General features: G+C 44.5%; 99 protein-coding genes, 1 tRNA gene and 1 pseudogene. 38 read left to right on the top strand and 63 right to left on the bottom strand.

Features of this window, described 5'->3' with window-relative positions; all coding sequences use genetic code 11:
* Positions 1 to 106 precede the first annotated feature (106 nt).
* Positions 107 to 403 carry a hypothetical protein gene (locus tag R7P69_RS03950; RefSeq protein ID WP_238952581.1) on the top strand — a complete coding sequence of 99 codons (297 nt, stop codon included), beginning with the start codon at positions 107 to 109 and terminating at the stop codon, positions 401 to 403.
* Between the two features lie 98 nt (positions 404 to 501).
* On the opposite strand, the gene R7P69_RS03945 is transcribed toward R7P69_RS03950, so the two are convergent.
* Positions 502 to 1,551 (bottom strand): Preprotein translocase subunit SecY, encoded by a 1,050-nt coding sequence (locus R7P69_RS03945; protein ID WP_238952580.1) that lies wholly within the window; start codon positions 1,549 to 1,551, stop codon positions 502 to 504.
* A 439-nt stretch (positions 1,552 to 1,990) separates the two neighbouring features.
* On the opposite strand from R7P69_RS03945, the gene R7P69_RS03940 reads away from it, so the two are divergent.
* From R7P69_RS03940 to R7P69_RS03925, 4 genes are all read left to right on the top strand, one after another.
* Positions 1,991 to 2,452, top strand: a complete 462-nt coding sequence (locus R7P69_RS03940; protein ID WP_238952579.1) for a hypothetical protein — start codon at positions 1,991 to 1,993, stop codon at positions 2,450 to 2,452.
* A gap of 93 nt (positions 2,453 to 2,545) precedes the next feature.
* Positions 2,546 to 3,019 (top strand): copper chaperone PCu(A)C, encoded by a 474-nt coding sequence (locus R7P69_RS03935; protein ID WP_005375841.1) that lies wholly within the window; start codon positions 2,546 to 2,548, stop codon positions 3,017 to 3,019.
* A 606-nt stretch (positions 3,020 to 3,625) separates the two neighbouring features.
* A complete protein-coding gene (locus R7P69_RS03930) occupies positions 3,626 to 4,381 on the top strand; it encodes an SDR family NAD(P)-dependent oxidoreductase (protein ID WP_054576764.1) in 756 nt (251 codons plus the stop codon).
* Between the two features lie 432 nt (positions 4,382 to 4,813).
* The gene (locus R7P69_RS03925; RefSeq protein WP_053349960.1) at positions 4,814 to 5,695 is read left to right on the top strand and encodes an NAD(P)-dependent oxidoreductase; all 882 of its coding nucleotides are present in this window, start codon (positions 4,814 to 4,816) and stop codon (positions 5,693 to 5,695) included.
* Between the two features lie 491 nt (positions 5,696 to 6,186).
* Here the strand turns inward: R7P69_RS03925 and R7P69_RS03920 are convergent, their stop codons facing one another.
* From R7P69_RS03920 to R7P69_RS03905, 4 genes are all read right to left on the bottom strand, one after another.
* Positions 6,187 to 7,944 carry a sodium:solute symporter family protein gene (locus R7P69_RS03920; RefSeq protein WP_053349961.1) on the bottom strand — a complete coding sequence of 586 codons (1,758 nt, stop codon included), beginning with the start codon at positions 7,942 to 7,944 and terminating at the stop codon, positions 6,187 to 6,189.
* Between the two features lie 453 nt (positions 7,945 to 8,397).
* Positions 8,398 to 9,021, bottom strand: coding sequence for a bifunctional 4-hydroxy-2-oxoglutarate aldolase/2-dehydro-3-deoxy-phosphogluconate aldolase (locus R7P69_RS03915; protein ID WP_005388506.1), 624 nt, complete (start codon positions 9,019 to 9,021; stop codon positions 8,398 to 8,400).
* Positions 9,022 to 9,099: 78 nt separating this feature from the next.
* On the bottom strand, positions 9,100 to 10,032 hold the full coding sequence (locus R7P69_RS03910) for a sugar kinase (protein ID WP_238952578.1): 933 nt from the start codon (positions 10,030 to 10,032) through the stop codon (positions 9,100 to 9,102).
* A gap of 34 nt (positions 10,033 to 10,066) precedes the next feature.
* Positions 10,067 to 10,402, bottom strand: a complete 336-nt coding sequence (locus R7P69_RS03905) for a cupin domain-containing protein (RefSeq protein ID WP_005450851.1) — start codon at positions 10,400 to 10,402, stop codon at positions 10,067 to 10,069.
* A 419-nt stretch (positions 10,403 to 10,821) separates the two neighbouring features.
* Between R7P69_RS03905 and R7P69_RS03900 the strand changes: the two genes are divergently transcribed.
* The 3 genes from R7P69_RS03900 (at position 10,822) to R7P69_RS03890 (ending at position 17,244) form a co-directional block, all read left to right on the top strand.
* Positions 10,822 to 13,002, top strand: a complete 2,181-nt coding sequence (locus tag R7P69_RS03900) for a heparinase II/III family protein (RefSeq protein WP_238952576.1) — start codon at positions 10,822 to 10,824, stop codon at positions 13,000 to 13,002.
* A 2-nt stretch (positions 13,003 to 13,004) separates the two neighbouring features.
* Positions 13,005 to 15,170, top strand: coding sequence for a heparinase II/III family protein (locus R7P69_RS03895; RefSeq protein WP_238952575.1), 2,166 nt, complete (start codon positions 13,005 to 13,007; stop codon positions 15,168 to 15,170).
* 322 nt (positions 15,171 to 15,492) lie between these two features.
* Positions 15,493 to 17,244: a polysaccharide lyase family 7 protein gene (locus tag R7P69_RS03890; RefSeq protein ID WP_238952574.1), complete on the top strand. Its 1,752-nt coding sequence runs from the start codon at positions 15,493 to 15,495 to the stop codon at positions 17,242 to 17,244.
* Positions 17,245 to 17,716: 472 nt separating this feature from the next.
* Here the strand turns inward: R7P69_RS03890 and R7P69_RS03885 are convergent, their stop codons facing one another.
* Positions 17,717 to 19,282, bottom strand: a complete 1,566-nt coding sequence (locus R7P69_RS03885; protein ID WP_017821221.1) for a polysaccharide lyase family 7 protein — start codon at positions 19,280 to 19,282, stop codon at positions 17,717 to 17,719.
* A gap of 76 nt (positions 19,283 to 19,358) precedes the next feature.
* Positions 19,359 to 20,132, bottom strand: coding sequence for an oligogalacturonate-specific porin KdgM family protein (locus R7P69_RS03880; RefSeq protein WP_318121377.1), 774 nt, complete (start codon positions 20,130 to 20,132; stop codon positions 19,359 to 19,361).
* Positions 20,133 to 20,702: 570 nt separating this feature from the next.
* On the opposite strand from R7P69_RS03880, the gene R7P69_RS03875 reads away from it, so the two are divergent.
* The gene (locus tag R7P69_RS03875; protein ID WP_258488015.1) at positions 20,703 to 22,448 is read left to right on the top strand and encodes a LamG domain-containing protein; all 1,746 of its coding nucleotides are present in this window, start codon (positions 20,703 to 20,705) and stop codon (positions 22,446 to 22,448) included.
* 228 nt (positions 22,449 to 22,676) lie between these two features.
* Here the strand turns inward: R7P69_RS03875 and R7P69_RS03870 are convergent, their stop codons facing one another.
* The 3 genes from R7P69_RS03870 to R7P69_RS03860 form a co-directional block, all read right to left on the bottom strand.
* Positions 22,677 to 23,720, bottom strand: a complete 1,044-nt coding sequence (locus R7P69_RS03870) for a polysaccharide lyase family 7 protein (protein ID WP_238952572.1) — start codon at positions 23,718 to 23,720, stop codon at positions 22,677 to 22,679.
* A gap of 197 nt (positions 23,721 to 23,917) precedes the next feature.
* Positions 23,918 to 25,207, bottom strand: coding sequence for an MATE family efflux transporter (locus tag R7P69_RS03865; protein ID WP_025998585.1), 1,290 nt, complete (start codon positions 25,205 to 25,207; stop codon positions 23,918 to 23,920).
* A 189-nt stretch (positions 25,208 to 25,396) separates the two neighbouring features.
* Positions 25,397 to 26,113: a FadR/GntR family transcriptional regulator gene (locus tag R7P69_RS03860; protein ID WP_238952571.1), complete on the bottom strand. Its 717-nt coding sequence runs from the start codon at positions 26,111 to 26,113 to the stop codon at positions 25,397 to 25,399.
* 560 nt (positions 26,114 to 26,673) lie between these two features.
* Between R7P69_RS03860 and R7P69_RS03855 the strand changes: the two genes are divergently transcribed.
* The 4 genes from R7P69_RS03855 to R7P69_RS03840 all read left to right on the top strand — a co-directional run bounded on the left by R7P69_RS03855 (position 26,674) and on the right by R7P69_RS03840 (position 32,580).
* On the top strand, positions 26,674 to 27,393 hold the full coding sequence (locus R7P69_RS03855; protein ID WP_005388529.1) for a FadR/GntR family transcriptional regulator: 720 nt from the start codon (positions 26,674 to 26,676) through the stop codon (positions 27,391 to 27,393).
* Positions 27,394 to 27,534: 141 nt separating this feature from the next.
* Positions 27,535 to 29,397, top strand: a complete 1,863-nt coding sequence (locus R7P69_RS03850) for a putative nucleotidyltransferase substrate binding domain-containing protein (protein ID WP_017634232.1) — start codon at positions 27,535 to 27,537, stop codon at positions 29,395 to 29,397.
* Positions 29,397 to 30,113 (top strand): 3'-5' exonuclease, encoded by a 717-nt coding sequence (locus R7P69_RS03845; RefSeq protein WP_005388533.1) that lies wholly within the window; start codon positions 29,397 to 29,399, stop codon positions 30,111 to 30,113. Before R7P69_RS03850 ends, R7P69_RS03845 begins: the two co-directional genes overlap by 1 nt.
* A 685-nt stretch (positions 30,114 to 30,798) precedes the next feature.
* Complete coding sequence (locus tag R7P69_RS03840; protein ID WP_017634233.1) at positions 30,799 to 32,580, top strand: sodium:solute symporter family transporter; 1,782 nt, start codon at positions 30,799 to 30,801, stop codon at positions 32,578 to 32,580.
* A gap of 350 nt (positions 32,581 to 32,930) precedes the next feature.
* On the opposite strand, the gene R7P69_RS03835 is transcribed toward R7P69_RS03840, so the two are convergent.
* The 3 genes from R7P69_RS03835 to R7P69_RS03825 all read right to left on the bottom strand — a co-directional run bounded on the left by R7P69_RS03835 (position 32,931) and on the right by R7P69_RS03825 (position 34,795).
* A complete protein-coding gene (locus R7P69_RS03835; protein WP_005388545.1) occupies positions 32,931 to 33,557 on the bottom strand; it encodes a hypothetical protein in 627 nt (208 codons plus the stop codon).
* A gap of 326 nt (positions 33,558 to 33,883) precedes the next feature.
* Positions 33,884 to 34,204: a DOPA 4,5-dioxygenase family protein gene (locus R7P69_RS03830; RefSeq protein WP_005375836.1), complete on the bottom strand. Its 321-nt coding sequence runs from the start codon at positions 34,202 to 34,204 to the stop codon at positions 33,884 to 33,886.
* A 396-nt stretch (positions 34,205 to 34,600) separates the two neighbouring features.
* Positions 34,601 to 34,795 carry a hypothetical protein gene (locus tag R7P69_RS03825; protein WP_127891143.1) on the bottom strand — a complete coding sequence of 65 codons (195 nt, stop codon included), beginning with the start codon at positions 34,793 to 34,795 and terminating at the stop codon, positions 34,601 to 34,603.
* Between the two features lie 65 nt (positions 34,796 to 34,860).
* Here R7P69_RS03825 and pdhA point away from each other — a divergent pair, with 65 nt between their 5' ends.
* The 3 genes from pdhA to R7P69_RS03810 are packed head-to-tail and all read left to right on the top strand — an operon-like array spanning position 34,861 to position 38,076.
* Entirely contained in the window at positions 34,861 to 35,955 is a 1,095-nt protein-coding gene (pdhA, locus tag R7P69_RS03820) for a pyruvate dehydrogenase (acetyl-transferring) E1 component subunit alpha (protein WP_025998586.1), read from the top strand.
* Positions 35,948 to 36,931 (top strand): alpha-ketoacid dehydrogenase subunit beta, encoded by a 984-nt coding sequence (locus R7P69_RS03815; protein ID WP_042521051.1) that lies wholly within the window; start codon positions 35,948 to 35,950, stop codon positions 36,929 to 36,931. The genes pdhA and R7P69_RS03815 overlap by 8 nt, the downstream gene beginning before the upstream one ends.
* Entirely contained in the window at positions 36,928 to 38,076 is a 1,149-nt protein-coding gene (locus R7P69_RS03810) for a dihydrolipoamide acetyltransferase family protein (protein WP_042521053.1), read from the top strand. The genes R7P69_RS03815 and R7P69_RS03810 overlap by 4 nt, the downstream gene beginning before the upstream one ends.
* 67 nt (positions 38,077 to 38,143) lie before the next feature.
* Here the strand turns inward: R7P69_RS03810 and R7P69_RS03805 are convergent, their stop codons facing one another.
* Complete coding sequence (locus tag R7P69_RS03805) at positions 38,144 to 39,109, bottom strand: electron transfer flavoprotein subunit alpha/FixB family protein (RefSeq protein WP_005375829.1); 966 nt, start codon at positions 39,107 to 39,109, stop codon at positions 38,144 to 38,146.
* Positions 39,110 to 39,246: 137 nt separating this feature from the next.
* On the opposite strand from R7P69_RS03805, the gene R7P69_RS03800 reads away from it, so the two are divergent.
* On the top strand, positions 39,247 to 40,908 hold the full coding sequence (locus tag R7P69_RS03800) for an electron transfer flavoprotein-ubiquinone oxidoreductase (RefSeq protein ID WP_238952570.1): 1,662 nt from the start codon (positions 39,247 to 39,249) through the stop codon (positions 40,906 to 40,908).
* 59 nt (positions 40,909 to 40,967) lie between these two features.
* On the opposite strand, the gene R7P69_RS03795 is transcribed toward R7P69_RS03800, so the two are convergent.
* Positions 40,968 to 41,852: a LysR family transcriptional regulator gene (locus tag R7P69_RS03795; RefSeq protein WP_005388553.1), complete on the bottom strand. Its 885-nt coding sequence runs from the start codon at positions 41,850 to 41,852 to the stop codon at positions 40,968 to 40,970.
* Between the two features lie 117 nt (positions 41,853 to 41,969).
* Between R7P69_RS03795 and R7P69_RS03790 the strand changes: the two genes are divergently transcribed.
* Positions 41,970 to 42,641: a type 1 glutamine amidotransferase domain-containing protein gene (locus tag R7P69_RS03790; RefSeq protein WP_005375824.1), complete on the top strand. Its 672-nt coding sequence runs from the start codon at positions 41,970 to 41,972 to the stop codon at positions 42,639 to 42,641.
* 84 nt (positions 42,642 to 42,725) lie between these two features.
* Here the strand turns inward: R7P69_RS03790 and R7P69_RS03785 are convergent, their stop codons facing one another.
* Positions 42,726 to 43,373, bottom strand: a complete 648-nt coding sequence (locus R7P69_RS03785; RefSeq protein ID WP_132936388.1) for a glutathione S-transferase family protein — start codon at positions 43,371 to 43,373, stop codon at positions 42,726 to 42,728.
* Positions 43,374 to 43,491: 118 nt separating this feature from the next.
* On the opposite strand from R7P69_RS03785, the gene R7P69_RS03780 reads away from it, so the two are divergent.
* Positions 43,492 to 44,322 carry a LysR family transcriptional regulator gene (locus tag R7P69_RS03780; RefSeq protein WP_132936387.1) on the top strand — a complete coding sequence of 277 codons (831 nt, stop codon included), beginning with the start codon at positions 43,492 to 43,494 and terminating at the stop codon, positions 44,320 to 44,322.
* A gap of 9 nt (positions 44,323 to 44,331) precedes the next feature.
* Here the strand turns inward: R7P69_RS03780 and R7P69_RS03775 are convergent, their stop codons facing one another.
* The 5 genes from R7P69_RS03775 to artP form a co-directional block, all read right to left on the bottom strand.
* Positions 44,332 to 44,904: a protocatechuate 3,4-dioxygenase gene (locus tag R7P69_RS03775; protein ID WP_238952569.1), complete on the bottom strand. Its 573-nt coding sequence runs from the start codon at positions 44,902 to 44,904 to the stop codon at positions 44,332 to 44,334.
* Positions 44,905 to 45,042: 138 nt separating this feature from the next.
* Positions 45,043 to 45,711 carry an arginine ABC transporter permease ArtM gene (artM, locus tag R7P69_RS03770; RefSeq protein ID WP_238952568.1) on the bottom strand — a complete coding sequence of 223 codons (669 nt, stop codon included), beginning with the start codon at positions 45,709 to 45,711 and terminating at the stop codon, positions 45,043 to 45,045.
* Positions 45,708 to 46,397 carry an arginine ABC transporter permease ArtQ gene (artQ, locus tag R7P69_RS03765; protein ID WP_042521067.1) on the bottom strand — a complete coding sequence of 230 codons (690 nt, stop codon included), beginning with the start codon at positions 46,395 to 46,397 and terminating at the stop codon, positions 45,708 to 45,710. The genes artM and artQ overlap by 4 nt, the downstream gene beginning before the upstream one ends.
* 1 nt (position 46,398) lies before the next feature.
* Complete coding sequence (locus R7P69_RS03760) at positions 46,399 to 47,142, bottom strand: arginine ABC transporter substrate-binding protein (RefSeq protein ID WP_053303704.1); 744 nt, start codon at positions 47,140 to 47,142, stop codon at positions 46,399 to 46,401.
* An 88-nt stretch (positions 47,143 to 47,230) separates the two neighbouring features.
* Complete coding sequence (artP, locus tag R7P69_RS03755) at positions 47,231 to 47,959, bottom strand: arginine ABC transporter ATP-binding protein ArtP (protein WP_114139536.1); 729 nt, start codon at positions 47,957 to 47,959, stop codon at positions 47,231 to 47,233.
* 425 nt (positions 47,960 to 48,384) lie between these two features.
* On the opposite strand from artP, the gene R7P69_RS03750 reads away from it, so the two are divergent.
* Positions 48,385 to 50,619 carry a hypothetical protein gene (locus R7P69_RS03750; protein ID WP_238854887.1) on the top strand — a complete coding sequence of 745 codons (2,235 nt, stop codon included), beginning with the start codon at positions 48,385 to 48,387 and terminating at the stop codon, positions 50,617 to 50,619.
* 141 nt (positions 50,620 to 50,760) lie between these two features.
* Entirely contained in the window at positions 50,761 to 51,756 is a 996-nt protein-coding gene (locus R7P69_RS03745) for an ABC transporter substrate-binding protein (RefSeq protein ID WP_005375798.1), read from the top strand.
* 82 nt (positions 51,757 to 51,838) lie between these two features.
* On the opposite strand, the gene R7P69_RS03740 is transcribed toward R7P69_RS03745, so the two are convergent.
* From R7P69_RS03740 to R7P69_RS03710, 7 genes are all read right to left on the bottom strand, one after another.
* Positions 51,839 to 52,216: a nuclear transport factor 2 family protein gene (locus R7P69_RS03740; protein ID WP_005390944.1), complete on the bottom strand. Its 378-nt coding sequence runs from the start codon at positions 52,214 to 52,216 to the stop codon at positions 51,839 to 51,841.
* A 142-nt stretch (positions 52,217 to 52,358) separates the two neighbouring features.
* Positions 52,359 to 53,090, bottom strand: coding sequence for a DUF3726 domain-containing protein (locus tag R7P69_RS03735; RefSeq protein ID WP_132936382.1), 732 nt, complete (start codon positions 53,088 to 53,090; stop codon positions 52,359 to 52,361).
* The gene (locus R7P69_RS03730) at positions 53,087 to 54,823 is read right to left on the bottom strand and encodes a hypothetical protein (protein ID WP_238952566.1); all 1,737 of its coding nucleotides are present in this window, start codon (positions 54,821 to 54,823) and stop codon (positions 53,087 to 53,089) included. The genes R7P69_RS03735 and R7P69_RS03730 overlap by 4 nt, the downstream gene beginning before the upstream one ends.
* A gap of 101 nt (positions 54,824 to 54,924) precedes the next feature.
* Positions 54,925 to 56,526, bottom strand: a complete 1,602-nt coding sequence (locus tag R7P69_RS03725) for a BCCT family transporter (RefSeq protein WP_005375792.1) — start codon at positions 56,524 to 56,526, stop codon at positions 54,925 to 54,927.
* Between the two features lie 109 nt (positions 56,527 to 56,635).
* Entirely contained in the window at positions 56,636 to 57,625 is a 990-nt protein-coding gene (locus R7P69_RS03720) for a membrane dipeptidase (RefSeq protein ID WP_005375791.1), read from the bottom strand.
* Positions 57,626 to 57,694: 69 nt separating this feature from the next.
* A complete protein-coding gene (locus R7P69_RS03715) occupies positions 57,695 to 59,155 on the bottom strand; it encodes an aldehyde dehydrogenase family protein (RefSeq protein ID WP_025767670.1) in 1,461 nt (486 codons plus the stop codon).
* A 73-nt stretch (positions 59,156 to 59,228) separates the two neighbouring features.
* Complete coding sequence (locus tag R7P69_RS03710) at positions 59,229 to 59,627, bottom strand: RidA family protein (RefSeq protein WP_025767669.1); 399 nt, start codon at positions 59,625 to 59,627, stop codon at positions 59,229 to 59,231.
* 155 nt (positions 59,628 to 59,782) lie between these two features.
* Between R7P69_RS03710 and R7P69_RS03705 the strand changes: the two genes are divergently transcribed.
* Positions 59,783 to 60,673, top strand: coding sequence for a LysR family transcriptional regulator (locus R7P69_RS03705; RefSeq protein WP_005375788.1), 891 nt, complete (start codon positions 59,783 to 59,785; stop codon positions 60,671 to 60,673).
* Between the two features lie 80 nt (positions 60,674 to 60,753).
* Here the strand turns inward: R7P69_RS03705 and R7P69_RS03700 are convergent, their stop codons facing one another.
* The 13 genes from R7P69_RS03700 to R7P69_RS03640 form a co-directional block, all read right to left on the bottom strand.
* Positions 60,754 to 61,860 (bottom strand): NADH:flavin oxidoreductase, encoded by a 1,107-nt coding sequence (locus tag R7P69_RS03700; protein ID WP_025767668.1) that lies wholly within the window; start codon positions 61,858 to 61,860, stop codon positions 60,754 to 60,756.
* Positions 61,861 to 62,530: 670 nt separating this feature from the next.
* Positions 62,531 to 63,445, bottom strand: a complete 915-nt coding sequence (gene cyoE, locus R7P69_RS03695; RefSeq protein ID WP_033906955.1) for a heme o synthase — start codon at positions 63,443 to 63,445, stop codon at positions 62,531 to 62,533.
* Positions 63,406 to 63,717: a cytochrome o ubiquinol oxidase subunit IV gene (cyoD, locus tag R7P69_RS03690; RefSeq protein ID WP_005375783.1), complete on the bottom strand. Its 312-nt coding sequence runs from the start codon at positions 63,715 to 63,717 to the stop codon at positions 63,406 to 63,408. Before cyoD ends, cyoE begins: the two co-directional genes overlap by 40 nt.
* Positions 63,717 to 64,319 carry a cytochrome o ubiquinol oxidase subunit III gene (gene cyoC, locus R7P69_RS03685; protein ID WP_005375782.1) on the bottom strand — a complete coding sequence of 201 codons (603 nt, stop codon included), beginning with the start codon at positions 64,317 to 64,319 and terminating at the stop codon, positions 63,717 to 63,719. The genes cyoD and cyoC overlap by 1 nt, the downstream gene beginning before the upstream one ends.
* A complete protein-coding gene (gene cyoB, locus R7P69_RS03680; RefSeq protein ID WP_005375781.1) occupies positions 64,309 to 66,345 on the bottom strand; it encodes a cytochrome o ubiquinol oxidase subunit I in 2,037 nt (678 codons plus the stop codon). Before cyoB ends, cyoC begins: the two co-directional genes overlap by 11 nt.
* 5 nt (positions 66,346 to 66,350) lie before the next feature.
* Complete coding sequence (gene cyoA / locus R7P69_RS03675) at positions 66,351 to 67,232, bottom strand: ubiquinol oxidase subunit II (protein WP_005388604.1); 882 nt, start codon at positions 67,230 to 67,232, stop codon at positions 66,351 to 66,353.
* Between the two features lie 798 nt (positions 67,233 to 68,030).
* Entirely contained in the window at positions 68,031 to 68,789 is a 759-nt protein-coding gene (locus R7P69_RS03670; protein ID WP_005375778.1) for an SDR family oxidoreductase, read from the bottom strand.
* A gap of 110 nt (positions 68,790 to 68,899) precedes the next feature.
* Positions 68,900 to 69,805: a 3-hydroxyisobutyrate dehydrogenase gene (mmsB, locus tag R7P69_RS03665; RefSeq protein ID WP_053307783.1), complete on the bottom strand. Its 906-nt coding sequence runs from the start codon at positions 69,803 to 69,805 to the stop codon at positions 68,900 to 68,902.
* 11 nt (positions 69,806 to 69,816) lie between these two features.
* Complete coding sequence (locus R7P69_RS03660) at positions 69,817 to 70,956, bottom strand: enoyl-CoA hydratase/isomerase family protein (RefSeq protein WP_238952565.1); 1,140 nt, start codon at positions 70,954 to 70,956, stop codon at positions 69,817 to 69,819.
* 8 nt (positions 70,957 to 70,964) lie between these two features.
* The gene (locus R7P69_RS03655) at positions 70,965 to 71,750 is read right to left on the bottom strand and encodes an enoyl-CoA hydratase (RefSeq protein ID WP_005375773.1); all 786 of its coding nucleotides are present in this window, start codon (positions 71,748 to 71,750) and stop codon (positions 70,965 to 70,967) included.
* Positions 71,751 to 71,788: 38 nt separating this feature from the next.
* A complete protein-coding gene (locus tag R7P69_RS03650; protein WP_238952564.1) occupies positions 71,789 to 72,943 on the bottom strand; it encodes an acyl-CoA dehydrogenase family protein in 1,155 nt (384 codons plus the stop codon).
* Positions 72,944 to 72,962: 19 nt separating this feature from the next.
* Positions 72,963 to 74,456, bottom strand: coding sequence for a CoA-acylating methylmalonate-semialdehyde dehydrogenase (locus R7P69_RS03645; RefSeq protein ID WP_064369191.1), 1,494 nt, complete (start codon positions 74,454 to 74,456; stop codon positions 72,963 to 72,965).
* A gap of 23 nt (positions 74,457 to 74,479) precedes the next feature.
* Positions 74,480 to 75,691 carry a thiolase family protein gene (locus R7P69_RS03640; RefSeq protein WP_005375769.1) on the bottom strand — a complete coding sequence of 404 codons (1,212 nt, stop codon included), beginning with the start codon at positions 75,689 to 75,691 and terminating at the stop codon, positions 74,480 to 74,482.
* A 275-nt stretch (positions 75,692 to 75,966) separates the two neighbouring features.
* On the opposite strand from R7P69_RS03640, the gene R7P69_RS03635 reads away from it, so the two are divergent.
* The 5 genes from R7P69_RS03635 to R7P69_RS03615 all read left to right on the top strand — a co-directional run bounded on the left by R7P69_RS03635 (position 75,967) and on the right by R7P69_RS03615 (position 80,984).
* Positions 75,967 to 76,341 carry a MerR family transcriptional regulator gene (locus tag R7P69_RS03635; RefSeq protein ID WP_017821195.1) on the top strand — a complete coding sequence of 125 codons (375 nt, stop codon included), beginning with the start codon at positions 75,967 to 75,969 and terminating at the stop codon, positions 76,339 to 76,341.
* Positions 76,342 to 76,407: 66 nt separating this feature from the next.
* Positions 76,408 to 77,577, top strand: coding sequence for an isovaleryl-CoA dehydrogenase (locus tag R7P69_RS03630; RefSeq protein ID WP_005375766.1), 1,170 nt, complete (start codon positions 76,408 to 76,410; stop codon positions 77,575 to 77,577).
* Between the two features lie 25 nt (positions 77,578 to 77,602).
* Positions 77,603 to 79,207, top strand: a complete 1,605-nt coding sequence (locus tag R7P69_RS03625; protein ID WP_238952563.1) for a carboxyl transferase domain-containing protein — start codon at positions 77,603 to 77,605, stop codon at positions 79,205 to 79,207.
* A 29-nt stretch (positions 79,208 to 79,236) separates the two neighbouring features.
* Entirely contained in the window at positions 79,237 to 80,076 is an 840-nt protein-coding gene (locus R7P69_RS03620) for an enoyl-CoA hydratase-related protein (RefSeq protein WP_238952562.1), read from the top strand.
* Positions 80,076 to 80,984 carry a hydroxymethylglutaryl-CoA lyase gene (locus R7P69_RS03615; RefSeq protein ID WP_085568956.1) on the top strand — a complete coding sequence of 303 codons (909 nt, stop codon included), beginning with the start codon at positions 80,076 to 80,078 and terminating at the stop codon, positions 80,982 to 80,984. Before R7P69_RS03620 ends, R7P69_RS03615 begins: the two co-directional genes overlap by 1 nt.
* Positions 80,985 to 81,030: 46 nt before the next feature.
* On the opposite strand, the gene R7P69_RS03610 is transcribed toward R7P69_RS03615, so the two are convergent.
* From R7P69_RS03610 to R7P69_RS03600, 3 genes are all read right to left on the bottom strand, one after another.
* Positions 81,031 to 81,909, bottom strand: a complete 879-nt coding sequence (locus R7P69_RS03610) for a DMT family transporter (protein WP_047100918.1) — start codon at positions 81,907 to 81,909, stop codon at positions 81,031 to 81,033.
* Between the two features lie 391 nt (positions 81,910 to 82,300).
* Positions 82,301 to 83,614: a methyl-accepting chemotaxis protein gene (locus tag R7P69_RS03605; RefSeq protein ID WP_158173131.1), complete on the bottom strand. Its 1,314-nt coding sequence runs from the start codon at positions 83,612 to 83,614 to the stop codon at positions 82,301 to 82,303.
* Positions 83,615 to 83,779: 165 nt separating this feature from the next.
* Positions 83,780 to 84,094 carry a hypothetical protein gene (locus tag R7P69_RS03600; protein WP_104976547.1) on the bottom strand — a complete coding sequence of 105 codons (315 nt, stop codon included), beginning with the start codon at positions 84,092 to 84,094 and terminating at the stop codon, positions 83,780 to 83,782.
* 263 nt (positions 84,095 to 84,357) lie between these two features.
* On the opposite strand from R7P69_RS03600, the gene R7P69_RS03595 reads away from it, so the two are divergent.
* On the top strand, positions 84,358 to 84,798 hold the full coding sequence (locus R7P69_RS03595) for a phosphate-starvation-inducible PsiE family protein (RefSeq protein WP_104976546.1): 441 nt from the start codon (positions 84,358 to 84,360) through the stop codon (positions 84,796 to 84,798).
* 291 nt (positions 84,799 to 85,089) lie between these two features.
* Here R7P69_RS03595 and R7P69_RS03590 read toward each other — a convergent pair whose 3' ends face one another.
* A complete protein-coding gene (locus tag R7P69_RS03590) occupies positions 85,090 to 85,698 on the bottom strand; it encodes a MarC family protein (protein ID WP_017635732.1) in 609 nt (202 codons plus the stop codon).
* 279 nt (positions 85,699 to 85,977) lie between these two features.
* Complete coding sequence (locus R7P69_RS03585; protein ID WP_104976545.1) at positions 85,978 to 86,403, bottom strand: TraR/DksA C4-type zinc finger protein; 426 nt, start codon at positions 86,401 to 86,403, stop codon at positions 85,978 to 85,980.
* A 185-nt stretch (positions 86,404 to 86,588) separates the two neighbouring features.
* Between R7P69_RS03585 and zigA the strand changes: the two genes are divergently transcribed.
* Positions 86,589 to 87,788: a zinc metallochaperone GTPase ZigA gene (gene zigA / locus R7P69_RS03580; RefSeq protein ID WP_238952561.1), complete on the top strand. Its 1,200-nt coding sequence runs from the start codon at positions 86,589 to 86,591 to the stop codon at positions 87,786 to 87,788.
* A 147-nt stretch (positions 87,789 to 87,935) separates the two neighbouring features.
* Here the strand turns inward: zigA and R7P69_RS03575 are convergent, their stop codons facing one another.
* Positions 87,936 to 89,150 (bottom strand): CobW family GTP-binding protein, encoded by a 1,215-nt coding sequence (locus R7P69_RS03575; RefSeq protein WP_238952560.1) that lies wholly within the window; start codon positions 89,148 to 89,150, stop codon positions 87,936 to 87,938.
* Positions 89,151 to 89,673: 523 nt separating this feature from the next.
* On the bottom strand, positions 89,674 to 90,933 hold the full coding sequence (locus tag R7P69_RS03570) for a peptidoglycan DD-metalloendopeptidase family protein (RefSeq protein WP_238952559.1): 1,260 nt from the start codon (positions 90,931 to 90,933) through the stop codon (positions 89,674 to 89,676).
* 147 nt (positions 90,934 to 91,080) lie between these two features.
* On the opposite strand from R7P69_RS03570, the gene R7P69_RS03565 reads away from it, so the two are divergent.
* Positions 91,081 to 91,953 carry an aspartoacylase gene (locus tag R7P69_RS03565; protein ID WP_042521104.1) on the top strand — a complete coding sequence of 291 codons (873 nt, stop codon included), beginning with the start codon at positions 91,081 to 91,083 and terminating at the stop codon, positions 91,951 to 91,953.
* Between the two features lie 207 nt (positions 91,954 to 92,160).
* On the opposite strand, the gene R7P69_RS03560 is transcribed toward R7P69_RS03565, so the two are convergent.
* From R7P69_RS03560 to R7P69_RS03535, 6 genes are all read right to left on the bottom strand, one after another.
* Positions 92,161 to 93,174: a CobW family GTP-binding protein gene (locus R7P69_RS03560; protein ID WP_021707804.1), complete on the bottom strand. Its 1,014-nt coding sequence runs from the start codon at positions 93,172 to 93,174 to the stop codon at positions 92,161 to 92,163.
* Entirely contained in the window at positions 93,164 to 93,724 is a 561-nt protein-coding gene (locus R7P69_RS03555; RefSeq protein WP_017821071.1) for a carbonate dehydratase, read from the bottom strand. The genes R7P69_RS03560 and R7P69_RS03555 overlap by 11 nt, the downstream gene beginning before the upstream one ends.
* Before the next feature lie 44 nt (positions 93,725 to 93,768).
* On the bottom strand, positions 93,769 to 95,103 hold the full coding sequence (locus tag R7P69_RS03550; RefSeq protein WP_238952558.1) for a dihydroorotase: 1,335 nt from the start codon (positions 95,101 to 95,103) through the stop codon (positions 93,769 to 93,771).
* A gap of 81 nt (positions 95,104 to 95,184) precedes the next feature.
* A complete protein-coding gene (locus tag R7P69_RS03545; protein ID WP_025767649.1) occupies positions 95,185 to 95,655 on the bottom strand; it encodes a Fur family transcriptional regulator in 471 nt (156 codons plus the stop codon).
* Positions 95,656 to 95,659: 4 nt separating this feature from the next.
* Positions 95,660 to 96,328, bottom strand: a complete 669-nt coding sequence (locus tag R7P69_RS03540) for a DUF1826 domain-containing protein (protein WP_053303733.1) — start codon at positions 96,326 to 96,328, stop codon at positions 95,660 to 95,662.
* Between the two features lie 335 nt (positions 96,329 to 96,663).
* Positions 96,664 to 97,458 carry an AraC family transcriptional regulator gene (locus R7P69_RS03535; RefSeq protein ID WP_054574364.1) on the bottom strand — a complete coding sequence of 265 codons (795 nt, stop codon included), beginning with the start codon at positions 97,456 to 97,458 and terminating at the stop codon, positions 96,664 to 96,666.
* A 122-nt stretch (positions 97,459 to 97,580) separates the two neighbouring features.
* Between R7P69_RS03535 and R7P69_RS03530 the strand changes: the two genes are divergently transcribed.
* Positions 97,581 to 98,387, top strand: coding sequence for a sulfite exporter TauE/SafE family protein (locus tag R7P69_RS03530; RefSeq protein WP_017635743.1), 807 nt, complete (start codon positions 97,581 to 97,583; stop codon positions 98,385 to 98,387).
* Positions 98,388 to 98,510: 123 nt separating this feature from the next.
* Here the strand turns inward: R7P69_RS03530 and R7P69_RS03525 are convergent, their stop codons facing one another.
* From R7P69_RS03525 to R7P69_RS03510, 4 genes are all read right to left on the bottom strand, one after another.
* Positions 98,511 to 99,530, bottom strand: coding sequence for an alpha/beta hydrolase family protein (locus R7P69_RS03525; RefSeq protein ID WP_238952557.1), 1,020 nt, complete (start codon positions 99,528 to 99,530; stop codon positions 98,511 to 98,513).
* A gap of 393 nt (positions 99,531 to 99,923) precedes the next feature.
* The gene (locus R7P69_RS03520) at positions 99,924 to 100,226 is read right to left on the bottom strand and encodes a hypothetical protein (RefSeq protein ID WP_054574367.1); all 303 of its coding nucleotides are present in this window, start codon (positions 100,224 to 100,226) and stop codon (positions 99,924 to 99,926) included.
* A 205-nt stretch (positions 100,227 to 100,431) separates the two neighbouring features.
* Positions 100,432 to 101,370: an alpha/beta hydrolase gene (locus tag R7P69_RS03515; protein WP_005375705.1), complete on the bottom strand. Its 939-nt coding sequence runs from the start codon at positions 101,368 to 101,370 to the stop codon at positions 100,432 to 100,434.
* Positions 101,371 to 101,442: 72 nt separating this feature from the next.
* Positions 101,443 to 102,357: an alpha/beta hydrolase gene (locus R7P69_RS03510; RefSeq protein ID WP_017821078.1), complete on the bottom strand. Its 915-nt coding sequence runs from the start codon at positions 102,355 to 102,357 to the stop codon at positions 101,443 to 101,445.
* A 128-nt stretch (positions 102,358 to 102,485) separates the two neighbouring features.
* Here R7P69_RS03510 and R7P69_RS03505 point away from each other — a divergent pair, with 128 nt between their 5' ends.
* Complete coding sequence (locus R7P69_RS03505) at positions 102,486 to 103,415, top strand: LysR family transcriptional regulator (RefSeq protein ID WP_238842980.1); 930 nt, start codon at positions 102,486 to 102,488, stop codon at positions 103,413 to 103,415.
* A 68-nt stretch (positions 103,416 to 103,483) separates the two neighbouring features.
* Here R7P69_RS03505 and R7P69_RS03500 read toward each other — a convergent pair whose 3' ends face one another.
* On the bottom strand, positions 103,484 to 104,677 hold the full coding sequence (locus R7P69_RS03500) for an acetate/propionate family kinase (protein ID WP_053350660.1): 1,194 nt from the start codon (positions 104,675 to 104,677) through the stop codon (positions 103,484 to 103,486).
* A 363-nt stretch (positions 104,678 to 105,040) separates the two neighbouring features.
* Between R7P69_RS03500 and R7P69_RS25365 the strand changes: the two genes are divergently transcribed.
* Both R7P69_RS25365 and R7P69_RS25360 read left to right on the top strand, forming a co-directional pair.
* A complete protein-coding gene (locus R7P69_RS25365; protein WP_238842981.1) occupies positions 105,041 to 105,376 on the top strand; it encodes a GGDEF domain-containing protein in 336 nt (111 codons plus the stop codon).
* A gap of 71 nt (positions 105,377 to 105,447) precedes the next feature.
* Positions 105,448 to 105,691, top strand: a pseudogene (locus tag R7P69_RS25360) (EAL domain-containing protein); the annotation flags it as partial.
* A 72-nt stretch (positions 105,692 to 105,763) separates the two neighbouring features.
* On the opposite strand, the gene R7P69_RS03490 reads toward R7P69_RS25360, so the two are convergent.
* Positions 105,764 to 107,695, bottom strand: a complete 1,932-nt coding sequence (locus R7P69_RS03490) for a DEAD/DEAH box helicase (RefSeq protein ID WP_238952556.1) — start codon at positions 107,693 to 107,695, stop codon at positions 105,764 to 105,766.
* A 413-nt stretch (positions 107,696 to 108,108) separates the two neighbouring features.
* Here R7P69_RS03490 and rnb point away from each other — a divergent pair, with 413 nt between their 5' ends.
* Both rnb and R7P69_RS03480 read left to right on the top strand, forming a co-directional pair.
* Complete coding sequence (gene rnb, locus R7P69_RS03485) at positions 108,109 to 110,112, top strand: exoribonuclease II (protein ID WP_054579642.1); 2,004 nt, start codon at positions 108,109 to 108,111, stop codon at positions 110,110 to 110,112.
* A 71-nt stretch (positions 110,113 to 110,183) separates the two neighbouring features.
* Positions 110,184 to 110,993 (top strand): helix-turn-helix transcriptional regulator, encoded by an 810-nt coding sequence (locus R7P69_RS03480; RefSeq protein ID WP_017635750.1) that lies wholly within the window; start codon positions 110,184 to 110,186, stop codon positions 110,991 to 110,993.
* Between the two features lie 33 nt (positions 110,994 to 111,026).
* Here R7P69_RS03480 and R7P69_RS03475 read toward each other — a convergent pair whose 3' ends face one another.
* Positions 111,027 to 111,380 carry a DUF3024 domain-containing protein gene (locus tag R7P69_RS03475; RefSeq protein ID WP_054574371.1) on the bottom strand — a complete coding sequence of 118 codons (354 nt, stop codon included), beginning with the start codon at positions 111,378 to 111,380 and terminating at the stop codon, positions 111,027 to 111,029.
* A 266-nt stretch (positions 111,381 to 111,646) separates the two neighbouring features.
* Between R7P69_RS03475 and R7P69_RS03470 the strand changes: the two genes are divergently transcribed.
* Positions 111,647 to 112,471 carry a phosphate ABC transporter substrate-binding protein gene (locus tag R7P69_RS03470; protein ID WP_017635752.1) on the top strand — a complete coding sequence of 275 codons (825 nt, stop codon included), beginning with the start codon at positions 111,647 to 111,649 and terminating at the stop codon, positions 112,469 to 112,471.
* A gap of 63 nt (positions 112,472 to 112,534) precedes the next feature.
* Here the strand turns inward: R7P69_RS03470 and R7P69_RS03465 are convergent, their stop codons facing one another.
* Complete coding sequence (locus R7P69_RS03465; protein WP_005375670.1) at positions 112,535 to 113,215, bottom strand: MaoC family dehydratase; 681 nt, start codon at positions 113,213 to 113,215, stop codon at positions 112,535 to 112,537.
* 329 nt (positions 113,216 to 113,544) lie between these two features.
* Here R7P69_RS03465 and R7P69_RS03460 point away from each other — a divergent pair.
* Positions 113,545 to 113,635 (top strand) — tRNA-Ser (locus tag R7P69_RS03460).
* Between the two features lie 155 nt (positions 113,636 to 113,790).
* On the opposite strand, the gene R7P69_RS03455 is transcribed toward R7P69_RS03460, so the two are convergent.
* A complete protein-coding gene (locus R7P69_RS03455) occupies positions 113,791 to 115,341 on the bottom strand; it encodes a PAS domain-containing methyl-accepting chemotaxis protein (protein ID WP_085569276.1) in 1,551 nt (516 codons plus the stop codon).
* Positions 115,342 to 115,343 lie beyond the last annotated feature (2 nt).

Here is a 115,343-nt window from a genome sequence, read left to right as displayed (position 1 = left end):
TTCTTTTCACCTTACTTTGCTTCCCAAGCTCAAACCAACAAATTCTCAGCCAAAGCCTTTTCTCTCCGTTACACTTTACCTATGTTCCACAAAATTGGTGACAACTATGAAAAAACGCAACCTCATTTTGTTAGTCTTGTTTTTTGGTTCAGCCACGAGCTTAGCTAGCGTGATGGATCCTGACTGCGATGCAGAAAAGGCAGCTAAAGCCGCTGCGACAAAAGCCGTGGTTGGTGTTGGGGGTCGCTGTACGCCTAAAGAGGCACTGAAAGATACCGCAGTTGATGCAGGAAAAGACAAATTGCCAGATGAAGGGATGGCGGGTAAAGCTGTTGATGCAATGACACCGGGAAAAGAGAAGAAAACGGTGAAAGACGTAACCAAAAAGCTCAATAAAGATTGATACGCTTTCTTGTAGTTAACTTTAATAGCGAAAATCCCCCCCCCCCCAAAAAAAAGAGCGCCGATTGACGCTCTTTCCGAACTTTAATAGATAACCAATTATGCGGTCTCTGCTTCACCTATCCAATGATAATGGTGGTTGGCTTTTTTCCCCACTAAACCGAGCTCTGCCAATTCTTCAAATACCTTGTCTACCTCTTCCGCAGACAGCCTAAACTGTTTAGCAACGGCTTTTTTGGTGCACGTAATTTGATGCGTTTTAAGTGCATCGCTAACTTGCTCTAACAAGGTTTTCGGTTCCTTTGGTTCTTCTGGCTCCGGTGCAGCTGGTATTTCTTGCTCTTCTTCCTCTTTTATATGAGGAAGATAACCCGCAGGCGCTGGGTCTATATCGCGAACTGTTTTCAATATCATGCTCTCATTTCTGCGATAGAAATATCGGAACCGTTGCTCTTCACCAATCAAGCCAACAAAAAATGCAGCAAAGAAGTCCAAAAGAATCGAAAGAAATACAACCAAGCCAAGCTGAGCTTGCTGAGAGGTGGTACCAAATGCGTTGGCTAGGCTATCAATCAAACCAATCACTGAGCCTTGCGTAACCGGCGGTAAACTATCACGCTCCATAGCCAAGCGTTGCTGCTCTTCACGTAAGGTTTTGTTTTGATCCTGAATGCGAGTTACACCAGTCGCGATACGCTCCATCTCGATGTATTTCTGCGCTGCCATATTGTTGAGCTCAATCTGCTTATCGATTGCCGCAATCTGACGATTAAACGCTTCCACTTTCGCCTGCTCTACCGAAATATGACTTTGTGCACTATTGGTTGCACTATTAATCCCACCAATACTACCGCCAATGGAAATCGCAGCTAAGACTAAATAAAACACGAGAGCGGTTGCTGCTCCTGTGTAGTTGCGATGGGCTCGGCGCTCACCGTATTCATACCAAGCGTAAAATTTACCTGCTTCAAAAATGATCGCTAAACCACCAAATAAGGTTTGCATCATCGGGTTTTCGTCGATAGACAAAAACAGCAATAGAGAAAAAATAGTCGATGCTAAAATCGCAGCACCGGTGAATGCATATACACTCACCATGGCAAATCGACCTTTAGGGTATCGATATCCAATCTGTTGTTCGTATTTCATTTGAGAAATTTCTTAAGATTAATCGCCCCTCCGACTAAGTAGGACGGACGTTTCTGGCATGTACAAAGGAGCGCAGAATACCGTATCCTTTATTAAATTACTGTCATAATTCCGTTAATGGAAAACAAGTGAAGATTCGGTGTGCATTTTGAATCGATATCAGCCAAATCTAGCACGTAAAAACACCACCACGACACCCACTAACCGAAGCTTCAGTGGCATATAAGAGAGATTAATTCGGTATCTTCAAAAGCGACTAGGCAAGACTGACAAGTTGAATTGGAGGTTGTGAATGTCAGCCGAATCAAAACATTAAAGCGTTAAAAATAGGCAATAAAACAAATAATGCACACTTGCATCACCTTTTAGTAAACTGATAATTACATTGTTTGGTTAATTTGTTAGTATCCCGCGCCGAAGAAGATAAGCACTCAATTGTATGGAAAACACTCTAATACAGCACAAACACCATCGCTTGCACGCTATTGCGGTTATTATCGCGGTGTTGTTTCAGTTGTATTTAGCGTCCACAGCCGCTCTTAACCCTACACAAGTTCACAGCACAACTTGGCTCAACAAAGTCCAAAGTGAAAAGGTTTTACTGTGTACCGCAGATGGTTTCAAATGGGTGGATATCAATACGTTGATTGAGGCTAACGCTCAATCTTCTTCTAAGCTCATCCAAGATCTTAACTTACACGACGGCTTTCAGTTTGAATGTCCGCTTCTTCAAGCTGTTCAATTCTTTCTTCTGGTTGCGATTGGGCTTTACCTGACAACCATCCATTGGCTGCGCCGAGTAAAGTATGCACGGACGACTTATCACTTTTCAAAATGCGATAAGCTCGTTTACAAACACATCGCGCCTAAGCACTCTCCGCCGAGTGTTTTTCCTGCCTAACAGGCATCTAATCATTGACAACTTTATTCAAAAATAACGATGACTCTGTTTGTTGTCCATTCAGAGAAGCTATTAATTCAAAAGGAAAAACACATGCTTAAATCATTAAAAACCGCCGCTATCGCGCTTATTGCTGTCATCGCTAGCCCACTGAGTTTAGCGCACGATTATGAAGCAGGAAAAATTCATATCGACCATCCATGGAGCCGCGAAGCGCCACCAAACGCACCTGTTATCGGTGGTTTTTTTCAATTAACCAACCACGGTGACAGTGAAGATGCATTGATCGCAGCAGAAAGCCCAATCGCAGGGCATGTCGAAATTCACACGCATAAGAAAGAAGATGGTGTGATGAAAATGATTAAGATTGACGAAGTGCGCGTTCCAGCCAATGACTCAGTGTTGTTTAAGCCAGGCAGCTTCCATTTAATGATTTTCAATCCAACACAAACTCTTAAAGAGGGTGACCGCTTCCCTATGACATTAACCTTTAAAAACGCAGGTAAGGTTGAAGTGGAAATGGCGGTTGAGAAACAAGGCCACATGGAAAAACACATGCATCATTAATGACGCAAACAAAAGTGCCCGCTGATTTAGCGGGCATTTTTATCTCAGCTTAGTCAAAATCATTATCCAACAGGTCCTAACTCGACTCTTCAGAACAATGGTGATAAATAACGCTTGGCGAAACGGCGTCATATATCATAACAGCGTGCTCGGGCAAGAGATTCTAAATCACGCTCGTTCCTCGCTATTCAGAATGACCTTGAAAGACTTAAGATCCTAAAAAGGTTCCCTACCCGCTTAAAACTCAACCTCTCGACAAAGTTATCCAACCATCACTTGGCAAGCCTAAATGAAATCATAAGTTTGGCAACAAAGACCCACGGTTAATCGGCTTTCTTTCTACTTGCAACAAACCTCGGCCCAACGAGCTAAGCCCGCAGCTATAAGCTCAATTGTTTATATATCCCGATTATCCTGACTAGATACAAATCATGCACGACCGTAAAAGTCGATATATGCCACTGGATGAGTCAGCATCTAAAGAAAGTACGTGATCGACTTCTCATTGTTGGTGTTTCTCTGTTTATTAAAACTACTTGTATTACAATAATACTCTATGTTAAATAAAAATCCTTTCCAACTCTACAAACATGAGAGAACACCATTATGTCTACTAAAATTGCATTTATTTCTGGTGCTACTGGCGGTATCGGCTTCCAAGTAGCAAAGCGTCTTGGTCAGGATGGATACACGGTCATTCTAAACGGCATTGAAGATGAAAAAGGTTCGGAGTGTGTCTCCAAACTACATAACGCAGGAATTGAGGCTGAATACTACGGTTTTGACGTTACAGATGAACATGCCGTCGATGAAAACATCAATGCTATTGGTGAAAAATACGGCAAAATCGATGTTGTCGTTAATAACGCAGGTGGTCTTGGTGGTCGTAGTCCTATTGAAGGTATGGAAACTGATTTTTTCCGTAAAGTCATGGCTTTAAACCTCGATAGTGCATTCTTCGTATCACGCGCAGCGATTCCATTTCTAAGAAAGTCTGATAATGCATCAATTATCAACTTCACTTCAAACGCTGCTTGGAATGCAGGTGGTCCAGGTGCAGGTATTTACGGTACATCAAAAGCCGCCGTTCATACATTAACTCGCGCTTTAGCTAAAGAGTTAGCTCCGGCTGGAATTCGAGTCAATGCAGTATCTCCTGGCACTATCGATACACCATTCCATGCTCAAATCAAAGCAACCAAGCCTGAAGTATTTGCTTCTTGGGCAGACAGTATTATGCTTGGACGCCTAGGCAAGCCAGAGGAAGTCGCCTCTGCTATCTCTTTTCTGGTAAGTAAAGATGCATCATTCATTACCGCAGAAACACTGCAAATTGGTGGTGGTCAAGCTTTAGGCATTTAGTACCAATAAGTCTTTTTACCTATCAGTAAGTACGCTTTAGTACTGATTTGATAACGGCCGCAGTATGTTTGTACTGCGGCTTATCCTTATGCCACCTCGCCTTTCACCCCATTTGTAACGTTTCACCCATTTTTTGGTATGGACAGTATTCCTGTAGCTGGAACAAAACCACTTGTATTACAATAAATTTTATTTTTTACGTTATTTAAGCCTCCTAAAGGCTTTGTTCACGATAAAAATGGAAGCGTGATGAATCCGCTTTTCTTATATACACTGATGAATAAAACCCTCACAAACCTTACTTACATCTCACTTTTAGAAAAAATCCATCCCAAGCCCGCTATGCTCATAATTTTCAATTGCAAAAGCCACAATAGTCATTATGATTATCAACAAGCAATATAATCATACAATATTATTTTTGGAGTTAAAATGACTAAACCTATCATTGGTTTCATCGGCCTAGGCTTGATGGGCGGAAACATGGTTGAAAACCTACAGAAACGTGGTTACGAAGTTGCTGTAATGGACCTCAATAAAGATGCTGTTGACGCAGTACTAGCTCGTGGAAACGCTTCTGAAGCTTCTTCAGGTAAAGAGCTAGCAGAGAAAAGTGATATCGTGATGCTGTGCCTAACAACATCTGAAGTTGTCGAAAAAGTTGTGTACGGAGACACTGGTGTTCTAGCTGGCATGTCAGAAGGTAAAACACTCATCGACTTCGGTACATCTATTCCAGCTTCAACGAAGAAGATTGGCGCTGACCTTGCTAAGAAAGGGGCTGGTATGATTGATGCGCCTCTAGGTCGTACACCTGCCCACGCAAAAGATGGTTTACTGAACATCATGGCCGCAGGCGACGTCGAAACATTCAATAAGGTTAAGCCAGTGCTGGACGATCAAGGTGAAAACGTATTCCACCTTGGCGCACTAGGCTCTGGTCACGTAACTAAGCTTGTGAATAACTTTATGGGTATGACAACCGTAGCAACCATGTCTCAGGCATTTGCTGTTGCTAAACGTGCTGGTGTTGATGGTCAACAATTATTCGACATCATGTCTGCAGGACCATCAAACTCACCATTTATGCAATTCTGTAAGTTTTACGCCGTAGATGGCGAAGAAAAACTAGGCTTCTCTGTTGCAAACGCAAACAAAGACCTCGGTTACTTCCTTGCTCTATGCGAAGAGCTTGGTACAACTTCCCTGATTGCAGAGGGCACTTCTAAGAGTCTACAAGCAGCAGTTGATAAAGGCCTTGGTCAAAATGACGTTCCAGTCATCTTCGACTACTTTGCAGAGCTAGAAGCTTAGTCACACTCAGTTGTGACTAAAAGCCCAGCTACTAATGTAGCTGGGCTTTTTTTGTTTTTCCTCTTCCCCTGACGCTCATCACTCCTTGATACCCTAGCCACTCCATTAAGGTTTTGCAGGGCTGCCTCTTCCAATTCTCTTATATATTTTCCACTAACACTTCAAAACCTCTCTCCTATTTCTGGCGTACGCCTCATTAAAGCTACGTCTGATTTAATGCTTTTTCTTTGCTAAGAAGGCACACATATTTATTTAAATAGACAAAGCATCAGGTTTGGGGTGTAAAGTGTAAACACAGCGTGCAAAGAAAGTTAGATTGCTTTTTCGCTTTAGGCTGACGACTCTAATGCGAATATAGTCGCACCTTATTGGGAGTTCCCCAATACAACGAATAACAACAAACGATGCGCCACGCTTTCTCAGTCAGCGTGATCAAAAAATCCCACGGCTTTAACACCGCGGGATTTTTCATTGAGAGTCTTTAACTTTGGTTAGCTTTTCGCGTTAGCTAACTTTGGGCTTTTAGGCCCTCGTGCTGCGTTCACCAATAGAACACCCACCGAGAGAACAATCGCACCACACAAGATAAACAGTAGTCGACCAGATGGTTCATTTGGAATTAGAGCCATAGCTAGGATACCGAAGCCCGCTACGCTGATAAGCTTGCCAAGCATGCCGCGCTGTTTTGTATCTAGGTTCTGCTGCTCTTCGCTGTCAGCCACAAGTGGCGTATTCCAGTTCTCGAACAATTGGTCCACTTCTTTTTCACGCTCAGGCGTCAAGCCTTTGTAGAAGCGTGTTGTTAGTAAGAAGAAACCACCAGTGAAGACAACGTGCGCCGCTAAGCTCAAGCCAACTTTAAGGTCAGCCCACTCACGTGCTGTTAGAGCTTGTTCTAGTCCGAATAGGTGCTCAACATCTTGTGCTTGTAGAGAGATACCGAAGATGTAAGAAACAAAGCCACCAACAACCAGTGTTGCCCAACCAGCCCAATCCGGCGTCTTACGAATCCACATACCAAGTAGTACAGGAATCAGCATTGGGAAGCCAATTAATGCACCGACGTTCAGTACGATATCGAACAGGCTCAAGTGACGTAGTGAGTTAATGAATAGACCGATACCAATGATGATGAAGCCCATCACGATAGTCGTTGCTTTACTCACGATAACCAGTTCTTTTTGCGACGCTTGTGGACGCACAATCGGGCTGTAGAAGTTCATCACAAAGATGCCCGCGTTACGGTTAAGACCAGAGTCCATTGAAGACATGGTCGCCGCAAACATTGCTGACATCAGAAGACCCACCATACCTGCTGGCATTACGTTTTGTACGAATGCTAGGTATGCTGCATCACCACCTACTGAGCCGTATTGCTCTGCGAAATCAGGCATAAATGCCGCAACGTACCAAGGTGGTAGGAACCAGATGATAGGACCAACAATCATCAGCACACATGCAAGACCTGCAGCTTTACGTGCGTTTTCACTGTCTTTTGCACATAAGTAGCGGTAAGCGTTGATGCTGTTGTTCATGACACCGAACTGTTTAACAAAGATGAACACAACCCAAAGGATAAAGATACTGAAGTAGTTCAGGTTGTTACCCAGCATGAAGTCGCCGTGGAAGTTCGACACGATGTTGCCAATACCGCCACCATGGAAGTATGCCGCCACCGCACAAGTGATCGTCACTGCCATGATAACCAGCATCTGCATAAAGTCAGATGCAACAACCGCCCAAGAGCCGCCTGTTACCGCCATTAGCATTAGCACTAAGCCCGTAACGATGATGGTCGCTTCCATAGGAATGTTGAAGACCGCTGCCACGAAAATCGCAAGACCATTCAACCAAATACCGGCCGAGATCAAGCTGTCTGGCATACCAGCCCAAGTGAAGAACTGCTCTGAAGTCTTACCAAAACGTTGACGAATTGCTTCAATCGCCGTCACTACACGTAGTTGGCGGAACTTTGGAGCAAAATAGAGGTAGTTCATGAAGTAGCCAAATGCGTTGGCTAAGAATAGGATTACAACAACGAAACCGTCGTTGAACGCGCGTCCTGCAGCACCTGTAAACGTCCATGCTGAAAATTGCGTCATGAAGGCGGTAGCACCTACCATCCACCATAACATCTTACCGCCCCCTCGGAAGTAGTCACTGGTTGAGGTAGTGAACTTACGGAACATCCAACCAATTGCAACTAAGAAGAAGAAGTAGGCAAGAACAACAAGAGTATCAATAGTCATTTTTTCAGCCTTTCAAGTTTGATCATTTTCTAATGTCTAGACTACTCTCCTCACAACGCCATTTGTACTACAATAATCTTTAATTGTGATCTAAAGCATAAGTTATTCAACGAAAAAAAACACGTCAAACCCCTTACTTTCCTAGACCAATGGCTTTCTAGGAGATAATTGCCACTCAGAACACCTCAATATATTGTAATACAAATTATCTAATTGAAATTTATTAGAGTATGTAATATTTTTCTTCTTCGCGCTTTGTCTGAAGATCAAAAATGCGCGGCATTTCTTTGAAGGAAACGTAATGAGATGTTTCGAAAAAATTGGATAGAAAGTAGGATTTATATGAATGCGATTTTTAACTCTCGCCTTTTTCAAGCTTTCAAACACAAAAAAAGCGAACCCTGAGGCTCGCTTTTCATTATTTTCGCTAGTTTTATCGGGGTGTTACGACACTTATGCTACGTGAGCTACTGCGTCGCGAACCAGTGTACCTAGTTCATCCCACTTACCTTCATCGATAAGTTTTGTTGGCACCATCCAAGTACCACCACATGCCAATACTGAAGGGATAGACAAGTACTCGTCTACGTTACCTAGGCTCACGCCACCTGTTGGCATGAATTTCACTGGGTAAACCGCCGTTAGTGCTTTAAGCATACCAACGCCGCCAGATGGCTCAGCAGGGAAGAACTTAAGTGTACGCAGACCCATTTCCATCGCTTGCTCAACTAGGCTTGGGTTGTTTACGCCAGGTACGATAGCCACACCTTTGTCTAGGCAGTATTGAACCGTGCGAGGGTTAAAGCCTGGGCTTACGATAAAGTCCACACCAGCTTCGATCGCTTGGTCAACTTGCTCGTTAGTTAGGATCGTACCTGCACCGATCAGCATTTCTGGGAACTCAGCGCGCATAGCACGAATCGCTTCTGCAGCACACTCTGTGCGGAACGTGATTTCAGCGCAAGGCATACCGTTTTCAACCAAAGTGCGACCTAGAGGGATCGCATCTTCTGCTTTGTTGATGGCAATAACAGGAATTACTTTTAGGTTTGCTAATTGTTCGTTTAATGTCGTCATAAAAGTGTACTCGTCGTCGTTAACTTGAGTTCAATAAATCACTGCGGAGCGCCGATTACTCAACGCTCCGCAAAAGAATTACAAAGGAAGATCTGGCATCACTTCACGTGGAATGATGGCACCTTTGTGCTGAATAACCGCGCCAGCCATACAGTGACCAGAGTAAGCCGATTCCGCTGCATTGCCGCCAGTCAAACGCTTCGCCAAGAAGCCTGCACTGAAAGAATCACCAGCCGCTGTTGTATCAATCACGTTGTCGACTTTGTTTGGCGCCACGTATTGCGCTTCGCCATTCGCCACAACCAAGCAATCTTTGCTACCACGTTTGATGATGATTTCATCCACGCCCAGTGCAGAGGTTCTCTCTATGCACTGTTCTAGGTGTTCATCACCGTAAAGCATTTGCTCATCTTCAAATGTGAGCAATGCGATATCTGTGTGCTTAAGGATCTTAAGGTACCAAGACCTAGCATTCTCGCGGCTTTCCCACAATTTAGGACGGTAGTTGTTATCGAAAATAACCTTACCACCTTGTGCCTTGAAGCGCTCAAGGAAGCCAAACAGTTGCGTCTTACCTTCTTCAGTAAGGATCGCTAATGTAATACCGCTCAAGTAAACCGCATCGTACGAGTAAAGTTTGTCGACTAACAGCGGAGACTCGTTTTGCTCGAATAGGAACTTAGCGGCCGCTTCGTTACGCCAGTAGTGGAAGTAACGTTCGCCAGTTTCATCGGTTTCGATGTAATAGATACCTGGTTGCTTTTCTTTAACGGAAAGAACCAGACTAGTATCGATGCCCTCTTCTTGCCATGCTGATAGCATTTCTTGGCTAAAAGGATCGTTACCCAGAGCTGTTACATAGCTGGTTTTAATATCGTGAGCTTTGGTCAAACGAGATAAATACAGTGCGGTATTCAACGTATCACCACCGAATGACTGCTTTAGCTGACCTTCCTTTTTCTGTAGCTCAACCATACATTCGCCAATGACCGCGATGTTTAATGATTTCATGTTGTCACCTTAGCAACTGAGGTTGCGCTATAGATTATTTTAAGAAGTCTTCACGAGCTGGGTTGAAGATGTCTAGAAGAATGCTGTCTTGCTCTAGTGCAACCGCACCGTGCATCATGTGCTTACGAGCAAAGTATGCGTCGCCTTCTTTAAGTACTTTCTTCTCGCCTTCGATTTCTGCTTCAAAGCTGCCACGTACTACGTAGCCGATTTGATCATGGATTTCGTGAGTATGTGGAGCACCAATCGCGCCTTTGTCGAAACATAGGTGAACCGCCATTAGGTCATCTGTGTAAGCAACAATTTTACGTTTGATACCGCCGCCTAGCTCTTCCCACGGGTTCTCATCTAATACAAAGAAAGAATTCATCGTCATACTCCTAAAAAGTCTCTATTAAAGCGAACCCTACGGCACTTCATTCTTAACCATGCTTTATTAAAAGGTTCTCTTAAAAAGCGTCGAATTGATAAAAGTGAAACGCGAAGCGAAAGGGTCTGCTGTCGAATTGGTAACGAGCATATCCGATCTATTTTAATTGTCATACAATATATCTAAAAATATGTGATATTCATCAAACGGTACTCGTTAAAGCATTCCACTTAACGATTGATAACGCCGAAAAATCAGCCACAACAAGGATTACCACACCGATACAAATCAATAAGTTAGCTAAATTCGCGTGATTTCACTCTCCCTTTTTGCCACAAAAACTACACCAAAACTTAATATTGTATTACTTTATAGAAAGTTTAAGAAAACAACACACTTCATCTGAGGGTGGTAAAGAAATGACTACACAACCGATTTTGTTGACTGAAGCAGAAGTCGAACTACTAAGAAAGGAAGTCGGAAAGCCGAGCTTAATGGGCAAATCCATTGAAGCGAATCGCAAGGAACTTGAAGCCTTCATGCGTCTGCCTCTAGACGTACCAGGTCACGGCGAAGCAGGTGGCTACGAGCACAACCGCCACAAACAAAACTATACCTACATGAACTTAGCGGGTCGTTTGTTCTTGATCACTCAAGAAGAAAAGTACGCGCAGTTCGTTAAAGATCTTCTCGCTATCTATGCAGAGAAGTACCTAACTTTTGATTTCCACGTACAGAAAAACACTAACCCAACAGGTCGTCTTTTCCACCAGATCCTTAATGAGCACTGTTGGTTAATGTTTACTAGCCTTGCTTACTCTTGCGTGGCATCAGTCATGACAGAAGAAGAGCGCACAGCCGTTGTTGAGCGCATTTTCGAACCAATGCTAGACATGTTCACCGTGAAATACGCGCACGATTTCGACCGTATTCACAACCACGGTATCTGGGCAGTTGCGGCTGTTGGTATCTGTGGTCTAGCCATTGGAAAACCTGAATATCTAGAGATGTCGGTATACGGTCAAGACCGTGATGATACTGGTGGCTTCCTTGCGCAAATCTCGCAACTGTTCGCCCCTTCTGGTTACTACATGGAAGGTCCGTACTACCATCGTTATGCGATTCGTCCAACTTGTGTATTTGCAGAAGTAGTGCACCGTCACATGCCCGAAGTAGATATCTACAACTACAAAGACAAAGTGATTGGCAACACAGTACAAGCGATGCTAGCAACGGCTTACCCGAACGGTGAGTTCCCTGCCCTAAACGATGCATCTCGTACCATGAGCATTACCGACATGGGCGTTCAAGTTGCAGTGAGCGTTTACAGCAAGCACTACGGTATGGATGACAACATCCTAGGCATGGCGAAGATTCAAAATGCCGTTTGGATGCACCCATGTGGTCTTGAGCTTTCTCAAGCTTACGATAAAGCCATCGCTGACCGTGAAATCGGCATGCCTTTCTGGCCGAGTGTGGAGCTTAACGAAGGTCCAACTGGTAACAACGGTGCACAAGGCTTTATCCGTATGCAGGATAAAACCGGTGATGTGTCACAGCTTGTGATGAACTACGGTCAACACGGCATGGGACATGGTAACTTCGATACGCTTGGCATTACCTTCTTCAACCGTGGTCAAGAAGTACTGCGTGAATACGGCTTCTGTCGCTGGGTAAACGTAGAGCCTAAATTCGGCGGTCGTTACCTAGACGAAAACAAATCGTACGCACGTCAAACTATCGCGCATAACGCGGTAACGATTGATGAGCAATGTCAGAATGGTTTCGATGTAGACCGCGCTGATTCAGTACACGGTTTGCCTCACTTCTTCAAAGTAGAAGGCACTGAAATCAACGGTATGAGCGCGTTTGCGAACGACCATTACCCGAACACAGACATGCAACGCAGTGTGTTCATGCTTAACCTAGATGAGCTTGAAGCACCACTACTGATAGACCTTTACCGCATCGAAGGTGAAGGCGAACATCAGTACGACTACTCTCATCAATACGATGGTCAAATCGTACGTACTAACTTTGATTACCAAAGCTTTGGTGAACTAAGCACGCTTGGCGATGACTTCGGTTACCAACACCTTTGGAAAGTAGCAAGCGGCAAAGTGCAAGATACGGCGCTGGTTAGCTGGCTACAAAACAGCACCTACTACACTTGGTTAGGCACAAGCAGCAGCGCGAAACAGAACGGCGATAATGAAGTGATCTTCACTCGCACTGGCGCCAATGACCCAAGCTTTAACCTACGTAGCGAACCGGCATTCATTCTGCGCAGCAAGGGCGAATCGACACTATTTGCTTCTGTGCTAGAAACACACGGCTACTTCAACGAAGAGTTTGAGCAGTCGGTGAATGCACGTGGTCAGGTGAAAGATATCCGCGTCGTGGGTTACAACGCCGTTGGCAGCATCGTAGAAATCACTACTGAGAAATCACTGGTTACTGTGATGATCAGCAATGTGCTAGGCGCTGACGACCAAACCCCACACCAAGTAGAATTGAACGGTAAAACCTACAGCTGGAATGGCTTCTACTCTCTAGAAGTAACAGAACTAAAAAGCAACGCATTCGGGCAGGAGAAATAATAATGAGCTACCAAACCCAGTCTTACCAACCGCTATTAATGAACTTTGAAGAAGCGGCAGAACTAAGCAAAGCACTTGGCACGGATAGCCTATTAGGAAATGCACTAGCACGTGACATCAAACAAACTGACGCTTACATGGCCGAGGTGGGCATTGAAGTTCCAGGTCACGGCGAAGGCGGCGGTTACGAGCATAACCGCCACAAACAAAACTACATCCACATTGATCTAGCGGGTCGCCTATTCCTTATCACTGGCGAGCAGAAGTACCGCGATTACATCGTGGACATGCTAACGGCTTACGCGAAGGTTTACCCGACGCTAGAGAGCAACACCAGCCGTGACTCTAACCCTCCGGGTAAGATCTTCCACCAAACTCTGAACGAGAACATGTGGATGCTATACGCGTCTTGTGCGTACAGCTGCATTTACCACACATTGGAAGAAGAGCAAAAAACACTGATTGAAAACGACCTGTTCAAACAAATGATTGAGCTGTTCGTAGTCACTTACGGTCACGACTTCGACATCGTACACAACCACGGTCTGTGGGCAGTAGCAGCAGTAGGTATCTGTGGTTACGCAATCAACGATCAAGATGCAGTAGACAAAGCGCTTTACGGCTTGAAACTGGACAAAGTGAGCGGCGGCTTCCTAGCTCAGCTAGACCAACTGTTCTCGCCAGATGGCTACTACATGGAAGGTCCTTACTACCACCGTTTCTCGCTGCGTCCAATCTACCTATTTGCAGAAGCGATTGAACGTCGTCAGCCTGAGCTTGGTATTTACGAGTTCAACGACTCGGTCATCAAGACCACGTCTTACGCAGTATTTAAGACGGCATTCCCAGATGGTACTTTGCCAGCATTGAACGATTCATCGAAGACGATTTCGATCAACGATGAAGGCGTAATCATGGCTACGTCAGTATGTTTCCACCGTTACGAGCAGTCTGAAACGCTACTTGGCATGGCTGACCACCAGCAAGACGTTTGGGTTCATATCTCAGGTAAAACATTGTCTGACGCAGTTGCAGCAACAGACAACATCAAGCCATTCAACTGGGGTAGCCTATTCGTGACTGACGGCCCAGAAGGCGAAAAAGGCGGCGTAAGCATTCTTCGTCACCGTGACGAACAAGATGATGACACAATGGCGCTTATCTGGTTTGGTCAACACGGCAGCGACCACCAGTACCACTCAGCGCTAGACCACGGTCACTACGATGGTCTGCACCTGAGTGTGTTTAACCGCGGTCATGAAGTGCTGCACGATTACGGCTTTGGTCGCTGGGTAAACGTTGAGCCTAAATTTGGCGGTCGTTACATCCCAGAGAACAAGTCTTACTGTAAGCAGACAATCGCGCACAACACAGTTACGGTTGACCAAAAAACGCAAAACAACTTCGACACAGCGCTAGCAGAAACCAAGTTCGGTTCTAAGCACTTCTTCAAAGCTGATGATGAAAAGCTGCAAGGCATGAGCGGTCGTATTTCTGGTTACTACAACGGTGTAGACATGCAGCGCAGCATCATTCTTGCTGAATTGCCAGAATTCGAAAAACCGCTTGTGATTGATGTTTACCGCATCGAAGCAGATCAAGAGCACCAATACGACCTGCCGGTGCACTACTCTGGTCAAATCATCCGTACGGATTTTGAATACGATGTAGAAAGCACACTGCGTCCAATGGGCGAAGACAACGGTTACGAGCATCTATGGAATGTGGGTTCAGGCCAAGTTCAAGGCAGCTCGCTTGTAAGCTGGTTGCACGACAACAGCTACTACTCGCTAATCACAAGCGCAACAAACGGCGGCAAAGTGTTCTTCACTCGCACTGGCGCAAATGATCCAGACTTCAACTTGAAGAGCGAACCAGCACTGATCCTACGTCAATCTGGTCAAAACCACGTGTTTGCTTCTGTGTTAGAGACACACGGTTACTTCAACGAGTCTATCGAAGCATCGGTTGGCGCTCGTGGTCTAGTAGAGTCAGTAACCGTCGTTGGCAACAACGAAGTGGGTACCGTGATTCGTCTGCAAACCACCACAGGCAACGCTTACCACTTCGCTATCTGCAACCTAGACGAAGACAAGCAAAACGCGGCACATCGCGTTGAGTTCGACGGTGTGACTTACACTTGGGAAGGCGCATTCGCACAAATTTAATCTTTAGATAGTCACTAAAAATTAATGTAAAAATCGGGAACTAATTCAAAGCCGGACGTCATGTTCGGCTTTTTTTGATTGTTTACATGACTCTACATGAGCTTATCAATTAGCGTTTAATCATAGTAAAACCGTTAATAACTCTTAGGAAAAACAAACATAACTTAACCTTACGCCTTATCAAAGACACCACTTATAGATATAGAACTCTTCTGAGATTTAATTAACACTTTTACTATTTAACTTATGACTAAACTACTCCCCAACAACACTAAAATGATATTGTATTACAAATATTGGATGGTGTAAGAGACGTACTACTGTGTTTATAAAATCAACTAAATTGCTTCTAATAAGCTTCTCTGGGCTTGGATTAATAGGGTGTGGAGGAAATACCTCCCCTACAAGCCAAGATGATAAACCAAATATTCCACACCAAGAGCATGTAGCACCATACTCAATAGCAAAATTTCAAAACATATTGAGTAATTCAGATTTACAAGTATCAGATCCCAATGGGGAGGAGGGAAACAAAAACAGTGACGTCAAAAATGGAGCATTCTCGGATTATAAGAGTGACCACTTTTACGCAGAAAATGATTCCAATTACCTTGTCTTTAAAATGTCGAACTACAAAATGCGCTCAGAAGTTCGTGAGCGAGAAAACTTTAACATTTCAGAACAAGGCGTCTTTAGAACTTTGTATGCAGATGTTCGATTACCAGAGATTAACCTTGCAATGGCTAGCTCCCCTGCAAACCACGATGAAGTCACTTTCCTGCAAATTCATAACAAAGGCACAGATACTTCTGGTATAGGTGCTATCCCACACCCTTTGTTACGAATCGTTTGGGAACAAGAACGAAACAGTATCACTGGTCATTACTGGGCGGTAGTAAAGAACAATGCCATAGATTGCAGTCTACCTTCTAGCGCATCAGATTGTTATGCAACATCATACAATCGTTATGATTTAGGAAAAGCCGATCTCAACGCATTCACGCGATTCGAAGTAAAAATCGGAGAAAACACATTAACCATTAAAGTGAACGATGAGCAAAAGGTAAATGTAGATGTATCCTACTGGCAGCACCTCCTGAGCTACTTTAAAGCCGGAGTTTATAACCAGTTTGAAAACGGTGAAGCAAAGGTACAATTTAAGCAGTTAGGACTAACCAAAACTGACCATACTGATTCAATAGCTTGGAATATTGACGATTGGAAATTAACCATTCCTGCAAGCAAAAATGATTGGTATGGTTTTGGCGGTGACAGCGCGGCTGAATTAGAGCCTGAGCGTTGTAATTCAAGTAAAGATCTTCTGTCTAACGAAGAGAGCGTTTACCAACGCGAGATTGATTTATCATACTTCAATGTTATTGACGGTAGCATGCATTTCCGCGCCGATATGGGTTACGGCACGTCAACGGCCAACTCCAGTTACATCCGTTCAGAATTGCGAGAGCTCTACATCAGTACTAACTCCCCGGATTGCAGCACCAGCGATGAAGAGACAAGTTGGTATATTGAAGATAGTCGCACCGGTGCAACTTCGCATACGCTAAACGCAACACTAAGAATTAACGAATACCCTAAAATCGACGGTCAATTACCAAAAGTCGTGGTAGGCCAGATACATGGTTGGAAAATCAGCCAAGCACTCGTGAAGTTACTTTGGGAAGGTGACAATAAGCCAGTCCGAGTTATTCTGAACGATAACTACAAACTTGATAACAACAAAGACTGTACTGATTGCAACGCATTCAGCGTTAAGCTTGGTACCTACGCGGTAAACGAAGACTGGCAATATACGATCCGTGCCGATAAGGAAGGACTGTTTTTAGCCACCTACGATGCAGATGGCAGTAATATGGTCTCGCACACACTGAAGTGGGGAGAAGCATACTCAGACACCGCTAGCAACAAGTCCTATACTCTTACTGAAAGATGGGCGTCGCCTGATATTGCGTTTTACTTCAAAGCCGGAATTTACCCTCAGTTTAAACCTGATAATGCATATCGAGGAGAAATCTTTGATGTGAGCTTTAGTGCTTTGAGCACTCTTCATCAATAGTCATTTCAATCTCTTAGCAATAGGCTTGTTACTTTGCTCTAAAGCAACGAACAAAGCTCATACTGCCGCCACGGGAAATTTATTTTCTCGTGGCCTCTTCTTTTAGAACATCACAATTCAACTCGCTTCACGCATAGTGTTTCCTTCTACGATAAATATATAAGTCAACCTCCACTTAGGCAGCTTAAAAACAGCTTCTATAGTTTCATGAGATATTTATCTACCCTAACGCTGAGCTATTTTAAATTTAACCAATTAAACTACTCTAATATACATTCGCACTTAAAAATAAACATTGTCAGAAGATAAAACCAATCAATAATTATTACCTATCTATGGTAATAAATTTTTAAATTAATTTATCTATGTCAATTAAAATCATATTTGAGCTGTTTTATTCTTCTATAGAAAGCAAAAGCCCTCAGCTACAACGCTGAGGGCAAAGGACTTCAATCAACTAAAAGTGATAGAACTAGCCTTGGTACTTACCAAAAGATTGTTTTAATTTATAGAAAGTAGCTTGTGCGTAATCATCTGGATTACCGTACATATTCTGGTTATAGACACCGGCTTTAAAGTACATATATCTGCCACCTTCGTCATAGCCACTGTCACTCATATCTACGACTTGAACAACATCATCTTTACCATCACGTTTTACCGTAACTGTCATTGTGTTGCCTTTCACATCAATGATGTAGCTGAATTTTTCACCTAGCGCGATGCCATCGTCACCGATTTCACCAGTCATATCACCCACTAAGCTGTAGTAATCCTCTGTTCCAGTTTTGGTTTTTTCGTGAGCAAAGTAAACTGTACCTGTTGGTTGGTCTGGTAGCTTACGATAATAAAGACGAATTGGCTCATCATCTTTGTCATGAATCTGGCCGATAATAAAGCGGCCAACTTCATGCGACTGACCAGTTGTGGTTGCGTGGTCAATCTTCAGAGTCGCTTCAAGCGTACCGTCTACACCACCCGCTTCTTTTTGATCTTCAACTGGTGCAGAACTGAATACCCAGTTATTAGGATTTACACCTTTTGTGCTGTAAGACTTATCACCAGCACGAAGCATGGTACGTAACTCAGTTCGCGCGTATTTAGTGTTTTCAGAAGTTCGAGCGCCTTTCACATAGCTCTTGAATACCATTCCGCCATCATCTGCTGTGTAGAATATATCAGAGTGTTGGAAGCCGTTAGCCAAGTCCCACTCATCAATATCATCAGCACGACCATCTTTGTCATGGTCGAAAGGTGTCGTCAGTTTCCAACGTGTTAAGTCAAAGTTTTCACCCGGAGCATTTGTAGCGAGTGGCTCTTTCGGTAACGTAGGGTAAGGCATCGCTTTAGAAAGATCACACGTCACAGTCGTTTCACAAGGACGGACGATTGGTGCTCCAAAGTCGCCTTTACGATTCTTTTTGAGTAAATCCTTTTGTGCCTTTTGCTCCGCTTTCATTTGCGCAATCATAGCCGCTTCAGCGTTAACGACGTCATCAGTAATGATGTGACTTGCCGGACAGGCATTAATTCCGCAATTAACTGCAGCTAACTCAGTAACTGAGTTCCATTGGTTTTTGCTATTACCGTGGCCAACGTAACGAACATAGCGTGCTTTTACTGCAGGCTCAAACTGGAAGCGCTCTAAGCCAAGTGCGCGACCAGAGCTTTGCGCACCCTCAATAACCGTCACCCAGTTTTCACCATCAGTACTAAACTGAACATCAAATTTGCTGACGCGTTCGTTACCTTTGCTGAACGAGGCTTGAATTGCGTCGAACTCATAAACCGAGCCGTAATCCAACATCGCCCACTCACCATCACCATTTGCTGACCAACGTGTCATAATATCTTGGTCAAACAACTGCTCTGGAACATTACCATCATGACTACTCGCCGTTATCGTAACGGGAGTCAGAATATCAGCACCAGTTTCTTGGTTGTTTGGAAATGGATCTACCATGGTCGCCGTACTATTACAGCCCACAGCAAGTAAAATAGAAGAAGCTAACAAGCTTTTGAAGAAAATATGCTTCATGTAATCTAACACCTACAATATAAAAATGAATTAACAGCTCTTTTGCTGTAACAACAATTAGGCAATAACACTCGGGTTAAAAGCTGTATTTAAGGCCAAGGCGTGTTCTCAATTGGCGGTCATCCGTGGTTGAACCATCCTTACCTTTGACATTCCACAATTCAAAGTAAGGACGGAAATCTCCCATTTGGTAACCAACAATTAAGCCAGCATCCCACTCAGAATCTTTCCAATCAGATAAACGAACTTCGTCATAGTTTTTGTTGTAGTTGATCTCATAGCTCAGCTTGACGTTATCAAGGTACTCGTTATCAAACTGACGCATATCGTAAGAGCCTGTCAGTGTCCACTTACCTTGTTCAACTGTTTTCCCAGCAACGCTTACCGAAGTACCATCCGTTAGTGTTTTGTTACCTGCACCATCTGAATAAACTTGAAATTCGTGTCGGTAACGTAAAGCGGTACTTAAGCCAAAAGAGGATTTGTAACCAACACGAACTTGTGGTTTATAAGTGGTTTTTTCGTCATCATCGCCAAAAGTAATAGGCATCCCTGGTTGGATAAACCATTGTTTATTTATTTGGTAGCGAACTCCCCAATCAAACTCAGAATCACCAGCAACGAGTTGATCCCAAAAATGCGAGTTGTCGTAACTATGGAATTTTTGTTCAACACCAAAGTTCAGTTTGGTCTGATCGTTAATTTTAGAACTACCACTAATTTTGATACGTTGGGCATAAGTTTCACTCTCATGCTTATATTCTGCGTGATAGTCTAAAGTTGCTGCGGAAACCGCTCCTGCCATTAATGTGGAAGCAACGAATAGGGACATTGTTGTAACTGCTTTCATGATTATATCTCTCTGTATATATTTTTTGGGATACCACTTAAATCCCTGGATTTGATTCAACACTATTGAGTTAATGTATGACAAATACTAGTTAATTCATCATGAGAGTTCTGTGATATTAATCATGTAAGTGCCCCTTAACTGACAATTTGTATTATTATATATTCAAAAGTGTTAGCTATGTCTGATTCTAAAACGACCTTTGTAGACATCACTTACAGAGAAATGTTTTAACTCGTTTCATATGATAAAGAAGAAGATTAAAAAAATATAAACAGCAATAACTTCAATGGCTTAAAATCAAAAATCTTGATGTAAAATCAAATTTCTTTCCTAAATCACCTTTAGTTTTTGCTGTTCCTCTATAAAGAAAGCTGTCAACCTCATAAAGGTTCAGCTCTTATTGATGTTAATATTCAACTATTTTGTGTGACTTATTCATCACTTCAGTGAGCAATCATTGTATCTAGTGTGAGTCGGATCATTCTATTGATAAAACCATCTAGATGACAGAAATTATTTGTCTAACAATATTACATAAATAAAGACACATAGAAGTGAGTACCTACCATGCAAGTAACAAAAATTGCAGCAGCAATTGCTATTTCCACAGGTTTGTTAACCGGATGTAACACTGATTTAAGGGATGCACCATCGGCTCCCCCACCAACAGAAACTGAGTCTGAGTTGAGCCAAGGTATGTGGGATATTTCAACACCAGCCACTGTGGCGAAATCCGATGATGAGCACGACCTGCCAAACGTCTATGTCTTTGAAGACGGTACGCAAAAGTATTATAACGATGATGATAACTTCGGTACTTACACAATCTACACTTCAACTTATACCGAAGATAAAGATACAGAGACGCTTACATTCAACCTTTATCACGAGAGCGATCTAGGTAACCCTACCGAGTTAACAGGGACTTATGAAGTTTCAAACGGCATGTTAACCATCTCAGGAACGAATGACGGAAACTTCACCGGTAACGATGAATCAGAAAACGATGCGGTGAAAGATGCAGTTGCAGCGGCAAATAATGACGCTGGCGATAACAACGTCGTACAAATTTTGGATACCAATAAAGGTGGAACAGAAGAAGACACCGGTGAGTTACGAATCAAGCTGTCTGATTCAACGAGTGTTTCAGAAATTTCAACAGGCCGACTAACTGTAGATCTAACTTACCAGCATCACAAAGAAACAGAACAGGAAGCCGACGGTTCTGGTGACAATGCTTACATCTCATTTTATGCAGCAAAAACCTCGAATTCCAACTTGCATGGCGAAGTGGCATTTGAAAACGGCAAAATCAAATACCGCGATGCAAGTGGAAACTTGACGGAAACAGGCGACACGTTTGAGTTAGGTGAAAACCTCGCGATAGAAGTCAGTTGGATAGAAAACTTCTTCTCTTTTTCGGTTAACGGTAAACAAATAGGTGAAATGTTACCTGTCGCTGATGGCACCGCTGTAACCTATGTATCACTGAGACTAGGTGATAATGGCAACACTACAAACTTTGAATTAAATGCAGACAACTTGAAGATTTACTCTAGTGATTCGGGCTCTGAAGCGTTGGTTCTAGAAGAGGATTTTGACAACTACATTCCAGGCTTAGACCTCGCGACAATTTACAACAGTGCATCAAGCGAAGCGGTTGTCATTTCAGACGGAAGTTCTAATCCTGATAAACCGTCAGAAGACGTGAGTGAAAACTTTGACTCATACCCAGTAGGAACAAATATCAGTTCAGCAAACTCTAGTTGGAAAGAATACAATACGGTTGCTGATGACTCCTCCACCTTGACGTCCGTGGCTGTAGTAAGTGATGACGTATCAAAGAGCGGCGCTAACTCTCTGCTAATATCCGACACAGATACGACCAACAAACCATACGTTACGCGCGAGTTTTCAAACGGAGCAACATCAAACGGTAGCGTGTCATTCGATGTTTACATTCCGTCAGACAACGAAAAAACTACATACATTAATGTTGGCTCAGGTAAAAACAACTCAGCTCGTTACTACGAATTGAGAATTTCGGGCAGTGGTAAAGTTGAAGCCGAAGCAGGATCAGATGACGTAGAAATAGGCACTATTACGACTGACGCTTGGAACTCAATGTCCCTAGCTTGGGATGGTGATGAGATTAACGTTTCTATTAATGGAAAAACGGTTGATGCGCCAAGTCAGTCCGAAACAGGCTTAGACGCAACGAATACACCATCACAACTGACTATTTATGTAGGGGACACAAGTGGTGCTTCAACAAAAGCATATTTCGATAACATCGATTCAAAGCAACTCTAGTGTTATTTTGTAGCACTTGATACTAGGCCAGGCTTTCGAGCCTGGCTTTATTTTTTTACCTCTTCAGAAGAACAAAATTCAACACAATACTCTAAATTCAAGCCAGTCCCAGTGATTGCTTGCTCTATCTTGTTTCTTACCTTTTAAAGAATTCCACTGAAAACAATAGCCTCATCAAATCGATGAGGCTTAAGTAGAAATCGAGTAGCTCTTAGTTTTCTATTAGTTTCAATTTTGATTTAGCTTGAGCTTAGAAAATGTCACGCTGTTATAGTCACCGTTTTTCTTGTCGACTGTAAAATCACCGGTGCCCGCACATCCTGTACCCCACACAGGGTGAGACTCACTGACGCTACATTGACCATAAGCTCCTGCTTTAAAATAGAACATGTCTTCTGCGTAGCCATGCTCAAAGTCCTTACTATCAATCCCCTTACTGAGATCTATGGAATAAGTCACTGTCTCGTGGCGTTCTGTTTCAAACGTCAAGTTCATCATAGTTCCTTGAACTTCTATCTTGTAGCTGAACTCTTCACCAAGAGCGATACCTGCTTGGCCTGGTTCTTCAAGGTTATCCCAAGTATTTCCCCATACTGGATATGCAATATCAATACGATTTGGATCTTCCTTCGCTAGGTTACGCTCGTAGTTCCAAAATACAGAGCCCATTTTGTGTTCTGGGAATTTTTTATAGAAGATTTTAATGGGTTCATTTCCATGTCCATAACCTTTACCCTCTTTTATTCTTGCATCAATTTTTTTCGCGTGGATTTGACCGACAACAACAGAATGAGCAGGCCCTTTTTCTGGAAATTTGGCGTGTTCAGAAACATGGTTCACTTTCAAGGTCGCTTCCAACGTTCCACCTACGCGACTGTGTTTAGCAGCCTGAGGGTGGCTCGATAAAGCCCAATGGTTTGCTAAATCATCGGTTTGAATAGAAAAGTCAGCGCCACGAGGCATTTCACGTAGTTCAGAGCGAGCATTCTTCGAGTTTTTTGTCGTTACCGCTTTATTCTGCACTTCAAACACCAAGTTGCCTTCTTCGTTCAAGAAGAAGAAGTCTTTGTGTGAATAACTCAGCATCGCCACACCCTCGATTTCGTCCACTTTTCCGTCTTCATTGATATCGGAAGGAATAGTGATCTTCCAGTTTCGCATATCAAATTTATCGGCAGGGACTGGATAATCAACGCCATTATTTAAATCAGAAGCGATAACAAGAGTTGGTAAGGTAACAGCCATTGCGGCTACGAGTAGATTGAGTTTCATATTCAAACCTTATTATATGTAATATTGTCATACATATAATAAGGTTTGCAACGGAATGATTCGAGGAAAGAAGTTATGATGTGCTCTATTGATCACAATTTATAAACTCGATAAACCCCAAAATGATAAGCTAGACATACTCCTCTTTAGTCCATAGCATCTACGAATATTTTCGACCTAATCCAATAGTCATAGAATCAATCGTACATTAGCTTGTCTGCCTTATTAATATCGAAATCTTTCAGAGACTTACGTGCTAAATGCCTAAATGGCCATGCCTTAACAATTTCTTCAAACGGCATGATTGCAAACACCCAAAACACTGAAAGGTCCAAGTATAAAATCATCAAAGCACATAACGGTATTGAGATTACCCACTGACCGGTAAAGTTAATCTTAAACACCTCCGTTGTTTTACCTAACGCTCTCAAAATATGACCATGAACGGTGTTATAGCCACGTACTATCGGTAGCAGTATGTAAAGTGGAGCAATCGCGGATAACGCTTTGTAAGTACTCGGGTCTAAGTCGGGATACAAATCAGGAAGCACGAAACTAAGTGCAAAAAAGAAAAATGCTGAAACGAACGAGATCATCACGGCCATATCAATACTAATATCGACATTGTTACGCAGCTCATCCATTTTTCTTGATCCAATTGCTTGGCTAATCGTGATTGCCGATGAATGCGCCCAAGCAGTAATGAACTGAGTACCCGCTTTGATCCAAGGCATCACGATAGTCATAGCGACATAAGCATTTAAGGTCAGTTGCGAGTACAGCAACATGTATATCGTTGCGCCAGTTTGTAACATTGTGACGTTCGCCGCGACGGGGAAAATCTCTTTAAAATGCTTATGTATATTGCTTTTCAATGACGCATCAAGCTTCTTAATAGACAAGATGATAGAATCATCAAGCTTAATGCACATGGTTAAATATAACAGCCGAATACTAATAGCAACCAAACTACCCGCCGCGGCGCCTTGAACGCCAATACCTTCAAAATTAGTCAGGCCGTGAATCAGAACATAAGACATCGCCACGTTGACTGGCAATTCAATCAAATAGCCTTTAAATGGAACTTTGGTCCGTCCAAGCGCATTGAACACCGCAATCATAACCTGAGTAATGGCATTGAATATGACGATGAACTTAGCAATTGCAAGGTAGCATTTTGTCTCCGCATAGAGATCAACGTTATCCGTCAACTTACTGATTAACGCTTCATCAAAGACAGTAATCAACAGCCAGAATAAGGATGCGACTAGAACGTTGATAACTAAAGCTGCCCAGAAACCTTTATTTAACGATAGATAATGACCAGAGCCTACGGCACGGCTAAGTACCAATTGAGACCCATTTGCTAGAGCCATTTGGATACCTAAAACGAAAGAAACTATTGTTGTAGCAATCCCCATAGCAGCAAGTGAAACTTCACCTAATGGAGTAACAAGCAGCGTATCAATCATAAGCATTGATTGCATCAACAAAGCATTAAGAGCGAGCGGCCAAGCAAGAGATAAATTTTTCTTTATATATGGTTGGGAAAACATTAGTAAACCTTTGTAATGAGGTTAAACGTTTAAACTAAAGAGCTCGGTCATTAGGCAAAGTTCATGACAAAAAGAAACGACAGAAAAATCTTTTTAGTCAATAAAGGTGTACGCAAGCTCTTAACTATTCACGGCGTCGGAAAGCCTCTGATTCTCATCATTTAACAGCGTTTGAGAGGCTAAACGAGCTTGAAATGAGTTTCCGGCCATAATTGCATCATAAATTGCACGGTGCTCATTAAGGCAGAACCTCCCTCCTTCAACTGACTTGTCAATAAACACCTTAAATATGGTCGAAAGTATATTGCTGAAGGGAACGTAGAACTGATTATCGGTACAAAGGAATATCGTTTGATGAAACAAATGATCGTTAGCAATCCACTCATCATAATCGTGACATCGTGCTGCCATCGTCATTCTTTGAAATACAATTGACAACAGCTTTCTTTGCTCAGCATTGGCATTTTGGGCTGCCAGCGCACACGCCTCTGGTTCTATGGCTTTACGCAATCCTAAAAACTGAGATAGAAACGGCTTAGTATCTTCTAAATCTTGGATCCACTCTAAGAGTTGAGGATCAAGAAAATGCCAATAGTTTCTTGGTAGTACCGTAGTTCCAACTTTTGGTTTAGAGATAATTAAGCCTTTAGCAGACAGCAACTTCGTCGACTCTCGTAGTGCTGTCCGACTAACACCAAACAACTTACACAGTTCTATTTCACTCGGGAGCTTCTCATTTTGACTTAATTCTCCTGACAATATTTTGCGAGAAATCTGTCTTGCTACTTGTACATGTATCTTGTGATTTGAATTCCCGAGAAGTGAAAACTCTGCCATCTATATTCCTCATTGCCAGCAGCCTAAACGACTTGTTTAGCTAATAATTAGAAAAGGCCAAATGAAACACGCTTTGAAGGCGGAGACTTTCTGTGTAAATGTAAAGCACTGTTATTTAGCGTCTAAAATCTAACGATCTTATGAATATGATTTTTACTCGCGAGGTATATTGGCCAAACTCAATATTGAATGGTCGAGTAGTAACATCATGCACACCGATCTTTAGTATATAATAATACAATATCACTTTATTTAACAAGAAACCTGATCTTCTATTCAAATTGTGTGCTGTGTATTGAAAATCAGTGAGTACAATAAGTAGGCGCGACTAGAGTTAACTAACATATTGAGCTAACAAATAAATAAGGAATGATGTAAGAATCGGTGGCCTCATCTGTTATACGCTAAGTATCATAATCATGAAGGCTTCATAAAGCAGTCGGAGATTCAAAATGGATTTGTGAAGACAGCTGTTATTACGTAAACATCTTCTTGGTGAGCTACACTTTGGATGATATAGTCCAAGCTTAAATAATACAATTTTAACGATAAGTGATTTTATGTCTGGTGAATTTCATTCTATCTCCGGTTCCAAGCGCAGCTTACATGTACAAGTAGCTCGCGAAATTGCTCGTAGCATTTTGTCAGGCAAGATCCCTCAAGGGTCCATTCTTCCAGGAGAAATGTCCCTGTGTGAACAGTTTGGTATCAGTCGCACAGCTTTGCGTGAAGCCGTAAAACTTTTAACATCAAAAGGTTTACTCGAGTCACGTCCAAAAGTTGGTACTCGAGTCATCAACCGAGCGTACTGGAACTTTTTAGACCCACAATTAATTGAATGGATGGACGGTCTAACAGAGATAGATCAGTTCTGTCATCAATTTTTGGGGTTACGACGCGCGATAGAGCCTGAAGCTTGTGCACTCGCAGCGAAAAATGCCACTGCGGAACAGCGAATTCAGCTATCAGAAGCATTCCAAGATATGTTGGAAGTCGCTAAAGCAGACGAACTGGACAAAGCGCGCTGGATGGATGTAGATATTCGTTTCCATAGCATTATTTTTAACTCAACCGGAAACGACTTTTTCTTACCGTTTGGGCATGTTCTGACTACAATGTTCATTAACTTTATTGCTCACTCATCTGAGGAAGGCAATACGTGCATCGAAGAACATCGTGAGATTTATGAAGCAATAATGGCAGGCAATGCTGAAAAAGCACGTCAAGCTTCGGCTAACCACTTGTTGGAGTCAAAACATCGCTTACCCGAAGCCAGTTAAGCTTGGGCTTGGGCGATCTAATAACTAGGCAAAAGCACGCATCTCGCGTGCTTTTTTAATTTCGTTTCCTCCAATTCTTTATGGCACACCATCAATATTTTGATATATAGTAATACAAATATATTTTGAGAATGTTGTGTTATGACCGACTCGCTACTGCCAAATATCATACAGTTTATCAGCCAGATTGATCCGTTTGACAAGGTACCTAAAGGTGCACTTCGCGAGCTTGCTTCATCTGTTAAGATCACTTATTTAAGCAAGGGGGATGTTGTTGATCAGTATTCTTCTAAGAACGAAAAGTCACTTTATATTATTAGAACTGGCTCTATCGAACAGCGTAAATCTGATGGCATATTGAGAGCTAAACTTGGTCCGGAAGATTTGTTTGGCTTCACTTTTCTTGGTAACGAAGTCGAAAGCGGAAAAGAATACAAAGCAATTGCAATCGAAAATTCATTAGTTTATGTAATTCCAAATGCTGCGCTAAAAAAGTTGTGCACTTCTCATCCTGAATGTGCTGAACATTTTGCATCACAAGCTCAGGTACGGCTAAAGTCAGCATTAGATGTCGTGTGGTCTAACAAAGAAAAAGGGTTGTTTATTCGGCGTGTAGAGGAAGTTGCTAGTGGTCGAGTTGCAATTGTAACCGCTGAGCAATCCATTCAGTCAGTCGCCAACGAGATGATCGATAAGTGCTCTCCCTGCGCTGTCGTTTATCGTGATAATAAAATAGTTGGACTGATTACCGACCGAGATATGACAAAGCGAGTCATCGCCAAAGGATTAAGCATCTCAACACCAGTCGTCGAAGTCATGTCGCCTGATCCTAAAACAATTCATCCTGACGATTTAGTTCTGCACGCAGCCTCCATTATGATGCAGCACAACATAAGAAATTTACCCCTAGTCAGAGACAATAACGTCGTTGGCGTTTTGACAACAACGCACTTGGTTCAAAACCATCGAGTCCAAGCAATATTTTTAATTGAAAAGATCAAATATGCTGGCAGTGTCAAAGCGTTGTCTAGTTTTACGTCTGAGCGCCAAGCTATTTTTGAAGCATTAGTCGAAGGACGGGTTTCACCAGAAATCATTGGTAAAGTGATGACCATGATTATGGATGCGTACACTCGTAGGTTAATACAAATAGCTATTGATAAGTTGGGAACACCTCCCTGTGACTTCTCTTGGATTGTGGCAGGCTCTCATGCTCGCCAAGAAGTACATATGCTGTCAGATCAAGATAGCGCCATCGTATTAGATGATTCGGCAACAGATAACGACCGTATCTACTTCAAACATTTAGCAATGATAGTAAGTAATGGCCTGAATAAATGTAACTATCCATTGTGTCCAGGGAAGTTTATGGCAGCGACCCCTAAATGGTGCCAGCCTCTCTCTGTTTGGAAAAAGTACTATAAGAAATGGGTGGCAAATCCTGAATACGAGCGCCTCCTCAATATCAGTGTCTTTTTAGAAATCCGAACCGTTTATGGAAACAAAGACTTTGAACAGATACTCCGCGATGAGCTTCACTCTAACATCAACGCTAATAGAGAATTCCTTACGATGTTAGTTAACGATGCGGTGAAAACAAACCCACCGCTAGGAATATTCAATAGCCTAGTATTACAAAAATCGGGAGAGAACAAGAAAACGCTCGACGTAAAAAAATACGCGATTAATCTAATCATTGATCTTGCAAGGATTTATGGTCTGGCAGTTGAATGTGACCTCACTGCAACTGATGAGCGTTTTAAAGCAGCTAACGAAAAAGGACTGCTCAGCCATGACGCGTACAAAAATATAATCAACGCATATCAATTCATCTTGTCGTTTCGATTTGCCCATCAATTAGAAGCACTAAAAAGTGGAGATGAGCCAAATAACCACATTGACCCCAATACGTTCGGTAGTTTTGAACGTCAACATTTAAAAGACGCGTTCCGCATCATTGCAGATCTACAAGAAGTCGCCAAACTCCGTTTTGGGAGCCGATAATGAAGCGCTTACTTGAGTACTTTCATCCATTGACACGAAAAAATCGTCAGAGACAAAAGCATTGTAAAAAGAAGCACATCCCTCTTTATCTTAAAAAGCTGCTTCGCTCGCCAAATCTGGACGTAAATCAACGAGCTTTTGACACTGAGTTCATCGTTCTAGATCTTGAAACAACTGGCTTAGACAGTGAGGAAGAAGTCATTCTTTCCATGGGCTGGGTAGAGATTCGACAAGGCCATATTGACTTAGCAACAAGTCAACACCTTTATGTACATAGCGACTCAAAAATTAAGCCCGAAACCATAGTTGTTAACCATATTACCCAACAAATGCTGACTGATGGAATCTCTATTCATGAAGCAATGCGGACATTCTTTAAAGCAGCAGAAAACAAAGTTATTGTTGCGCACGGATGTATAGTCGAAACTAGCTTTATTAATCAATATTTACAGCGAGTTTTCAACATAAAAGAGTTGCCGCTCATTTGGATAGACACCTTGCGAATAGAAAAAAGGTTACAAAGAGCTATCAATGCTTCCGATGAATCAGATGTGACTCTAGCAGCGACAAGGGAACGTTACGGGTTACCCGCTTACAACGGCCATAATGCACTTGCAGATGCAATTGCAACTGCAGAGTTACTATTAGTTCAACAAACCCGTATCGCACCTCAGACAAAAGCGACAGTCGGGCCCCTTTACCGGCTTAGCCTGTAATCATCCAGATCACAGGCCTATTTGCTAAACATGTTCTCTGTCACAATTTGGTATCATCAGCATTTACCTTAATTAATAATACAATATCATTAATGGGGGCAGCGTTAGCAAAATGCAGCGAATAGCCATTGTCACTTGCCAACATCAGAGCGAGTGTAAACTGATTAGTTGCTCCATATCATAACTACATTTTAGAGAGCTTAGCATTGCATGTGCGCAATGATTGTCGAAGATCTAGCAGCGTTACATAAACAACCGAATTCAGGTGATGTCCCCTCGAACGTCATCTGCAGTGGTTAGTAATCATGTAAATCCGCTGTTGCGAACTTCAGCCGACAGCTCGCGGTACTAGTACCGTTTGGCCCATGCAGTACAGGCTTGCATGGTTTTTTTTTAACAATCCTACATCAATCGATGTTATATCCCTCTGCCAGATATGCATAAATCCGCGTCCATTCTTATTAGAGGACTTAAGATTCTTTATAAGTATATTCATAGAACCCATGCCTAAACTCGACACTTTTAGCAGCTTCAGAGAAAAGCAATATCTGACACCGATCACTTGTATGATTAATTAAAGGGTTTATTACGCCTTACTGGTCACGATTTTGAGTTATTGTACTACAAATAAGAGAGGCAAACGTTACTATTACTTAGGACAATAAACTACTTCAAAGGTCTAAAGATGGAACTCAATACTCTCATTGTGGGCATCTATTTTCTATTCTTAATCGCAATAGGTTGGATGTTCAGAACTTTTACTAGTACTACAAGCGACTACTTCCGAGGTGGCGGCAACATGCTTTGGTGGATGGTTGGAGCAACGGCGTTTATGACTCAATTCTCTGCTTGGACATTTACTGGCGCCGCTGGTAAAGCCTACAATGATGGTTTTGCTGTCGCCATTATTTTCCTTGCAAACGCGTTTGGTTACTTCATGAACTTCGCTTACTTTGCACCGAAGTTTCGTCAGTTACGCGTCGTAACTGTCATAGAAGCCATTCGTATGCGTTTTGGTACAACAAACGAACAAGTATTTACTTGGTCTTCGATGCCAAACAGTGTTGTCTCTGCAGGTGTATGGCTTAACGCCCTTGCTATTATAGCTTCAGGTATTTTTGGTTTTGATATGACAGCAACCATCTGGATTACCGGTTTAGTTGTACTTGCGATGTCGGTAACTGGCGGCTCTTGGGCGGTTATCGCCTCCGATTTCATGCAAATGGTCATCATCATGGCGGTAACGATCACATGTGCAGCCGTTGCTATTGTTCAAGGTGGTGGCGTTACTGAAATTATCTCTAACTTCCCAGTCGCAGAAAGTGGCAGCTTTGTTGCAGGTAACAACCTGAACTACTTAAGCATCTTTAGTATTTGGGCGTTCTTTATCTTTGTTAAGCAGTTCTCTATTACAAACAATATGTTGAACTCTTACCGTTACCTAGCTGCAAAAGACTCTAAAAATGCAAAAAAAGCAGCTTTGCTAGCATGTGTATTGATGCTGGGTGGAGTTTTCATTTGGTTCATGCCTTCTTGGTATATTGCAGGCCAAGGTGTTGATTTAGCGGCAGCTTATCCAGATGCTGGTAACAAAGCAGGCGACTTCGCGTACCTATACTTCGTTCAAGAGTACATGCCAGCAGGTATGGTTGGACTTCTGGTCGCTGCAATGTTTGCTGCTACGATGTCCTCTATGGACTCTGGTCTTAACCGCAATTCAGGTATTTTCGTAAAGAACTTTTATGAACCGATCGTTCGTAAGGGCCAAGCATCAGAGAAAGAGCTAGTCGCTGTTTCTAAAGCAACATCGGCGGTATTTGGCGTTGCAATTATTCTAATCGCGCAGTTTATAAACTCTCTAAAAGGTCTGAGTCTATTCGACACTATGATGTACGTTGGTGCGCTCATCGGGTTCCCAATGACAATTCCAGCGTTTTTAGGCTTCTTTATCAAGAAAACTCCAGACTGGGCCGGTTGGGGAACTCTAGTCGTGGGTGGCATCGTTTCCTACCTTGTTGGGTTTGTTATCACAGCTGATATGGTGTCATCGGCGTTTGGCCTTGAGGAGTTGACTAGCCGAGAATGGTCTGATGTGAAAGTAGCAATAGGTCTAATCGGACACATGACGCTAACTGGTGGCTTCTTCATGTTGTCGACTCTATTCTACAAGCCTCTAACTGACAAACGTCAAGCAGATGTCGATAAGTTCTTTGAAAACCTATCAACGCCTCTTGTAGCGGAATCAGTGGCACAGAAAAAACTCGATAACAAGCAACGTCAAATGCTGGGTAAACTTATCGCGGTCGCAGGTATAGGTGTCATGTTTATGGCTCTGCTACCTAACCCAGTATGGGGGCGCTTAGTGTTTATTCTATGTGGTGCCATCGTTGGAGGTGTTGGTCTACTACTTGTAAAAGCTGTGGATTCAAGCGCTGAACAAGCCTCTGAACCTGTGACAGAAAGTTAAATCTCTTATTCTAATAAACGCGGCTATTCTTTGGCCGCGTTTTTTAATTCTAAGTTCCCAGTACGAACACTTCACCCTTTTACGAAGACATATCATCTTGTCTAGGGTTATCGAATTGCAGCTTTATTTTGTCATTCGATAAGGCTAAACCAGAACGTGATAATCTGATCGAGTTAAAAGTGCAGCCTACCTTGCTTAAGTAAACGCCCCAAAGCCATCCAAATACCTGATGAAGTAAAGATCTCGGCTCGTATACTTTGTTGCCGCTTCGTGATTTAGACTGGCTAGTCCTTTACATCACTACCTAGTCTACAAGCCAAACTATTCCCGCTGAACAAACCATCTCGGGATTACTTAGGTACACTATTTTCTCTTTTTGCAGATGGCACAACAACCGCTACCAATAAAGCTAACAGCAGGAACACAGGGCTAAGCATTAATCCATGCCAGATTGAATACCCATCATGGAACAGCCAGAATATACCAAGCGTCAGTAGGTACGAAAAGTAGCTGCAAAACACCAAGCTAATCGCGACAAAGCGCTTTTGATTAATAATAAGAATCCGCACTAGATACTGGCTAAGAATACCGGAGCAGCGCATGGCAAGTTGCCAATTAATGATAAAGAAAGCAAGCGCAATAAACCCAGCTACGACCAGTGCATCATGCGTGCTTAAAATGAAGTAGCTACCAAATCGGCTTATGATGACCGGATAATCGCCTTCGTATATCGTTGACCAAGATATTGCGTTCGCTGCTGCTACGTAATTGGCAAAATAAGCAATAGCGTAGAAAGTCGTTTGAGAACTGAACGGCTGAAATACATCCCTACAAAATCCTCGCCATTCTTCTTTGTTGGCGGTAGGCCCTACCCAGTCACGTTTTTTTTGGGCGGTACGCTCGGCAAACTCAGGCCCGTTGCGAAACAACAGCCAAAATATATAGAGTGCAAGTATAACCAAGAGTATTGAAAACATACCCTTCCCCCTCAGAAATTATCGGCGCCACTGCCAATGGCGTTGGGGTCGTAAACTGCACTTCCCTGCTATACCTATTTGATTTATCAAAGACTTATTATTTTATTACCACCAAAATTCATTTAATGGCATGCTAAACAGCAACATTTTCACGCTTTGTGCGTGAAGTTCGAAAGCCTACTTTTAGGTTTAGCACAAAAATAACTACAGCAAAGCGTAAGAGAGGGATTCCGCACCCATCAATGAAGATGAGGCGTTAAGCAGAAGCTGCGACCGCAATGAGAAGAGAAGGATTCAAAGCGGTCATGCATGGGCGAGAAGAGCAACTATTTCTCTAACTTTTCTTCAAATACACCAATCTCTCTGCCCAACCAAATCGCGCGTTCTGTGTGATCGAGCAACTCTTCTTCGCTTACTGGGTGAATAAGCACAGAAAAATCGCCTCGAATCGTATCAAGCCACGCCAAGAACTCTTCACTCAGTGATTCTAGGTGAATTTCAAACATCGGCATCTTGTGTGGGCCAACTAACCTTCCAACTAATGGAAACACACGCAGCACATCTTGACGCTCTTGACGGATGATCTCGTTCAAGGCTTGCGCTTTATCTTGTTCTCTTAGGGGAAAATAAACATGAGCGTGGTACATAACTTCTCCATAATCACTTCCGCTTGAGCACCACCTACTTTGGATAAGCTCAAGGACTGCCGAGGGTATACATTTGTAATGCCGTCACCCTACCTTGATTCCACTCAGTTGGGAAGAAGTTATGCATTCTCATAAGGTCGAGGCTTCGAGCACAACAAAAATTTGCAATTCATCATATAGCAACTGTTTGAGTTGATTCATTAATAATGACTCACTTTGTCAAATTTTACAGCCAAATTTTGTTGCAAATATGTTTCATTAACCAGTAATTAAATTCGAGTTTAAAAATACCACCAACAAAATAGCAGCATATTACTCTGCAAAATCAGGGTGTAAGCAAAACTTTACTACTGAGCGAAAGTCAAAATGAAGCACAATTTAACAATTTGTTTACACTTATTGTATCTGGCTATACCACGATTTAGTTAGAGGGTTAGATACAGAAAAGCCTTTCTCTGTATCTTGCGGTGAAATAGTCGCAGCGATGTTATCGACAAATAGTTTAAGGGACGAACAGATGCCTACCGCTATCGAAAGCACACGCAACCTTAGGTATGGCCTTTGCGCTGATATCAGAGTTTGAGTACCCATACAAACTCTGGTTTTGTATGAACAGCTGCAGTCCAAAAGACCCGCAGCGTCAAAAGGAGCTTGAGATGAACGTTCAGGCATTACCCATGCATCGGTTTATCGACCATCGTGGGGACCTAGTCGGCCAACTACCCAACTGGGCTGACACTGAAACATTGGTCGGGTTTTACCGAGATATGGTATTAACTCGCACTTACGACAACAAAGCAGTTGCCTTGCAACGCACCGGTAAGCTAGGGACCTATCCCTCACACTTAGGCGCGGAAGCCATAGGCATTGCGGTCGGCAGAGCACTTAAAGCCGATGATGTGTTTGTCCCTTACTACCGCGATATGCCTGCGATGTGGTGTCGTGGCATTGGCATGGAAAAGAACCTTCAATACTGGGGTGGCGATGAGCGCGGGAGTGATTTTGCTCCTGAAGGCAGTCCGGTTCCTAGCCGAGACCTTCCCTACTGTGTACCCATAGCGACGCAATGTACGCATGCTGTCGGGGTGGCTTCCGCGCTAAAAATTCAAGGTAACCATGAAGCTGCGCTAGTGATGTGCGGCGATGGTGGTACATCCAAAGGGGACTTTCTTGAGTCAATAAACTGCGCAGGTACTTGGAATATTCCACTTGTTTTCGTCGTAAACAATAACCAGTGGGCAATTTCAGTGCCGCGTAGTCTCCAATGTGCCGCCGATTTCTTATCAGAAAAAGCGCAAGGTGCAGGTATACCGGGTATTACTGTCGATGGTAACGATGTCGTCGCCGTTTATGATGCAACTAAAACCGCCCTTGAGAGAGCAAGAAAAGGGAAAGGCGCAACACTCATCGAAGCGGTGAGTTACCGACTGAGTGACCACACTACGGCCGATGATGCGACTCGTTATCGTAAAGAAGATGATGTTCAAACCGCATGGCAATACGAACCTATCGCACGTCTTAAAACGTATCTCCTTAATCAAGGCGCTTGGAGCGACGAACAAGAACAGCAATGGCTAGATTACTGTAAAGAGCAAGTAGAGTTAGCTGTTGAACGCTATCTGAGCTTACCGCCACAAGCACCAGAAACCGGTTTCGATTATTTGTATGAATCGCTACCTCAAGAGCTTCATGCACAAAGAGATGAACTCATCAACAAGGCAATGAGAATGCAGGGAGGCAGACATGGCTGAGCTAACGTTGGTTGAAGCAGTAAACCTTGCCCTGCACCACGAAATGCAACAAGACCCCAATGTTGTCGTATTAGGTGAAGACGTGGGCGATAATGGTGGTGTATTTCGTGCCACTGTTGGACTCAAGCAAGAGTTTGGTCTTAAACGAGTCATCGATACGCCACTCGCTGAAGCCTTAATCGGCGGGGTTGCGGTCGGTATGGCAACGCAAGGATTACGACCTGTCGCCGAATTTCAGTTTCAAGGTTTCGTTTTTCCTGCGATGGAGCACTTAATGTGCCACGCGGCTCGAATGCGTAACAGAACTCGCGGTCGGCTCACTTGTCCCGCGGTTTTCCGTGCGCCATTTGGCGGCGGTATCCACGCTCCGGAACACCACTCAGAAAGCGTGGAAGCGTTATTTGCTCACACTGCTGGATTTAAAGTGGTGATTCCTTCTTCTCCACAACGCGCATACGGCTTACTTCTCGCTGCAATTAGAAGCAATGATCCCGTCATGTTCTTCGAACCGAAGCGCATATATCGCACCGTTAAATCTGAAGTCGTTGATAACGGCGAAGCACTCCCACTCGACACCTGCTTCACCTTACGCAAGGGGCGAGATATCACGCTCGTTACTTGGGGCGCATGCGTCGTAGAGTCACTTCAGGCCGCGCAAACCTTGTCTAGTCAGGGAATTGAAGTCGAGGTGATTGATTTGGCGAGTATTAAGCCAATTGATACCGCGACGATTTTCAGCTCACTAGAAAAAACTGGACGTTTACTCGTTGTTCATGAAGCGAGTAAAACTTGTGGTGTGGGATCTGAGCTATTAGCTCGAACAGCTGAACACGCCATGTGCTTACTTAAAGCCCCACCTAAACGAGTAACTGGAATGGACACCATTATGCCTTATTACCGTAACGAAGATTATTTCATGGTTCAGAAAGAAGACATTGTGACCGCAGCGCGCGAACTCGTGGAGGATTGGAAATGAAAACGTTTAATTTACCCGATCTCGGTGAAGGTCTCGCTGAGTCAGAAATTGTCAAATGGCACGTTAATGTCGGAGACATGGTTAAATTAGATCAAGTGATCTTAACCGTAGAGACAGCAAAAGCGACGGTAGACGTCCCTGCCCCCTATTCGGGCCGTGTGGTCAGCCGTCATGGTGAGGAAGGTGAAATCGTCAATATTGGAACATTACTGCTAGAGATTGATGAAACAGGTGCCGGGATAGAAGTAACGGAAGAGAAAAAAGCCACTGCTGACGCCGCAACCGTCGTCGGTAGCGTTTCTCACCAAGCGCATCATGTTAACGTTGATGATTTCTGGATTGGTGGCAACCACAACACGACAGAAAGTAACCTCGTTACCGCCCTGCCTTCGGCTCGCTTGTTGGCACAAAAACTTGGGGTAGATCTTAACCTCGTGTCAGGTAGTGGCCCGAACGGACTTATCGTTGATGCCGATATTTACGACGAAGCCGGAAAACAGCGTCCAGGCACCGAAGTTTTGAAAGGCGCTCGACGTACCATGGTGTCGTCTATGACCGAATCGCACGAACATGTTGCCGCCGTAACCATTACGGAAGAAGCGTTGTTGGAAGATTGGCTGCCAAACGAAGATATCAGTATCCGCCTTGTTCAAGCGATTGTTCATGCGTGTAAAGAAGAGCCTGCTTTAAACGCTTGGTTTGATGCCGAAACCATGACACGCTGTGTACACACAACGGTCAATGTAGGAATTGCAGTAGATAGCCGTCATGGATTGTACGTACCAGTTTTGCGCCACGCAGATGAATACGAGCCACAAGATGTTCGTCGTTGGCTCGATCAAACCGTTGAAGGGATCAGAGAGAGAAAAATCGGTCGTGAGCAATTGCAGCACGCGACGATTACGCTTTCCAACTTCGGCGCGATTGCCGGTATTTACGCAACACCTGTCGTCACACCGCCACAAGTCGCTATTGTCGGCGCGGGCCGAATACTCGACCGAGTTGTGATAAGAAATGGTCAAGCAATTTCGGTGAAAGCAATGCCGCTATCCGTAACGTTTGATCATCGCGCTTGTACTGGTGGTGAAGCTGCAAGGTTTACGAAAGTACTTGCAGAGCACCTGCAACGTCCGAGCGAAAAGTAACTTATTAAAATCAAATGATAAAGGCTTCCAATTTGGAAGCCTTTTGTTTTAGGGAACAAGACTATATCTACAGCTTCTCTAACAGCTCAGGCATTACCACAAACAAATCGCCGACCAATCCATAATCTGCAATGTCAAAAATAGGCGCATCAGGATCGCTATTAATTGCAACAATCACCTTGGAATCTTTCATTCCCGCCAAATGCTGGATCGCGCCAGAAATTCCGACGGCAATGTATAACTCCGGTGCAACAATTTTGCCGGTTTGCCCGACTTGATGGTCATTAGACACATAGCCCGCATCGACCGCCGCTCGTGACGCCCCTACCGCTCCACCTAGCTTGTCAGCCAATTGTTCTACTAAAACAAACTTCTCTTTACTCCCGAATGCACGACCACCCGACACTACTACTCTAGCCGCTGGCAATTCTGGTCGCTCACTTTCTGGCGTTTGTTGCGAAACAAACTCACTAAGTTTATTGATAATCACCGTGTCGACTTGAGTAAGCTTAGGGACAACTGGTGTGTCAGATAGCTCTGCGGCATCAAAAGCCGTACTTCTTATGGTCATCACTTTATAGGGATCATTCGACGTGACTCTCGCCAATGCATTTCCAGCATAAATTGGACGAATCACCGTATCGATAGACTCGATTGTCATCACGTCAGAAAGTTGACCAACATTAAGCAACGCCGCCACACGAGGCATCACATTCTTACCAAATGTACTGGCAGGAGAAAGAATGTGTGAGTAGTTTTTGGCTACTTGTGAGATCAAAGGTGCGATATTTTCCGCTAATCCATGTTCATATCCCTTCGCATCAACCCAGATAATTTCTGCAACACCCTGAACACAATTCAACTCATCCAAAACTGATTGGCACTGATAACCAATAAGCAACACAGAAACAGGAAGCGATTTATCATCATCCTTAATCTCAAATGCCGCTTTAATTGCACACAGCGTCCCTACAGCCAACGATTGGTTGTCATGCTCTGCGAGCACAAGTGTTGCTAATGGTCGGTCTTCCATGGTCATGCCTCATATAACACGTCAGATCCATTACTTGAGCTTAGTCCACTTCACGTTAACGTCAACTGAGCTATAGTTTTCTGTATAGAAACCAAAACCTGTCACGCAGATGACGATAATAGAAAGGAAGCATAAAGATGGAACGAGAATGCATGGAGTTTGATGTCGTGATCGTGGGGGCCGGACCTGCAGGCTTAAGCGCCGCTTGTCGGCTAGCTCAACTCAGCCAAGACAGTGAAGGTGACGCACTTTCAATTTGCGTTGTAGAAAAAGGCTCAGAAGTGGGCGCACATATTTTATCTGGCGCTGTTTTTGAAACTAGTGCCTTAGATGAGCTTTTCCCCAATTGGAAAGAAATGGACGCCCCGCTAGCAGCCTCGGTTCAACGAGATAATTTCCTTTATCTTACTACTGAACAAAACCATATTCGAGTTCCTCACATCCTTACACCGCGTCCAATGATAAATAGCGAGAATAATTACGTAATTAGCCTTGCCAACCTTTGCCGTTGGCTCGCTAACCAAGCAGAAAATCTTGGGGTGGAAGTTTTTCCGGGCTTTGCCGCTGCAAGCATCAATTATGATCAGACTGGCGCAGTGACAGGCATTAACACGAGCGATATGGGACTAGATAAGAACGGCCAGGCCAAACCTAACTTTGAACCAGGTATCGAGCTAAGGGCAAAATACACCCTTTTTGCTGAAGGTTGTCGCGGACATCTGGGTAAAGAACTTATTCAAAGGTTCGACCTAGATGCAGGAAAGCAACCACAGCACTACGCGCTAGGCCTAAAAGAGATATGGGAGTTACCCACTGACAGTAAGGATGTATCTGGCAGTGTTATCCACTCCGCTGGCTGGCCCTTGAGTGAAACAAATACCACAGGCGGCGGTTTTCTCTATCACATGGAGAACAACCAAATCGCCGTGGGGCTTATTGTCGACTTGAATTACAGCAATCCTTACTTGAGTCCATTTGACGAATTTCAACGCTTTAAACACCATCCTGCTATTGAGCCACATTTGAAAGGTGCTCAGCGCATCGCTTACGGCGCAAGAGCCATTGCGAAAGGTGGACTTTCCTCTCTGCCGAAACAGCAATTCCCTGGCGGTTTATTGATTGGTTGTGATGCGGGGACTTTGAACGTCGCAAAAATTAAAGGCAGCCACACAGCAATGAAGTCCGGAATCATTGCAGCAGAAGCGGTACATACGGCCCGACAAACTGGAGCTTCTGAGCCAGACTACCAGTCGTTGTTTGAATCATCATGGTTGTATGACGAACTCGCTGAAACGCGTAACTTTGGTGCGAACATTCATAAGTTTGGCAGCATACTGGGCGGTGCTCTTTCGACTTTTGAACACAACCTGTGGCAACCACTGGTTAAGAGGCCGTTACCTTGGTCTATCAAGGACTATTCGCACGATCATGAGCAGTTAAAACCTAAACAAGAGTGCCACCCAATTGCATACCCAAAACCAGATGGTGAAATCAGTTTTGATAAGCCTTCGTCGGTATTTTTGTCGGGAACACAGCACGAAGAGAATCAACCTTGTCACCTGGTTCTGACTTACCCTCACATTCCAATTGATGTGAATTTAGGTATGTATGACGAACCAAGTCAGCGCTATTGCCCCGCTGGGGTTTACGAAGTGGTGGAAGTGAACAATAAGTTGAAGTTTCAGATAAATGCCGCCAACTGTGTGCATTGCAAAACCTGTGACATCAAAGATCCTTCGCAAAACATCACGTGGAAAGCACCAGAAGGTGGCGGCGGACCAAGCTATCAAAACATGTAGATACGTTAGTATGTTGACGATCTAACAAATGGATAAACAAACCGATTGGCAGAGCCTCATTACTCCTGCCAATCGGCAAAATGATCAAGCAGGAAATCGATAGCCAATCGTGCTCGTAGTGGCAAAAAGTGACGATTCTGATATACAATCCAGCTGCTGTTACCACTTCCCCAATAGGGCTCTAGGATTGGCACCAAACGACCAGACGAAATAGCATCGTTGAAACTGCTCTTCGGTAAGTACGCCACACCTAATCCTTCTGCACAGGCTTGCAAGACCGTGTGTGCGTTATTGCTCTTCCATCTGCCCTGCACTTTTACGCCATCTAAAGGCTTGCCGTCTTTTTCAAACAACCAAACGTCTTTGTTGGCAATAATGCAGCTATGACGCTTGAGTTGCTCGGGGTGCGTTGGCAAACCATGTTCATCGAGATAACGCTGACTGGCTGCCGCTGCCATGGGACGATCCACCAGCTTTCTCGCAACCAAACCTGAATCACTCAACCTACCGTAACGAATGGCAAAATCGAAACCATCTTCAATAAAGTTAACCATGCTGGTATTGAAGTTGATCTCTACCGTGAGATTAGGATGTTGCTTGGCAAATGCCATCAAGGCAGGCGCTACATGGTTTTCAGAAAACGCACCAGCGGCGCTCACGCGTAACGTACCACTCAGTTGAGTTTGCTGCGTGGTGAGCTGTTCATTGGCTTGCTGAAGGCCAATCACCAACTCTTTACACTGCTGATAATACGCTTGCCCTGCTTCCGTTAGACTCACCATTCTTGTCGAACGTGCTAACAAGGCGACACCTAATCGCTCTTCTAATCTTGTGACTTGACGACTGACATGACTGGTACTGCAACCTAACTGTTTTGCCGCTGCAGAAAAACCTAAGCTCTCAGCAACCGTAACAAACTCATTGATACCTTCAAAACTGTCCATACTTACCTTTGCTATATAGCAATAATGTTTTGCCAATTAATCGTATTATCACTTATTTGTTTAGCAATTAGTATGAAGGTGTTCAACAAATACACGTAAGCCAAAAAGGAAACCATCATGAAGAAAGTACTCATCATTGTGACGAACCATGCGACCCTAGGTGAAACTGACCAAGCAAACGGAACTTACGCGCCAGAGCTCACTCATGCCCTTAGCGAACTGCTGGGTGCAGGCTTCGATTACGACATTGCCTCTATCAAAGGCGGGCAAGCACCACTGTACGGAACCGACATCGAAGGCGACGCAGTCAACGAGAAAATCTTAGCGGATGATGATTTCCAGAACCGCATCAACAACACGATTCCAGTGTCACAAATCAACGGTGACAACTATGATGCGATCTTCTATCCGGGTGGTTTTGGTCTTCTTTCAGACCTAGCGAGCAACGAAGATTTTGCCAAGATTTCTGCAAAACACTATGAAGATGGCGGTATTGTTGCAGCAGTTTGTCACGGTCCGGGCGCTCTTCTACCTATCACGCTTAGCAATGGCGAAAAGCTACTTTCGTCTAAATCAGTAACAGGCTTCACTCGTGAAGAAGAGATCGACTTCGGCACCATCAACGATATCCCATTCCTATTGGAAGAATCTCTTGCACGCAGCGCAGCGCGCTACTCTAAAGTGCAACCATGGCAAGAGTTTGTAATTGTGGATGATCGTGTCATCACAGGTCAAAACCCAACGAGCGCACACGGCGTAGGCAGAGCGATTGTTGAACACCTAGCTTAAACGCGCCGGAAACTACAACTATCCTAGAAGAGGAAAGCGTGCTTTGTCATGCTTTCCCTTGCTACAGGCGATCGCAAGATGCGCTTATACTTCTTCCCCTGCCTCGTCCTCTTCTACGATATCCGTTTCTTGGCTCGCCTCTTCCAACCATTGCTGTAAAGATTCACTTGCTAGCACCTTCTGTTGGTAAGCTTTGGCACCTTCCGATAACTCGATACCGTAAGTTTGGAAACGCAATGCCACAGGTGCATACATAGCATCAGCTATCGACCATTCTCCAAATAGCCAACCGTTGGGATACAGTTTGGCTTGCTCAGCCCAAATGGCATCAATACGCGCAATATCCTTACGCGCACCATCCGTTAGATCGACTTTTCTGCGTGCGCGGATGTTCATTGGGAGTTCGCTTCTTAAGTTAAAGAAACCCGAATGCATTTCTGATGCGATGGCGCGTGCTTTAGCCCGTTCTGCAGACTTACTTGGCCATGCTTTGCCTTGTAAGTATTGCTCGTTAACGTATTCCAAAATCGCTAATGAATCCCACACTGTTGCGTCACCATCCACTAAGGTAGGGACTTTCGCGGTTGGTGTAATATCTTCCAAGGTCTTATAAAAATCTTCTGTGAATAATTTGAGCTTGGTGACTTTCACATCCAGTTTGAATTGAGAAAAGATCAGCCATGCGCGAAGTGACCAGCTTGAGTAGTTTTGATTAGCAATAAACAGTTTCATGACGCCTCCATGCGGTTCGTGTTTTGAGTACCCATTCACAATATCTGATTGTATTTAAGGGGACTAACGGATAGTTTTGATGGAACACTTCAACAAAAACGATGGATGAGTTTTAGATATGGATATCGATGCGTTACGCAGCTTTCTGGCTTTTGTCGAAACGGGAAGTTTCACTCGTGCAGCCAAGCAGATCAATCGCACCCAATCCGCGTTCAGTGCGCAAATGCGTAAGCTAGAAGACGAACTCAGCGTCAGTTTGTTTGAAAAAGAAGGTCGCAATCTTGTCTTAAGTGAAGCGGGATTAGCACTACGCTCTCACGCAGAGCAATTGGTTAGCTTGCACAATCAAGCACTGAAACAAGTGAAACGTTATGAAAATAAGCGTCCTCTTCGCTTAGGTTGCCCAGAAGACTACAACGACAATATCTTGCCTAAAGTCATCCGCGTATTACAGCAATCTGAGCCCACATGTTCGATTCAGGTCTTTAGTGAGCCGAGCATCACCTTGAGAGAAAAACTTGATGAAGGAAAGCTAGACGCCGCTATTGTGACAAGAGCACCGGACAGTGAGGAAGGTTACTGGCTAGCAAGCGACAAAGGCGTGTGGATTGCTCATCCTGATTTTGACATTGAGAACGCCCAACCTCTCCCTCTCGCCCTATTCCAAACCGACTGTAAATACCATGCGGCAGCAGTAGACGGATTAACCAAACGTGGCACTCCTTATCAACTACTGGCATGTTGCAATACGGCTTCTGCACAACGAGCAATTGTACGTTCAGGCATGGCTATCGGTGCGATGGGCAGTATTAGCGTTAGCGAGGATCTTAAGATCTTAGACGATATGCCATCGCTACCTTCCGTGGATATCGTTTTGGTCACGGGCGTCGAGCCTCATCCGACACTGGATAAAGAATGCTTGGCGCAATTGGTTGAATTAATGGCTTAACCGGATTAGCTAGCCAATCACAAAGTTAAATTGGCCAGTTAATCGCCCGTCGGTTCGTATGGTTTCAAACTGTAGATAATCTCGGGCTTTGCCACCCCACCATTCATCACCAGTATTGCCTTTTAAGTACAACTGAGTGGTCAGAAGCTCTTGGTTATCCCGCCACAACTTAACGTGAATGTGCGGCGGACGAGAGGCATAAGGCACGGGGTACAAAGTCTGAAACAAGTAACGACCATCCGATTGAGTTTCTACCGCGCCAAAACCTGCAAAGTGAGTATCAAACTTATCATTATTTGGCTGCTTAGGGTGATCGTAAATCCCCTGCCCATCGCATTGCCAGATTTCTACCTTGATGCCTGAGACTGGGTTTCCCGATGTATCTACGACTTTGCCTTGCAACACGATAGGCTCACCGACCAAGCCTTCTGAATGAAGAATCAAGTTTTGACGAAGAGGAATGTCTACTACTGGATAAAATGGCCCTTCTGTTTGTGCTGGCGTCGGCCGCATTGGTGTCGTCGCTTTTAAAGAGGGTGCGAACAACAATGTCCACAGCGCTAAAAAGTGTCTTCTTTCCATGGTGCCACCAATACAATTGCATTGAATTAAGTTTGGTGGAACTTGAGGGATTTGCCATAACGAATATAAAAAATGCCCCTGCAAGAGAGTCATTTGCAAAGGCACTGTGGAACGAGATGATGAGTGTTGATTGAAGGTTTATGCGGCTTCGAACGCCAATGCTTTCTTCTCTACCTGACGGAAAATAAGAGTTAGCACACCATTTACCGTTAAATAAAATGCGCCCGCAATACCAAATACCGTCAACGTATCGTAAGTTTGTGCGTTAATGCGCTGCGCGTAACCCATCAGATCCATGATCGTAATCGTGCTTGCTAGTGACGTGCCTTTGAAGACCAAAATCACTTCGTTCGAGTAAGCCGGAACCGCACGACGAATAGCGTATGGCAGCAGCACTTTTAGTGTTGCGGTTTTGTTCATACCTAATGCACGACACGCTTGCCATTGACCAGAAGGAATCGCGTTAAACGCTCCTTTGAACAACTGAGTGCTGTATGCAGCGGTATTGAGTGCTAGCGCTAACATCGCACAGAACCAAGGTTGGCTTAACCATGTCCAGAATACACTTTCTCTTACGGCATCAAACTGACCCGGACCGTAGTACACCAAGAAGAACTGTACCAGCAAAGGCGTACCTGTGAACAAGGTGATGATGCCACGACTTACCCAATGCAAACCCGGAGTACGTAGGATCAGAGTCAGCGTCATCATCAGAGCTAAAAGACAGCCCACAACCAAGGAAGCGGCGGTCAATTGGAGGCTAGTGCCTAAGCCATCCAGCATTTGCCAAACGTGTTGTTCGTTCATGCGGTCGCCTCCTGTCCCATGCTCATGCCTTGAATTGAGAACTTCTTATCAATCAGTTTGACGGCACGTTGTGTAATCAAAGTAATGCCTAGGTAAATCACCGCAGCGGTTGCGTACCATGTAAACGCTTCATGCGTCGCTGCAGATGTTAGCTGCGCTTGTTTCAACAAATCCGTTACGCCAATCAGTGATACAAGCGCGGTGTCTTTCAGCAGAACCAACCATTGGTTAGTTAAACCTGGTAGTGCGTGTCTTACTGCTTGTGGTAAAACAATGCGAACGAAAGCGTGTGCTTGACTGATGCCGAGTGCACTTGCTGCTTCTCTCTGCCCTCTTCCAACGGCTTTTAATGCGCCACGTAGAGTTTGAGAAGCGTAAGAAGCGAAGATCAATGACAACGCCACCACGCCAGACAAGAACGGGCTAACTTCAATAAAGTCGCCGGTGATTAAAAACAGAACCTGCGTCGAACCAAAATAGATGAACAACACGACAAGGATTTCTGGCAAGCCACGTACAATCGTCACAAACGCCGTCATTGGCCATTTAACGAAAACGCGGCGAGACATTTCACCACTGGCGAATACCACTGCCAGAATCAAACCGACTAAGAGGCTTGTGAAGGCTAGCTGGACAGTCATCCAACTAGCTTGAACAAGCGATAAAGAGTAACCCGTTAGTGCCATATTACTTACCGAAGTATTTGTTGTAGATTACGTCGTATTCGCCGTTTGCTTTCACTGTTTTCAGTGCTGTGTTCAGCTTGTTCACTAGCTCGTCGTTACCTTTATTTACTGCGATACCGAAACCGTTACCGAAGTATTTAGGGTTAGTGATGTGCTCACCCACGTAAGCTAGGTTGTCTTCTTTCTTGAACCATTCTGCTACGACTGCTGTGTCACCGAATACAGAATCAATACGGCCATTTTTCATATCGATGAACGCGTCTTGGTAGCTTGAGTAAGGAACCGCGGTTACGCCCGGCATTTGCTCAATCAGGTAGCTTTGGTGTGTTGAACCGTTTTGAACACCAACACGCTTACCTTCTAGTGCTTTTTGATCAGCCACTTTTTCTTTGATAGAAACAAACGCTGCTGAGTTGTCATAGTATGCATTCGTGAAATTCACTTGCTCCAAACGCGCCTCAGTAATGTCCATTGCAGAGATTGCCGCATCGTAGCGCTTGAATTTTAATGCAGGGATCAGGCTGTCAAAAGATTGGTTGTGGAAGGTGCATTTTGCTTCCATTTCTTTACATAGTGCATTCGCCAGATCCACATCAAAACCTTGGATTTGGTTGTTTTCATCCATGTATTCGAACGGTGCGTACGTCGCTTCCATCGCGAATTTGATCTCTTCTTGTGCTGCTGCGTTTGCCGCCATAGTTGCAGAAGAAAGGCCGATTAGTGAAGCTAGTAGAATCTTTTTCATTGCAATACTCCGTGTGTACTTAGTGGGCTGACACTCGCAATGACAGCCGAGCTTATCTGTTAAATAGACCGAATTTTAAAAACGTAATTTAGTGATTTAAGTAGTCAGCAAACTGGGCGGTTTGCGGGTTAGAAAACGAATCATTTGTGCCGTGCTCGACGATGTGTCCTTTTTCTAAATACAGTACGTGACTAGCGATTTTCTTGGCGAAATCCACTTCGTGCGTCACAACTACTTGTGTAATTCCGGTTTCGCTTAAATTTTTAATAATCTTAACGACTTGGTTAGTAATTTCCGGATCAAGCGCAGCGGTCGGTTCATCAAAAAGCAAGACTTCCGGTTTCATCATCAATGCACGAGCAATCGCCACACGTTGTTGCTGACCACCAGAAAGTTGCATCGGCCATGCATCCGCTTTGTCTGCCAAATGCAGCGTCGCAAGAATTTGCATTGCCTGCTTCTTCGCTTCTTCTTTATCCATGCCAGCGACTTTTACCGGAGCCTCAATCAAGTTCTCCATTACTGTCATGTGCGGCCATAAGTTGTACTGCTGGAACACCATGCCCACTTTACGACGAAGCGCTAAACCTTGCTTCTCTTTGATTTCAGTTGAAAAGTCGAATGCGTCATTAGCGATGTTTAACTGGCCGTTATCCGCTCCTTCAAGAAGGTTAAGAACACGTAGCAGAGAGCTCTTCCCTGCACCACTCGGACCGAGTAACACCAGTGTTTCGCCGCTTTCACACTTAAAGCTGACATCGTGAAGCACTTGTGTCTCACCGTAGGATTTATTGATTCCGCTTACCTGAATAGTCATGCTGACATACCGCATTAATTGTCACTTGGCATTTATATTACTCAAAAGGATTTTTTATGCAATAAAAATGTATAAAAATTAATTTTGTTAAATTTTTGTATGATGAGCAATCAATACAACAGAGAATATGACTGGTTTAATCAGTTGGTTTTAACTGAAATTGTTGATGAAAATCCAACAATATGATGGCAATCGAAACAAGGTTAAAATTCTGGTTACTTTTGTGCTTGTGTAGACGGAATTTTGAGTCTTTGAACGTACTACACCCGACGCAGACCTTCTCATTTTTGCCGGGCTTCCCCCCTCGGTTTCCGGTAAAGCCTTCTATCGGCGGGTTCCTGATTAGGACTTTGTGAATGGACTATAATTTCTCTTTGTATTCTGGCCCTTAATTTGAGTCATCTAAGTATGAGTGAGATAACTCCATGTTGAAGTCGCATTGTTTTTCTCTCATTGCACTTGCTTCTCTGAGCTTACTTTCTATACCCAACGTTTGGAGTAGAACAGCAATCGTGTTACCTGGATTGCATGAACAGGGTATTGATCTTCAAGATAAGCCTATCTCTGCTGCGGCTACACGTGAATGGGAACTGGATTATGCTGATATCTTATTCGGTGCTTACGAAAGTAAAAGTCATAATGAGCGTGTACAAGCACTTGGTTACATGTACAACCAAAAGCTGGAACTTAACTCAGGTTGGCTGGAAAACGATATACGTAACCAAGCAGAACTGAATGGAATTGACTACGAAGATTTCTTTCTCCACTTTTCTGAAGACACTATCCTAGCTGAAGTCGACTCAAGCCATGGCGAGAATACTCTGCTCAATCGAAAACCGATGATTGTTGGTTATACGGCTAGTGCTGACCACGCCGGTTTTTGGCTATATCAACCACCGCCATGGGATGCTGATGTATTCGGTCAGGCGAATAATGGTGGTGCCCTCTATGTTTATCACTCAGAGAAGTTCGACCGCTTAACCCTTACGTTTTCCCAGTTTGCTCAAGGTGGCAACTTCATAATTGAATACCCTTCTGCTATCGACTCGTTTGGTCAGGTATCGGAGTGGAAGCCCTTTGATATTAAGAAAGATAGAACACAGGGCATGACCAAAGACCAAACAGTAAACTGGTCTGTTCCTTCGGATTGGGTTCGCGCTACAACGCATGATGGTAGCGGAAAAACTTATGGTGGCGGTCAGTACTTTGGCTCCACCTTTTTACGCGACGGCGGCCGCCTTTACTTTGCGAAAATTACTTGGCATGACGACAACATAGAAAACCGCCCACGTCTCGAAAACATTCGACTCAAAAATAGCTTCCCTGCCGTCAACATCTCAGGAGCACCAACGGAGACACCTGAAGGTCAAACCATTCAACGCTGGCGTAAAATTCGTGGCTTCGACAAATCTGCAGATCGAAACCAAGACAATTATCTTTCTTGGAATGAATACAAAAACCGTTCGAATAAGAATGCAACGGCACGATTTCGTTGGGAGTCACGGGTTATTCCATTTGGTCGTATGTGGAATCAAACCTCTTCTTGGGCATTGACCAATCTCGGCAATCCCGTTTTTACCAATACAATGCGCCACTATTACCAAGCTGAATGGGCGAAACAAGGTTTAAATGGTGCGTACAACGACGACACGAATAAGTTACTCGGTGCAAATCAGTTCTACATATATTCCGGAGGCACAGTGGGTGAGCTTGGTTTGGTGGCGGGTAGCCAAGCTGCTGACGATGCGTACAAAGCGCAATTCTCGGCGTTCTTGAATAAACTGGCAACGCAGGATGAAGATGCGTTAATTGGCCTCAACATAGGTACGGCAAACTTATTCGGTCGTAATGGGCAAAACCACTTGGTTGACGCTGGCTCCTTGTACTTGCGCGAGCACTACCTTTTCCCTTCTACCGGCTTTAGTGGCTATGCTGGGTTAGCTAAGTTTTGGGATAACTCTGCACTCGCTAAAGCTGGCCAGAAAGTGATTTATCAAGCGACAACGCGTTATGGTCGCGTTCAATACTTTGGGAACACAGAAGACAATTGGAAACAGGACCAATACTCTGCACTAGCAGTGTTCTACTTAAACTATCACCCTGAGCGCAGTTACTTTAATCAGTGGAACAATGGCTACTTATATGGAAGTAATAACACAACAAGTGACAACTTCTGGAAGGCAGGCGTACCAAAGAATATTGCTTATCAACCTAGCACCTTGCTTGCCGTTGATTTGGGAGAGCCTGCCAATCAAATACCAGAGGGGTATCAGGCGACTCCGGTAATGATGTCCACCAGCACGCCCTATCCTGCCGATTACACGGTGATTGGAGATGCTTCTATGAGCAAAGTGGCTCATCCTGACTTGCCCAATGGCGCTATCGATTTGTTACCAACCCATACGTACTTTGCGTATCACTCAGACGATACGGTGGTGGTGCATGGTCCTACGGAGATGGTGTTAGCCCGCGAATTCACTAAAGGCCGAGTGCTGTATCGGACTGATTTTTTTGGCAAAAATATCGATTACTTCTCCTCACCGAGGATAACTATCGCACTTCCAGAGCCTATGCGACCTGTAGATCAAGACGGTAACATCGGCGACTATGTTTCTCATATTGAGATTGGCGGCTACGAAGGAGTGTTCTTGCTGTATTAACTCCCTTTCAACCACTCTGACTAAACGCTTCATAAATCGCCGTTTTTATGCTTAACGTCACTGAAAAAAACTTGTTCACTGAATCTTTATAAACCGATGTATATACTGAAGTAAATGACAACGACAAGGAAATTCAGTCACATGAAGACGACACCTTCAATGCTCTCTGTTCTGCTGCTATCAGCATTATCTACTCATGCAAATGCGGACGAATGCGGAAAAATAACCATCGCAGACATGAATTGGAATTCGGCCAGCTTAATGGCGCACATCGACCAATTTGTCTTAAATGAAGGCTACCAGTGCGATGCGGAATTGATCCCTGGTGATAGCGTTCCTACAGGCACCTCTATGATTGAAAAGGGACAGCCTGACGTTGCGCCAGAGTTATGGACAAACGGTATTAAAGAAGCACTTGATAAAGGGATTGCGGATAAACGCTTGCGCATCGCTAGTGAATCGCTTGTCAATGGTGGTGAAGAAGGGTTTTGGGTTCCCGCCTATCTGGTAAAACAGTATCCAGAACTCGCGACGATAGAAGGCGTCATCAAGCACGCCAAACTATTTGAACACCCAGAAGATGATGACAAGTTCGCGTTCTATAGCTGCCCTGCTGGTTGGACATGCCAAATCACCTCCGGTCACTTGTTTAATGCATTAGGGTTAAGTGAGCACGGCTTTGAGATGGTTGACCCAGGATCTGGCGCAGCATTAGCTGGCACCATCGCCAAAGCCTATGATCGCAAAATGCCTTGGTTTGGTTACTACTGGTCACCGACCCCCGTATTGGGCAAGTATGATATGGTCAAAGTGGATTTTGGTAGCGGAACAGATTTAGAAGAGTATCGCAACTGTACCACTCAGCCTGATTGCGCTTCACCAAAAGTAACAATGTACCCACCTTCTCCAGTTCGCACAGTAACAACTGAGGCGTTTGCGAGCAAAGAACCCCAAGCATTCGCGTACTTGCAGAAACGCGGATTTACCAACGAGCAAATGAGTGAAATGCTGGCCTGGATGGAAGATAACTACGCGGACGGTGAAGAAGCGATGTTTTACTTCTTTAATACCTACCCTGACTTGTGGAAAGGCTGGGTATCTGAAGACGTCGCGGTGAGAATCGAAAAAGCGCTTTGATGATTAATACTTAAAGTGCCACAAATCATTTAACCTCCCATACCGTTTGAATAAACGGCATGGGAGACTCGTCAACGACTCGTTAATACATAGTGTGACCATTCAATGTTTCTTTAGGAATCTCTTGCAGAGCGTCCCAATGTTCAACAATCTTCCCATTATGATCAAAACGAAAGAAATCCATCGTCACGTATTCAATATCATTAGGCCATGTTTGGTGAGTGTGTAGTGCCACCAAGTTCCCTTCAGCAATGGCTCGCACAAACGTAATGTCTTTATTGGGATACTCATTTTGCATCCGCTCAAAATACTCGATAAAAGCCTCGGGGCCATTTCCAACTAATGGATTGTGCTGGATGTACTCATCGCCAACATAGTCTTCAACCGCTTTTCTTGGATTACCTCGATAGGCGGTTTCGTAAAACGCAATGGCATTTCTTTTATTCTCTTGCAGATCCATTTTTCTTACCTGTGTTGCTCCATCTTGCGGATAACGGTAATCATAGTCTTTGAACTTCAGAAGTGACCAAACTTCGCGCACAAAAAAGGCCGCTAAAGAGCAGCCTTCATCACTTCTACTTGGAATCATCGCCTTTCATCGCTCAAACCACACCACCAGCACCGAGCATAGAACGCTCACTGTTCTCCACCAGCAACGCGGTTGCGGTTTGTTTCAGTGTTTCCCATTCTTGGTCTTCGACAAAGATACCATTTTGCCAAGAAGCTTGTTGCGTACGGCTTAACTCATCGCCTTCAATGTGGGTGGTATATCCTTGTGCACTTTTCTCGATATCGAAATCGTTCACGGAGAGCTCGATAACCATACTATGCAAATCCGTATCATGCCCATCAAACTGATCCGAGAAAAAGACTTCTGGTGCGATTCGTCCGCGGTTTAACACATAAAGCGTTCGCTTGGGACTAGAGCCATTGACCCACTGTGCTCGACACGCGATGCCTTTCGCAGAGAGCTTCAACAACTCACTGAAACCCAACCAACGGTTATGACACTGTTTCAACGTAATGGTAATCGACTTACGGTTGATCATTTTCTCGAGCGCGAAATCCAACACCGCGGGTAAATGACACGCTACACTCCCGTTGTGCAGTTCTACCTCTATGCTTGACGGCGTGCTGTTGGTCACCGATACGGCGCAGTCTGAATCTAACCCAAGAAACAGACTCGCGTTATTAAAATGGCGAACTCCATGTAAGCCAACCATTTGCAAGTCCGCCACCATGTTCGCAATGACATCCGCCTCACCACAGTGACGGCGCATGCCAAGAAATGCCTTACTAACGGCGGCCACCAATTCGTTGTGAGAGACGATCATAATTCAAATCCTCCACTGATTTTTTGATTATCACTTTGCGCAATTTCGTCACGCGGCGGCATGCTAGGGAAAATCCATGTGTCTGCCAGTTTAGGGTCGTGAATTTCATCTAACAACGGCGCACCTTGGAAGAAAGTTACTCGAACCCAACGATCCGAGCGCGGATCAAACTTAGTCGCGCCAAAGATCGCCAATTTACAGCGCAGTAAGTGCATTGGTAACGCATCTTTACGCAGCACATTCATTTGAATATCCCCCATCGCACGGTTGCCTAGCGTCCATACGCGACGTGTGATCGAACGATAAGCCGGTTTTTGCAATAGAAACTCTGCTACGGACATTTCTACATCACAGTCAAGCAAGGCCTGGTACAAGCGATTCACTTGTCTGCCGATATCAAGCGGCAGTTCTTTTTCTTCTCCAGCCTCTTCCCCGCGAACACCAAGCCTTGGCTCTTCTTTATCTTGTGAGCGATACCAGAACCAGTAGTTGTTCTCGGCTAGTGAGTAATCCGCATCAATCGCCCAGCGGTACTTGCTTTGCAACACTTCCAGTAAATCTTGGATCTTTTTCCCGCCCGGAATCGATAACGTTTCATCCGTATTCATTTGGCTAGCAAATTCATCCACTAAAGATGGGTAGAGTTCGATCAAGCAAGAGGTGAGGATTTCTTGGGCTTCCACACTCATTGTTTTCTTTTGCTCGACCAAACTCGCCCAGTTCGGATGTGATGCCATTAACGTTGTTAGCTCTGATAGCAGTTGTTTGATGTCTGCTATCGCTTGGTGATTGAGCCTATCTTGATGTTCATTGATGGTGATGACTTGCTCTAAATGACGCTGTGCTTTTTGTAGTAATCCTTGCAAAGGAGCATGGAATGAAGCTTCACATGGCATCGCAAAGACTCGCGCTACCGCACGTTCGCGAGAGGTCATCCATTGGTCAACGATGCACGGGTGATTAATCAAGTATGGAGCCATGCCTAAGCCAGTCGCATTGCCGACACCAAGGTAGCGCTGCAAGCCACGATGCAAAGCCACCGCGTTGTCGCCACCTTGTTGAAGTGCCAGATAGTGCACCCAATCTAGGCTGAATTCACGCAACATATATACGGCACACATTTGCGCACTAAAAGACTGGCTGAAATCTGAGTTGTTCTCTAACAGTTTGAAATCGGCGATACCAAACTTTCCGTTACCATAAACTGCTGTGGTACGCAGGATATAACCCACTTCCGCTAACTCTTTCGGCTCAGGCTGCTCGCCTTGAGAAAGTGCGCTAACAATGTGCTCAAACACGCGCACACTTTTATTTGCGCGAGCAAGAACAAGTACGTTGTTTGGATTACGTCCCGCTTCTTGCTGCGGTACATTTTCTCGCAATCTTTCCAACAAAGTAACATCAACATCGCCTTGAACCAGTGCAAATGTGACGTCCCACTTTTCAGCAATTACGCGATCATTACGCTCGTCGTCGGCAATTTCATCACAGAATACCACCAAATGATAAACGTGCTCTGGCGTGGTCAATTTGTAAATCACATGACCATAACCACGAGGACAAAGCTGCCACTCATGCTTGGTTACTTGCCAGTTTTGGCTTGCCATATTACGAATCAGACTGCGTACAAAGCTGATTCGGTTTTGGTGCATTGCGCCAAGCCTTTCGGCTGCCATGACAATCGCTGCATCGCGCATAGTTGCTTCCGTATAAGTAGAACGATGTGCATCCATTTTGCTCACCACCTATTTGTTATTGTAAGAATACTAGGGTTTGTGCGGATGCAGGAGGAAAACACCCGCACAAGCTCCACGTTGTTTGAATTAGATAATTGTTATAGCCCTTGCTCTTTCGCCATTTTGATTGCGATTTGCGGCGCATTCCAAAGTGACGGTAACAGAATCAACGAAACCGGAACCGCGGTAATCACAATGAAAGATTGCAGTGCAGAGATGCCACCAGAGCCAAGAGAAATCAGGATTAGTGCCGTCACACCCATCATTACGCCCCAAAAGGTACGGATGATCGCATTCGGCTCCGTTTCACCACTGATCACGACACTGATTGTGTAGGTCATTGAGTCGCCCGTCGTGACGATGAAGATCGTGGTTAAAATCAGAAATAGAATTGAAGTCAGCATTGGCATTGGTAGTTGCTGAGTCACCGCAAGCAAAGCACCTGGCAGGTTAAAGCCTTCGAACGCCGCACTCACGCTACCCGGTTCAGCAATTTCAAACGCAAGACCTGAGCCGCCCACAATCGTGAACCAAAAACAGGTGGTTAACGGAGCCACAATACTGATGGTGGAAATGACTTGTCGGATAGTTCGACCACGGGAAATACGCGCAATAAAAATTGCCATCATCGGACCATAACCAAGGAACCAGCCCCAGAAAAATACTGTCCACCAGCTTAGCCAACCTTCATCACCACGGTAGGTCGCCATTGGGATAAAGTTATCCAGCATGCTCCCTACACCTTGAATGTATCCGTTAAAGATAAAATTCGTAGGGCCAAAAAACAGGATGTAAACCATCAATGCCATTGCCAGAATCACGTTGTAACGACTAAGCAGTTGCATACCTCGGCTTAATCCACTGAGTGCTGACAAGGTGTAAAGAGCAATCGCAAACAAGATGATGATAAGCTGAGTGGTAAAGCCATCAGGAATATCAAACAGCGCATTTAACGCGTAGCTAACCTGCAAGCCTAGAAACCCAATGGGCCCGATGGTGCCCGCGGCTACCGCGATAATGCAGCACGCGTCAATCAATGCACCGAGTTGGCCTTTAAGTGCTCGTTCGCCCAAGACTGGGTAAAGCAAAATACGGGGTTTTAGTGGTAAACCTTTGTCGTAATGTAGGTGCATCACCACGATGGAAGTTAAGCTACCTACAATCGCCCAAGCTAGAAAGCCCCAGTGCATAAAGGATTGTGACAACGCATTCACCGCACCTTGCTGCGGGTTATCTTGCGCGCCGTACAAAGGGGGTGGGCTAACATAGTGTGCGATAGGCTCAGCCGCGGCCCAGAAAACACCACCACCAGCCAATAAGGTACAGAAAATAATCGCCATCCAGCGGAAAGAGTCCATTTCTGGTTTTGCAATCCCGCCCAACATCACCTTGCCTGTTCGCCCTGCAGCCAAGCCAAGACCAATAAGAAAAGTGAGAAGCAGCAGTAACTGCCAGTATGGACCAAACACCTGAACTGCCCAGCTAAAACCGGCGTTAACGATCGTAGATAACAGCTCGCCGTCATAAAGTGCAATAGCAACGAACAACGCGATGAAACCACCGCTATACCAAAAGGCCGGGTTATTCAGTCCTAATTTGTCCATCGTGTTTTCTGTTGTTGATGTGTTGTGTTTTACTTTTGACTTACCCGATGACACGCTCATCGTGGAAGCTTTCATGCTATTGGTTAAATCAGACATACTCTGGCTCCAGAGGTTCTTTGCAGCAGCCAAAGACTGGCTACAAATGTGAGTTTTACGCCTGCCGTATTGTTATTATGTGGGCAGGCGGTTCCTACTTTGGGGAATGCTATGAAATAGGCTCTAATCCTTCTTTAAGGAAGTTGAACCAGTTTTCACCCAATATTTTTCCAGCCTCAGATTCACTGAATCCGTGATCCATTAATCCGTTGTAGATGTTCTCCATCCCTGCGCTGCCGCAGAACCATGGCAGCGCATCTGGCCATCCCGAGTTACTTGCTGAACCTTCGCCGTAATCCATCGCTTTTGACCAACGCCCGTTGCGCATCCATTCCAACACTTGTTGCGGCTGATTTAGGCACAAATCGCTACCGATACCTAAATGGTCAACGCCAAACATGTCTGCGGTTTTCGCAACCATCTGGCAGAAATCATCCAACGTGCACTGGCTGCCATTTGGCAAATGGAACGGATATAAACTGAATCCAATCAAACCACCGCGCTCCGTCAGTGCTTTGATCACGGTATTAGACTTGTTGCGCAGTGCGTCATGCGCAAACGTCGGGTTAGCATGGCTGATACAAATTGGACGCGAAGAAAGATCGATGGCTTCCAACGTCGAACGCTCTGCACTGTGGGACATATCAATGATCATTCCGACTCGGTTCATCTCTTCAATCGCTTGCTTACCAAAGCGAGTTACGCCGGAATCGTTTTGTTCGTAACAACCTGTCGCCAGTAAGCTTTGGTTGTTGTAGGTCAGTTGCATGATCAGCAGGCCTTGGCGGCGCATCACTTCAATCAGACCAATTTCATCATCGATAGGTGAGCAATTTTGCGCGCCGAAGAAGATGCCGACTTTGCCTTCTGCTTTGGCTTTTTCTACATCTGCCATTGAATAAATAGGCATGATGAGGTCCGCATTTTGCTCGAAGCGCAAGTTCCACTCAGCAAAACGCGTTAAGGTTTCGCGCGCAGTTTCGTGGTAGACGATGGTGGCATGAACGGCGGTAATGCCACTCGCCTTAAGCGTTTGGAAATACTCTCGATCCCAATTGCAGTACTGCAATCCGTCAATCACAATCCGTTGTTGGTACATAACCACTCCTTAAACAATTTCTTAGCCTTTTCGTGCGGGCAATTGACACCATCAGTTACCCTGCCGATCTTAGTAAGGACGCTGATAAGCGGTTTTCACTACGGTGTAGAACTCTTTGGCGTACTGACCTTGCTCACGAGGACCAAAGCTAGACTCTTTACGGCCACCAAATGGAACGTGATAATCTGTACCCGCAGTTGGCAAGTTAACCATGACGCAGCCCGTTTGGACTTGCTGTTTGAAGATCGCGCTATTACGCAAGCTTTGCGTGATAATGCCGCCTGTCAGGCCAAAGCGCGTATCGTTCGCGACTGCAATTGCCTCATCCAGATCAGAAACGCGAATCACGCTCGCCATTGGCGCAAAGACTTCTTCTTGGTTCACTTCCCAGCCATTCTGTGTATTTAAAAACAGAGTTGGTGACATGTAGTAACCGTCATGCTCTAGGCTCAGACGCTCACCACCGAAAGCCAGCTCCGCGCCTGCTTGGCGTGCGTTTTCGATCCACTCAAAGTTCGCATTCAGTTGGTTACCATCAACCACTGGGCCCATGAACACGCCCTCTTCCAGTGCGTGACCCACTTTAAGTTCACTCATGCGTTTGATTAGCGCTTCAACATACGCGTCGTGAATTCCGTCCATAACCACAAGACGAGAAGACGCGGTGCACTTTTGACCTGCACCCGAGAATGAGCCTGCGATTGTCGCTTCGACAGCAATCTGAATGTCTGCATCATCTGCCACTACGAGCGCATTTTTGCTACCCATCTCTAGCTGACAACGCACAAAATTTGGTGCCGTTGCCGCTGCAACTTTACGGCCAGTGTCCACAGAACCAGTGAAGCTAACGCCGTTCACGTCCTTCGAATTGATAAGGGTATTACCGACTTGCGAACCGCTGCCCAAAACGAGGTTAAACGTGCCAGCAGGTAAACCTTGGCGATGGATAATCTCTGTCAGCGCAACGGCACTTGCTGGGGTTAGGTTGGCAGGCTTCCAGACGACGCTGTTGCCAAACGCAAGTGCTGGCGCGATTTTCCAAGCCGCTGTTGCTGTTGGGAAGTTCCAAGGAGAGATAATGGCGATAACGCCGACGGCTTCGCGAGTAACTTCAACGGAGACACCTGGACGGACGGAAGCAGCGCTATCGCCAATTTGACGCAGAACCTCAGCAGCAAAGTATTGGAAGAATTGGCCAGCACGGTAAATCTCACCTCGACCTTCAGCAAATGGCTTACCTTCTTCACGCGAAAGCAAGGTGCCCAATTCGTCACATCGTGCAATGAGCTCATCACCAATCGCTTGTAGCACTGCTTGCTTGCGCTCGATTGGTGTTTTTTCCCACTCTGGCTGCGCTGATTTAGCCGCTTGAATCGCTTGCTCTACTTGCGACACACTCGCTTGTGCGAAATCGCCAATGTTTTCGCTGATATCAGAAGGGTTAATATTGGCGATGGTGTCCATGCCCGATTGCCATTCACCTGCTATATAGAGGGATTTTTCTGCTTGAACATTGTTAATAAAAGTCATGGTTCTTTCCTTGTTCTTCCGATTTGTGATGGCAAGCCACTCACTCACTGATCTCTAATTATTCTCGTTGGATTTATTCTGGTTGGCTTGCCGACGCGTAGACAACAAACTCCACCAACATCTCTTCTCGCGCTAACCCTGCAACCACCATGGCGGCGCGATTTGGGTACGGCGCTTCAAAATATTCCGCGTACACTTGGTTAACGGTCTTTAAGTATTCTCTGTCAGTCACATAAATCAGGACCTGCAACACCGAGTCCAAAGACTCCCCTGCACACTCCAGGGTGTGAATGAGATTGTTAAAGGTTTGACGTGTTTGTGCTTCGATACCGCCTTCCACAATCGCGCCTGTGTCATCAATAGGAATTTGAGCCGTATACAGGGTTCCGTTGTTGACTATCGCCCATTCAAGCGGCGCTTTAGAAGCAAATAGACTGGTTTTAACTGGGTGTTTTTTAGTAGGAGTATTCACGTGCCTTTCAACCTTTGTAACAGCTTTGTTTCAATATGGTTAAATAATGCACATTGACAGGCGATAAATCTAACGGTAAATTTTTGACATTTGATAAATTAAACTTATCACTCTGTTTAAAATAACGTAAATAAAGGGATTAAGAGGCATTAGGGATGAGTATTAAGCTTCAACAATTAATGCATTTTGTGATGGTAGTCGAGGAAGGAGGCTTTCGAGCCGCTTCACATCGTGCAAATCGTTCTCAGGCGGCACTGTCAACATCGATAAAAGAGCTTGAAAAAATTCTAGGGCAAACGCTGTTTGAACCCGGAAACAAAACCAAATTGACCCCGTTTGGTGAAATTTGTCTGCCCAAGGTGGTTCAGTTTCTCAATATCTACAGTGCGCTGGACAACGATCTCAAAGCTGCCGCGGCCGGACAGCAAGGGAGAGTGCGAATTGCGAGCGTTCCTTCTGTTGCAGCGAAACTCATCCCTAGCGTGTTGGGTGCCTTTTGCGAGCAGTATCCAAATGTAGAAGTAAGCTTGATCGATGATAACGCGGCGGGCGTCGAGGCTCGCTTACTCTCCGGTGAAGTCGACTTGGCGCTCGGTAACCCCTCTCACCTCGATGAGGGCGGCATTGACTTTACGCCGCTGTTAGCCGATCCAATAGGCGTGGTGTGTTTAAAGGACAACCCTATTGCAAGTCATCCAGAAGGAATCGAGTGGCAAACTTTGTTGGAACAACCCTTTATCCGTAACGGCACTTGTACGCTTCTCGATCCAACCCCAGCAAGAGCTCTGAGTCAGCAAGCGCTCTATTCGGTCGAAAATATTACTTCACTGTTTTCTGTCTTAGAACTTGGGATTGGTGTCACGACCCTACCGAAGCTTGCTTTCCCAACCAATGAAACACGCTTGGTTTGGATTCCGCTTATCGATCCACCACTTGAAAGGCAAATTGGTATATTTACGTTAACCGATCGCACGATCTCGCCTCAAGCTAAAGCATTTCACGATCTTTGTGTGCATTATTTAAACTATCAAAAAGAAGATAAATAATGGTTCGATTAACATGCGGATAATTAAAAGCCTCCATATTCAGAGTGGAGGCTAATTTGTATTTGTGTATTCGCTTCGTTCTATTTTTTGCGACGATTTCGGTTCTTATACACCACGCAAAAGTTACCACGCTTGGTACGACACTTTGAGCAACGTTCACAATCTACTGGTGCGCGATTGCCTTCTTTCCAACGTTTGATCAACTGTGGCTCAGCCAATAAAGGGCGTGACACAGCAAAAAATTGGATACCTGTGTTTTCTGCAATTTTCTCAATCGCATCAATGTCGCTCAGCCCGCCGACAGTAATCACCGGTATGCTAACGTCCTGACTGATCACGTGACCATATTCGTGAAAGTAACCTTCTTCTTGTAGTGTGTAACCATCGAACGTTTGACCAACAAGTTCGTTTGCTTTGCCGTGAACATTGCCAGATACGATGATCGCATCAACGCCTATTTCTTCAAGTTTCTTGCAGACGACGCGAGTTTCATTGAACGTTAAACCGCCGTCAAAGAACTCTGTTGCCGTCAGTTTAACGAGGATGGGAAATTCGCTTCCAACCAGCTTTCTGGTTTCAGAATAAATTTCTAAAAGAAAGCGCATGCGATTTTCTAAGTCACCACCATATTCGTCTTCGCGACGATTATAGTACGGGCTTAAAAACTGGTTAATTAAATAAGTGTGCGCCGCATGAATCTCTACGCCGTCAAAACCAGCGTCTTGAGCACGTTTACTCGCCAATGCGAATGCCTTTACGATGTAGTCTATTTCGTCCTTTGTCATCGCTTTGCCTTGCGTATTTGTACCACGCTCAGGCACGTCACTCGGAGCGAAGATGACACGCTCACCGACGTTATGGGTGGTTTTGGTGCCACCGTAAGCAATTTGCATCACGATTTTAGAATCTTGTAGATGTACTAGCTCTGTTAGCTTTTTGTATTCTTCAATAAAAGAGTCGTTGTAGATCCCCATCATACCTGCGTTGGGTTTCTCTTCTTCAACGATATTGGCATAACCCGTAACAATAAGCCCAACTTCCCCTTTCGCAAGCGTTTCGTAAATATCGTAAAGCTTTACCGTCATGTGACCATCTTCGGTCGCCATGTTCTCCCACGTTGCGCTTCTCACAAAACGGTTCTTTAGGGTCATGTTGCCAATTCGGGCTTCGGAAAACAAAATGCTCAAAACCAGTCCTCTTAAAGTTGTCTTTATGTTTTATCTTTTCGCAAGTAAACAAGAACGAAAAAGGAACAGCGATACACAATGTATGGCTGTTCCTTCTCTGAATCCTTGAGACCTGCAAACTACAGGCGCACCTTAATGCCTCGGAGACGACAAAACTTTAATCTGGGTTAAGGTTTGGTGAGTTTTTAGATTATGTAAAAGGATGATTCTTAATCGTGTTCATTTCACTGGAGCTAAGGTGCTTCCTTACCCACTTTCAGTCGTAAAACTTTTGTATTTCGCTAGCTGGTGATTCAACTCAAACATTCACATTGTTAGTTTGTATGCTGCTATGGGAACTAGCACTCTCCCCAAATGTTTACATTACAAACTATCGATATTGAATTTTCATATGGCGAATAGAGTTATTGCGCTGTTTATACTTTTTAGCTTAATAGTCACTATCTCTTGGCATTATTACGCGTCAGCGAAAACGTGCTTCACTATGTTTTACACACTGGTTGTTTTTGCTTTTAGATATGAATACGTGATAGTGAAGCTAGAGGAGGAGCAGGAAAAACAGGGAAAATAAAGAACAATAGAAAGTTAAATGACCTTACTTCTAGGTAAGGCCATTCATGCATTCAGCAGCAAAAGATATTGGCGCTTAGCAAACGCTTAGGTTTGGTTGTTACAGAGCTAGAGGAATCAACTCGACACCAAGCACACCACTGATCCCCATCACCACTAGCAGTGAGACTTTAAACACCGACTTTGACCAAGCGATATAGTTGTTGTCATCAATGCTGCGAAAGGTCACTTTCGTCCACATAAAGCAAACAACCGCTGCAACCGCTAAGTATTCATACCCGGCTTCACCTAGTAAAAATAACCCCAATGATGCTGCTCCAAACGCCACGACATACGCTTTCATGTGTCGATGAGCTTTATGAATGCCCTCTTTAACTGGCAATACGGGAATCCCGGCTTCTCGGTAGTCTTGCATGCGGAACATGGCAATGGCATACGAGTGCGGCATTTGCCAGAGACAAAACATGGTAAAGAGTAAAATCGCTTCCAAGCTAATGAAGTTTGTTACCGCTAAGTAACCCACCAATGGCGGAACTGCGCCTGAGATACTTCCCACTAAGGTTCCATACACCGAGTTACGTTTGTACCACATCGTGTAAAAGAACACGTAATACACGTAGCCAAGCAACACGACGACAGCGGATAGTGGGTTCACTCGGATAAATAACAGTGCGGTTCCTACCAGCAATAAAGCAAGTGCATAAACAAACGCAATATCGATATTGATGTTGCCTTTCACTGTTTCACGATTTCGTGTACGTGCCATCTTTTGGTCGATATCACGATCGAAAATATTATTCACCACACAACCTGAAGCGATGACTAACCCAACACCAACTAACGTCGTAACGAACAGCATTAGACTGGCTGGTTCTGTTTTTGCGGCGAGGAAGAACCCCGCCGCAACAGAAATCAGGTTGCCGAAAATAATGCCCGGTTTAGTGATAGACAAATAACTTTTCAGCATACCTTGACCTACAACTTCATGTTGACGTTCATGTTGTAGATGATCCATACCGAGCCAGCGATAAGGATAAGTACAACAATGGCGGTAAACATCAGTGATACAAGGTTCCAACGTCCGTCGGATGTTTTTGTTTCCATGTGCAAGAAGTATTTAAAGTGAACAAATATCTGCACTAATGCACATCCAAATAGAATCGCATAGGTCGTTGTATCTGGTAATGATTTCGTCCAAACAAAGTAGAACGGAATTACCGTCAGAATCAGTGAGGCAATAAAGCCTTTCACGTAATCTGACGAACTGGTTTCTACATGTTGATCCATTACATTACCCCCAGTAAGTAAACGATGGTAAAGACACAAATCCAAACGATATCTAGAAAGTGCCAGAATAGGCTTAAGCAGTTAAAGCGCATTGCCATATTGTCGTTCAGACCTTTCGTCGACAGTTGATGATACGCTACCGCTAACCAAATCAGACCAAAGGTTACGTGCAGGCCGTGCGTACCAACCAACGTAAAGAATGCCGATAGGAATGCACTTGTTTGTGGCCCATAGCCTTCTTCAATCAGGTGATGGAACTCATAGACCTCCATACAGATAAAGCCAAGACCAAGCGCGAACGTGACTAACATCCAACGTTTGAGACCAGCAACGTTGTTGCGCTTCATCGCGATAATGCCAAAACCAAATGTGATACTGCTAAACAGAAGCAGCATGGTTTCGACAAACACGAATGGGAGTTCAAAAATGTCTTTACCTGTTGGACCCGCAATTGAATTGCTCGACAGCACAGCGTATGTCGCGAACAAGGTCGCAAACAGTACACAGTCACTCATCAGGTAAACCCAGAAGCCAAATAGCTTGTTGCCATTCGTGTCATGGTGGTGATCATGGTCGTGATGTGCTGCGATATTAGTTTGCATACGTCACCTCCAGATCATCTTTACTTTCGCTGTCTTTCACTGAGTTTTTCTTCGCTTCTTCAAGCTGAGCTCGACGTTCGGCCTCAATTGCTTTGATCTCTTCAACTTCCACGTAGTAATCCACATCATCGTTATAGCTATGCTGAATACACGTCACGATAATACCGACCAAACTTGCCGCCGCTAGCCACCAGATGTACCAAATCATGCCGAAGCCAAATAGGAGCGACCAAGCCGACACGTAGATGCCTGTTGCCGTGTTTTTTGGCATATGAATACGTTCGTATTCCACTTCTTTAGTTGGATCGAACTCGCCACTTTGTTTCTGGTACCAGAAGGCATCCAGCACATCACCTTTTGGTAGGTGCGCAAAGTTGTAGAACGGCGGTGGAGACGATGTTGCCCACTCAAGAGTACGTCCACCCCACGGGTCACCAGTTAAATCACGATTTTGCTCGCGGTCACGGATACTCACGTAAATTTGGATGAACTGAGACAATACGCCCAGCGCAATCACAACCGTACCTGCTGCGGCAATCGACAACAGTGGGAAGTATTCTGGGTTGATGTCTTGGCTTAAACGACGAGTCATCCCCATAAAGCCCAGCGCATAAAGCGGTAGGAACGCCATTAAGAAACCAATAATCCAAAGATAGAACGCACGTTTGCCCCAAGTTTCATTCATGGTGAAACCGGTCGCTTTCGGGAACCAGTAAGTGATCGCAGCGAAACATCCAAACACCACACCACCGATGATAACGTTGTGGAAGTGAGCGATAAGGAATACTGAGTTATGCAGAACGAAATCTGCACCCGGAACAGCCATTAGTACGCCCGTCATACCACCAACAGTAAAGGTGATCAGGAAACCCACCGTCCACATCATTGGCGTCGTAAAGCGGATGCGGCCTTTGTACATGGTGAATAGCCAGTTGAAGATCTTCACCCCTGTTGGGATAGAAATGATCATCGTGGCAATACCGAAGAAGGCATTTACGTTCGCGCCAGACCCCATCGTAAAGAAGTGGTGTAGCCAAACAACAAAGGCAAGAATCGTGATAACTACGGTAGCCCAAACTAGCGATGTGTAACCGAACAACTTTTTACGTGAGAAGGTTGCGGTGACTTCTGAGAACACACCAAAAATTGGCAAGATCAAAATGTACACTTCTGGGTGACCCCAAGCCCAAATCAGGTTGACGTACATCATTACGTTGCCGCCAAGATCATTGGTAAAGAAGTGCATGCCTAGGTATCTATCCAGCGTAAGCAGAGCGATAGTCACCGTTAGGATTGGGAATGAAATGATGATCAAAATGTTTGCACACAGAGACGCCCAAGTGAAAACTGGCATCTTCATCATTGGCATAGACGGTGTACGCATACGCAAAATGGTCGCGAAGAAGTTCACGCCTGTTAACGTCGTACCAACACCTGATATCTGCAGCGCCCAAATCCAATAGTCGACCCCGACTCCTGGGCTTGCCTCAATACCTGAAAGCGGCGGATACGCTAGCCAACCTGTACGACCAAATTCACCTAAGCCGAGAGACATGTTTGTTAGGATGACACCAACAACAAACAGCCAGAAGCTCAAGTTATTCAGATACGGGAAAGCCACGTCACGTGCACCAATCTGCAATGGCACGATGATGTTCATCAAACCAATGACCAATGGCATCGCTACAAAAAAGATCATGATCACGCCGTGGGCAGTAAAAATTTGATCGTAGTGATGCGGTGGCAAGTAACCTGCTTCACCCGCAGAAGAAAGGAGTTGCTGACTACGCATCATGACTGCGTCAGCAAAACCACGAACAAGCATCACCATCGCTACTGCGATGTACATGAAGCCAAGTTTTTTATGGTCTACTGAAGTAAACCATTCATTCCACAAATATTGCCACTTTCCGGCTTTGGTCACCGCGTAAACTACGGCTAAACCAACCAGCGCCACAACCGCTAGGGTGATGACGATAATAGGTTCGTGGAATGGAACTGAATCAAGAGTTAATCTTCCAAACATTACGATTATCCTTGGTTTTCAGGCAAACAGTTCATTGAACCAGGATGCTGAGTCACAACGTCGGTGAACAAGAACGGAGGAACGCTAGAGAACAAAGTGACTGGCTCTGCGATACTTGGCGCTGCCAGTGAGCTGTATTGCTCCCAATCTTCAATACGATCAGGGCTCGCCTTCACTTTCTGCACCCAATTTAGGAACGCAGCACGATCAGACATTGCTGAAGCTGTGAACTTCATTTGCGAAAAGCCTTCGCCGCTGTAGTTCGATGCAAAACCCTTGTAGTCACCTTCGTGGTTCGCTATCAGGTTGAGCTTGGTTACCATTCCTGGCATCGCGTAGATCTGTGTACCTAAGCGAGGGATGAAAAACGCGTTCATGATGTTGTCCGAAGTCAGTTTGAACTGCACTGGCACGTCTTTCGGGAACGCCACATAGTTCACCGTCGCAATGTTTTCTTCTGGATATATGAACAACCATTTCCAATCGAGTGACACCACTTCGATGGTCATTGGTTTAACATCACTTTCCAAAGGTTTGGATGGCTCTAGTTCATGAGTTGAACGCCATGTGATCGTCGCAAGAATCGCAATGATGATGATTGGAATTGTCCATACCACCACTTCGATTTTGGTCGAGTGTGACCACTCGGGTGCGTACTCTTCTTCAGTGTTAGAGGCGCGGTATCGGTAAGCGAAGTAAATCGTCATTAAAATCACAGGGATTACAACGATCAACATCAGCAAAAGAGCAGTAATAATTAACTCTTTTTCTTGCACACCAATGGCACCTTTGGGGTCAAGTAAAGCTGAATTACATCCTGAGAGCATAAGTATGACGGACGCCAAACTTCCCCTCGACAAGATGCGTTTATATCTTGAGGCTTCCATTAACTTTCTCGATGGTTGTCTGGTTTCAAAGCAGATGCCAATCAAAGTAAATAAAAGCTCACAAATAGCGCAGAGGTAATGTATGAGAACAAGAAAAAACTTCGATAAGTAGTTATTCTACTTACAATTTTTCAACTTCGTCATCAAGCATTTAACCAGCTAGAATGAACCGTTATTTGCTACGATACGATTGGTATCAAGCCAAGAACCAGTTGTTATAGTCATTAGAATGTTTATGTGTTGAGCATGAGTAACGTCGGGCTCAGAGCGAAACAAAACGGAATTGAGTGGAGATCAAAACCACACTCTTAGTGTGAGTTTATTGTTACACTTTGAAACACTATGTTACATTTGGCGCATTATGAGGAGTAAAAAGTTAAAGCTCATTAGCCACAACTGGAAACTAACCTTCCATTAATGGAAGTTACACACTTTAAATCGAATATTAACCTCAACACGAATTTCTCGTGCTTCAACAATTAATTATTTAAAAACAAATAGTTGAAACTTAAAATTGATGAGACTGACTATCAACTTCATTTACGCAGATAGCCTTAATGAGAAGCGGAAACTAAAAAACCAAAAGTGTGATCAGCATCAAATTAATGATTTCACTTAATATTTGAGTGGTATTTACATCTCTTTATTGGATTGCGAGAAATCATTCTCAAGGTAAATCCAAACATAAGTTGTAAATACATTTGGGTTGCGCAGAATTAGCACTCCACAACATAGAAAATGTTGAAATGGAAAGAAACTTATTATTCAGGTCTATCAGAGCCTTATTTAAGTGGTCACTTACATACGAATACCGCCATCCACTTCTAAAACCCTGCCAGTAAAGTAATCACTCTCAATAATGTATTTTACTGCATGCGCGATTTCGCTTGTTTCGCCCATCCTGCCAACTGGGATCATCTTTTCTAATCGCTCTATGGCTTCGGGTTTCATTTGCTCTGCCATCGCGGTATGTACTACACCTGGTGCAACCGCCGCCGCGCGAATACCGTATCTTGCGAGCTCACGGGCCCATGTTGTCGCCATGGTCGCGACCGCCGCTTTAGATGCAGAATAATTGGTTTGTCCGATATTCCCTGCTCTCGCAACACTAGAAATATTGATGATAACGCCTTGGGAGCCACTCTCAATCATCTTGACGGCAGCTTCACGCCCACACAAAAATGTTCCTGTCACGTTAACGTTCATGACCAAGTTGAATTGATCCAAAGACATCTTACTGATCACGCCATCTTTTGCTTTTACAAGTAACCCATCTCTTAACACGCCAGCGTTATTGACTAACCCATTGAGTTGACCAAAATCTTGGATAATCGCTTCAAACGTGGTTTCAACGTCGATTTCGTTGGTAACATCCACTTGATATGTCAACGCTTTCGCACTCAGCATTCGACACTGCTCTTGTGTTTCCATTAAGCCACTGGCGTTTACATCCAACAACGCTAAATCAGCGCCAGCTTGAGCAAGGGTAATGGCCATCATTTGCCCAAGCCCCTGCCCTGCTCCTGTAATGGCAATAACACTACTTTTTATGTCCATATTGGTGCACTCCATAGCTCGTAATGTTCTCTATCTCAACCAGTCTAAGTTGGCCGAAATGATGCGCGTTTTACGTCACCATCTCGGGCTGGTTTGTCACAAAACTCGGTCTAGCCTTTCTTACTCTTGTATAACTCAAATAAGCTTGAGAAATCGAGTTCGCCGTGGCCGCTCGCGTTGTGGAAAGAATATAAGTTGCGCGCTAACGACCCCATCGGAACCGAAGAATGTGTTTGTAACGCCGCATCTAACCCCAAGCCGAGATCTTTCAGCATGAGTTTGCTCATAAAGCCCGGTTGGTAATCGTGACTGGCTGGCGCACTGTCCATCACGCCTGGGCAAGGATTGTAAAGCTCCAATGCCCAATTTCGGCCAGAGCTTTGCAGCATGATGTTTGATAGCACTTTTGGATCGAGTCCATGATCGATACCTAGGTTTAATGCCTCGCACGTACCAGACATTAAAATGCCGAGCATAAGGTTGTTACAGATTTTCGCCATTTGACCATCGCCTGCTTTGCCAGCATGGAAAACATTTTTTCCCATATACTGCAAAATCGCATTGGCTTTAGAAAACGCTTGATCCGAACCACCAACAATAAAGGTTAATGTCGCCGCTTTCGCGCCAGCAACGCCTCCCGAAACGGGCGCGTCGACAAACAACACACGTTTATTTGCCGCTTCATTGGCGACTAATCGCGCAGAGTCCGGATCAATGGTTGAACAATCAATCATCAAGGTACTTGGCGAGACAAGATTGAGGACACCTACGCCGCCGTGTAAGTCGCCAAGATACACGGAACGAACGTGAGATCCTGCTGGTAGCATCGTGATGACCGTGCTTGCACCATCCACGACTTCCTCGATAGAGCTCGCCACCACCGCACCAAAAGGTGCAAGTTGCTTTGCCGCTTCGCTATCGACATCAAATACTTGCACGTTAAATCCAGACGCTAATAAGTTTTGCGCCATCGGATGCCCCATTCTTCCTAAACCGATAAATGCGATGGTACTCATGATCATTCTCCTTATTGACCTAGTGTTTGTTCACCCAAATCAGCAAGCGGATGTTCGTCATCCGGCCAAAGTGAGGTAAACAAGGTATCGATGATATCTTCATCGACTTCACTGACATTGTTAAACATCCAGTTAGGTTCGCCATCCCGGTCAATAAGCCGAGAACGGACGCCCTCTTTAAACTCACCTAATAAGGCACTGCGAACCGATAAACTCAGCTCCAAGCGGAAGCAACCTGCAAGTGGTAAGCTGTGGTATTCTTTCACTTGTCTGAAGCAAATATGCGCGGTGATCGGACTGCCTGCGGCGAACGTTTGTTTCGCGTTTTCTATCCACTGACTGTTCCCGTCGATAGCCATGATTCGCTGTGCTATCGTATTAAGATCAAAGCCTTTGCACGCTTCCTCTATCTGATCTAAGTATGGACAAATTTGCGTGGTTGGTTTGCTATCAATAACTTGTTCTTCCATTAACTGTAGTAGTGCAGTTACCAACTCTTTCGCATCTTCTTTGCCCCACTGGAGCCGCTTCAGCTCATCCAGTAAGGTGGGATACTGCTCTTCCAACAGTAACCAATCGGCCAAACCAATAGTGACAGCGTCACTTGAATTAACCATTGAACCTGTCAATCCGAGGAATAAACCCACTTGCGGATCTATCTGGCTTAAAAACCACGTACCTCCCACATCAGGATACAGTCCAATATTGATTTCTGGCATAGCAAGGCGTGATGTTGTTGTCACAACTTTATGGCTGGTTCCCATAAAAAGCCCCATCCCACCGCCCATGACAATACCTTCTCCCCAACCGATAATGGGTTTGTTGTAAGTGTGAATGAGATAGTCACACTCATACTCCAACGAGAAATAGTCCGTACAGTACTCTACGATTTTTTCTTTACTCTCGTTATGCATGACGTGATACATAGCTCGAACATCACCACCAGCACAGAATGCTTTTTCTCCAGCGCCAGTGAGTACCACACAAGTCACATGCGGATCGTCTTGCCACTTGATAAGCTGATCGTTAAGTTGGACTAACATGTCATACGTCAATGCATTCAATGAAGCGGTGTTGTCTAACGTTGCGATACCAATGCGGTGCACGCCATCTAAGCACTCTATTTCACTGATGGTTACCATCCCTGCCATGTGGCCTCCTATCGGTTTTTCCATTGCGGTGGGCGTTTTTCTAAAAAGGCGCGAACACCCTCGACTTGATCTTCCGTATCAAAAAGATTCAGAAACAACTCTCGCTCTTTCATTAAGCCGTGCTTAAGTGGCGCAGAGCGCATATTTTGAATGAGCGCCTTACATGCGGCGACAGAAGATGGTGACTGGTTCGCAACAGATTCAGCAAGCTCCAGCGCTTTACTTAAAGCTTCGCCTTTGGGAACCAACTCCTCAACTAGGCCTAGTTCTTTTGCTTTGTCAGCGCTGACTTGCTCTCCACATAAAATGATGCGCTTTGCCCAGCCTTCCCCCACTAACGCTGTGAGGTTTTGGGTACCACCAGCACAGGGCAAAAGTCCGACTTTGGCTTCTGGTAAAGCAAGTACCGCTTGCTCTTCAACGACTCGAATATCACAAGCTAATGCCACTTCTAACCCTCCGCCCATGGCGTAACCATTAATGGCGGCAATGGAAACACCACGAAATTCCGAGAGCGTTTCAAAGGCTTCACCAAAGCATCGCGCCATGTCTGACGCAACCGCTTTGTCACCGTCAGAAAACAACTTGAGATCCGCACCAGCAGAGAAAAACTTTTCTCCACTGCCAGTTAAAACCAGTGAATAAACCTGGTTATCATCGTTAAGTGTGAGTATCAGCGATTTCAGTGCCTTGAGACTCTCTGCTGTCCACGTATTGGCTGGCGGGTTGTTCATCGTCACCAGCGCAACGTGATTAGCGATCGTATGTTGAATGGCAGTTTGGGTTAATGGCATATCTGAATCCTTTCTCAATGAGCAAATCCAATACTTCGCTACAGCAAGGCCGATTCCTCAGAGAGCAAACGGCGCGCGATGATCAAGCGCATGATTTCGTTCGTTCCCTCCAGAATTTGATGCACACGCACATCTCTGAAATGACGCTCCATTGGATACTCTTTGATGTAACCATAGCCGCCATAAAGCTGCAGCGCTTGGTCGCAAACCTGAAAGCCCACATCAGTTGCGAACCGTTTTGCCATCGCGCAATAAGCCGTGGCATCCGGGTCATTTCGGTCGAGTTTACTGGCGGCATAGCGCACTAACTGCCGCGCAGCCACTAGCTCTGTTGCCATGTCTGCCAATTTGAATTGTAAGGCTTGAAACTGCGCAAGCGACTTGCCGAACTGCTTACGTTCTTGAATGTACCGTGCCGCCCGTTCAAGGGCCTGTTGAGCCGTACCGACGGAACAGGTCGCAATATTTATACGCCCTCCATCAAGCCCTTTCATCGCAAAGACAAAACCTTGCCCTTCTTCGCCCAGTAAATGGCTAGCTGGAATAACGACATTTTCAAAAGTAACCGCTCGTGTTGGTTGGCTGTTCCAACCCATTTTGGGTTCTTTGCGCCCATAGCTGATACCATCAGCGTGAGCAGGAATAACAAATGCGGACACGCCTTTGGCACCCGCTTCTCCGGTTCGCGCCATCACGACCAAAACATCTGTCTCTCCTGCGCCAGAGATAAAGGTTTTGCCACCATTCAACACGTAAGTATCACCTTTTTTGCTCGCGGTTGTGGCCAACGAAGCGGCATCCGATCCCGCATTAGGCTCGGTTAAGCAATAGGAGCCTAACCACTCCCCCGTAACTAATTTCGGACAGAACTGCGTTTTGGCTTCATCGGTAGCAAAACTGGCTATCATCCAACTGACCATGTTGTGAATCGTCATAAACGCCGTAGTGGACGTACATCCCATGGCCAGTTGTTCAAAGATAATTGACGCATCCAAACGGCTTAACCCTAAGCCGCCATGTTCTTCTGGAGTGTAGAGACTGAGAAACCCCAGTTCCCCCGCCTCTCTCAATACGTCTTTGGGGAAGATCTGCTTTTCATCCCACTCCGCCGCCATCGGTGCTAAACACTCATCGGCAAATTGCTGAGCGGTATCAGCAAATGCACGTTGATCTTCATTAAGTTCAAAGTCCATAAAAGCTCCTTTTATTCACTCAGCGCAGTTGGATGGTCAGATTGGGCCCCGTCGGAATATCGTCATCAAACCAACGTGCCGTCACCGTTTTAGTCTCGGTATAAAAACGTACCGCTTGTTTACCATACGCATGTAAATCACCATAGAAACTGCCTCTCCAACCAGTAAAGGAGAAAAATGGTAAAGGGACTGGAATTGGCACATTAATCCCAACTTGACCGACTTGAATGTCATGCTGATATTTTCTCGCAGCAGCGCCATTAGCGGTAAATATAGAAGTTCCGTTGCCGTAAGGGTTGCGATTCACTAACTCAATGGCCTCTTGCAACGTTTCGACTTCCATACAAACTAAAACAGGGCCAAATATCTCTTGCGTGTAAATCGACATGTTCGCTGTTACACCGCTAAACAAGGTTGGGCCAATCCAGTTTCCATCGGGAAAGCCGTCCACTTCACACTGACTGCCATCGAGTTCACACACTGCGCCTTGTTGTTTGCCATCTTCGATTAGGTCCAATACGCGTTGCTTGGCTTGCTCACTGATCAGTGGGCCATAAGCAGCCTGTTCATCATCCCAAGGCCCTGGGTGTACTTTCGCCATCGCCAGTTTCAGGTCTGCAATCCATTGTTTTGAATCGCCGACAAATACCGCAACAGAAATTGCCATACAACGCTGCCCCGCAGCCCCTACGGAGGCTCCGATTAGGTTATTCACCACTTGATCTTTGTTTGCATCAGGCATGATCACCATGTGATTCTTTGCACCAGCAAAAGCTTGAACCCGTTTAAAATGTTTAGTCCCTGTAGTGTAGATATAACGGGCAACGGGAACCGAGCCAACAAATGACACCGCTCGAATATCAGGATGAGCCAGAAGAAAGTCGACTTGCTCTTTGCGGCCATGAACGACCTGCAACACTCCTTTCGGCGCGCCAGCTTGCTCAAATAGTTCAGCTAAACGAATAGAGGTCAATGGCACTTGTTCGGAGGGTTTGAGCACAAACGTATTGCCCGCAGCGATAGCGATTGGGAACATCCACAACGGAATCATGGCTGGAAAGTTAAACGGCGTAATGCCGCAACACACACCTAGGGGCTGAATCATTGAGTAACTATCAATATCCGTGGCAACGTTTTCGACGGTTTCTCCCATAATATTGCTGGCAATGTTTGCAGCCTGCTCAACCACCTCGATACCACGCCACACATCGCCTTTGGCATCCGCTAAAATCTTACCCGTTTCATGAGAAAGCAGTGTGGCAAGCTCATCATGATGCTCTTTGAGCAAGTGCTGATAACGCAGCATAACTCGGGCACGCTCGGATATTGCCACTTCCTTCCAAGATTGGAATGTCTCTTTCGCATTATCAATGGCGGCTTCCATCTCGTGCTCTGTGGAACATGGAACGTACGCAATGACATCATTAGTGGCGGGATTGGTTACCTCAACCCAATCCGATGTTTGAGATTCACGAAACTCGCCACCAATAAACAAGGGAACCAAACGAGTCATCATTTACTCCTTTCTAATTTCAATTAAAGCGGTATTTCAATGCCTATCGCCGTGGCTTCTCCACCACCGATACAAAGTGACGCAACACCCCGCATCACTTTTTTGGCTTCGAGATCACCATTGGTGCCTAGCGCTTGTAGCTGACGCAAACTGTGAATCAATGTCACCAGAATTCGTGCGCCACTAGCCCCTATCGGATGCCCAAGCGCACAAGCTCCACCTTTAATATTTACTTTGCTCGTATCTAGTCCAAGTTCCGCCACCGCTATTTGTGTCACAACGGCAAAGGCTTCATTGATTTCCCACAGGTCCACTTCATAAATTGACCAATCTAGCTGGAACAGCAGTTGCTCAATTGCGTAGACGGGTGCCAAAGTAAATTCTGCAGGTTTTCTGGCATGTGTAGAGTGCGCCTTGATGATCGCAAGTGGTTTAAGCCCCTGATGACGCGCAGTGTCTTCATCCATAAGCACAAGAGCCGCCGCGCCATCTGAAATGGCACTCGAATTAGCAGCGGTCACCGTACCTTTTTCATCGAATGCAGGTTTGAGTTGAGGAATTTTACCAAGGTCAATCGAGCGTGGGTGCTCATCGTAGTCCAGCACCGCTTGTTCTGACTTGGTATTGAGTGAAACCGGCGAAAGTTCATCGGCAAACAAGCCTCGCTCTTGAGCTTCCAACGCACGTTTTGCCGACATCACGGCCCATTCATCCATTTGCTCTCTGGTGAACTTAAGCCTGTCAGCGACTTGCTGAGCATAAACACCCATTAAGTGCCCTTCGTAAGCATCTTGTAGCCCATCGAGAAACATGTGGTCATACGCAGACTGGTGCCCCATACGCATTCCCTTTCTCGCCTCCCTCAGCAAATACGGCGCATTGGTCATACTTTCCATACCACCAGCAATGGCAGAGCGAATCGTTCCAGCTTTAATGAGATCGTGCGCTAACATGACGCTCTTCATGCCAGAGCCACACACTTTGTTAATGGTGGTGCACCCTACACCCAAAGGAAGATCTGCCCCCATAGATGCTTGCCTCGCAGGAGCTTGTCCACACCCTGCTGGAAGCACACATCCCATGAACACTTCATCCACCGAAGTCACATTCACTTCGTGCATTGCCGCCTTGATCGCCAGTGCGCCTAATTGAGGAGCAGAGTAAGTTTGCAACTTGCCTTGAAAGCGCCCAATTGGCGTTCTTTTCGCGCTGACAATCCAGATGTCTTTTCCCATGATTCGCATTCCCTTAAGGTATATGTGAACACTTGGCAGACTGATGACACCCTACATAGAATTACTCACCAAGCGCCGCACCAGCCTTTATCGCCTTTTTCACTAGCAAACTTTCATTCCGCGATTTCTTGACGTTTACGTAAGCATAGCACTAGCCTTTACAATGAGATGAAAAAACACACCAAGCAGGCGTTTATATTTCAAAGTTGATGTTCGACCTTCCCATTAAAGGTTCGATTTCCAGAAACTGGATTTTTATTCGAGGTAAGTATGTTATGGAAAAATACAAGATCAGTGACCTCGCCAAGGAGTTTGATATTACTACTCGCAGTATCCGGTTTTATGAAGACGTGGGTCTGATTGAACCAGAGCGAAAAGGCAATATGCGCGTTTATCAACGCAGGGATAGAATTCGCCTCAAACTGATTTTAAGAGGGAAACGACTCGGTTTTTCGTTGGCAGAAATTCGTGAACTTTTCGAGCTCTACGACATGCAACAAACCGAAGGACAGTTGTTGAAAATGCTCAATATCATTGAAGAGAAACAAGCCGTCCTACAGCAACAACTCAACGACATCAGCGTCGTTATGGCAGAGTTGAATGCCGCTAAGGAGCGTTGTATTCAAACACTCAAAAGCAAGCAGACATAAACGCTATACTCAATTAGCAACACCGCTACCGGCTTTTCCACCTTACCTCTGATACCGGGAGACGTTATGAAAAGCACCTATACCCCACTCAATTTCGGACTTGGTGATACCATCGATATGCTCCGAGAACACGTTAATGCCTTTGCTACGGAACATATTGCGCCCATCGCCGCTGAGATAGACCGCGATAACCAGTTCCCGAATCATTTATGGCCTTTGTTGGGAGAAATGGGGTTGCTTGGTGTGACCGTCGATGAAGAGCTTGGTGGTGCAGGCATGGGATACCTCGCTCATGTTGTTGCCATGGAAGAAATCAGCCGTGCCTCTGCGTCTGTCGCTTTAAGCTACGGCGCTCATTCTAACCTGTGCGTCAACCAAATCTTTCGTAACGGCACGCCTTCTCAACGTGAAAAATACCTTCCAAAACTCATTGATGGTACGCACGTTGGCGCCCTAGCGATGAGTGAGCCCAATGCAGGTTCAGACGTGATAAGCATGCAACTGAAAGCGGAGAACAAGGGCGACCATTTTGTACTGAATGGCAACAAAATGTGGATAACAAACGGGCCCGATGCTGACGTAGTGGTGCTTTACGCTAAAACGGATGTCAGCGCAGGTTCACGTGGCATTACCGCATTCATTATTGAACGTAACTTCGCAGGTTTCACTCATGCTCAAAAGCTGGACAAGCTAGGCATGAGAGGCTCGAATACTTGCGAACTTGTATTTAACCATTGCGTAGTGCCAAAAGAGAATATTCTTGGCGAGTTGAATCAAGGCGTCGAGGTGTTAATGAGTGGGCTGGATTACGAGCGCGTCGTCCTCGCTGCCGGACCACTCGGGATAATGCAAGCTTGCATGGACATCGTGGTCCCGTACGTACATGAACGAGAGCAGTTTGGAAAACCCATTGGCGAGTTTCAGTTAGTTCAGGGCAAGATCGCCGATATGTACTCTCGAATGAGTGCAGCAAAAGCTTATGTATATACCGTCGCAGCGGCTTGTGATCGAGGTAACGCAACACGCAAAGACGCCGCTGGCGCGATTTTGTACAGTGCAGAACTCGCCACACAAATGGCACTCGATGCAATACAACTGCTCGGTGGGAATGGCTACATCAATGAATACCCTGCTGGTCGTTTGCTACGTGATGCAAAGCTTTATGAAATCGGCGCGGGTACCTCTGAGATTCGCCGCATGTTAATAGGCCGAGAGCTGTTCGAAGAATCTCGCTAACGGAACATACGACAAGGAAGTCATTATGGCCATTATCAAAAGTAAAACTAAGCCAACTGACGAGTTATTTCTTTCCAATAAAGCTGCGATGGAAACGTTGGTCACTCAACTTAATCAACACATCGAGACCATCAAACAGGGCGGCGGTGAAAAAGCCATTCAGCACCAGAGGCAAAAAGGAAAACTCCCCGCACGAGAACGCATCGCGCGCTTGCTTGATGACAACACTGACTTTCTTGAAATCAGCCAGTTTGCCGCCTGGCAAGTGTATGACGAAGCGATCCCCTGTGCTGGCGTTATCGCCGGCATTGGTATCATAGAGGGAATTCAATGCATGGTCATCTCCAACGATGCTTCGGTAAAAGGCGGAACCTACTACCCACTCACGGTAAAAAAACACCTTAGAGCGCAAGAGATAGCCCAACGTTGCCAACTCCCCTGCGTGTACTTGGTGGACTCCGGTGGCGCAAATCTCCCTCATCAGTCCGACGTCTTCCCCGATAAAGAACACTTTGGTCGCATTTTCTTTAACCAAGCGAGAATGTCGGCGAAAGGCATCCCCCAAGTTGCTGTTGTGATGGGGCTTTGCACTGCTGGGGGCGCGTACGTTCCTGCCATGGCGGATGTCTCCATTATGGTTAAAGAGCAAGGCACCATTTTTTTGGCGGGGCCACCTTTGGTGAAAGCGGCCACTGGCGAAGTCGTGACGGGTGAAGAGCTCGGCGGTGCAGACGTGCATTGTCGAAAATCTGGTGTCGCAGATTATTACGCTGAAAATGATGAACATGCCCTAATGCTTGCGAGAGAAGCCATTGCCAATGCCAATAGAACAAGACCTGTTAAGCCAGAAAACACCGTGCTTCCTCCCCGCTACGACGCAGAAGAAATCTACGGAATTGTGAATGCCAACTTACGACTGTCATTCGACGTTCGAGAAATTATTGCCCGCATCGTCGATGATTCTGATTTCGACGAATTCAAATCCTTGTACGGCAGAACGCTAGTGTGTGGCTTCGCTCGTATTCAAGGACACTTGATTGGTATTGTGGCAAACAACGGTATCTTGTTTTCTGAATCGGCACAAAAAGGCGCGCACTTTATTGAGCTGTGCGCCAAACGGAAAATACCGCTTCTCTTTCTCCAAAACATTACCGGCTTTATGGTCGGAAAAAAGGTTGAAGAAGAAGGCATCGCAAAACATGGCGCCAAGTTAGTGATGGCCGTCGCTTGTGCTGACGTGCCGAAGTTTACCGTGATCATCGGTGGATCGTACGGCGCTGGTAATTACGGCATGTGCGGCCGAGCGTATGATCCAACCATGATGTGGATGTGGCCGAACGCGCGTATTTCTGTGATGGGCGGAGAACAAGCAGCAGGCGTTTTAACACAAGTTCGAAAAGACGCGAAGGAACGTCAGGGGGAAGCGTGGTCAGAGCAAGAAGAGCACATTTTTAGAGAATCGATCATAGACTTGTATGAAACACAAGGACATCCCTATTTTGCGAGTGCTCGGCTATGGGATGACGGAATTATTGACCCTAAAAAAACGCGTCAGGTGTTGAGTCAAGCGTTAACGGCAGCATTAAATGCCCCCATTCCTGATAGCGAGTTTGGCGTCTTCAGAATGTAAACATCCAAAGATGAATTAAGGAAGTTAGTATGCAGGAAATGCAACCAAGCATTATTCCCAACGCCCAAAGGCAAGATGATGTTCTTTGGCATGTCGATGATAATGGCGTAGCGACCATTACCCTAAACAGAACAGCTAAACACAATGCTTTTGACGCTTGTACGATCGACTTGCTGATCCACCGCCTAGATTATCTCGCTTTACGAACGGATGTGCGGTGCTTGGTATTAAGAAGTAACGGCAAGCACTTTTCATCCGGGGCCGATTTGAATTGGATGCAGTCGATGGCCGACAGCACGAGGCAAGATAACTTCGTTGATGCCCAAAACTTGGCAAGACTCATGGAAACATTAGATTCGTTCCCTCAACCCACCATCGCAGTTGTTCAAGGTTCCGCTTATGGTGGTGCTTTAGGGTTGATTTGTTGTAGTGATATCGCCATCGCAAGCCAAAGTGCCAAATTTTGCTTAAGTGAAGTTAAGCTTGGTTTAGTTCCAGCGACCATTGCGCCTTACGTCATGCGCGCGATGGGGAATAGACAAGCTAGACGCTATATCTTAAGTGGTGAAGTCATTTCAGCCGAAGATGCCGAACGGTTTGGTATTGTGCACGAAGTGAAAGAAGCCAAACAGCTTGAAAATGCGGTCGATAGTGTAATCAAGACGTTGCTACTTAATAGCCCAGATGCGATGCGTAAAGCGAAAACTCTCTGCCATCAATGTCATCAAAACCCCATCGATCAACAACTGATTCACTATACTAGCAAGCTCATTGCGGACATTAGAGCATCACCCCAAGGTCAAGATGGGCTGCAAGCGTTTCTTGAAAAACGAAGCCCAAGTTGGGTAACCAAATCACAGGACAAGTAATGCTGCCTTCCAAAGTAAATATTGTCGAAGTAGGTCCACGAGATGGATTGCAAAATGAATCTCCTGTTGCGACCCAGACTAAAATCCGGTTGATCAACTTACTCTCTGATACTGGGCTAACGCATATTGAGGCGGGCTCTTTTGTTTCGCCCAAATGGGTGCCACAAATGGCGGACTCAACAGAGGTCATGAAAGCAATAACAAGGCGAAATCATGTTACTTATTCTGCCCTGACACCAAACCTAAAAGGCTTCGAACAAGCCTTGGAGGCTGGTGCCAATCAGGTCGCAATTTTCACTTCATCATCAGAAGGATTCTGCCAACACAATATCAATTGCTCGATTGCAGAAAGTTTAACTCGCTTCGAGCCTGTAATGCGATTAGCCACCAAACACAGCATCCCTGTTCGAGGTTATCTATCCTGCGTTGCAGATTGCCCTTACGACGGTCCAACAGCCCCTAAACAGGTGGCGAGCGTGACCAAATCGCTCATCGATTTAGGGTGCTATGAAGTATCTCTAGGCGATACAATCGGCACAGGCACGCCAAATCGAATTGCTGCTATGCTGGAAGCCGTCATGTTGGTTGCACCTCTTCCCCAGCTTGCTGTCCATTTCCACGATACATGGGGACAAGCTCTCACCAACATTCATCAAGCCTTGAGTATGGGCATCAATACCATCGACAGCAGTGTCGCTGGGCTGGGTGGATGTCCATACGCTCATGGCGCATCAGGAAATGTCGCAACGGAGGATGTACTATATTTATGCCAAGGGTTAGGAATAGAAACGGGGATCGACTTAGAGCTACTGGCTAAAGCTGGCTGGATGATCAGCGAAGAGCTGGGTCGGCAGCCTACATCAAAAGTGTCATTAGCATTGCGTAACCGCGTATTATCACTTTCGTAGAAGGCCATCCGGCACCTCAAATTCTCCCAACCCAAGTTAATTTGCTCTACTTTCGAGTTGGGAAGCGAAACCGCCCGCCAGTACGATAAATAATTAGAGAAAATAAGATAAGCACACAACCTACTAGTTTATTTGCCGTTAGCACTTCGCCATACCACAGCACGCTCAGAATAACCGTCCAAACTGGTTCTAATATCATAATTAGAGCAGCGTTACCTGCCTGAACAAATTTTTGCCCCATGGTTTGCATTACGTAACGCAAGCTCGTCGCTAATAAGGTACTCAACGCAAACCACCACCAAATAGAGGAGTCCACCTCTGCCGGGAAAGATTCCATAAAAAATGAAACCAACAAACCTAAACAACCTGCTGAAAAAAGTTGCACGCAAGTAAGCAGCAACACTGGTAGTTTTTGAGAGTATTTGCTGTTCACATTAAAATGAAGCGCCAAAACCAGTGCTGCACCAAGAAACCACAATTGACTGGCCGATTGTTTCCAGCCACCAACTAAAGAAAGACAAGCGAGACCTAATACAGCGATAGGCAAAGAAAGCCAGAAAATTCGTTGTGGTCGTTGACGAAACATAACCCATGCAACAATCGGCACAAACAGCATGGAAAGGCTCATGATAAATGCGCCTTCCCCGAGAGTATCACTGATAGAAATGGCGTAAATCCATGTCATAACGGCACTGCCTAACAGGAGTCCGACACCACTAGCAGATAACACATCTTTTAAGTTTGCTTTCAGCAAAGGTCGGTAACATAGAGGCAGCAAGCAGAGCGAAGCGATTGTAAATCGCGCCCCAATAAAGCCAAAAGGTGGTAAACCCTGTATTGTTTCCTTAGAGAATATCCAGCCAAGTGCCGCGATCATCGTCGTCGCAACCAGAATAACCGTCGCTTTGCGTTCTGAGTTAAACATAAGTACTCACAAAATATGGAACACACAATAGCGCAGCAAGAGAGTTTTACTGCGCTACTGTGTAAATTTGAAAGGGGTTTGTGTCGAGCGAAAAAGTGAAAGCCCGATCCTCTCCTGTATTGTTGTCACGCAGATTGAAGTTCTGCTTCTAGATACATTAAATGCAGGCAAAGTCTTAAGGCAAGCCTTTTCGCATACTAAATTACTTTAGCATTCTATACAGCAAGCAAACTGGCTAAAACCTGTACGGGGTGTCGAACTACCCCTCCTTCAAAACGCTTAACTTGACTGCGGCAGGAGTAGTATTGCGACTTCAACGCTCCTCAATACAGGTTGAATAAGGTGAATTGCTTTTTACCCATCGCCCCTACAATGAAAACCTATTGATTAACTACAACGAGCGGTTAAATTGCTCCACGGCCTCTACAACACGGCTAGCGCCATCTTGTATTTCATTCATCACATTGCCTGCTTTTTCAGAGAGCTCTAGCGTATCTAGTGCTTCTTTTTGGCATTTAGCGATCAGCTTAACTGCGTTATCTGTTCGCTGTAGGTTTTCACTGACCATTGTGACAATTTCATCGGTGGTTGCATTGGTTCTTGTAGCAAGCTGTCTGACTTCATCAGCAACAACGGCAAAACCTCTACCATGCTCACCCGCACGAGCCGCTTCTATCGCCGCATTTAACGCCAATAAGTTAGTTTGGTCAGCGATACCACTGATGCTATTTACCAACTCGCTAATACGCGATGAGTGCGCTTTAAGCTCGTCAATCGCGGTGTTCGCTTGCTGCATTTGCTCGGAAAGTATCTGCATCTTTTCTAACGTTGAGCCTATAACCTCTTGCCCTTGCAGGGTTTGTGTACCAGTTTCTTGGGAGATTTCGTTCGCCAATTGCGCAGCCTGGGCCATTTTCTGTTCCTGCATCACCTGCTGGGTAATATCTGTCGCGAACTTAACGACCTTGTAGAGCTCTCCTCTGTCGTTATGGATAGGGTTATATGAAGCCTCTAGCCACACCTCTTCACCATAACGGTTAACTCGTTTGAATCGCTCTGATGAAAATTGCCCTTTTGCTAAACGTTGCCAAAACTCACGGTAAGCTTGAGAGCTCGACTCTTCCTGATCACAAAACATGCGATGATGCTTCCCTTGAATCTGATCAAGCGTATAACCCATTGTGTTTAGGAAATTATCGTTGGCTTTTAAAACATGGCCATCTAATGTGAACTCAATCACCGCCATAGAACGACTTAATGCATTTAGCATGTCCTCTTGCTCACGGGATGATTTGATCGTTCGCGTAAGTTCAGAAGCAAAAACAAAAAAGCTTTCTACTTCTCTGCGCTCATTTAAAACAGGCTGGATAATCGTTCTTAACCAGGCTTCCTCACCATTACCTTTCTGTACTTGCAATGCCCCATTCCAGAACACTTTATCTTGGACGGCTTTCTTCATTCGATGAAAGTGGTCTGTATTGCGCGAATTTGACGGTACCAATTCAGTAATTGATTTCGTTAAGATCTCATCATCATGTAAGAAAAGTTCTTGCTGTAGTTTGGTATTTGCAGAAGTAATGAGGCCTTTACTATCCAATGTTAAGCGGATCATCTCTTCATCTAAACTGGTTTGGATTTGCTGCAGGATTTGCAACTCCTGCTTTAATCGTTGATTTTCTTGTTGAAGCGACTTATTAAAAAACATGACTTTCTCTCATTTGACCGACCTTCGGACTAGTCAAAGGTTTATTATTTGTATACCGAATAAACTGCAAGCGGCAAAATCGTTTGGTTGCATATTCAAACGCGATTTCTATTTCTTATAAAAGGATTCTCGCTGGGAATACGGCGATTTTTTCTCCAGTGTAACCTAAGCGCAGTATACTGAAATTTCTTCAGCGCCCAAGCTGTTTATATATTTATCAATATTAAAGCTCTTTATCGCCAGCTTTAGATTTGTATTTGTGGATTTACTTATATGGAAAATTGGTGTGTTCAGATCAATAAGCCTTTTCATCAAAAAAGGGCTTTGACTTAGTTCCAATAATTTTCGCCGTTTTACCGCTTTTCCACCCGACTTTTGAGCGATTACCCACTCCTTATTCGCTTGGATTTCTATTAACAACGCACGGAGCAACAAACGCATCGATTTGCCCAGTATCAATACGTTGTGGTATTCGCTCATTCAGTTTGCCGTGAAGGTGATGAATCACCACCTCATCAGTCGATTCGTCACGATCAGAAATGAGGCAATGAGGTAATAACGCATGACACCAGAGATTACATTATGTGTCCAACATTGTGCCCACTCCTAAGTTTCATAACTTCCTTCCCTCGGACGCTTCTATCTCTCACCACAGCAACTATGCTTTAAACGACATGTATTCAATTGTCTAGCTTCAACATATGAAGGTTAAGTGAACATAAACAAGCGAAGGAAACAGGGTCATGGAAGTCGATAAAAATGATAAGTTAACAAAGAAATTACAGGTAGTGATTCATTGGTCTGTAAGAGTATTGTCGATAGTTATGTTGTTTGTAATCGTCATGGGTGTGATAGATGTTGCATGGACGATATATCAAAAACTTATCACGCCACCTAAACTCATTCTGACGATTTCAGATATGCTAGCCACTTTTGGTGCTTTTATGGCCGTTTTAATTGCTATTGAAATTTTCATCAATATAACTATTTACCTGAGAGAAAATGTTATTCATGTAAAAATCGTCATGGCCACCGCGCTGATGGCAATCTCCCGAAAGGTCATTATTATAGACTTTGAAACCTTGTCTCCAATGTACCTGATTGGAATTGCGGCTGTAGTTCTTAGTATGAGTCTTGGTTACTGGCTGATCCATAAACTGCCCAATAAGAGCCATACTGAATAAACTTCTCAGCCTCCCGACTTTTCAGATACTCTCACGGCATGAAAAAGTCTTGTCTTGGCACGTTGAAGCTAATAAATTCCTCCATGCTAGGCTCTATATACTGCGAGACTACAAGATTATAGAGTAGTGCCTAAGCGGAGAAATTATCGATATTGTTTTCTAGCAGCTAATCTTTGAGTATTGGCACAGCTCAATGGGGGCAAGTGTTGCTCCAGTTCCCCCATCTGATATATACCCTCAACATCTATGCATTTTACTTTCAACTCCTTCAGCTCAGTTTGCGAAACAGCCTTAAAGGTCAAAGTAACTTTCAATCCCATTCAGAGTGTTGGTCGTGGCCACAGCGGCTAATATCAACCCCATGATCCGACTTACAGCACTAGCTCCTGTATTCCCAATAATCCTGTGTATGCCGCTGGCCATTAATAGCAAGATATAAACAACCAATAGTACCAGCAGCATCATAGCCACGGTCTGGACTTGCTCCCAAATATTAAACCGCACGTTCTCTGTGAGTAAAACGGCGGCTAATATTGCGCCAGGGCTAGCAATTGATGGAATGGCTAGAGGAAAAACTGCTGTATCATGATGACTATTGAGCGTTCTGATTTCTTCTGCTGGTTTACTCTCACCAAATATCATAGTCAAAGCAAACAAGAACAATACGATACCGCCCGAGATTTGAAACGCAGACAAGGGAATACGCATTGCTGTAAGTATGATTTCACCAGCAACAACAAAAAACAGTAGGATAGCAGCGGAGAATAGAGTCGCAAACAGAGCGACCTTACGCTTTGCCACTTCTTCATAGCTTTTTGTGGCTGCGATAAAAACGGGCACAGTACCTATGGGATCGATGACAGCAAAGAAAAAGATAAAAGTTGCCACAAAGTCAATCATGCTACTTTCTCCAGTACTAATTTAGCTTTAAGGATAGAAGATCAGCTTGAAGTAGCAGAGAAAATGTTTGACGCTAACATAGCGAGAGCTCATTCAGAAAAACAAAAATGGTGCGTTATTTACAATACAGAACTTACTTCTATCCTATCGATAACTATTAATATCTCAAAGGTAATGACTACCATACCTAACGGTAGTCGCCATCGCTTTAGACTTCTCAGAGAACATCAAAAAAACAAGTGAACGAGAAGAATATCGACGTCATAAGATAGTGAGGCTTTAGTGTTTATACCAGTGCTCTTTTGACTCCATTTGAGCTTTTACTTCTGCACTATATTCAGCAGTAGGTCGTGCCAATAACCTTGGAATGCCGATAGGTTCTCCGGACTCTAAACAATAGCCATACTCCCCTGCGCGCAAGCGAGCCAACGATTGTTGAATCTTAGGTAACAGCTTTTGCTCTCTATCTATGATTCTTAATGCGATTGCAGATTGCTCCTCACTGGACGCCCTATCGCTTTCGTCACTGAATTCCATTGGCGCAATCATCTCTTCTTTCGCGCGTTCAATATGCGCTAACGTCAATTCATAAAGCTCAAATAATCGGTTTTCAAAAAACGCTAGCTGAGCTTCATTCATATAATCCGCCTCGGGCGCTGCAAGAATTTCTTCTTCTGTCATGACATGCTTTTTCTCTTCGTTCATAGAACCTCCACACCGAGATAAGAGTTCGATCTCTAAATTCCGGACATCTGAACCTGTGCAACTAAACGACAAATAAAGCCGCCAATAAGGTGCAGTGCTCGACACACTCACAAACTTCTTGATGCCAGAGTTAAGATCACCGACTATATTAATTGTTATATTATAACATTACAAAGAGCATGAGCATGAACACCCAGAAACTCCCTGTTACGGTTTTGTCCGGCTTTCTAGGCGCAGGAAAAACAACCGTTTTAAGTCATATTCTTAACAATAGACAAGGCAGAAAAGTCGCGGTCATCGTCAACGACATGAGCGAAGTCAACATCGATGCGGCGACCGTTCAGAATGAAGTTTCTCTCAACCACAGTGAAGAAAAGTTGGTTGAAATGAGTAACGGTTGCATCTGTTGTACCCTGCGTGAAGATCTACTTGAAGAAGTCACGAAACTCGCGCAAGAAGGCAGATTCGATTACTTAGTTATCGAGTCCACTGGCATCGCTGAGCCACTTCCCGTTGCAGAGACTTTTACGTTTGCTGATGAAAACGGGCTATCACTTTCAGACGTTGCACGTTTAGACACCATGGTTACGGTGGTTGATGCGATTAACTTTCTGCGTGATTACGATGAAGCTAAGTTCTTAACAGAGACAGCCGAATCATTAGGTGAAGACGATGAACGCAGCGTCGCCGACTTGCTCGTTGATCAAGTAGAGTTCGCTGACGTTATCTTGATAAGTAAAACCGACCTTGCTGAGAAATCAGAAATCGAAAGGCTTCTTGCGATTCTTAAAACTCTTAATACATCGGCCACTATTCTTCCTATCTCGAATGGTGAAGTAGAACTTGATGCGGTACTCGACACACAAAGCTTCAGTTTTGAAAAGGCACAACAAGCCCCTGGTTGGTTGAAGGAAATGCGAGGCGAGCACATACCGGAAACCGAAGAATACGGCATTTCCAGCTTTGCCTATCATGCGAGACGCCCTTTCCATCCAGAGAAGTTTTACGACTTCCTCCACAATGCGAAAGATTACGGCAAACTGATTCGTTCCAAGGGTTACTTTTGGCTAGCAACAAGACCAGAGTTTGTCGGTCAATGGAGCCAAGCGGGAGGCATCGCACGTTATGGTGTTGCGGGTATGTTTTGGAAAGCGATTCCGAAGGAGGAATGGCCGACGGATCAAGATTACCTCGATGCTATAAACGACATTTGGCAAGAACCTTATGGCGATATGCGACAAGAATTGGTGTTTATTGGTCAGGGATTAGAGCAAGACAAATTGATTGCTCGTCTCAACGAATGCTTGTTAACAGAAGATGAGATGGAGCAAGGGCTCGACTATTGGCTATCTCTGGAAGACCCTTTCCCTGAATGGGAACAGTAAACGACTGAGATTCAAAAAAGCCTCCCACCATTCGGGAGGCTTTTTAGTTACACTGAGCCAATTTTGTTATATAGAACCAACGCAGCAAGTCCGCCTTGGAACAAGCTGAGATTCACACATGCAGCGAGGGAATCCTCACCAGCGCATTCAAACCGTCTTCTTCTGGCTCAACTTAGCTATTTTCTTTGGCCAAGGATCTTCAAATGTTGCCCCTTGTTGCCATTGCTCCAATTCCGCTTCCGTTAAAAAGCAGTTTTCCAGCGCATCAATAAACGCATCGACTTCGTTTTCCTGCCCAATAACCGTTAAGCGACAACGACGATCACCAAAGCGGCTTTCAACACTGTCTATCTTATCTTGCAGGATTTGACGATGTTCTTCAGTGAAGTTTTGCGATTCGTCATTGATTACCGAAGCACGCCAAAAGCCTGTAATTTCAAGCCCCACATTGCCATTCGCTTGGCTCCAAAGCAGTGAAACATCGTCTCGAGTTGGAAACCAAAAGAACCCCTTACTGCGGAACACACCTTTAGTTAAATACTGGTGGCAGGTATTCCACAAACGCGCAGGATGAAAAGGTCGATCATCTTTGATCACTTTCGCGACAAGGCTTTGTTCGTCTTTATCAGAGAGATTCAACGGCTCATTCACCGTCTCACGAAGTTCTGCGATTAACTGCTCAACAAGGAAGAAATTGTAGTCTTGCTCACCTTTCAACATGCGGATATCCAAGTTTCCCCATGACGTTTTGATTATCTCGGTGTAAACGTTAAGCGGGTGAATCGCCTGCGCGATGTTGCGAACGGTATTGTCATCCACTTTGTCCGTCTTGGTGAGCATGACACGGTTTGAGAACATGATTTGCTCTACCAACAAGTTTTCAACGCCGCGAACACCCTGCTGCACGTTCTCCTGCCACCTCGGAATTAAGGCAGAACCTTGTCGATAGTCATCTCGCAACCAAGTCGCATCCACCAACGTAATCACGTCTTTGAGAGCGAATGGTGCGTTATTTTTGAAATACTCAACCAAAGGCAAAGGATGACTACTGCCCGACGTTTCAATCACAATCCATTCTGGCGATTTTTCTACGCAGAGCTTTTTAAGGGCTTTATCGAGCTGCTTTACACCACTCGGGCTGCTGATACTGTCTCCACTGATCGTGACAAAGTTGCCCTGCTCTTCACTCACCGCATCGGTATTTAAGATAAGCACGCCATCAACGTCTAACTCACTCATATCATTCACAATAACGGAAAGATCAATGCCAGAAAAATCGGCTTGTTGAAGAATATTGCGTAAAAACGTGGTTTTCCCTGACCCGAGAAACCCATGCAAAATAGTGACTGGAATTGATGGCATACCTTTGACCTACAAACTCTGAATAAACGCATGTTATAACATAACAATTTAATGAGTTATAGAAGGAATCCAATTGTTGCCTTGGACCCAAAGATTAAGAATCGGTTAAGACCACAGAGGCTGATTTTTCAGAGCTCGCCTTCGTTTCTCATCATGTTTCACCACCAGCAAAGGTCTGACTATTGATAAAAATAATAAGTGGTTACAAAACGACCATTGCTTTGTTTATAAAATTGGAGAAAGATCACAATACAGCGATTTATAGGAGGTGGTGTTATGACTTTCGTTCTTACCGTTCTTATTTTCCTAAGTTGTATTGCGATGCTCGCAATTGGTGTGATGTTTTCGCGTAGGCCGGTCAAAGGCGGAGGTTGATGCAAAGCGTCCGATGTTACGGATGTGGGCGCACGTAAAAGAAAAAATCGCAGTCATTATTCTTCTAGGAACACATATTGACACTCACCTATTGCTCCAACCTCACAACACAAAATAGCATAACTGAGCCCTAACAAATTGTCGGGACTCAGTTTTTCGTTTCTACTAGATAATCAAACTCTGATACTCGCGCCAAAAATGAAGGTTTCTGGATGTTAGGAAGCGACTTCGCGATAGGTAAGTCGGCTTTCATTGCATCAACCGGACGATTACGAACTAAAACTTCAAAATGTAAATGTGGTCCGGTTGAACGACCAGTATTCCCAGAGAGGGCTATTTTTTGCCCACGCTTTATAACTTGACCTTTTTTAACCAAGACTTTATTCAAGTGTAGGTAACGAGTTTTGTACACACTGTTATGTTCAATCACTAAATAATTACCGGCATAAGGGTGCTTGCGGACCGCAATTACTTTTCCATCCCCAGTAGAATAAACTGGCGCACCGATTGGTGTCGCGAAATCCGTTCCGTTATGCGGGGTGACTCTTCCCGTCACTGGGTGTTTACGCTTAGGGTTAAACCCAGAGGTGATTCGGCGGTATGCCCTATCGACAGGATAACGGTTAAACGCTCGCTCCAAACTGTTACCAGCTCTATCATAGAACCGTCCATCCTCGGCTAGAAATGCAGCGACTTCGCCCCTCGCTAAGTTAAAAGAAATAGCCTTAATCTCACTATTGCCAGTTTTGTGTTCACCTAAATATTGCTGTTTCACTAATATATCGAAACGGTCACAGGCTCTAAGAGATCGCGCAAAATCAATCTTATCTTTCATCACCTGCGTAATATTTGCGACATGGCCTGATGTCAATCCTACTCGATGTGCCGAGACTGAAAAACTCCCTTTGATTTCTCCCGAAAATAAGGTTTCACGCCATTCCCCTGAAATTTCCTGAAATTCGTAAGAGAAGGAGCCATCGTTTTCTCTAGTGTAGATAGCCTTCTCTACAAGGCTCATATGATAAATTAGTCGACTCAATTGCCCCATGTCATCCATCACTAATTCAAGCTCTTCTCCGGGCTTAATCATATCTAGCTGGAGGTGATCAAGATCAACTGAGAGAATTTGCTGCAAAATACCGTAAGGGAGACCCAATTGAGCGAAGATACCACTGAGCGTATCTCCCACTTTAACTATGTAGTGTATTTGTTTAGGTTTAGGCAACGGAGTCAAACTGCTATCTGAGGGAACCACTATCTTTGATGATGGAGGTGGTGACGAATCACTGCTTTGATTCAGTTGAGTGCTGTGACTATCTTGATTTGGCTCATCCTCTGTAGGTAGAAGCAAAGCGACCGAAAAACAAAACACAGCAACGATTAAAGCAATAAATTTAAACTGACTCATGAGAAACTAAGTATCAATAACAACTATTGTTATGTTATAACATATCTATGATTATTTTTACTCAGTTTAGTAAACGTTTATTCAGTTCACTGGATTGGCTAAGAGAAAACCAGTCATTCAACCCATTCTCTTTGAGAAGGCTCAATAATGAACACATTCAATTCAGCACTTATCGTTGCAGGAACACACGGAAACGAACTTTCTGGTATTTATTTACATAAACTAATCAAAGAAAAACGTTACTCTGTCAATAGATCAACCTTTTCAGCCTGCTCGATCATCGCAAACTCCGAAGCAGTAAAACACAACGTCCGATACATCGATACAGACTTAAATCGCGAGTTCTCAGCAATGAATAGCAATCATTGTCCTGATTTGCATGAAAGCAAGATTGCACATCAATTTATCGAGAAATATGCAAACCAAGAAAAACTGTTGATTGTTGACCTGCACAATACAACAAGCAATATGGGAGCGACGTTGATTTTGCTTTCTAACGATGTGTTTTATCGGAAACTGGGCGCGTACGTCAAACAACGAATGCCATCAGCACATGTCCTTTTCGAAGAGCGAAAAGAATGGCAAGAGCAACCTTACCTTTGTACTGCTGGGCAATATGGAATAATGATTGAGGTCGGGGCGCAAGCACATGGTGCGCTAGAGTACAGTACGTTGGAGTTGATGAAACAGATGCTTACCGCAGTATTGGACTATGTTGAAAAGCACAACCTCAACCAAATAGGCTTACTGAGCGATTATGAGGCGTTTTTTTACACCGAAGAAATCAGGGTTCCACTTGATCAAGAGGGTATGCGGCAAGCACTAGTACACCCTACTATTTGTGGCAGAGATTTTGAGGCGGTCAAACCAGGAGCACCTTTATTAGCGACTTTCGCTGGTTATGATATCCATTGGAATGGCAAAGGGGAAATTTACCCGCACTTTATCAATGAGAGCGCCTACAGTACCGCAAATATAGCAATGGCCCTCGCTAAAAAAAGACGTGTTTCTTCCGTGTAACTTAAAGCAAGTAATTAGGCCACGTGTAACGTGGATACCTCACCCCATGAATAAAACTGTGCCTGAACCGCATAGGCAGAAAATACGGGTACTAACCCCACCCTAATACGGCAGCATAAGTGCCCTAAGCGCAGCTTTAAAAGAAACCCCACTAGAATTTTAAGGAGGTAAGACATTATGGTTAAAAGGAGAGTTTTCTCTTTTCTATCATGATGCCTTCTCCAAACATCGAAATAATCTATCTTCAAATTGGTCATCTAGACCGGAAGAGATCAGTTCTAGGCGGCTTTCTGAACACTCGTCTAGTTCAAACTCTGTGAGTCCATCTGATGTTAGATTGTAACCAAAAATACCGCTTCCCGTGATAAAAACCGCTTTCATTCGTTCGACCTTGAGGTCGAGCAGCAATAATCTCAGCTTTTGATGATCGAACACGTTTTCAGCGGATATACGCCAACCGATACTGTAGAAACCTTCCCCCTGATTGGTTGCTTTTAGAATGCCGCTCTCAGGCATAGGCAACTCAGGAACAAGTGACTTTTTCTCTCTTTCACGATAAAGAACAGAGGGCGTTTTTTGCACGTCAATACGAGTCGCTCCCTCACATTCATGAAAAGGGATAGCGCCATGTTCAGCGAAAATCACTTTTGTTTCCCGCAGACCGAGCTTTGCTATATAAGCCGTCAGCTTTTGCTCATCTTCATCTTGATAGAGATCGCGCTTATTACCTACCACTGTATCTGCGATAGTGATTTGCTGGTTAAACGTTTCATGCTCAGTGTACTTAGGATCCGATAGTTTACGTGCATCGACTAAAGTAATGTTTTTTTGCAAAGCGAGAATTTGACGATAATACTCGGTCGATAGCACTTGCAGTACTTCTTTAGGATGACCAAGGCCTGTAGGTTCAATCAACAATCGATCTGGCCTTGCTTCAGACAATAATTGATTTAAGGCGATTTGCATCGGAAGACCTGCTGCACAGCACATACATCCCCCGGGGACCTCTCGAATAAACACTTGGTCTTGTTGTTTTTTTTGGCCTTGTAACAAGCTGCCATCAATACCAACTTCGCCAAATTCATTGACCAATACAGCCCAACGTTCATGACTCGGTTTATGGGTCAATAAGTGCATTATTGCCGATGTTTTCCCCACCCCGAGAAAGCCAGTGATGATGTTAGTCGGCACTCGCGAAATCAGTGGCTTATTAAAGTTCATTGGCAATTCTCCGGTAGCCTTGGACTAGTTCATGGTTGGCAGAAACGACGGATTCGGAAAAAGCTGAATATTCTGGCGGCACTTTAGAGATACTCTCTAAATCAAAACCGACACCAATATTGGTCATCGGTGGTACATGGAAATAAGCGGGTAAATCGAGGCCATCGACGACACAGTTATGACGAATAACACACCTCTCACCGATGACGCTATTGAACACGACGGAGTTGAAGCCAATGAAAACATCATCACAAACCTGGCAAGGACCATGAATAATCGAACGATGAGCAATGGATGAGCGCTCACCAATGGTCACCGCAGCCCCTGCCTTAGAGTGAATTACGACACCATCTTGGATATTGGTGTCACGTTTGATGACGATAGCTTCCATGTCTCCATGGTTATTAACTTCGTCAGCTCGAATAACAGCATAGGGTCCAATAAAAACGTTATCCTCAATAATGACTTTGCCACAGATAATAGCGGTTGGATCGATAAAGGCTGTTGAGGACACCTGTGGCATATGGCCCGTTGGGTTTCTTCTTAACATAATGCTTCCAGTTTGTTTATGGCTCTTTTTTTACGGTCAGCGACTTAACGATTGAAGGATAAACGCATCGCTCCAGCTGGTTTATCGATGACTTTGTTATTGGCATAAACTAGCGCGCCATTGACCCAAGTCTTTTGAATTTGAGCTGAAAATTCATGTCCAGCAAAAGGCGACCAACCACAGTGATATAAACTGTTTTCGTTGCTAACTCGTGTTGGGGTATGAGCATCAACCAACACCAAATCGGCGTAGTAACCTTCACGAATAAAACCTCGGCCTTGAATGCCATAGCGAATGGCCGGGTTGTGCGCAGTTTTTTCGACTACTTGAGTCAAACTCATATGACCTAAACGGACATGCTCGAAGAGAGTAAGTAACGCATGCTGAACTAACGGCAGTCCGGCTGGAGCCTGCTCGTAAGGCACTTGTTTTTCTTGCCAAGTGTGAGGAGCGTGATCTGTTGCAATGATATCTATTTGCCCCGTATTTAACGCTTTTAACAACGCATCGCGGTCACTAGGAAACTTGATTGAAGGATTACATTTGATCAAATTACCAAGAGCGCCATAATCTTTGTTGCTGAACCAAAGATGGTGAACACAAGCCTCCGCGGTGATTGATTTATCTCGAATGTCTCCCTCGTCAAAAAGTGCTAGCTCCTTCGCCGTTGTGATGTGCAGCACATGCAGTTGGCTGTGATACTTTTTGGCAAGTTCTACCGCATAAGAAGATGAAGCGTAACAGGCCTCTTCGTCACGCAAAATGGGATGGTCTTCGATAGTGAAACCTGGCTTCTTAAGCCTTTGCTTTTGCTGGTTTTGTTTAATAACAGTCCCACTTTCACAATGAGTAACAATGAGTACTGGAGAGTCACGAAAAATTGACTCTAACGCTTGCGGATCTTCGACTAACAAATTTCCTGTTGATGCCCCCATAAATACTTTCACACCACAATGTTGTTTGGGGTTAAGTTGTTTAATCTGTTCAAGATTGTCTTCGGTTGCACCGAGGTAGAAAGAATAATTCGCAAACGAGCTTTCTTTAGCGAGAGCGAACTTGCGCTCTAACGAGTCAATAGTCGTTGTAGCCGGACTAACATTGGGCATTTCCATGTAGCTTGTAATACCGCCGGTCACCGCTGCCCGCGACTCACTTGCAATTGTGCCTTTATGTGTCAGCCCTGGCTCTCGGAAATGCACTTGATCGTCAATCATGCCTGGCAGTAAATAAGCCCCTTTAGCATCAATTACAATATCTCCGTGTTGTACGGATATATTAGTAGCAATCTTGTCAATTCTTTGATCAACAATACGTAAATCTGTTTCGGTAATGGCTCTTTCGTTGACCACCCGAGCGTTTTTAATCAATGTTGCTGACATAATTCATTCTTTAGATAATTTGAAAAGGTGGCTAATACTCGGTCACCTTGTGAAGCTATAAGGGGAAATCGTGTGTCCGCCTCATAGCGGGCGCTTTGCGCATTCATCGCAAACACAGGAAATCTCAAATTGTGGGCTAAGAACAGTGAAGCCTTCTTGTATGGCTTTCGCACATACGCTAGAAATAACATTGGCTTCAACCGCTATTTCACTAACCTTTCCACACTGAGAGCAAATCAAAAACTGTGGAACGCCATGCTCCTGATCGCACGCGATTTGAGAACAAACGACGTATTTACTAGATGTATTGAGCTTATGGACAAAGTGCTCTGCTTCAAGGAAATCGAGTATTCGATAAACCGACATCGCTTGAATGTTTTGAGAAAAGTTGTGATTGCAGTAGTCAACTAGTTCGTAGGCAGAAAGCGGCTTCTCCGCATATAGCAGTGAAGTCAGTATCAATTTCCGTTTAGTAGTAAGTTGTTTACCTCGCAGCAGGCAGATTTTCTCTACCTGCTTCATGACGTCATCTACCGTTTTGAGCTTTCTCATATCTCTAGATGAAATCCAATGTGAGTAGTAAGCGACGTTCATTGTCTGCAACATGTGGAGAGCGATGTATAACTCCAGTGGCTTCATTGCCTTCCCAACCACTTCCTTTGAGCAGGGCAACATCGCCAGGCTGCATTCGTCGTATTGCACTTTCAGAGTCGTATAATCCCGATAGGTGATCAGGTTGACCAAGACTACCGGCACCGAGTTTAGTGCGATCAATGGTATCGTTGGTTAACCATTCGGTCGCTCGGCCGGTATAAGTTATGACAAGTCTGCAAGGCACACGATCAAAGTGAAATTTCGGGCACATCGGGCTGTCTAGGCGAGTTAGCCTCAAACCTGCTTCTTTAACCTCAAACAAACAGCAGAACATATCGACGATTAAAGCAACATCTTCACTCAGCGCATCAGCACACGCATAGCCCTCTAACTTGCTTCGTACCCATTGTGCAGCATCATCTGGCGTGACACTTTGTACCAGTGCCAATCTAGGCTCCTGTGCCAGCATCAGATTAATGTCCTTCGTCAACTCTTTCGAGAGCGTTCGCTGCCATATGGCAATATTGTGCTCTGGTTTGTAGATGTCGCTAAGTATGTTCGCTGATGTCGATATCGCCAACGATGATGTTGTTTGGACACGAAGCGGGTTCTCAACTACATCAATGCTCATATATCTTCCTCCCAAGCGTTAAAAAGGTCAGGTAAAGGTTTTAATAACGTTGATTTTCTAGGGCTATGAGACCTAGTAATCGTTACGATTTCGCTCTAGTTCACGGACATATTGACACAGTCCCACCCCATGTAGAGTCAAGTCAGACAACGCTTGTGAAGAAATCAACGTTTACTCTCAATAGGAGACTACTGGTTGTGAGATCAATTCTTTAAACAACAAATTGTAGAGCCCCAAACAAGGCAATGTTATAACATAACAATTAATCTTTTCAATATTTACCTTTTTTGATTAAAGATAATTAGGGGAACATCATGAGCATGCGAGCACGGAAATTATATTCCGCGATTAGAAAAGTAACGCGTGGGTGAATCGCCATAGACCCGACGAAACATCGCAATAAAGTTACTGGGCGTCGAATAACCTAAAGCATGTGCAATATCTCCCACCGATTCCCCTCGAGCTATCATTTCTAATGAATGTATTAGCAGTACTTGTTGCCGCCATTCACTAAAACTCATGTTTAACTCACTTCGAATCAATCGTCTTAACGTCCGAGATGAGACTGCCCCAATATTGGCCCAATGCTCTACAGAATGCTTGCTGTTTGGGTCTATTAAAATTGCTTGAGTAACTTTTTGCAGTCTCGGATCACTGGGCAGTGGGATGTGGAGTGACTCATGAGGGCTATTGACGATTTCATCGGATATTACGGCAAGAATACGTAAAGACTGTATGGATAGATCGTCTGTTTTACTCCATATCGATGCTCTAACCGATAGGGCTTTCAACACATCGCTAAGTTGGATCACACAAGGTCTCATTGGAAACCGCTCACAACTCTCTGGAGTAAACAGTAATGAACGACCTTTCAGAGAACCACAAAAATAAACACTGTGCATCGCACCCGGGGGGATCCAACCAGCTCGGTGAGGTGGTAGTATCCACGTTCCTTCATCGGTTTTGACCTGAATTAGCCCTTCATCTATACACAGTAACTGGCCTCGATGATGACTGTGCCAATTATGTGGCCGTTGATCCAAATGGTTGAAGTCGCTCCTTTCATGCTGCCACTCCTTAACGATCAGTGCGGCGCCATTTTTCCATTCGCTGTAATCAGAGTTTGTCACTTTATTTACTCAATTCCATTTTGGCCATTATTCATTATTTTCTGTCCTCTTAACGTTACCATAGCAAGTTAGCGTTCGAGTAACATTTTAGCAACGATCATTTTATCGAAGGCAGAACCATCATGAACGAACCTATCTTTATTATCTATTACATTACAGCAGGCTTGGGCATTGGCTTTCTCGCTGGACTCGTTGGTGTGGGTGGTGGTGGAATGGCCGTCCCTATTTTTGCGTTTCTATTTTCACTACAGGGAATAGCTGATACGGAAGTAGTGCATCTTGCGTTAGGGACATCAATGGCTTCGATGATTATTACAACATTGGGCAGCATGCGCGCTCACTACAAAAAAGAGAATGTAGACTCGACTATGGTAGGAAAAATGTTGAGCGGAGTTCTAGTCGGAACATTTTGCGCCACATTCGTAGCATCGTATCTACAAGGAGTCTATCTGGCAGGCTTTTTCAGCGTATTCATGTTGTATGTTGCTTATAAGATGTTTCTCAACACTGAAAATGAGTACAATCCGAACCCACATGGGGCTATCGGTAATATCACTGTAGGCTCGGTGATTGGCTCTGTATCAGCACTTGTCTCTATAAGCGGTGCGGGGTTGATCATCCCTTATCTTGTCCAGCAAAATTTTGAGGTAAAACGTGCTATTGGTACCTCTGCTGCGATAGGTTTCCCTATCGCGCTGTCAGGAAGCCTCGGTTACATGTTAAACGGATGGGGAAACACAGATTGGAACAACTTAGTATTAGGATACATATACCTTCCTGCAATGCTCAGCTTCTCCATTAGTAGCTACTTAACTACTAGCCTCGGCGTGCGTTGTGCAGAGTATTTCCCAAATAAAGTTCTTAAGAAAATCGTTGGTATTTTGTGTGTTCTTCTAAGTTTCAAAATGTTGGTACAAGTACTTAGTTAGAGCAAATAACACGGTCACTAGTAGGCCTTGCACTATGGTGAAAGGATAAGCCTGCAAAAACTTACTTCTCGCTTTGCTGGTCCAAGCACACAATGTGTAAGAAAGCTCCTCATTGTTGCACTCTTATGACTTTGTTAACCTGGCCAGAATTACATCCAAAATGTGCTGATGATTGTCCTTTCTGGAAACCTCGTCACGCTCCTGGCAAAGTGCTTCCTCCCCTTCTGATGCGAGAATTTTAATGCCACGCTCAGTACATTCTGCGAACGCACTAAACTGACTCGCACTAGGAATCTCTTGAAACGTCACATTGGGAAGATCAACAAGTGATTCGGCTGGTGTCAGTGCGGGATGTAGCCGATCAGAAAGCGTCACCACAGTGATAGCATTGTTCATCAAGGCCAGAGTTTCAGGGACAAAAGTTTTCGTTAGCTCAGGGTTGATAACGACGACCGATTTCAGTTTGTTTTCAGACTGAAATCGGGGGAATTTTTGATCCGGGATGCTGGTAATATCAACGTTATTTTCACGTAACCAATGACAGTCTACATTGGTGGCGTTGTGACACGATGTTCGATATTTCTCCGGGCTTATTTGCGCTCCGGAGAGCATCAGCATAGATGTGCCGCCCAGAAAAAAGCCGCCCCCCTGCACTGCATCAGTATCTACGCCTCCGGACAGTATCCCGACCGAACTTAATTCGTTCAGCCCAAGCACCAAATCACTGGTTCTGAATGTGATTTCATCAACAGCCATTTCTGCATTGATTTCGTTCGGTGCAGGAGGCTTTGGTACCACAACGACATAACCTTGTTGCGCCAGGCTCGAGGCTATCCAACCACTGTGGGAAAACGCTGACCGTGTTCCGCCCTGCGACAAAAGCACAACGGGAAATTTTCCACTTGCTAAAGGGGCATCTAACTGCGTTTCGACTGATTTAAAAATGTTCCCCCTACCAAACGTGAAATTGTTTTTTTCGTTCGTTGTGGGATACCAATAATAGACTTCTACTGGCTTGTCTCTGTCTTCACTGAATGCCGTTTTGATTGTTAGCGCAGAATGGTATTTCGGCTCATTCGTACTGGCGCTGGCACTGACACACAATGTAGCGAGTAGAAAAGACATTATTATTTTGGTTTTCATTTTTCCCTCAGCCGGTCAACACATTATTCTGCACGGCATCTAGAAAAATAACGCGCAGGAGATTCTCCATATATTTTGCGAAACATAGCAATTAAGCTATTCATAGTCGAGGTAACCCAAAGAAAATGATAGACCGCTCCAGCTAGAGCCTTTCTTTTCAATAATTTTCTGCGGATATCCACCATGCAGAAGTTTGTACTTTACTCATTGTAAACGACTAATCATGGCCTCTTAAGGCAACATTAGAAAACCAACCGTATTCACAATCCATAACTCGTAGTTACACCGATGTATATCTAAGTGAGCTGAAGCTTCATTGCCCATCCAGTGCCCTTTGCATTTTTATAGCAAGGTAGCCAAGCACCATTTTATTACGGACCATTGCTGCCCGCACTAACACTTTTGTTTTGTATCGTAACTGATTTGCTTACTGACGTTCTTTAGTTGCACTCCTGCCTTATTAAATGCCTTTTGAATAGTTGTGGAAACATGCTGGCGGCCCTCTCCTTCAAAAAAGTTAGCTCGATCTTGCTTCGTTTCGAATACGCAGACTATTTCTAAGCTTTGTGGAAAAGAAGAGAATTTGACGGTATGAGTCACCCAAAGAAAGCCATCGTAGCCTTTTAGCGTATCTTCACAAACTTCGGTCAACACTTCTCTAATTAGATTCTCGACCTTCTTATCTGATTTGCGCATAAATTAAACTTCATTCCTATCTAACGCCTTTAATTAGGTTTCAGTGTACATTGTCTTAAACAGTATTTGGCAGTGGTATTTAGTCAATAGCCTGTAGATGAGGTTATTCGCACGAAGATTTACCGACCTACTCGCTTCGAACTACATCTTACGCTGTTAAAAATAAGCGCTTTGCAACTCTACAAAACGCTTCTAACTTATTAGATTATTTTAAGTGTGTTTCAAGGAATGCAGAAACCTTGTCCATTGCAATGCCGACTGCTTCTGGATGGTCATACAGTTCATAGTGAGACCAATTTTCCAAATTAACCAGCTGTCGGTCTTTTGATTGAACAGAGCGGCCATAAATTTCCTGCCCATCACGATAAGCACCAAACGCCCCGACTTTTTGCCCTACCACGGCCATAACAGGCTGAGTCAATAACGTTTCGGCAAATGCAAAGGCATCCCAGCTCAGTGTTTTCTGTGCATGTGAAAACAGCATACGAGTTGCACCACCTTCGGTTTGTCCACGTGATGTTTTGTAGTATTCAGTAGCTTCGAACACGTCTCGTTCTGTTAATCCATTTTCTTTTGCAAATTCAATATTTGGAGGAAGAAGTTCATCGATTTTCAGCTCTGAGCCGCGAGCTTCGGCTGTTCTCTGTGCAGCCATAGCTTCAAGATTGGCGATAGGGTCGTACATACTAAAGCCTTCACGGAACAAGCGGCCTAAGTTAACAGGCGTAATACCTACGACAGCTTTCAAGCGCTTTTCGGTTAGGGCTGAATTGATCATGTAACCACCACCGCCGCAGATACCGAGTCCACCAATTCTATTCTCATCGACATATGGTAAAGTTACTGCATAGTCGATAACGCGACTGATATCTTCAACACGTTGACTTGGGTCTTCTACGTAGCGAGGCAATCCTCCCGATTCTCCTTGGAAGCTCGCGTCAAATGCGATCACGACGTAACCTAACTCAGCAAGGGCTTTACCATAGACAGCGCTGGATGTTTGTTCTTTACAACTACCAAAAGGATGAACGCTTATCATTGTTGGGTAGCGTTTCGATTCATTGAAGCCTTCTGGAAATAAAATTAATGCAGACATATCCCAAGCCATATCAGCATTTCTAAAAGTGATTTTTTGCATATTCATAATCAATACCTTAAGAGTAAAAAGCCTTGAGAGCAGAAAGGCTCGAAGCAATTGAGCCTTTCATCGGGAATATTAAAGAGTGCGTTGGAAGAAAGATGCGAGTTGGGATACTGCGTCATCGACGTATTCGGCAACATCATAAAGCGACATATGGTTTGCACCATCAATGGCATACAAGGTTTTATCTGAACTCGCTGCACGTTCTATCAGGTCATCACTCATCCATTTGCTGCCTGCGTCACTACCAACGACAGCAAGAATTGGCTGAGTTAGGAATGCTTCCGCTTTGTGGTACGCATCGTAAGTAATGATCTGGTTTAAGTTACGAGTTAGAGCAAAACCCGGCGCATTTGGATGTTCACAACGTGGTGTGTGGTAATACTCCCAAGCTTCGCGTAGCTCTGCATTTGAGGCATCTTCTTCACGCATCGGAGCTAGAGGAATAGTCGCGAATTCTGTACCATTCGTGTCGGTTGTGCGAGCATTCGAACCAAATTCTAAGTAACCAACAGCGTCAGCATCGTTAACCGAATTATCCCAACCATTACGGAACATTTGGCCAATGTTTACGGCACTAACCATACCCAGTGCTTTGATTCGACGATCATTGATCGCTGCATTTGCACTATAGCCCGCACCAGCACAAATCCCCATTGCGCCAATTTTATCGTTATCGACGTACTCTAACGTTGTCAGATAGTCGACGACTGCGCTCACGTCTTCAGTACTCGTGTAAGGGTTTTCCATTTGGCGAGGCTCACCTGTACTTTCACCTTGATACGAACGGTCAAACGCAATGGCAATTATGCCGCTTTTTGCAAGTTTACTCGCATATAGGCCTGCGGTTTGCTCTTTTACGCCACCACCTGGGTGTGAAACAACAACCGCCGCATATTGTTTACTTGCATCAAAATCTGTAGGGAAGTTGATAACCGCTGAAATCTCAATACCTTGACCATTGAGATTTTTGAAAGTGACTTTAGACATAGCGACATTCTCCATTAGAGGTTAACTGTTCATCTCAGGCTGACCTAAGCTTCGATGTAATATTAGTCAACACACTGTTTCGGATAAATATCGTTTTATCTACATGACTGTTTAGTTATACTTAACAAATGAGAATAGAACCTTCTTTAATTTCATCACTGACGTGGTTTGCACATATTGCTCGCCATCGCAGTTTCACTAAAGCAGCCTTAGAAATGGGGGTAACCCGTGCTGCCTTATCACAACACCTAAAAGCGTTAGAACAACAGCTACAAGTTCGGTTAATTAATCGAACCACCAGAAGTATGTCGCTGACGGAAGAAGGCCAACGTCTGCTTGATATTTTGCAACCTTCATTGGTGAACATTGAGCAGGTCGTTAACGAATTGAACGACTCTCATCTTGAGCCTTCGGGATTAATCCGTATCAGTGTATCAAGAACCGCTGCTCGGCTGCTTATTGAGCCCTATCTAGGTGAGTTCCTCTCTCGTTATCCTAAAATACGCCTAGAGCTAATCATGGATGATGGGTTTTCTAACATCGTCGCAGAAGGCGTTGACGCTGGCATTCGCTTAGGATTAAGCTTAGATGAACATATGGTTGCGATCCCTATTACTCCGCCGTTAACAACGGCAATAGTGAGCTCTCCTGAATACTTTAGGCAAAATGGACTACCTCAAACTCCTGAGGATTTAGAAGATCACAATTGCCTTTCTTATCGTTTTACCTCTAGCGGAACAATTGATCATTGGTCGCTAACCTCTCCAGATGTTGCAAAGCGCACCCTCGTTTTCGAGCCTAAAGGTAATGCTATTTTTAATGATGACTATAGTATGTTACAAGCTGCAATACAGGGTGTGGGTTTAGTGAAGCATATTGATTTATGGGTGGAAAAGCACATAGATGAGGGAAGATTGACCCGAGTTCTGACACCTTGGTGCAAAGAGTTTCCAGGGTTTTATTTATATATGCCTTCACGAGAGCATATGCCGAAAAAAATCCGCGTCTTGATGGATTTTTTAATCGAAAAGCGCGAAGCTCTGAAACTCAAAGAGTAATTACCAAATTGCTTTAAATAAAAAAGCGAGCACGAGGCTCGCTTTTAACTTTCTGTTTTCGTTATATATTACAATAGCTCAACCGATTGTTTAGCTATCACAAATTCCTCGTTAGTAGGAATAACAAGAGCTTTGGCACCTAACAACTCAGATGCTGCAATAACACCTGCGTTACCAAATCTTGCATCTTCGTTACCTTTCTCATCTTCAACAAAACCTAACAGTTTTAGGTTTTTCAAGATTTCACGACGAATTGGTAGTGAGTTTTCACCAATACCACCAGTGAAGATGATGCCGTCTAATGAATCCAGAGCCGCGAGGTAGGATGTAATGTATTTCGCAACGCGGTAAGTGAAGATCTCAAATGCCAACTTCGCACGTGAATTCCCCGCTTCCATTGCTTCTAGTACGCCACGAGCATCACTTGTCACACCAGATACACCTAAGAAACCTGACTTCTTGTTCATCATCTCGAACACTTCGTCTTTTTCCCAGCCTTTACGGAAAAGGAACTCGATAACACTTGGGTCGAGGTCACCACAGCGAGTGCCCATCATTAGGCCAGCTAACGGCGTCAAACCCATACTTGTATCAACACATTCGCCATTTTTAACCGCACTCACTGATGCACCGTTACCTAAGTGCACAGTGATAAAGCTGCTTTCTTCAACCGGCTTATCTAGCATTTTCGCTGCTTCACGGCTTACGTAGTAGTGGCTTGTACCGTGAGCACCGTAACGACGCACTTTATGCTCTTCGTAAAGCTCGTAAGGAAGTGCGTACATAAAGGCTTTGGCTGGCATTGTTTGGTGGAAAGCAGTGTCAAATACAGCAAATTGAGGCAGTGAAGGGAACGCCGCCATTGCCGCTCTCATGCCTTCAGCGTTCGCTTTGTTATGAAGTGGTGCAAGTTCAGCAAGGCGCTCTACTTCTTGAATAACTGTTTCATCAACTTTCACAGTTCCTTTAAAGGTTTCACCGCCTGCGACAATGCGATGGCCTACAGCGACAAATTTTGAGCTCAAACCTAGAGTTTCGAGTAGTTTTACCACTCGCTCAACAGCGTACTGATGATGGTTACCGCCAGCTGGAATTGCTTCAACGGTTTTTTCTCCCTGATATTTCCAACTGATTTCAGCTTCAGGTAGGCCAAAACACTCACCAATACCTGATACCAAAGCTTCACCGGTTTCAGAATCAATAACAGCAAATTTTAATGAAGAGCTACCAGAGTTGATCACCAGTACAAACGAATTAGACATGAAATAGTTATCCTGTTGTAGAGCAGAGGTTGTAATAGCGCTTGTGCGCTGCGTACTTCTTGTTTGCCCCTCTATTATTCAATAATTTTTTAATCTTTCAACAATCTTTTAGTAAAAGCGATTTGATTGAACAAATTTTGTTGATCTGTAGCAAGTTTTGATTTTATTTGAAGACTAAAAAATATCACTTGTTAAACATAATTTATGAATAGGTCAATTTGTACAAAGTCAGATATATAAGCTACGTTGTTTATTGGGTGAACAAAAATAACAAACCAATCAATAAATCGGGGTAATAATGTGCCCACTATTGCATTTCTATTAGCGATCTTAGGTTTGATTTTGCTCTGCTGGGGATGGCAGATGACAAAAAACATCAGCTCGAAAACTGACGTAACCGGGTGGACTTTCCTATTATTGTTAATCAGCTGTTTCATTTTTGCTTATGCCGTTTTTTTGCACGCTATCATGCAAAAACCTATTACTTCTCTCTTAGAAACGGGGGTTTCTCTTATACTTTTTGGCGGCAGTATCTTTGTCGTGCTGGTGATTAAGTGGAGCAACGATTCGATATTAAAGCTTCATACTGTTGCTGAAAGAGAGAAGCGCAATGCCGTCCATGACGCTCTTACTGGGTTCCCTTATCGTAAATACTACTTTGAGTCTATCGAAGACATGACACAACCTGAAGGCCAATGACTGATTCAAATTATGAGATAACCTCAAAAACGTCGAAAGATTGATAATACGTTTCAAGGTAAGCTGGTTAATTTCTTTTCACAGCAAGCCGCACTGAAGGCTCCCGCTCTATCGTTGAGAACACGATTGCGCTAGCACATGGATTAGGGTATTCGGTCGTAGCAGAAGGCGTTCAAGACATGGACACACTGCATTTTTTGAGAAGTCGAGGCTGTGACATCATTCAGGGTTACTTGTTCTGCCCTGCCCTTAGACGAAGTAATAAGTTGGGTAAACAAACACGATGAAAAGCAAAACCGTATTAGACGCGCATAAAAAAGCCGAGCGCTTTGCTCGGCTTTCAATTCTTTTTGTAGCAACTTAAACCGTCGCTTTAATCACTCGTGATTATGCGTCTGTACGACGGCCACGACCGTGACCACGTTCACCACGATGTGCACCACGGTGATCACCACCACGGTTGCGATCGAAACGACGTTCGCCACCTTCACGATTACCATCGCGGTTGCCGTCACGGTTACCACGGAAACCACCTTCGCGACGACCGCCTTCACGACGATCACCACCACGATTGCCGCCTTCGCGGTTGCCACGGTAACCACCGCCATCACGACGACCACCATCGCGACGACCACCGTCACGGCGACCACCACGAGACTCGCGGAAATCATCGAAATCACATACTACAGCACCAACATCTTGTTGACGGATACGTAGTTTGCTTAGCTTGTTCGCCGCGTCTGAAGTCATTGCTTTAGGTAGCTGTACGAATGTGTGACCTTGAGCTAGCTTGATCGCACCGATAGAACCTTTACCTAGACCTAGTTCGTTTGCTAGAGCGCCAACGATGTCTTTAACTTGAACGCCTTGCTCACGACCAACTTGAAGCTGGTAAGTATCCCAGTCTTGGTTGTTGAAGTTACGACCGCTGTCGCGACCACCTTCACGGCGCTCTTTACGACGTTGCTTGTCACGCTCAATTGCTTCAACCATTGGGTCTTCGCCAATGTAGAACAGAGGACGTTTGCCTTGCTGACGCTTAAGAAGCATAGCAGCAAGTGTTGCTGGGTCGATGTCTAGAGAAGTTTGTAGTTTCTCTACCAGCTCAGCAAATTTGTCTAGTGCTTTGTGCTCTTTCTCTGCTTCAAGCTCAGCGCCTAGCTTAGCTAGACGAGCTTCAGCAACTTGGTCACGTAGAGGAAGTTGGATTTCTTCCATAGATGACTTAGTTACACGCTCGATAGTGCGAAGCATACGAATTTGGTTAGTGCGAACTAGAAGGATCGCTTTACCCTTACGTCCAGCACGGCCAGTACGACCGATACGGTGGATGTATGACTCAACATCAAATGGGATGTCGTAGTTAAATACGTGCGTAATACGTGGAACGTCAAGACCACGAGCTACAACATCAGTTGCAACTAGGATGTCAATAACACCTTGTTTGATGTGATCAACAGTACGTTCACGTAGAGACTGAGGAATGTCACCGTGCAGTGCAGCTGCTTTGAAGCCACGTGCAGATAGCCAGTCAGCCAGACGCTCAGTATCTTGACGAGTACGTACGAATACGATTGACGCGTCAGTTTCTTCAGTTTCAAGAAGACGAGACATCGCTTCATCTTTCTCTACACCTTTCACTACCCAGAACTGTTGTTGAACTTTGTCTACAGTGTGGTTTTTACCAGCAACGTCAACCGTTACAGGGTCACGAAGGAAGCGTTCAACGATCTTCTTCAGCATTGGAGGCATAGTTGCAGAAAACAGAACGCGTTGTGCTGACTCTGGAGCGTGCTCCATGATCGCAGTTACGTCATCTACGAAACCCATGTTTAGCATTTCGTCTGCTTCATCAAGAACGAAAGTACTAACTTCGTCTAGGTGTAGACGTTCGCGATTGATAAGATCTTGAACACGGCCTGGAGTACCGACAACTACATGAGCGCCACTTTTAAGAGCACGCATTTGGTCGACAATAGATGCGCCACCGTAAATCTCTAGAACTTTCAAACCTTTGATATTTTTACCAAGGTTTTTCATTTCCGCTGCAACCTGAATTGCCAGCTCACGAGTCGGAGCAAGTACAATCGCTTGCGGTTTGCGTTGGTTTAGATCGAGTTTGTTGAGAAGAGGCAGAGAGAACGCTGCTGTTTTACCTGTACCTGTTTGAGCTTTACCCAGCGCGTCAGCACCTTCCAATAGGTGTGGGATTGCCGCAGCCTGAATTGGAGTTGGTGACACGAAACCCATTCCGTCTAGAGCAGAAAGGATAGAATCATTCAGGGATAAATCACTGAATTGAATAACAGAATCTTGCATTGGGATCCTACTTAATTAAACAAAAAAACAGTCCCATATGCTCTTCCAATTCGATACTGATCCATCCAGATACTGATTCCATTCAGACGGGAACACAGCACAGTACACAACCGCGATAAGCCATTAGGGACGACTAAGGGAGGCGGATTATTCCTTAAAAGCATAAAAAAATCCAGAAAAAATTGAATTACATCACAATTTATTCTCAACAATGGTATTTTTAGCATATTTTTCCACCAGCCCTACCATTCCCCGTAGATTCGCGTAACTCACAGATGAGAATTTCATCAATATTTAAGCCAATTTCTCGTGGTTAAATTGGCAAAATTCACGGCGAAATTACGCTCCACAGGTAGTAATAATAGCTCGCAATGATTATAGTGTGCCCAACTCCATAGGTAATTTAAGAAAAGATGTTTCAAGATAACCCACTACTCGCTCAGCTTAAGCAGAAAATCCAAGAAAACCTGCCCAAAAAAGAAGGCTCAATAAAAGCCACAGATAAAGGCTTTGGCTTTTTGGAAGTGGACAGTAAGACGAGCTTCTTCATCCCGCCTGCGTACATGAAAAAGTGCATGCACGGTGACAAAGTCGTCGCCATTATCCGCACCGAAAATGAACGCGAAGTTGCAGAGCCACAAGAGCTGCTGGAACAAGCCGTGACTCGCTTTATTGGTCGAGTAAAAATGTTCAAAGGCAAGCTCAACGTAGCACCTGATCACCCACAGCTTAAAAAGCTATCTCTTAAAGCGAAACTAAAGAAAGGTCTAAAACCTGACGAGTTCGCCGAAGGTGATTGGGTTGTCGCACATCTTATTCGCCACCCTCTAAAAGGCGATAATTCCTTCTTCGTAGAAATTTCTGAAAAAATCACTGACGCGAATGATAAAATTGCGCCTTGGTGGGTAACGCTTGCTCAAAACGATCTACCAAACTCTGAGCCAGCAGGCATCGATAACTGGGAACTGAAAGACGACGCGGAGCTAGAACGCGTAGACATGACTCATGTTCCATTCGTCACTATCGACGGTGAATCGACTAAAGATATGGACGATGCGCTGTACGCGAAGAAAACCGTATCTGGCGATTTCGAACTCACCATCGCTATTGCGGACCCAACCGCCTACATCACACCTGAAGATGAAATGGATAAAGTAGCACGTGAGCGTGGCTATACTATTTATCTTCCAGGCCGCAACATCCCGATGTTACCTCGTGATTTAGCGGACAACCTATGCTCTCTGATTGAAGGTGAAACCCGCCCTGCTATTTGCTGTACCGTAACGGTAAGTAAAGATGGTGTGATTGGCGACGATATTAAATTCTTCGCAGCAAACATCAAATCACATGCACGCCTAGCATACGATCACGTGTCTGATTGGTTAGAAAACGGCAGCTCTGAAGCATGGACGCCATCTGAAGAGATCGCGACTATCGTTCGTGATCTTTATGAGTTCTCTCTTGCTCGCGCTGAATGGCGTGAGAAAAACGCAGTGGTCTTCCCTGATCGTCCTGACTACCGTTTTGAGCTCAGTGAAGATAACGATGTAATCGCTATCCACGCAGACATGCGCCGCAGTGCAAACCGTCTTGTTGAAGAATCCATGATTACCGCAAACATCTGTGCAGGTCGTACATTACGCGATAAATTTGAAACAGGTGTCTTCAATACGCATGCAGGTATCAAGAACGAGAAGATTGAAGAAGTGGTTCAACTTGTCAATCCAGAAGGCCAGTTGGAGTTCACAGCGGAGTCTATTGCTACGCTAGAAGGCTTTGCTGCGTTGCGCCGCTGGTTGGCAGCTCAAGAAACGTCTTATCTAGATAACCGCATTCGTAAGTTCCAAGCATACAGTGAGGTGGGTAATCAGCCTCTGCCTCATTACGCAATGGGTTTAGACATCTATGCAACTTGGACATCACCAATTCGTAAATACGGTGATATGATCAACCACCGTATGTTGAAGGCCGTCATCCTTGGTAAAGAACCCGTACAAAAACCAGATGACCAAGTAGGCGAAGAGCTAGCTCTACATCGTAAACATCATAAAATCGCTGAGCGAAATGTCTCAGATTGGCTATATGCACGCACGCTTGCTGATGAGCCGAGCAAGAAAACTTGTTTCACAGGTGAGATTTTCGATATTAATCGTGCAGGCGCACGTGTCCGACTTCTCGAAAATGGCGCAGCAGCCTTTATTCCTGGTGCACTAATTCTTGATAATAAAGAAAGAATTGAGTGCAATGGCGACAACGGTACCATCTCTATCGATAAAGAGGTCGTATACAAACTTGGGGATACATTGGAAATTGTCCTTACGGACGTAAACCAAGAAAACCGCAGTTTAGTTGCAAAGCCAACCCAGGTATTCGCTGAACAACCAGCAGCACAAACAGAACAGACTGTAAGTGAATAATACCGAATGAAGTCAAAAGGCGCTCTATTGAGCGCCTTTTTTATTTGTTATGTAAAACGATAAGAAAGAGTATGCCGAACATTGAGATCATTCGCTTTAATCACTTCACTGCGCGCAAAAGTGAGCGTTACACTGCAACACATAATGGGTTATATATTGTTGAAGAAGGTGCCCTATTAGTTCATCAACCTAATGGCGAGCAATTTGAACTTAAAGCCGGAGATTTCACACTCTATAACTCCGCAGATCTGAGCAGTGCAGAAGCCGTCTCTAGTGACGGAGGCTTTAAAGCACTGGCTTTAGTCTTCAATCCAAATATATTCTGTGACTTTAAGAAAGCGCACCCGATGCTACGTTCCAAAACGGAAGAAAGGCGCTTCTATCCTTTTTCAACGCAATCCAGTAGCGAAGTAGCACAATTGAAGGACATGTTGGTTAAGTTAGCGAGTCGCAATGCTCCAGACTACACACAAAGCCATATCGCAATGGCATTGCTGTCGTTGATGGTTGAGGTAGAGCCAAACATCCTATCTATCATAGATGATGCAAGTAGCCTGAGCGACTCTCAAAAAGCCATTAAGTACATTGAGGGTAATATTGAAAAAGACATCACGCTAGAAGGCTTAGCGGCTCATATGAGCATGTCCATCGCAACCTTAAAACGTCGCCTCGCCGCAGATGATCTTTCGTTTTCTCAGATATTAAAGGTGAAACGGATAAACTTCGCAGCAACCCAACTGCGCAAGTCAGAAAAATCAATAACAGAAATAGCGTTTGAGTCTGGTTTTAAAAGTGCAGCGCATTTCAGTACAGCATTTAAATCCGTTTATAACATGACCCCCAAAGACTTTAGAAACCAAGTTGTTAGGCCTAAAGTATAAATCATGTCGGCATTCGCATCCGTTGGGCTCGCCCTATTCCCAAAAACACGCTTGAGGATCGCACTCCAACTCGTTGAGTAAGTCCTCAAGCATTCGGCTAAATGGAAGTGGCTTATAAGGCACCCACCTTAACAGCTCGTTGTGATATGTGGGAACATAGAAATACCAAAGTTGGTTTTCCTCATCAAACATGATCTTCGCGACGGGAGAAGTATACTCGCTATGCTGGGAGTCGAGGAGAAAATGCGCCCGATGAAGCTCAACGCCATTTTCTACTAGCTCATAGAGGCACTTGCCCTGTTCGACAGGCAAGTTAGCATTACGCGCAGAGCAGAGCGATTGAACTGATTTGTATAAACGACTTGTCGCCATTTGGGACACTGACATCAACGTTCTCCCGATGGATGATAGTTAGAGCTGTCGATCCTAGTATATAACCTTTACATCATCACCGATGGTAGTTATCTACCTAACTCAAGTATAAGATAGCTATATTATCATTTGCCCAGATTATCATCTCAATCCACTTGGAAACGCTAGCTCCATCACCTCTTGACTAGAAACAATTCCTTTGTTTAGCGCTAACAGTTCACAAAAGTGTAACCTGAACGCAATATCATAAACTCTGCTTTATCCCGTATATGGAGTTTAATATGTTACGTTTTACTGTGGCGACGTTATTGGCCATAGCAGTCTCCCTCCCTACCATTGCAAAAGAAATCAACATCTCAGGTTCAACGTCGGTTGCTCGTGTGATGGATGTACTTGCTGAGGAATACAACAAAACACACCCAGACGATTACGTTGCTGTTCAGGGCATTGGTTCGAGTGCTGGTATCACTATGGTCAATAAAGGAGTAGCCGAAATAGGCATGAGCTCTCGCTATCTGACTGAAAGCGAAAAAGGTGAAGATCTCAATGTATACCCTATCGCTTATGATGGCCTCGCTGTTGTTGTAAACCGTACCAACTCTGTAGAAAACCTTTCTCAGCAACAACTATTTGATATTTACAAAGGTAAAATTAAGAATTGGAAAGAGGTCGGGGGCGCAGATCAGCCTATCGCGGTGGTTACTAGAGAAGCGTCTTCAGGTTCACGTTACAGCTTCGAAAGCTTGCTGGGACTGACCAAAATCGTTAATGATCGCCTTGTCTCGGATATCAGCCCAAACAACTTGGTTGTAAACAGCAACAGCATGGTAAAAACCATTGTTAACCATAACACTCGCGCCATTGGTTTTATCTCTGTAGGGTCAGTAGATCGCTCGATCAAGGCGATTCAGTTAGATGGTATTGACCCAACCTCGACAAACATTAGCAATCATAAGTACAAGTTGGCGCGACCATTCCTAGTGCTATACAAAGTAGATAAGATTAGCGATGCAGGTAAAGGTTTTATCGCTTTCCTTCGTTCAGAGCAGGGACAAAAAGCGATTGCAGATTACGGTTATACGCCAGTAAAAAACTTTAATCAGTAAAAATGAAAAAGAGAGCACCCTGATGCTCTCTTTTACTATGTCGTGTTCTATCCGGTTTCGGAATTAGAAATGCAGTTGAATTACAGAGACCACAACCGCACCAGGTCGACGAATACCTTCAATTTCCACTTTAATTTCGCGCTCAATCTCCAAACCTTTTTTGATTGGCGTTACTTTTGTTAACGTGCTGACTGCACGAACATTATTGCCTGCTTTGACAGGGTAAGGGAAACGGACTTGGTTTAAACCCAAGTTAACTACCATTTTAGCTGTTGGGAACATTGGCTTGTCTGGATCGACTGAATCCGTCAGTTTAGGCAGCAATGCTAATGTTAAAAAGCCATGAGCGATAGTTGTCTTAAATGGAGATTCAGTTGAAGCACGCTCTGGATCAGTATGAATCCATTGCATGTCTTCCGTTACCGCACCAAATTGGTTAATACGTTCTTGAGACACATGAACCCAATCACCAGTGTGAATAACTTCGCCAATTTTTTCACTTAACTCGTCATAAAGCTTTTGAGCCTCAGGTGCCATTACGATCGGTGCAGGTTGAGGTGCAACTTCTTCGTTGACGGCTGGCTGCTGGTGATCACGAACTTTTGAGAAAAGAAAGCTATTTTGAGCTTTCCCCAAAAAGTCACTCCAATAATCGCGTAACGTTGGAGACATCCAATTCATAAACTCGGATTGATGAGCAGAAATCGCATCAACTTTGTCTTTAAATAGATTTGTGACCTTCATAAACACCCTTAAGAATTCTAAGCACAACTGGCTATACCAGTTAATTTTGAATTAGTTCACAAAGTCTTGCAAATACTTTCGGGCGAACACATGTACCCTAAAAGCATGTTATGTCTTATATATCAGCAAGATAACAATAAAACACCATTTTATTGACGTGCGCCGATATAAAGTAAAAACTCTATAAATTGGTACTTTTTGTCCCTTTTTCACTCCGTTTTCAAACTGTCCAACATCACATCAGTGATCATAAAACAAGCAAACAGTACTTCTATTATAATTCAGCACTTTACAAGTCGGACTATGCTCCTTATTATACCGCCCACAACGGAGAGATGGCTGAGTGGTTGAAAGCACCGGTCTTGAAAACCGGCATACGTTAATAGCGTATCTAGGGTTCAAATCCCTATCTCTCCGCCACTTATTTAGAAAGCTCGCATTTATTGCGAGCTTTCGCCGTTTTAGCTCTTAAAAAACGAGATTTAGAAATCCTCGCTCGTAAACGAATCCAGCACTTCACTATATTCCAGTTAAAAGCCCGCTAATGTTTAGCGGGCTTTTAGATTTTCTAAAGTTTAAGCAAACTTTTTAATCATTTCAGACAGGTCATTGGTACAATTTTGCACTTTGGTGTTCATATGGTTCGTTTCAGTCATCAGTTCATACGATTCACTGTACTTTAAATTAAGCGACTGGATGTTTTCATTTATTTCATCCGTTACATAAACCTGCTCTTCTATCGCGACCGCAATTTGTTGGTTTCGTTCGACGACGTCTTGAACAAGGGATTCCAATTGTTGAATGCTATCCAAAGCAGTACCTAGCAATGTTACCGTTCCGGTCGACATTTCATTACCTTTCTCTAACGCAGAAACCGCTGATTTGCTCCCATTTTGAATCCCTTCAATGGCCGATTTAATCTCTGTTGTCGATTCCTGAGTTCTTTTAGCTAAGGTTCTCACTTCATCTGCTACAACGGCAAACCCTCTGCCTTGTTCGCCTGCCCTCGCGGCTTCAATTGCAGCGTTCAACGCTAATAAATTAGTTTGTTCGGCAATACCATTGATGACTTCAACAACGGTTCCAATTTGCTCGGTTTGTTGGTTCAAACGTATGACCACTTTAGATATTTCGCCGAGCTCACCCACCAGCTCTAGTACCGATTGGTTAACATTATCGATAACGCTACGGCTGTCTATCATCGTATTTTGCGCTTCTAACGTAGCCTCGGCGGTCGCTTGAGCATTATTTGATATCTCAGATGAAGAGGCTTGCATCTCGTTGACCGCTGTTGCGACCGAATCAATCTCCACTTTCTGTGCGCTTAAGTTCTCCGTCACTTGCTGGCTATTTGTCGCAGCACTGTTAGCACTTGCGCGCGTTTCTTCGCAAGAGTCTTTTACAGACACGCCAACGCGCCCCAATAGCGCATTGGCAAATTGCTTACGCATCTTCATACCCAGCTCAATCTCAGCCAGATCGTTGATTGTTCCGCAATAAATATATTCCATGAGTGGATTATTGAAGTCTTGCCTAGCCTGTTTAGCGAGCTTCTCAACTGGTCTGGTTAATACATAAATAGAGAAAACGGAAAGTAACGCAACAACGCCAAACGCTATCACTGGTGATTGATTCATTTGTAGAATGAGTAAGCCAAGAAGGTTTGAAATTAAAAGGAAGAAGGCCGATCTCATCCACAAACGTGTACGAGGAAGATACATTTTCCACGGCTTACGATTATTTCGAAGCTTCGAATACGCTTTTTCCGCTCGCTGGATGTGTATACGCTCAGGTTTAAATCTCACTGATTGGTATTCCACAACTTCACCATTAGATTTTATAGGAGAAGCAAACGCGTCAACCCAATAATAGCCGCCGTTTTTACGTCGATTTTTGACCATTCCCATCCAGTGTTTGCCAGTTTTCAGGTGAGTCCATAAATCTTTAAAAGCCTGTTTTGGCATATCAGGATGACGCACAACATTGTGGGGTTTACCGATAAGCTCCCCTTCATCAAACCCCGCTACTTCATTAAAGTTTTCACTGGCATATTTGATGTAACTGGAGGTATCGGTAATGGAAACTAGGCTGTAACTCGAAGGGTAATCGTATTCCGTTTCACTCATAA

This window comes from Vibrio sp. 661 (genome assembly GCF_033339315.1).
Taxonomy (GTDB): domain Bacteria; phylum Pseudomonadota; class Gammaproteobacteria; order Enterobacterales; family Vibrionaceae; genus Vibrio; species Vibrio alginolyticus.
The sequence above is the reverse complement of the archived record's forward strand: the minus strand, read 5'-3'. Positions and strand labels throughout refer to the sequence as shown.

Coding starts and splice junctions, on each gene's coding strand:
- R7P69_RS03950 (WP_238952581.1), top strand. CDS start 107: ATGAAAAAACGCAACCTCATTTTGTTAGTCTTGTTTTTTGGTTCAGCC.
- R7P69_RS03945 (WP_238952580.1), bottom strand. CDS start 1,551: ATGAAATACGAACAACAGATTGGATATCGATACCCTAAAGGTCGATTT.
- R7P69_RS03940 (WP_238952579.1), top strand. CDS start 1,991: ATGGAAAACACTCTAATACAGCACAAACACCATCGCTTGCACGCTATT.
- R7P69_RS03935 (WP_005375841.1), top strand. CDS start 2,546: ATGCTTAAATCATTAAAAACCGCCGCTATCGCGCTTATTGCTGTCATC.
- R7P69_RS03930 (WP_054576764.1), top strand. CDS start 3,626: ATGTCTACTAAAATTGCATTTATTTCTGGTGCTACTGGCGGTATCGGC.
- R7P69_RS03925 (WP_053349960.1), top strand. CDS start 4,814: ATGACTAAACCTATCATTGGTTTCATCGGCCTAGGCTTGATGGGCGGA.
- R7P69_RS03920 (WP_053349961.1), bottom strand. CDS start 7,944: ATGACTATTGATACTCTTGTTGTTCTTGCCTACTTCTTCTTCTTAGTT.
- R7P69_RS03915 (WP_005388506.1), bottom strand. CDS start 9,021: ATGACGACATTAAACGAACAATTAGCAAACCTAAAAGTAATTCCTGTT.
- R7P69_RS03910 (WP_238952578.1), bottom strand. CDS start 10,032: ATGAAATCATTAAACATCGCGGTCATTGGCGAATGTATGGTTGAGCTA.
- R7P69_RS03905 (WP_005450851.1), bottom strand. CDS start 10,402: ATGAATTCTTTCTTTGTATTAGATGAGAACCCGTGGGAAGAGCTAGGC.
- R7P69_RS03900 (WP_238952576.1), top strand. CDS start 10,822: ATGACTACACAACCGATTTTGTTGACTGAAGCAGAAGTCGAACTACTA.
- R7P69_RS03895 (WP_238952575.1), top strand. CDS start 13,005: ATGAGCTACCAAACCCAGTCTTACCAACCGCTATTAATGAACTTTGAA.
- R7P69_RS03885 (WP_017821221.1), bottom strand. CDS start 19,282: ATGAAGCATATTTTCTTCAAAAGCTTGTTAGCTTCTTCTATTTTACTT.
- R7P69_RS03880 (WP_318121377.1), bottom strand. CDS start 20,132: ATGAAAGCAGTTACAACAATGTCCCTATTCGTTGCTTCCACATTAATG.
- R7P69_RS03875 (WP_258488015.1), top strand. CDS start 20,703: ATGCAAGTAACAAAAATTGCAGCAGCAATTGCTATTTCCACAGGTTTG.
- R7P69_RS03870 (WP_238952572.1), bottom strand. CDS start 23,720: ATGAAACTCAATCTACTCGTAGCCGCAATGGCTGTTACCTTACCAACT.
- R7P69_RS03865 (WP_025998585.1), bottom strand. CDS start 25,207: ATGCAATCAATGCTTATGATTGATACGCTGCTTGTTACTCCATTAGGT.
- R7P69_RS03860 (WP_238952571.1), bottom strand. CDS start 26,113: ATGGCAGAGTTTTCACTTCTCGGGAATTCAAATCACAAGATACATGTA.
- R7P69_RS03855 (WP_005388529.1), top strand. CDS start 26,674: ATGTCTGGTGAATTTCATTCTATCTCCGGTTCCAAGCGCAGCTTACAT.
- R7P69_RS03850 (WP_017634232.1), top strand. CDS start 27,535: ATGACCGACTCGCTACTGCCAAATATCATACAGTTTATCAGCCAGATT.
- R7P69_RS03845 (WP_005388533.1), top strand. CDS start 29,397: ATGAAGCGCTTACTTGAGTACTTTCATCCATTGACACGAAAAAATCGT.
- R7P69_RS03840 (WP_017634233.1), top strand. CDS start 30,799: ATGGAACTCAATACTCTCATTGTGGGCATCTATTTTCTATTCTTAATC.
- R7P69_RS03835 (WP_005388545.1), bottom strand. CDS start 33,557: ATGTTTTCAATACTCTTGGTTATACTTGCACTCTATATATTTTGGCTG.
- R7P69_RS03830 (WP_005375836.1), bottom strand. CDS start 34,204: ATGTACCACGCTCATGTTTATTTTCCCCTAAGAGAACAAGATAAAGCG.
- R7P69_RS03825 (WP_127891143.1), bottom strand. CDS start 34,795: ATGGGTACTCAAACTCTGATATCAGCGCAAAGGCCATACCTAAGGTTG.
- pdhA (WP_025998586.1), top strand. CDS start 34,861: ATGAACGTTCAGGCATTACCCATGCATCGGTTTATCGACCATCGTGGG.
- R7P69_RS03815 (WP_042521051.1), top strand. CDS start 35,948: ATGGCTGAGCTAACGTTGGTTGAAGCAGTAAACCTTGCCCTGCACCAC.
- R7P69_RS03810 (WP_042521053.1), top strand. CDS start 36,928: ATGAAAACGTTTAATTTACCCGATCTCGGTGAAGGTCTCGCTGAGTCA.
- R7P69_RS03805 (WP_005375829.1), bottom strand. CDS start 39,109: ATGGAAGACCGACCATTAGCAACACTTGTGCTCGCAGAGCATGACAAC.
- R7P69_RS03800 (WP_238952570.1), top strand. CDS start 39,247: ATGGAACGAGAATGCATGGAGTTTGATGTCGTGATCGTGGGGGCCGGA.
- R7P69_RS03795 (WP_005388553.1), bottom strand. CDS start 41,852: ATGGACAGTTTTGAAGGTATCAATGAGTTTGTTACGGTTGCTGAGAGC.
- R7P69_RS03790 (WP_005375824.1), top strand. CDS start 41,970: ATGAAGAAAGTACTCATCATTGTGACGAACCATGCGACCCTAGGTGAA.
- R7P69_RS03785 (WP_132936388.1), bottom strand. CDS start 43,373: ATGAAACTGTTTATTGCTAATCAAAACTACTCAAGCTGGTCACTTCGC.
- R7P69_RS03780 (WP_132936387.1), top strand. CDS start 43,492: ATGGATATCGATGCGTTACGCAGCTTTCTGGCTTTTGTCGAAACGGGA.
- R7P69_RS03775 (WP_238952569.1), bottom strand. CDS start 44,904: ATGGAAAGAAGACACTTTTTAGCGCTGTGGACATTGTTGTTCGCACCC.
- artM (WP_238952568.1), bottom strand. CDS start 45,711: ATGAACGAACAACACGTTTGGCAAATGCTGGATGGCTTAGGCACTAGC.
- artQ (WP_042521067.1), bottom strand. CDS start 46,397: ATGGCACTAACGGGTTACTCTTTATCGCTTGTTCAAGCTAGTTGGATG.
- R7P69_RS03760 (WP_053303704.1), bottom strand. CDS start 47,142: ATGAAAAAGATTCTACTAGCTTCACTAATCGGCCTTTCTTCTGCAACT.
- artP (WP_114139536.1), bottom strand. CDS start 47,959: ATGACTATTCAGGTAAGCGGAATCAATAAATCCTACGGTGAGACACAA.
- R7P69_RS03750 (WP_238854887.1), top strand. CDS start 48,385: ATGTTGAAGTCGCATTGTTTTTCTCTCATTGCACTTGCTTCTCTGAGC.
- R7P69_RS03745 (WP_005375798.1), top strand. CDS start 50,761: ATGAAGACGACACCTTCAATGCTCTCTGTTCTGCTGCTATCAGCATTA.
- R7P69_RS03740 (WP_005390944.1), bottom strand. CDS start 52,216: ATGGATCTGCAAGAGAATAAAAGAAATGCCATTGCGTTTTACGAAACC.
- R7P69_RS03735 (WP_132936382.1), bottom strand. CDS start 53,090: ATGATCGTCTCTCACAACGAATTGGTGGCCGCCGTTAGTAAGGCATTT.
- R7P69_RS03730 (WP_238952566.1), bottom strand. CDS start 54,823: ATGGATGCACATCGTTCTACTTATACGGAAGCAACTATGCGCGATGCA.
- R7P69_RS03725 (WP_005375792.1), bottom strand. CDS start 56,526: ATGTCTGATTTAACCAATAGCATGAAAGCTTCCACGATGAGCGTGTCA.
- R7P69_RS03720 (WP_005375791.1), bottom strand. CDS start 57,625: ATGTACCAACAACGGATTGTGATTGACGGATTGCAGTACTGCAATTGG.
- R7P69_RS03715 (WP_025767670.1), bottom strand. CDS start 59,155: ATGACTTTTATTAACAATGTTCAAGCAGAAAAATCCCTCTATATAGCA.
- R7P69_RS03705 (WP_005375788.1), top strand. CDS start 59,783: ATGAGTATTAAGCTTCAACAATTAATGCATTTTGTGATGGTAGTCGAG.
- cyoE (WP_033906955.1), bottom strand. CDS start 63,445: ATGGATCATCTACAACATGAACGTCAACATGAAGTTGTAGGTCAAGGT.
- cyoD (WP_005375783.1), bottom strand. CDS start 63,717: ATGGATCAACATGTAGAAACCAGTTCGTCAGATTACGTGAAAGGCTTT.
- cyoC (WP_005375782.1), bottom strand. CDS start 64,319: ATGCAAACTAATATCGCAGCACATCACGACCATGATCACCACCATGAC.
- cyoB (WP_005375781.1), bottom strand. CDS start 66,345: ATGTTTGGAAGATTAACTCTTGATTCAGTTCCATTCCACGAACCTATT.
- cyoA (WP_005388604.1), bottom strand. CDS start 67,232: ATGGAAGCCTCAAGATATAAACGCATCTTGTCGAGGGGAAGTTTGGCG.
- R7P69_RS03670 (WP_005375778.1), bottom strand. CDS start 68,789: ATGGACATAAAAAGTAGTGTTATTGCCATTACAGGAGCAGGGCAGGGG.
- mmsB (WP_053307783.1), bottom strand. CDS start 69,805: ATGAGTACCATCGCATTTATCGGTTTAGGAAGAATGGGGCATCCGATG.
- R7P69_RS03660 (WP_238952565.1), bottom strand. CDS start 70,956: ATGGCAGGGATGGTAACCATCAGTGAAATAGAGTGCTTAGATGGCGTG.
- R7P69_RS03655 (WP_005375773.1), bottom strand. CDS start 71,750: ATGCCATTAACCCAAACTGCCATTCAACATACGATCGCTAATCACGTT.
- R7P69_RS03650 (WP_238952564.1), bottom strand. CDS start 72,943: ATGGACTTTGAACTTAATGAAGATCAACGTGCATTTGCTGATACCGCT.
- R7P69_RS03645 (WP_064369191.1), bottom strand. CDS start 74,456: ATGACTCGTTTGGTTCCCTTGTTTATTGGTGGCGAGTTTCGTGAATCT.
- R7P69_RS03640 (WP_005375769.1), bottom strand. CDS start 75,691: ATGGGAAAAGACATCTGGATTGTCAGCGCGAAAAGAACGCCAATTGGG.
- R7P69_RS03635 (WP_017821195.1), top strand. CDS start 75,967: ATGGAAAAATACAAGATCAGTGACCTCGCCAAGGAGTTTGATATTACT.
- R7P69_RS03630 (WP_005375766.1), top strand. CDS start 76,408: ATGAAAAGCACCTATACCCCACTCAATTTCGGACTTGGTGATACCATC.
- R7P69_RS03625 (WP_238952563.1), top strand. CDS start 77,603: ATGGCCATTATCAAAAGTAAAACTAAGCCAACTGACGAGTTATTTCTT.
- R7P69_RS03620 (WP_238952562.1), top strand. CDS start 79,237: ATGCAGGAAATGCAACCAAGCATTATTCCCAACGCCCAAAGGCAAGAT.
- R7P69_RS03615 (WP_085568956.1), top strand. CDS start 80,076: ATGCTGCCTTCCAAAGTAAATATTGTCGAAGTAGGTCCACGAGATGGA.
- R7P69_RS03610 (WP_047100918.1), bottom strand. CDS start 81,909: ATGTTTAACTCAGAACGCAAAGCGACGGTTATTCTGGTTGCGACGACG.
- R7P69_RS03605 (WP_158173131.1), bottom strand. CDS start 83,614: ATGTTTTTTAATAAGTCGCTTCAACAAGAAAATCAACGATTAAAGCAG.
- R7P69_RS03600 (WP_104976547.1), bottom strand. CDS start 84,094: ATGAGCGAATACCACAACGTATTGATACTGGGCAAATCGATGCGTTTG.
- R7P69_RS03595 (WP_104976546.1), top strand. CDS start 84,358: ATGGAAGTCGATAAAAATGATAAGTTAACAAAGAAATTACAGGTAGTG.
- R7P69_RS03590 (WP_017635732.1), bottom strand. CDS start 85,698: ATGATTGACTTTGTGGCAACTTTTATCTTTTTCTTTGCTGTCATCGAT.
- R7P69_RS03585 (WP_104976545.1), bottom strand. CDS start 86,403: ATGAACGAAGAGAAAAAGCATGTCATGACAGAAGAAGAAATTCTTGCA.
- zigA (WP_238952561.1), top strand. CDS start 86,589: ATGAACACCCAGAAACTCCCTGTTACGGTTTTGTCCGGCTTTCTAGGC.
- R7P69_RS03575 (WP_238952560.1), bottom strand. CDS start 89,150: ATGCCATCAATTCCAGTCACTATTTTGCATGGGTTTCTCGGGTCAGGG.
- R7P69_RS03570 (WP_238952559.1), bottom strand. CDS start 90,933: ATGAGTCAGTTTAAATTTATTGCTTTAATCGTTGCTGTGTTTTGTTTT.
- R7P69_RS03565 (WP_042521104.1), top strand. CDS start 91,081: ATGAACACATTCAATTCAGCACTTATCGTTGCAGGAACACACGGAAAC.
- R7P69_RS03560 (WP_021707804.1), bottom strand. CDS start 93,174: ATGAACTTTAATAAGCCACTGATTTCGCGAGTGCCGACTAACATCATC.
- R7P69_RS03555 (WP_017821071.1), bottom strand. CDS start 93,724: ATGTTAAGAAGAAACCCAACGGGCCATATGCCACAGGTGTCCTCAACA.
- R7P69_RS03550 (WP_238952558.1), bottom strand. CDS start 95,103: ATGTCAGCAACATTGATTAAAAACGCTCGGGTGGTCAACGAAAGAGCC.
- R7P69_RS03545 (WP_025767649.1), bottom strand. CDS start 95,655: ATGAGAAAGCTCAAAACGGTAGATGACGTCATGAAGCAGGTAGAGAAA.
- R7P69_RS03540 (WP_053303733.1), bottom strand. CDS start 96,328: ATGAGCATTGATGTAGTTGAGAACCCGCTTCGTGTCCAAACAACATCA.
- R7P69_RS03530 (WP_017635743.1), top strand. CDS start 97,581: ATGAACGAACCTATCTTTATTATCTATTACATTACAGCAGGCTTGGGC.
- R7P69_RS03525 (WP_238952557.1), bottom strand. CDS start 99,530: ATGAAAACCAAAATAATAATGTCTTTTCTACTCGCTACATTGTGTGTC.
- R7P69_RS03520 (WP_054574367.1), bottom strand. CDS start 100,226: ATGCGCAAATCAGATAAGAAGGTCGAGAATCTAATTAGAGAAGTGTTG.
- R7P69_RS03515 (WP_005375705.1), bottom strand. CDS start 101,370: ATGAATATGCAAAAAATCACTTTTAGAAATGCTGATATGGCTTGGGAT.
- R7P69_RS03510 (WP_017821078.1), bottom strand. CDS start 102,357: ATGTCTAAAGTCACTTTCAAAAATCTCAATGGTCAAGGTATTGAGATT.
- R7P69_RS03505 (WP_238842980.1), top strand. CDS start 102,486: ATGAGAATAGAACCTTCTTTAATTTCATCACTGACGTGGTTTGCACAT.
- R7P69_RS03500 (WP_053350660.1), bottom strand. CDS start 104,677: ATGTCTAATTCGTTTGTACTGGTGATCAACTCTGGTAGCTCTTCATTA.
- R7P69_RS25365 (WP_238842981.1), top strand. CDS start 105,041: ATGACAAAAAACATCAGCTCGAAAACTGACGTAACCGGGTGGACTTTC.
- R7P69_RS03490 (WP_238952556.1), bottom strand. CDS start 107,695: ATGCAAGATTCTGTTATTCAATTCAGTGATTTATCCCTGAATGATTCT.
- rnb (WP_054579642.1), top strand. CDS start 108,109: ATGTTTCAAGATAACCCACTACTCGCTCAGCTTAAGCAGAAAATCCAA.
- R7P69_RS03480 (WP_017635750.1), top strand. CDS start 110,184: ATGCCGAACATTGAGATCATTCGCTTTAATCACTTCACTGCGCGCAAA.
- R7P69_RS03475 (WP_054574371.1), bottom strand. CDS start 111,380: ATGTCAGTGTCCCAAATGGCGACAAGTCGTTTATACAAATCAGTTCAA.
- R7P69_RS03470 (WP_017635752.1), top strand. CDS start 111,647: ATGTTACGTTTTACTGTGGCGACGTTATTGGCCATAGCAGTCTCCCTC.
- R7P69_RS03465 (WP_005375670.1), bottom strand. CDS start 113,215: ATGAAGGTCACAAATCTATTTAAAGACAAAGTTGATGCGATTTCTGCT.
- R7P69_RS03455 (WP_085569276.1), bottom strand. CDS start 115,341: ATGAGTGAAACGGAATACGATTACCCTTCGAGTTACAGCCTAGTTTCC.